The organism is Micromonospora sp. NPDC047465 (assembly GCF_040643125.1).
Classification (GTDB): domain Bacteria; phylum Actinomycetota; class Actinomycetes; order Mycobacteriales; family Micromonosporaceae; genus Micromonospora.
Genome location: NZ_JBEYTP010000032.1, coordinates 1 through 81,812, shown reverse-complemented (window position 1 = coordinate 81,812; position 81,812 = coordinate 1). Strand labels below are relative to the sequence as shown.

49 protein-coding genes are annotated in these 81,812 nt (G+C 71.7%); 20 read left to right on the top strand and 29 right to left on the bottom strand.

Annotation, left to right across the window (positions count from 1 at the left end; translation table 11 throughout):
- Positions 1–97: 97 nt before the first annotated feature.
- The 6 genes from ABZ793_RS25195 to ABZ793_RS25170 form a co-directional block, all read right to left on the bottom strand.
- Complete coding sequence (locus ABZ793_RS25195; RefSeq protein WP_357461655.1) at positions 98–481, bottom strand: L-rhamnose mutarotase; 384 nt, start codon at positions 479–481, stop codon at positions 98–100.
- A gap of 8 nt (positions 482–489) precedes the next feature.
- Complete coding sequence (locus tag ABZ793_RS25190; RefSeq protein ID WP_357461653.1) at positions 490–1,323, bottom strand: carbohydrate ABC transporter permease; 834 nt, start codon at positions 1,321–1,323, stop codon at positions 490–492.
- Positions 1,320–2,279, bottom strand: a complete 960-nt coding sequence (locus ABZ793_RS25185; protein WP_357461651.1) for a sugar ABC transporter permease — start codon at positions 2,277–2,279, stop codon at positions 1,320–1,322. The genes ABZ793_RS25190 and ABZ793_RS25185 overlap by 4 nt, the downstream gene beginning before the upstream one ends.
- A 61-nt stretch (positions 2,280–2,340) precedes the next feature.
- Positions 2,341–3,636, bottom strand: a complete 1,296-nt coding sequence (locus ABZ793_RS25180; protein WP_350711949.1) for an extracellular solute-binding protein — start codon at positions 3,634–3,636, stop codon at positions 2,341–2,343.
- 15 nt (positions 3,637–3,651) lie between these two features.
- Positions 3,652–4,653 carry a Gfo/Idh/MocA family oxidoreductase gene (locus ABZ793_RS25175; protein ID WP_357461649.1) on the bottom strand — a complete coding sequence of 334 codons (1,002 nt, stop codon included), beginning with the start codon at positions 4,651–4,653 and terminating at the stop codon, positions 3,652–3,654.
- The gene (locus ABZ793_RS25170; protein ID WP_357461647.1) at positions 4,650–5,882 is read right to left on the bottom strand and encodes a M20 family metallopeptidase; all 1,233 of its coding nucleotides are present in this window, start codon (positions 5,880–5,882) and stop codon (positions 4,650–4,652) included. Before ABZ793_RS25170 ends, ABZ793_RS25175 begins: the two co-directional genes overlap by 4 nt.
- A 113-nt stretch (positions 5,883–5,995) precedes the next feature.
- Between ABZ793_RS25170 and ABZ793_RS25165 the strand changes: the two genes are divergently transcribed.
- The 3 genes from ABZ793_RS25165 to ABZ793_RS25155 all read left to right on the top strand — a co-directional run bounded on the left by ABZ793_RS25165 (position 5,996) and on the right by ABZ793_RS25155 (position 10,468).
- The gene (locus ABZ793_RS25165; protein ID WP_357461645.1) at positions 5,996–6,871 is read left to right on the top strand and encodes an amidohydrolase family protein; all 876 of its coding nucleotides are present in this window, start codon (positions 5,996–5,998) and stop codon (positions 6,869–6,871) included.
- Between the two features lie 160 nt (positions 6,872–7,031).
- Entirely contained in the window at positions 7,032–7,568 is a 537-nt protein-coding gene (locus ABZ793_RS25160; protein ID WP_357461643.1) for a hypothetical protein, read from the top strand.
- The gene (locus ABZ793_RS25155; RefSeq protein ID WP_357461641.1) at positions 7,568–10,468 is read left to right on the top strand and encodes a M48 family metalloprotease; all 2,901 of its coding nucleotides are present in this window, start codon (positions 7,568–7,570) and stop codon (positions 10,466–10,468) included. Before ABZ793_RS25160 ends, ABZ793_RS25155 begins: the two co-directional genes overlap by 1 nt.
- Before the next feature lie 52 nt (positions 10,469–10,520).
- Here ABZ793_RS25155 and ABZ793_RS25150 read toward each other — a convergent pair whose 3' ends face one another.
- The 7 genes from ABZ793_RS25150 to ABZ793_RS25120 form a co-directional block, all read right to left on the bottom strand.
- On the bottom strand, positions 10,521–11,744 hold the full coding sequence (locus ABZ793_RS25150) for a multidrug effflux MFS transporter (RefSeq protein WP_357461639.1): 1,224 nt from the start codon (positions 11,742–11,744) through the stop codon (positions 10,521–10,523).
- 264 nt (positions 11,745–12,008) lie between these two features.
- The gene (locus ABZ793_RS25145; RefSeq protein WP_357461637.1) at positions 12,009–13,253 is read right to left on the bottom strand and encodes a PQQ-binding-like beta-propeller repeat protein; all 1,245 of its coding nucleotides are present in this window, start codon (positions 13,251–13,253) and stop codon (positions 12,009–12,011) included.
- A gap of 201 nt (positions 13,254–13,454) precedes the next feature.
- Entirely contained in the window at positions 13,455–14,849 is a 1,395-nt protein-coding gene (locus tag ABZ793_RS25140) for an FAD-dependent oxidoreductase (protein WP_357461635.1), read from the bottom strand.
- Positions 14,850–15,056: 207 nt separating this feature from the next.
- On the bottom strand, positions 15,057–16,145 hold the full coding sequence (locus ABZ793_RS25135; protein ID WP_357461633.1) for a PQQ-dependent sugar dehydrogenase: 1,089 nt from the start codon (positions 16,143–16,145) through the stop codon (positions 15,057–15,059).
- A gap of 220 nt (positions 16,146–16,365) precedes the next feature.
- The gene (locus ABZ793_RS25130; protein WP_357461631.1) at positions 16,366–16,680 is read right to left on the bottom strand and encodes a GNAT family N-acetyltransferase; all 315 of its coding nucleotides are present in this window, start codon (positions 16,678–16,680) and stop codon (positions 16,366–16,368) included.
- Between the two features lie 63 nt (positions 16,681–16,743).
- Positions 16,744–18,327, bottom strand: a complete 1,584-nt coding sequence (locus tag ABZ793_RS25125; protein ID WP_357461629.1) for a DHA2 family efflux MFS transporter permease subunit — start codon at positions 18,325–18,327, stop codon at positions 16,744–16,746.
- A 217-nt stretch (positions 18,328–18,544) separates the two neighbouring features.
- Positions 18,545–20,122 carry a helix-turn-helix domain-containing protein gene (locus tag ABZ793_RS25120; protein ID WP_357461627.1) on the bottom strand — a complete coding sequence of 526 codons (1,578 nt, stop codon included), beginning with the start codon at positions 20,120–20,122 and terminating at the stop codon, positions 18,545–18,547.
- 154 nt (positions 20,123–20,276) lie between these two features.
- Between ABZ793_RS25120 and ABZ793_RS25115 the strand changes: the two genes are divergently transcribed.
- Positions 20,277–21,539 (top strand): FAD-dependent oxidoreductase, encoded by a 1,263-nt coding sequence (locus ABZ793_RS25115; RefSeq protein ID WP_357461625.1) that lies wholly within the window; start codon positions 20,277–20,279, stop codon positions 21,537–21,539.
- Positions 21,540–21,958: 419 nt separating this feature from the next.
- Here the strand turns inward: ABZ793_RS25115 and ABZ793_RS25110 are convergent, their stop codons facing one another.
- Positions 21,959–22,375 (bottom strand): hypothetical protein, encoded by a 417-nt coding sequence (locus ABZ793_RS25110; protein WP_357461623.1) that lies wholly within the window; start codon positions 22,373–22,375, stop codon positions 21,959–21,961.
- Positions 22,376–22,950: 575 nt separating this feature from the next.
- On the opposite strand from ABZ793_RS25110, the gene ABZ793_RS25105 reads away from it, so the two are divergent.
- The 3 genes from ABZ793_RS25105 to ABZ793_RS25095 all read left to right on the top strand — a co-directional run bounded on the left by ABZ793_RS25105 (position 22,951) and on the right by ABZ793_RS25095 (position 26,341).
- On the top strand, positions 22,951–24,774 hold the full coding sequence (locus tag ABZ793_RS25105) for a long-chain fatty acid--CoA ligase (protein WP_357461621.1): 1,824 nt from the start codon (positions 22,951–22,953) through the stop codon (positions 24,772–24,774).
- A 115-nt stretch (positions 24,775–24,889) separates the two neighbouring features.
- Positions 24,890–25,588, top strand: a complete 699-nt coding sequence (locus tag ABZ793_RS25100) for a DUF998 domain-containing protein (protein ID WP_357461619.1) — start codon at positions 24,890–24,892, stop codon at positions 25,586–25,588.
- A gap of 9 nt (positions 25,589–25,597) precedes the next feature.
- Positions 25,598–26,341, top strand: a complete 744-nt coding sequence (locus tag ABZ793_RS25095; RefSeq protein WP_357461617.1) for an N-acetyltransferase — start codon at positions 25,598–25,600, stop codon at positions 26,339–26,341.
- Positions 26,342–26,510: 169 nt separating this feature from the next.
- Here ABZ793_RS25095 and ABZ793_RS25090 read toward each other — a convergent pair whose 3' ends face one another.
- Positions 26,511–26,996, bottom strand: a complete 486-nt coding sequence (locus tag ABZ793_RS25090; protein ID WP_357461614.1) for an SRPBCC domain-containing protein — start codon at positions 26,994–26,996, stop codon at positions 26,511–26,513.
- Between the two features lie 3 nt (positions 26,997–26,999).
- Entirely contained in the window at positions 27,000–27,341 is a 342-nt protein-coding gene (locus ABZ793_RS25085; RefSeq protein ID WP_357461611.1) for a metalloregulator ArsR/SmtB family transcription factor, read from the bottom strand.
- A 330-nt stretch (positions 27,342–27,671) separates the two neighbouring features.
- On the opposite strand from ABZ793_RS25085, the gene ABZ793_RS25080 reads away from it, so the two are divergent.
- From ABZ793_RS25080 to ABZ793_RS25060, 5 genes are all read left to right on the top strand, one after another.
- Positions 27,672–38,543: an amino acid adenylation domain-containing protein gene (locus tag ABZ793_RS25080; RefSeq protein WP_357461608.1), complete on the top strand. Its 10,872-nt coding sequence runs from the start codon at positions 27,672–27,674 to the stop codon at positions 38,541–38,543.
- Between the two features lie 14 nt (positions 38,544–38,557).
- Entirely contained in the window at positions 38,558–39,859 is a 1,302-nt protein-coding gene (locus ABZ793_RS25075; RefSeq protein WP_357461606.1) for an MFS transporter, read from the top strand.
- Positions 39,860–40,189: 330 nt separating this feature from the next.
- Positions 40,190–43,270, top strand: a complete 3,081-nt coding sequence (locus ABZ793_RS25070; RefSeq protein WP_357461603.1) for an AAA family ATPase — start codon at positions 40,190–40,192, stop codon at positions 43,268–43,270.
- Positions 43,271–43,371: 101 nt separating this feature from the next.
- Positions 43,372–43,653, top strand: a complete 282-nt coding sequence (locus ABZ793_RS25065) for a hypothetical protein (RefSeq protein WP_357461600.1) — start codon at positions 43,372–43,374, stop codon at positions 43,651–43,653.
- Positions 43,654–43,751: 98 nt separating this feature from the next.
- Positions 43,752–48,026 (top strand): S8 family serine peptidase, encoded by a 4,275-nt coding sequence (locus ABZ793_RS25060; RefSeq protein WP_357461597.1) that lies wholly within the window; start codon positions 43,752–43,754, stop codon positions 48,024–48,026.
- Between the two features lie 387 nt (positions 48,027–48,413).
- Here the strand turns inward: ABZ793_RS25060 and ABZ793_RS25055 are convergent, their stop codons facing one another.
- On the bottom strand, positions 48,414–51,956 hold the full coding sequence (locus ABZ793_RS25055; RefSeq protein WP_357461594.1) for a S8 family serine peptidase: 3,543 nt from the start codon (positions 51,954–51,956) through the stop codon (positions 48,414–48,416).
- 626 nt (positions 51,957–52,582) lie between these two features.
- On the opposite strand from ABZ793_RS25055, the gene ABZ793_RS25050 reads away from it, so the two are divergent.
- Positions 52,583–53,608: a helix-turn-helix domain-containing protein gene (locus ABZ793_RS25050; protein ID WP_357461591.1), complete on the top strand. Its 1,026-nt coding sequence runs from the start codon at positions 52,583–52,585 to the stop codon at positions 53,606–53,608.
- Between the two features lie 168 nt (positions 53,609–53,776).
- Here ABZ793_RS25050 and ABZ793_RS25045 read toward each other — a convergent pair whose 3' ends face one another.
- The 4 genes from ABZ793_RS25045 to ABZ793_RS25030 all read right to left on the bottom strand — a co-directional run bounded on the left by ABZ793_RS25045 (position 53,777) and on the right by ABZ793_RS25030 (position 62,342).
- Positions 53,777–57,040 carry a S8 family serine peptidase gene (locus ABZ793_RS25045; protein WP_357461588.1) on the bottom strand — a complete coding sequence of 1,088 codons (3,264 nt, stop codon included), beginning with the start codon at positions 57,038–57,040 and terminating at the stop codon, positions 53,777–53,779.
- Positions 57,041–57,104: 64 nt separating this feature from the next.
- Positions 57,105–57,377, bottom strand: coding sequence for a hypothetical protein (locus tag ABZ793_RS25040; RefSeq protein WP_357461585.1), 273 nt, complete (start codon positions 57,375–57,377; stop codon positions 57,105–57,107).
- A 63-nt stretch (positions 57,378–57,440) separates the two neighbouring features.
- Positions 57,441–60,998, bottom strand: coding sequence for an AAA family ATPase (locus ABZ793_RS25035; protein ID WP_357461582.1), 3,558 nt, complete (start codon positions 60,996–60,998; stop codon positions 57,441–57,443).
- Between the two features lie 135 nt (positions 60,999–61,133).
- The gene (locus ABZ793_RS25030) at positions 61,134–62,342 is read right to left on the bottom strand and encodes an RNA-guided endonuclease TnpB family protein (protein WP_357461579.1); all 1,209 of its coding nucleotides are present in this window, start codon (positions 62,340–62,342) and stop codon (positions 61,134–61,136) included.
- 913 nt (positions 62,343–63,255) lie between these two features.
- Here ABZ793_RS25030 and ABZ793_RS25025 point away from each other — a divergent pair.
- Together ABZ793_RS25025 and ABZ793_RS25020 are read left to right on the top strand one after the other, a co-directional pair.
- Complete coding sequence (locus tag ABZ793_RS25025) at positions 63,256–65,076, top strand: hypothetical protein (protein ID WP_357461577.1); 1,821 nt, start codon at positions 63,256–63,258, stop codon at positions 65,074–65,076.
- A gap of 120 nt (positions 65,077–65,196) precedes the next feature.
- Entirely contained in the window at positions 65,197–66,363 is a 1,167-nt protein-coding gene (locus tag ABZ793_RS25020; protein ID WP_357461575.1) for an acetylxylan esterase, read from the top strand.
- Positions 66,364–66,408: 45 nt separating this feature from the next.
- On the opposite strand, the gene ABZ793_RS25015 is transcribed toward ABZ793_RS25020, so the two are convergent.
- The 3 genes from ABZ793_RS25015 to ABZ793_RS25005 all read right to left on the bottom strand — a co-directional run bounded on the left by ABZ793_RS25015 (position 66,409) and on the right by ABZ793_RS25005 (position 70,766).
- Positions 66,409–66,960 carry a hypothetical protein gene (locus tag ABZ793_RS25015; RefSeq protein WP_357461572.1) on the bottom strand — a complete coding sequence of 184 codons (552 nt, stop codon included), beginning with the start codon at positions 66,958–66,960 and terminating at the stop codon, positions 66,409–66,411.
- A gap of 481 nt (positions 66,961–67,441) precedes the next feature.
- Entirely contained in the window at positions 67,442–67,786 is a 345-nt protein-coding gene (locus ABZ793_RS25010) for a DUF6086 family protein (protein ID WP_357461569.1), read from the bottom strand.
- A 292-nt stretch (positions 67,787–68,078) separates the two neighbouring features.
- Positions 68,079–70,766 (bottom strand): AAA family ATPase, encoded by a 2,688-nt coding sequence (locus ABZ793_RS25005; protein ID WP_357461567.1) that lies wholly within the window; start codon positions 70,764–70,766, stop codon positions 68,079–68,081.
- A 98-nt stretch (positions 70,767–70,864) separates the two neighbouring features.
- On the opposite strand from ABZ793_RS25005, the gene ABZ793_RS25000 reads away from it, so the two are divergent.
- Positions 70,865–71,275 carry a hypothetical protein gene (locus tag ABZ793_RS25000; protein WP_357461565.1) on the top strand — a complete coding sequence of 137 codons (411 nt, stop codon included), beginning with the start codon at positions 70,865–70,867 and terminating at the stop codon, positions 71,273–71,275.
- Between the two features lie 168 nt (positions 71,276–71,443).
- On the opposite strand, the gene ABZ793_RS24995 is transcribed toward ABZ793_RS25000, so the two are convergent.
- Positions 71,444–72,643 (bottom strand): citrate synthase, encoded by a 1,200-nt coding sequence (locus tag ABZ793_RS24995; protein ID WP_357461562.1) that lies wholly within the window; start codon positions 72,641–72,643, stop codon positions 71,444–71,446.
- Positions 72,644–72,711: 68 nt separating this feature from the next.
- Here ABZ793_RS24995 and ABZ793_RS24990 point away from each other — a divergent pair, with 68 nt between their 5' ends.
- Complete coding sequence (locus tag ABZ793_RS24990; RefSeq protein ID WP_357461559.1) at positions 72,712–73,845, top strand: citrate synthase; 1,134 nt, start codon at positions 72,712–72,714, stop codon at positions 73,843–73,845.
- Positions 73,846–73,906: 61 nt separating this feature from the next.
- Here ABZ793_RS24990 and ABZ793_RS24985 read toward each other — a convergent pair whose 3' ends face one another.
- The 4 genes from ABZ793_RS24985 to ABZ793_RS24970 form a co-directional block, all read right to left on the bottom strand.
- Positions 73,907–75,163, bottom strand: coding sequence for a VWA-like domain-containing protein (locus ABZ793_RS24985; protein ID WP_357461557.1), 1,257 nt, complete (start codon positions 75,161–75,163; stop codon positions 73,907–73,909).
- Entirely contained in the window at positions 75,160–76,422 is a 1,263-nt protein-coding gene (locus ABZ793_RS24980) for an AAA family ATPase (RefSeq protein ID WP_357461555.1), read from the bottom strand. Before ABZ793_RS24980 ends, ABZ793_RS24985 begins: the two co-directional genes overlap by 4 nt.
- A 66-nt stretch (positions 76,423–76,488) precedes the next feature.
- Complete coding sequence (locus ABZ793_RS24975) at positions 76,489–77,880, bottom strand: hypothetical protein (protein WP_357461552.1); 1,392 nt, start codon at positions 77,878–77,880, stop codon at positions 76,489–76,491.
- Positions 77,881–78,085: 205 nt separating this feature from the next.
- Positions 78,086–78,583: a hypothetical protein gene (locus ABZ793_RS24970; protein ID WP_357461549.1), complete on the bottom strand. Its 498-nt coding sequence runs from the start codon at positions 78,581–78,583 to the stop codon at positions 78,086–78,088.
- Between the two features lie 823 nt (positions 78,584–79,406).
- Between ABZ793_RS24970 and ABZ793_RS24965 the strand changes: the two genes are divergently transcribed.
- The 3 genes from ABZ793_RS24965 (at position 79,407) to ABZ793_RS24955 (ending at position 81,725) form a co-directional block, all read left to right on the top strand.
- Entirely contained in the window at positions 79,407–79,934 is a 528-nt protein-coding gene (locus ABZ793_RS24965) for a hypothetical protein (protein ID WP_357461546.1), read from the top strand.
- Positions 79,935–80,033: 99 nt separating this feature from the next.
- Positions 80,034–81,107 carry a CapA family protein gene (locus ABZ793_RS24960; protein WP_357461543.1) on the top strand — a complete coding sequence of 358 codons (1,074 nt, stop codon included), beginning with the start codon at positions 80,034–80,036 and terminating at the stop codon, positions 81,105–81,107.
- A gap of 114 nt (positions 81,108–81,221) precedes the next feature.
- A complete protein-coding gene (locus ABZ793_RS24955; RefSeq protein ID WP_357461539.1) occupies positions 81,222–81,725 on the top strand; it encodes a hypothetical protein in 504 nt (167 codons plus the stop codon).
- Positions 81,726–81,812: the final 87 nt, after the last annotated feature.

Here is an 81,812-nt window from a genome sequence, read left to right as displayed (position 1 = left end):
GGGATCGAGGCGGACCGTCCAGGTGAGGCCGTCCACGCCCGGCGCCCGCCGCCCGGCGGGACGGTCCGCCGGGCCACGGGGGTGCGCGACGCCGCGCTCAGCATCCCGCGGGACGGCCCGCGTGGTGGAATACCGGGTACGCCCACAGCGGTTCGCCGTCGGCGTCGGCGATCTCGGCGAACAGGTGCGCCAGGGACCGGGTCCAGCGGGCCTGCACGGCGGACGCGCCGGTGACCCGCCGGGCGTACGGGTGACCGTGCCGGGTCCGCAGCACGCAGATCAGCAGCAGCCCGTGCCGGTAGATGTGGTAGTCGTAGATGCCGGCGTCGTCGAGCAACGCCGACATCTCCGGCCAGATCTCGGCGTGCCGGCGCTCGTACTCCCGCTCCGCCCCCGGGCGCAGCCGGTAGAGGTGGCACAGCTGGACCCCGGGCCCGGACTCCCCCGGCCCGGCCGCCCCGTCCGCACCGGAAACCTCCACCGGCGGGCTCACTTGCCGGAGCCGGCCAGCGCGCCGGCCACCAGCTGCCGCTGGAAGACCAGATAGACGATCAGCACCGGCAGCAGCGCGACGATCAGACCGGCGCTGACCAGCGGCACCGACACGTCGTACTGGCCGCTGAGCAGGGAGACACCGACCATCAACGTCTTGCTGTCCGAGCCGCCCATGATGACCAGGGGCAGCAGCAGGTCGTTCCACATCCAGACGAAGTTGAAGATGGCCAGCGCGGCCAGCGCCGGGGTCGCGATCGGCGCCAACAGGCGGAACAGGATGGTGAAGTGGCCGGCGCCGTCCACCCTGGCCGCCTCGATCAGCTCGTCGGGCACCTGCTGGAAGTAACCGGCCAGCTGGTACGTGCCCAACGGCAGGCCGAACGCCGCGTACGCCAGGATCAGGCCCTGGTACTGCCCGGACATGCCCAGGTCCAGCACGGTCTGGTACAGCGGATAGATGATCGCCTGGCTGGGGATGGTCAACGTGACGATGATCAGCAGGAAGACCAGCTTGCCGCCCCGGAAGCGCAGCTTGGTCACCGCGTACGCGACCAGCAGCGCGGCCAGCACCGACAGCACCAGCCCACCGGCGGTGGTGATCAGGGAGTTCAGCAGCAGCCGCGGCATGTCCATCCGGCGGAACGCCTCGAGGTAGTTCTCCAGGGTCACGCCGGCGGGCAGGCCCAGCGGGTCCCGCGCGAAGCCCGTCTGCGTCTTCAGCGAGCTGACGATGGTGAACAGCAACGGGTAGACCGCCGCGACCGCGACGACCACCAGCGCGAAGGTCAACAGGTAACGCCCCAGCCGGGCGGTGGCACGCCGGTTCATCGCGACTTGCGGGTCCCCTCTGTGAACATGTGCCGCACGCTGAGGATCGACAGCAGGGCGACGAAGACGAACAGGGCGATGCCGATGGCGGAGCCGTACCCCCGGTCGAGGAACTGGAAGGTGGTGAGGAAGACCAGGTACTCGGGGAGCATGGTGGCGTCCCCCGGCCCGCCCTGGGTCAGCGCGTAGATCAGCGGGAACAGCCAGATCAGCACGCCGGAGGCGCACAGCACGCTCCAGTAGGCGACGGTGGGCCGCAGCATCGGCACGACCACCGAGAACAGCCGCCGCCAGAATTTCGCCCCGTCGAGATAGGCGGCCTCGAGGACCTCGTCGGGGATGGTGGCCAGGCCGGCGAGGTACGTCATCACGCCCAGGCCGAACAGGCTCCACAGGGCCACCGCGACGAGCGAGAACAGGGCGCTGTAGCGGCCGTTGAGCCACTCGAGGGCCAGGGGGTCCAGCCCGACCGAGCGCAGGAAGGCGTTGAGCGGCCCGTCCGGGGCGAGGATCTGCCGGAACATGATGCCGACGACGATCGGCGCGATGGTGTACGGGATGAAGTACACGGCGCGGAAGAACTTCCAGCCCGGGGCGCGCTGGTGGATGACCACCGCCAGGACCAGGGGCAGCACGACCCAGATCGGCAGCGTCGCCACCACGAGCAGCGCGTTGCGGAAACTGGAGCGCACCACCGGGTCGTCGAGCATCCGGGTGTAGTTGTCGGCGCCGGCGAAGGAACTGCCACCGAAACCGCTCGACGATTCGAGGCTGGTGACCACGCCCCGGCCGAGGGGCACGAACTTGAACGCGACGGCCAGGGCCAGCGCCGGCAGCACCAGGGCGGCGCCCAGCCACCACTCCCGGAGCCGCGCGGCGCGGGCCGGACGGCGTGCGGGCTCGGGCGGGCGGTCCGCGACCACCGGCTCCGACACCGGCGCGGTGGAGATGCTCATCGGGGGTTCCTCTTTCCGGGCGGGCCGGGCGGGGCGGCCGGGGCCACCCCGCCCGGGGCGACTACTTGTTCTGCTTCTTCGTCGGGCTGCGCTCCAGGGCCTGCTGCATCTGCTCGGCCCACTTGTCGACGGTGAGCTGGCCGAGGGTGACCTGCTGCCAGCCGCGGGCCAGCGCGTCGGCCTCCGGGCCGGAGAGCATCACCCCGGCGTGCAGGGTCGGCTCCGCCACCAGTTCCTGGATCTTCTGGAAGGCCGGCGAGGAGGGCAGCAGGGCCTTGTCGACGTTCTTGTTCAGCGGCTGGCCCTTGGCGTGCTTGACCCACAGCTCGCCGTTCTCCTTGCCGGCGAGCCAGGTGATGAACGCCAGGCCGGCGTCCTTCTTCTTGCTCCACTGGGTCACCCCGTAGACGGCGCCCTCGATGCCGGAGAACTTCTGCGCCAGCGGCGCCGTCGGGTTGGCCGCCGGCCAGCGGGTCACGCCGAGCTTGTCGTCGCCGAGGGCCTTGCCGAACGCCTCCCAGTTCACCGCGTCCGAGATGATCGTCCCGGCGAAGGCGGCGCCGCCGCGCTGGAAGATGTCCGCCCCGTCGGGAAGCATCGTGATCGACGGCGCGTTCTTGTTCGCCCAGCCCTTGGTGGTGATCTCGGCCAGCTTCTCCAGCACCGAAACCAGCTTCGGGTCCTTCCAGGACAGGCTGCCCGCGAGCAACCCGCGGATGTCGTCCTCGCTCAGGTAGCTGCGGGCGATCTCCGGGAAGTCCCAGTAGGCCGGGAACGTGCCGGACAGGCCCAGGGCGAGGCAGGTCTTCCCCGTCTTGGCGACCGCGTCGCAGGCCGCGCCGAACTCGTCCCAGGTCGCCGGGGGCCGCTCCGGGTCCAGCCCGGCGGCCTTCAGCACGTCCTTGTTGTAGTAGAGGACGTTGCCCTGGTACGAGAAGGGCACGCCGTAGCAGGGCTTGCTGGTGTCGAAGCCCTCGCAGGCTCCGCTGTAGGTGACGAGGTCCTTGTTGATCTCGGCGGCCTTGTCGCCCAGCGGCACGTACGCACCGCGCCGGTCGAACAGCTCCAGGCCGGCGTTGTTGGCCATCACGTCCGGCCCCGACTGCGAGGTGATGTACGGGCCCTGCACCTCGGGGTACTTGTCGAACGGCACCGACTGCATCTCGAGCTTGATGTCCGGGTGGCTGGCCTCGAAGCTGGTCTTGACCTGCTTCCAGTACTCGGTGCCGCCCGGCTCCCAGGTCAGCACCTTCAGGGTGACCGGGCCGCCCGCGGCGTCGTCGCCACCGCAGCCGGTCAGCAGCGCGGCGGCGGCAACGCCCGCGGCGACGAGACCGGCCAATCTACGTCGATTCATCGGCAGAAGCTCCTGTCAGCGAGGGGGATGAGGGATGCGGCGGACGGCGCCGTCGGCGGCGGCGCTGTCGACCACGGCGGCGGCGATCTGGACCACGTGCAGTCCGTCGGCCAGGGGAACGACCGGGGAGACGTCGCTGCCGTCGACCTGGCGGAGGAAGTGCCGGAGTTCGGCGGCGAGCGCGCCGCCGCCGTCGACCGGGGAGAGCAGCCAGTCCGGTGCCTCGGTCTGCTCGGCCTGCACCAGCACCGTGGGATGTCCGAGGTCGACGTGACCGACCCCGCCGGTGCCGTACACCTCGACCAGGTCGGAGGTGTGGTTGGGGGTGTGTTCGGGCAGGAGATAGCTGTTGCGGATCGACGACACGACGTCGTTGGCGTGTCGGAGCTCCGCCCAGACCAGGACCGGCGTCGCCGATCCCGGTAGGGTCCGGGCCGCCGCGCGCACCTCGACCACCGGCGCTGCCGCGTACCAGAGCGCGAGGTCGATGTCGTGCACCGCGGTCAGCAGTGCGGGATGGTCGTTCGGGAAGAGCCGGGTCAGGGAGCGGGGGCGGTCCCGGCGCGAGGAGACGGCCAGCACCCGGCCCAGGCGGCCCTCGCGGACCGCGTCGTGCAGCGCCCGGTGGGCGGGGCTGTGCCGCAGGATGTGCCCCGGCTGGCAGAGCACCCCGTGCGCCTCGGCGGCCGCGACGATCGCCGTGGCGTCGGCGACCGTCGCGGCCAGCGGCTTTTCGACCAGCACGGGAATCCCGGCGGCGATCAGTGCGACCGCGACGGCGCGGTGCGCCGGCCCGGGCACGCACACGGAGGCGACATCCGGCGCCGCCTGCGCGAGCAGGGCCGCGACGGAATCGAACGTACGCGGGATGCCGTGCTGGGCGGCGACCCGCTCCCGGGTGGCGGTGTCCGGGTCGACCAGCGCGTCCACCCGGACACCGAGCGACCGGTACGCGGCGACGTGCCGGGTGCCGAACGCGCCCGCCCCGACTACGGCCACCCGCGGCCGGGCGCTCACCGGGCCACCGCCTCGGCCGGCGTCGCCGCGGTGCCCGCGCCGGCGACCGGGGCCGGTGCCTTCCCCGCGAGCCGACCGTCGAGGACCGCCCGGGTGAGGCGCTCCAGGGCGGCGACCCCGGTCGCGAGGCACCGCTCGTCGACGTCGAACGCGCCGGAGTGCAGCGGCGCGCCACCGCGTTCGCCGGTGACCCCGAGCTTGACGTACAGGCTCGGGCCGAGCGCGCCCAGCAGGGCGAAGTCGTCGGTGGTCAGGGGCGGTACCGGCAGGTCGACGACGTCGACGTGCCCCGACAGCTCGGCGTGCGCGAGAGCCACCACCTCCGGGGCGTTGCGCACCGGCGGCATCTCGTTGGCCCAGGTGAACCGTACGCCGAGGTCGAGCGCGGCGGCCTGCTGGCGGGCGACGCGTTCGATGACCTCCTTCAGCCGCTCCCGGACGACGGGGTCGTGGGTACGCAGCGTCCCGGTGGCCTCGGCCCGCTCGGCGACCTGGCTCTGGCTCGCTCCCCCGGCGATCGTGCCGATGTTGAAGGCGACCAGTTCGTCGGGGTTGCGGGACCGGGAGACGGCGGCGTGCAACGTGGACACCATGGCGGTCAGGCCGAGGATGGCGTCCCGGCCCAGCGCCGGGGTGGCGGCGTGCGCGGCCCGCCCGAGCACCTCGACGCGGAACGCGTCCTTGGCCGCCATCGCGGTCGCCCGGTCGATCCCCACCGCTCCCGCCGGCAGGTCGGGCCAGCAGTGCAGCCCGAGCACGGCGTCGAACCGGCGGTCGCGGAACGCCTCGTCGGCCAGGACCGCGGCGGCTCCCGAGTCGGCGCCGAACGGGATCTCCTCGGCCGGCTGGAACAGCACCGTCACTGCGCCCCGGGCGGGTGGGTCCGCGGCGAGCCGGGCGGCGACCCCGTAGGCGACGGTCATGTGCACGTCGTGCCCACAGGCGTGGCACACGCCCGGATTGCGGGACGCGTACGGCTCCTGCTTGCTGTCCTGCACGGGATAGGCGTCCATATCGGCCCGAAGAAGGACCGTCGGCCCCGGGGCACCACCGTCGATCTCCAGGACCACGCCGGTGTCGGCAATTCCGGTGCGAATCCGGCCGAGTGGCCCGAGCAAGCGCTCCAGGGTAGCTGCGGTCTGCCGCTCCGTGAACCGCAGCTCGGGGTGCCGGTGAAGCTGACGCCGCAGCCGTACCAGCTCATCAACCTCGTCGCCTGGCAGCGTCACCCGGCTCACTCCTCGCTCGCGCCAACGTAATCCGGACCTAATTGAGACAAGAACCTAAGTCAGGGGTGTCTCCGCGTCAATGGCCAGGCGAAATTTGAGTTAGGGTCCGAACCATGCAACGCGCCGACGCCCACCTGCACCTGTTCGCCGCCGGCTACCCCGGCCGCTACGGCCGCTCCCCCGCCGGCGGCGACGAACTGGCCGTCTACCAAGGCTTACGCCGCGAACACGGCATCGTCCGGTCGCTGGTGATCGGCTACGAAGGCGAGGCGGGCTTCGCCGGGAACAACCGCCACCTGGCCTCCCTCGCCGCCGCGCACGACTGGATCGCGCCGGTCGCCTACGTCCCACCAAATGGACCAACCGACGGAGACTCGCTCGACCGCTGGTGGTCGGCGGGCTTCGTGGGCATCGCCGCCTACCTGGCCGAACCGACCTCGGCGGACCGCTTCAGCGACTGGCTGGCGCGCAACACGGCGGCACTGAACAGCACCGCCGCGCTGCTCAGCCTGAACGCCACACCCGCCGCGACCGACCGGCTCGGCCCGGCCCTCGCCGCCCTGGACGGGTGCACGATCCTGTTCAGCCACCTCGGGCTGCCCGGCACGCAGCCCGTGGTGCCCACCGGCGACGAGGCACGGGAGATCCTCACGCCCCTCACCCACCTGGCACGGCTACCCCACGTCGGAGTCAAGATCTCCGGGCTGTACGCCGTCAGCGAGCCCTCCCACGGCTACCCGCACGAGGCGGCACGACCGTTCGTCGAGCTGCTCCTGACGCACTTCGGCACCCGACGCCTGTACTGGGGTTCGGACTTCCCGCCCAGCCTCGACCACGTGTCGTTCGCACAGACCCTGCACCCGGTCGGCCTCGACGAACTCTCCGCCGCCGAACGGGACGACGTCCTCGGCGCCAACCTCCTGCGCGCCCTGGACCAGCGCACCGGCGCGGCGCCCACCGGCCGCCCCGCCGCCGACCGCCAGATGTAGAACCAGAACGGTCCGCACATCCCGGAGAAACGCACTCCATCATTCCGTCAGGAGCTCCCACCCGCTTCCGGGGCCGGCCGGCGAGTGGCACCGTGCGGATAGACATGCACATGTGCCCATGTCATTGGCGCCCGGTTTCCGGGCGGCTCGGGGAGGTGTGGTGACCACTACTGACGAGGAAGGCGCGGCCGGCGGGGTCAAGGTGCGCGAGGTGGTCCGGGACGTGGTGGCCTCGGTCGCCCCGGAGGAGTTGCCTCTGGTGGACGGGCTGGTCGCGTTCGACGACGCCACGGTGGTACGGCGGTTGGGCACCCGGGGCAGGCGGCGTGAGCCGTTGGGTTTCGGGTGGGGCGAGGTCGTGGCGTTGGCGACCCCGGTGGTGTGGCTGGTCGTGCAGCAGCTCGCCGACCGGGCTGCCGCTTCGGCCGTGGATGGCGCGGCCAAGGGGACGAGAGCCATGCTGCGCAAGGTCTTTCGCCGGCGGGCCGCGCCCGTGGAGATCCCCGCGTTGACCCGCGAGCAACTCGGCGACGTACGGCAGCGAGTGTTGGAGGTCGCCGTGCAGCGCGGCCTGGACGACGAGCGGGCCACGGCGATCGCCGACGCGCTGGTGACCCGGCTGGCGCTGACCGCGCCGGCGACACCCGTGCCGGAGCCCGTGAGCCCGGACAGGCCCGGGCCCGCGGACAGGGCGTGATGGTCGCCGAGCCTGCCCGGTCGCGGGTCGACGAGCGGGCGATGGGTGCCGGCACGACCGTGCGGTTCGCGCTGCTGGTGGTCTTGCTGCTGGTGAGCAGCGCGACCATGACGGCCAACGTCACCGCGTGGCTCTCCGACACCGACAGCGTGGAGGGCTTCGCCTGCCTGCTCGCCACCGGGATGGATCCCAACGATGCCTACAGCGCGGCCGGCGAGGCCAGCTTCATGGCCAACGTGGATGCCTACGAGGCGTGCATCGCCCGCCATGAGCGACCGCTGCCGTGGTGGATCCGCCTGGCGTGGCCGGCTCTGCTGGTGGTGTTGGCCAGCGTGCTGTTCTGGTGCCTGCATCTCTGGAAGGCGCGGCGTGGCCGGGTCGTCCCGCTGACGGCGATCGACCGTGACGGCGAGATCCTGCGCACCGTGGAGAGTCTGGCGGCGTCGGCTGGTCTGGCCCGTACGCCGAATGTCGTCGTGGATCCGGCGGCGGCCTCGACCGGGGCGGTGGTGTTCGGCCGCAACCGCCGGCCGACGGTGTGCCTGCACGGTGGCCTGCTCGCCCGCAGGGCCACCGATCCGGAGGCGTTCCGGGCGGTGCTGCTGCACGAGTTCGCCCACATCCGCAACGGCGACGTCACCCTCGCCTACGCCACCGTCGCGGTGTGGCGGGTGTTCCTGGCAGTGGTGCTCCTCCCCTACGTCGTGTGGTGGATCATCGCGTTCCCGGGTGGGCCGTGGTCGCCGGAGTGGCCCGGTGCGGTGCCGTTCGCGACACGTAGCCTCGTGCTGGCGGCCTCCCTGGTGGCGCTGATCTATCTCGCGCGGTCGGACGTGTTGCGCAGCCGGGAGATCTACGCCGATCTGGCCGCGGCGCGATGGGGTGCCGACCCCCGCCCCTGGGCGGTGGCGACCCCGGGCCCGCCCGAGGGGAGACTGAGGCGGCTGGGCGCCTCGTTCGTCGAGCTGTGGCGCACCCATCCGCGATGGGACCTGCGCCGAGAGGCGCTGGACGATCCGGCGGTGCTGTTCGGTCTGCGGTCGCTGCCGATGTTCCTGACCGGGGTCGCCGCGACTCTGATCAACTCCCAGGTGCGGTTGTACCTGAGCATGTCCGATCTGACCCGCCCGTGGCTCGGCCAGGTGGCGGCTGTCGCGGCGGCGGGGCTGGTCACCGGGCTGGTGGGGGTCGCCCTGTGGCGTGCCGTGGCCCATGCCGTGCTCACCGGGCGGCGTGTGCCCTCCGGCCTGCGGGCAGGGCTGTGGCTGGGAACGGGGATGATGGCCGGCGAGCTGGTGCTGAACGACATCGTGCTCACCGAGTGGCTGCCCCAACGCCCCGCGATCCTGGTGCTGGTGGTTCTCGCCGGGACGGCGTTCACCTGGTGGGTCGCGCAGTGCGCCCACCTGTGGCTCAGGGCATGGCCGGGCCGGACGATCCGGCCGGTGATGCTGGCGGGGTTGGCATCCGCGTGCCTTGTGTTGTCGGCATGGTTCACGTGGTGGCGCGAGTGGGGCTCTCAGTACCTGAACGGGCCGGTGTTCGACACGCGTGCGCTGCTGGAGCGCGACTACCCCGGCGAGGTGACCGACCATCCTGCCGCGGCCAGCGTGATCGGCATCGTCCACCCGCTGTTGCACAGCCTGGACCAGCCCCTCGTCCTACCGATGGTCGCGGCCCTGTGGGCCGTGCCGCTGCTGGCCTGGACGAGCCGACGGGCTACGGCCACGCTCCGCTGGGTGCCCGGCGCGCTGCGGGAGCCGGCCGCGGTGGAGCCACCTGTGGAGCTGCCGCCGCTGCGAGGGATGCTCGGAGTCGCGGCGCTGGGCGGGGTGTCGGGCTGGGTGGCCGTCGCGGGCGCGGCGGCGTACATGCATTCCTGGCAACCACCGCGTGGGCAGCGGGGTGGCCTGTACCTCTGGATCTACGAGGGCTGGGTGTTGGTGGCCCTGGTGACGGCGGCCACGGCAGCCGCCGTCGCCGCGAGCGTGGTCGCGAGTCGCCACCGGCTGCTCATCGCGATCATCACCGCCGAGCTCGCGGCGTTGATCGGCCTCTGCGGGTGGTTCGTCCTCCTGTCGTTCGACGGGTGCGTTCCGCTGCTGAACACCCTGGCGTCGTCCTGCCAGTGGCGTCCTGCCGCGGCCTGGCCGCTGGTCCAGCTTCTCGTGGGCCAGGTTCTCGTGGTCGCCGCGGTCACGGCCGTCATCGCGGCCGCAACCGTTTCCGCGATCCGCCGGGTGTGGACACCCGGAGGGCACCACGCCGCCGAGGCGCGTCCGGCGAGGGAAGGACGGGGCGGGCTGGTCGCCCGACGGCTGTGCGTCGGTGTGTTGTGCGCCGCCGCGGTGGGGGTCACCGTGCTGGAGGAAGCGAGCCTGCTGGACATGAAGGGTTCCTCGAAACGTGAGGCCGCGGCCAACGTGCAGCTCATGGTGCCCGTTGGTGAGCCGCCGGCGGTGTCCGCCGAGACAAGAGCCATGCAGGTGCTCGCGTGGAAGAACCTCGGCGCAGGGGACCTGGTGAGGCGCTACGCCGTCGCCCTCGAACGCCTCGGTACGGCACAGATCCAGGCCGCGGACGCCGCAGACGCCGCGAACAGCGCACGCGCCGAGATCGACCCGGCCACGTTCCGGCCGATCTGTGCCGACATCGGTCAGGTCGCGCGGGACGCCGACCGCTACTTCCGGGTGCCCGACCCTCAGGGCCAGGTGCTCTGGCGCAGGTTCATCGAACAAGGGGCAAAGGGTAGTCAGGAGTGCCAACAATCGCTGGACCAGGGGGATGCCGCCCTCTTCGCGGCATCAAACGACAGCATCGCCAAGGCCAGCGACGCCCTCACGTCGCTGCTCGACCGGACCGACGTGGTGCTGCGAGACGGCGGCCTGAAGCGCCCGTGACAGCGCCGGGCGGCGACGCGAGCGCCGCCCGGCCACGGAACACGGCAGCTCCTCAGTGCGCTGCCACGACCACCGCCGCCGGTTCCAGTTCGGCGAGCCGGGACGGCCGCACCACCACGAGCAGGACCACCATCGCCGCCACCATGCCACCCGCGACCACGAGGGCCATGGCGACCGCGCCCGTGCCCAGCACGCCCACCAGGGGCGCGGCCAGCGCGCCGACGCCGAACTGCACCGCGCCGAGCAGGGCCGATGCGGTACCGGCCGCTTCCCCGTGCCGGGACAGGGCCAGGGCCGGCGCGTTCGGCATCGCAAGCCCCGCCGCGGCGAGCACCACCCACAACGACGCCAGCAGGCTCGGCAGACCGCCGAGCCCCGTCGCGGCGAAGGCGAGCAGCGCCACACCGGCGCCCGTTCCCACAGCCAGGGCGACGACGAGGATCCGCTGCGGCGAATAGCGGCGCAGCAGCCGTACGTTGAACTGCGTCGCCGCGATCAGCCCCACCGCGCCCGCGCCGAAGGCCAGCCCGAACTGCTGCTCGTTCAGCCCGTACTGCTCCTGCAGGACGAACGACGACCCGGCCACGTAGGCGAACAAGGCCGCCATGGCGAGCCCGGCGACCAGGACGAGGCCCACGAACGTGCGGTCCCGCAGCAGCGAGCCGTACACGACAACCGTCGCGACCACCCCGCCGCGCTGGCGCCGGTCTGCCGGCAGCGTCTCGCGCAGCCCGAGCGCGGCGACCACGACGAGCAGCACCCCGAGGACGGCCAGGGCCACGAACACGCCGCGCCAGTCCGTCCAGCGCAGCAGCCCGCCGCCGAGGGTCGGGGCGAGGATCGGCGCCGCCCCCATGACCAGCAGCAGCCGGGAGAGCAGCGTGGCGAAGGCCGCGCCGCTGAACAGGTCGCGGACCACGGCCATCGCGACCACCGAGGCCGCCGCCACGCCGAGGCCCTGCACCACCCGCAACACACCGAGTACCGCGATGTTCGGTGCGAGGACGCAGAGCACCGACGCCACGACGTGCAGCGCGATACCGGCGATCAGCGGCACGCGCCGCCCGACGGCGTCGGACAGCGGGCCGATCAGCAACTGGCCGACGGCGAGGCCCGCCAGCGTGCCGGTGAGGGTGAGTTGGACCGCCGCCGACGTGGTCTGGAAGTCCGCGACGATCGCGGGCAGCGCGGGCAGGTACATGTCGATGGTCAGCGGACCCACCGCGATCAGCGACCCGAGCACGAGGATGAGCCGCAGGCGTTGCCTTGCGCTCATCAGGTCACCCGGCGTCCCCGAGGCAGCGGGACCAGCGGGAGTATCGACGGTAGCGGTCATCGGATCGTTTCCGACCGGTCGACCCGCAGCCGCGGGGACTGTGCAGAAGTCATAACTGGCTCCAAACCCCGGTCCGGTGATCTCATTCCCCCGCGGGCCGGGACGCAACGGAGATCACACTGCGGCCTCTTGATCGGCGGCCAGCCAGCAGTGACCGGACGCCGCCTGCCAGTTGAACGAACGCGGCCGGCGGGACGGACCGGTTCAGAACGTGTGCAGGTCCAGGGTGATCCCGTCCGATCCCCCGGAATGGCTCACCGCGACCCAGTCGTCTCCGGCGCCAGCGAGCCAACCGGGGTAATGGCCGAGTTGGCGGCCGGTCGGCACGTCGTAGACGATCACGAACGGCCGGCCGGCCGTCGCAGCGCTGACCGCCACGAGCCGTCCGGTCACGGTCGACCGCCAACTCGCCGACCCACCGGAGAGCCCCGGATCCGGCGCGGTCCACCGCGATGCGCCGGTGGTCATGTCGAGCAGCTCCAGCTCACCCTCGTCGGCGTTGCGCCGCACCAGCACCGACCGGTCGTCCCCGTCGATCGGTACGCCGGAGGTGGCACCCTCCCACTCCGCCTTGCCGTTGCGCAGGTCCACCAACTGTGGCCGGCCGGTCGCGCTGACCGCGACGAGCCGGGTGCCGGCCCCGATCAGGACCAGCCCGCTCTGATGGTTCGTCAACCGCCTGACGCACTCACCATCCTCGTTACGCCCGCTGAAGACCTCACCGGACCAGCCTCTGGCACCGGTTGCCGCGTTGACGGTGTCGATGCTGACGGTGCACTGCCGATCGCCCCGGGGTGGATCGTTGTCGGTGGTCACCAGCAGGTCGCCTGCGACGAAGCCGTACCAGGCCCGGCTCGGCAACCGCCCGGCCCCAGCCTTGCCGGTGGTGGTCGCGACTGCCGTGTAGGTAGGGGCGGACGCGCTCAGCCGCACCGCCACGTACCGGCCGGTGGGCGGGGCATACGGAATACGCGCACCGAGCGCGACGTCGGTCACCCGGGCGAACCGGTCGGCGGCCAGTTTCCAGAGCTGACGGCCGTCCCGGACGTCCCGGGCGATGACCACGCACTTCGCCGACTGCCCTGTGCCCACGCACTCCTTGTTGTAGACGACCTGTTGCTGGACGATGACGTCCTGGGTGTCCTCGGCCCGCCAGCGGGTGGCGCCGGTGACCGCGTCGAGCACCTCCAGCGGTCCTCCGTCGCTGGCGCTCGCGACTATCAGACCGTCGGTGACCGCGTACTGATAGCTCGTCGGGAACGGATGGCGCCACCGGTCCTGCCCGGTGGACCGGTCCACCGCCCGGAGTTCCCGCTCGCCGGGCACGACGATCAGCTGGCCGATCTGCGCCAGCTGATCGACGAGCCGGGTGACCGACACCGACCAGACCGGGTCGGGGCCTTCCTGCCCCGGCCGGCTGCCCCGGCCCCGTAGGGTCTCCTGGCTCACCTCGACCTGCGGCGCAGGCCGCTCCGGCGGCTCCGTTCGAGGCCCGGCGCACGCGGCGAGCCCGAGGACCAGGCTCAGGGCCGTTCCGGCGAGGCTCCATCGAGGCGGGCGGTACGACGGTGACAACGGTCTCTCCCTCAATCGGCGGCGAAGGCCCCACCGTAGGACCCGCCCGCACCCCGAGAAGGCGTGACGCCGGAACTACCGGAAGATGGCGCGGTCGGGGTGCCGACGGTTGGCGCGCAGGGCGGCCAGCACCACGCCCGGTGCGGCCAGCGACCTCGGATGCGCACGCATGGAAACGACCTCGTTGAACCGCCGCGCGACCGCCACGTCCGTGACGGTCGCCGTCACGATCTGCCGGCTGATCCAACTCGAGAACCGGTGGCCGCGCGGGTAGGGGCCGTCGACGTGCGGCAGGGCCAGGTCGGCGGAGGTGGACGTCGACCACGCGGCGTCGACCACGACCCTCTGCCAGTCGAAGAACCGGCGCGCGGGCAGGGCCGGATCCGGCCGTGACCGCAGGTACACCGACAGGCAGGCCGCGTGCAGGGCCGCCGCGGTCATCCCCTGCCCGTACACCGGGTTGAACGACGCGACCGCGTCGCCGACGCTCACCAGCCGGGCCGGGAACCGCTTGAGCGCGTGGAAGTCCCGCCGCCGGCTGTCGGCATGGCGGTAGGTCCGGACGTCGCCGAGCATCTCGTTCCCGGCGACGTCACCGAACTCCGGCGGGAACTGGTCCCGCAGCCGCCGCACGAAATCCTCGGCGGTGCTTCCCGGGCGGTTGTCGCCGTACCCGGCCATCATCGCCATCCACCGGCCGTCCTCGACGGCGAAGACCGCGGCGCCGGCCACGTCCGGCGACGTTCCCGGACTGTGCAGCGCCATGACGACCGTGAGGTCCGGATCCGTCTCCGGGCGCCGGAACAGGGCCGTCGCGTAGTTCAGGTCCACGGTCATCCGTCGCGTGACGGGGCGGTCCCAGCCGGCATGCTCCAGCCACTCGGACAGCCTGCTCGAACGCCCCATGGCGTCCACCACGAAGTCACCGCTCTCGACGCCGGGCACCCCGCCGACGTCGCAGCGGACGCCGGTGGCCGCGCCACCGTCGAACACGAGACCCGTGGCGCGGGCCACGACCGTCTTGACGTTGGGCAGTCGAAGCACCTGCTGACGGATCAGCCCCTCCAGCAGCGGTCGGGTGCCCGCCAGGCTGTCGGCGTCGTCGGGCACGACAACCTTCAGCCGGCCGTCGAGGTAGGCGCGTCTGGTCCTGGGGGGAGCCTCGATCGCTCCCTGGGCCAGTGCTTGGTCGCGGAAGCCGGGAAACAGGCGTTCGAGCTGGAGGAAGCCACCGGGCAGAAGCGCGTGCAACTGCGTCCCCTGTGGCACGCCCCGCCGACCGCCGGTCAGATGCAGGTCGTCCCGGTCGACGACGACGACGCTCTCCGCGTGGTCGGACAACACCCGGGCGGCCAGCAGCCCGGCGACACTGCCGCCGACCACGACGGCCCTGCCCAGGACCGGAGACTGCCGGGCGGCTGGTCGCACGGCGTTCAACGCGGCGAAGACCTTCGCCGGGGAGAGGGGCATCGTGCCCTCCAAGGGGGTACGAGAGGTGCCGCGCACGCGCCTGCCGAGCGGGCTACGCGTACGCGGCCCACGGGGCGGACCGGCCGACATGACGCTCGTCGATCGTCGCACAGGCAGCGGGCGCTGCCCCGGCAGGTCGCCCACCAACCGGTCCTCGGTGCGCCTGCGCGACCATGACGAACGCGTGCCCGGGTCGGGGCGCGGGCGTCACCGCCACCAGGAGCGCGGCGGGAACCGCAGGATCCGGTCGTCGCCTGCCGCGGGAACGCCCCGGCCGTCACGGTTGCTGGTCGTCACCCACAGGGAGCCGTCCGGTGCGTACGCGACGGCGCGCAGCCGACCGTAGGTGCCGACGAGTTGCGCGGTGGGCGTGCCGGCCCCGTCGAGCGGTACGACCCACAGCCGGGCGCCGCGCAGGGCCGCGACGTAGAGCGTCCTGCCCACGATCACCGCGCCGCTAGGCGACGCCTCGGCGGGCGTCCACGTCACGATCGGGTCGCGGAAGCGCGGGTCGTCGGCCACTCCCTCCACCACCGGCCAGCCGTAGTTGCCGCCCGGCACGATGCGGTTGACCTCGTCGAAGCGGCTCGAACCGAACTCGGTCGCGTAGAGCCGGCCCCGCCAGTCCCAGGCCAGGCCCTGCACGTTGCGGTGACCGAGGCTGTAGACCAGGGACCCGGCGGTCGGATTGCTCCACGGCACGCTGCCGTCCGACCGCATACGCAGGATCTTGCCGTTGCGGTGCGACGGGTCCTGGGCGGTGGCCGGTTGCCCGGCGTCGCCGACGCCCGCGTAGAGCATCCCGTCGGGGCCGAACGCGATGCGCCCGCCGTTGTGCGCGCCGGACCGGGCGAGCCCGGTGAGGATCGGCTGCTGGACCTGCGGCGCGGTGAGCCGGAAGCGGACGATCCGGTTGTCGACGCCGGAGGTGAAGTACACGTACACGAATCCGTCGGTGCGGTAGCGGGGCGAGACGGCCAACCCGAGCAGGCCGGCCTCGCCCGTCGCGACGACCCCCGAGATCTGCGCGACCTGCTGCGGGGCCGACCCACGGCGTACCCGCAGGACCCGCCCGCTGTTCCGCTCGGTGACGAGCGCGCTGCCGTCGGGCAGGAAGTCCAGCCCCCACGGCGCTTCGAGGCCGGTGGCGACGGTCTCCGGTCGGGTGAAGTCGAATCCGCTCCAGCCGAGTCCGCGCTCGCCGGTGGGCCCGTTAGCGGTCGCCGTGGCGGGCGGCCCGGCGACGCTGACGCAGACGACGAGGGCGATACCGGCGACAAGGCTGCGTCTTCTCATGGCGTACCCCGGGTCTTCGACACACGCCAGTTGATGCCGGCGTCGCCCGCCAGGGACAGGCGAGCGCGAGACCACTGTCCTCGTCCCGCCGTCTCGGGGCCGTCACCGCGGCGCCCGCCCCGGAGACGCCGCATGGGCGTCCGGCAGGCGACGCACCTGGACCGACCCGAACCCGCGGCGCGCGGTCTCGCTCGGCCGTCCGCAAGGTTATCCGGCCCGGCTATTTCACCTTGCGGGTCGACCGGACCACGATGGCGTCGTATTCGGGGTGCTTCTCCAGCCATCCGCTGAGGAACGGGCAGATCGGGACCACTGTCCGGCCTCGGACGCGGGCGTCGTCCATCACCGCACGGGCCAGGGTCGATCCCACACCCTGACCCTCGAACTCCGGGTCGACCTTGGTGTGGGTGTAGGCGATGATGCTGCCGGTCAGCTGGTAGGTGACGATGCCGGCCAGCGCTCCGGTCTCGTCCCGCGCCTCGAAGCGCTCCCGCTCCGGCGCGTCTGTCACGGTGAACTGCACCCCGCCATCCAACCACGGAGCAGTCCACGGACCGGTCGGGGTCGCCGGGTGTGCCCGGCGGCCCCGACCAGCGGGTCAGTGGAGCATGACGGGGACCTTCTCCGGCTCCGCCTGCTGGTCGTCGAGCAGGTGCGACGGCTTGCGCCGACGGGGCAGGAACGCGGCCGGAATGAACGTGGCCACCACCAGCGCGAACGCGATCCAGAACGTGTTCGCGAACGCACCGGCGGCGAAGTCGAGGCCGCGGTCGATCAGCGACGGGTCGACGGGGAACTGCTGGGCCAGCTCCGGCTGCTGTTGGACGGCGGTGGCAAGGCCGGCTTCGGTGACCGGCTCGCCGCTCGGGTCGGTCAGGCCGGGGATCGGTCGCGAGCCGTTCAGCTCGTTGGTGAGGATCACCGACATCACCGCGGCGCCGACGGATCCGCCGATCTGCTGGAGGATGTTGACCAGCGTGGAACCGCGGGCGACCTCCTGGGCGTTCAGGGTCTTCAGCGCCGAGGTCATGATCGGCATCATGGTGCCGCCCATGCCGAGGCCCATGACGAACAGCGACCCGCAGAGCAACCAGTACGACGTGTCGGCGTCGAGCTGGGTGAAGGTGAAGAACCCGGCGGCGATGAGCACCAGCGCGAACGGCACGGTGCGACCGACGGGCACCCGGTCGGCCAGCATCCCGGCCACCGGCATCGTCATCATCGCGCCGATGCCCTGCGGCGCTATCAGCAGGCCAGCGGCCAGCGTCGACTCGCCGCGGACCAGCAGGAAGTAGCTCGGGAACAGAATGCCGGCGCCCATGAACGCGATGATGAACACGAACATGGTCACCGACGCGATGGTCAGGTTGCGGTTGGCGAACAGCCGCAGGTCGAGCAGGGGGTGCCGGGGCTTGAAGGAGTAGAGGACGAACGCGACGACGAGCGCTCCGCCGACCAGCATGGGCGCCCACACCTCGGGGTCGGTGAAGGTGCCGGCCTCGGGCAGCGTGGAGACGCCGTAGAGGAACAGGGCGAGGCCTGGCGAGAGCATCAGCATGCCGACGAAGTCGAACGACTCGGACGGCTCGGGGGCGTCCTTCGGCAGCGCCAGCGCGGCGTAGACGAGCGCGATGGCACCGATCGGCAGGTTGATCAGGAAGATCCAGTGCCAGCTCGCCGTGTCGATCAACCAGCCGCCGAGGATCGGGCCTCCGATGGGCCCGAGCAGCATCGGGATGCCGAGGACGGCCATCAGCCGGCCGATGCGGTTAGGTCCGGCCGCCCGGGTCATGATCGTCATGCCGATCGGCATGAGCATGCCGCCGCCAAGGCCCTGCAGCACGCGGTAGCCGATCAGCTGCCCGATCGTGTCGGCTGTGGCGCACAGCACGGACCCGATCGTGAACAGGGCCAGCGCGACCATGTAGAGGCGTTTGGTGCCGAACCGGTCGGCGGCCCAGCCGCTGAGCGGGATCACCGTGGCCAGCGCGAGCGTGTAGGCGGTCATCGTCCAGGCGACCTCGGCGTAGGTCGCGTCGAATTCGCGCTGGAAGGTCGGCAGGGCGACGCTGACGACCGTCACGTCCAGGATCGACATGATCGCGCCGAGGACGACGACCCCTGCCACCTTGAGGACCGCTCCGTCGAGCTTGTCCGAGGTCGCGATGGATTGCTGTGTCACAAAGTCTCCTGATCCCCGTTGGGGCCAGCGGGAGCTGGCCAGGCGCCGGTTCCGGTAGGCACGGCCCGGCGCGCGCTGTCACGTGCGCAGCGATGTCCGCGGGCAGACTAACGACCGGCAGTGACATTCGGCTTCCGGATTTCCGGCTGTCGAGGCCGACGTCACTCCGCACAAGTCGCGCCGAAAGGCCCAGCCCCGGAAGTTGAAAGTGGTCCCGCTATGCCGTCGGGCGGGGCGCGCCCGGCGCGGGACCCAGCGCCGCGAGTTGGATCTGCAACGCCAACCGCGTACGCGGCGACTCCAGATCGACGGCGACGACCTCGGCGAGGCGGCGCATGCGGTACCGGAGCGTGTTGGGGTGCACGTGCAACTGCCGGGCGGCCCGCTTCGGGTCGCCCTGCTGCTCCAGCCAGGCCGCGATCGTGGCGACGTAGTCGGTGCCGTGCTGCCGGTCATGGGCGACGAGGTCCGGCAGCGGCCCGCCGACCAGCAGGTCGGCGCTCGGCACGGCGCGGACCACGCGGTGCACGACCACCTCCGCCCACTGGTCCTCGAACCGCAGCACCGGTCCCCGCTGCCGGGCCGGGCCGTGCAGCGCGAGCAGCTCCGCCGCCTCGGCCCGGGAGCGCGGCAGGTCCGTCAGGTTCCTGGCGACGCCGCCGGACGCGGCGTACAGCCCCGGGTCGTGCACCGCGATGTCGCGGATCAGCCGCTCCATCCAGCGCCGGGAACCGGGCGACTCGCCGTCGTCGACCAGGACGGCGAACAGGACGTCGCCGACGTCCGCGATCAGCGGTTGGCGCCACCCGTGGCGACGGGTGATCGACTCCCACATGGCCAGGTTGTCCACCATCTCCCCCGTGCCGCCGTGCGCGCCGAGCCCGACGACCCGCCACGGGCCCTCGGGCAGCGCCAACTCCTCCCGGCCCATCCGACCGGGCGCCCGCAGGGCGGCCCGCAGCCGGTCGGCCGACACCCGGCGCGCGACGTCGGCCTGCACCCGCAGGCGGAGCAGGTGCAGCGCCAGCACGGACGCCGCGCCCTGGAGGTCGCGCAGCCGCGCGGCGGGGACCGGGCCCTCGACGACGGCCCAGATCGAGCCGAGCAGCTCGCCCCCGGCCCGGATCGGGATGATGAGCCGGGGCAGCGTCCCGTCGGGCCCCTGCGGCACGAAGATCAGCTCGCTGCCGGTCGCCAGTTTGCGGAAGACGCCCCGGGAGCGGAAGTGCGCGACCACATTGCCGGGGGCGCGCCGCCCGACGATCGTCGAGACGCGCGCCGGGTCGGTGCGGTCCTGACGTGACGAGTACGCCAGCACCCGGGACTGGGCGTCCTCGATCGTCACCGGCGCGTCGACCACGGCGGCGGTCGCGTCGGCGAGGGCGAACAGCTCGTCGTACACCCCGGTCTCCCCGGTGTCGGCCGGGCCGGGCGCGACGGCCCGGTCGATCACCCCGCGCAGCAGCCAGACGAGCTGGGCCCACGAACCGTGGCTCTGCAGCTCGACCAGGGTCAGCCGCCGCTCGGCGGCGGCCGCCGTCACGGCGGGGTGCCCGGCCAGCGGAGGCTTGAGCACGAGGCCGGCGGCCCCCGCTTCGGCGTAGCGTGCGACGACGGCGAGCGCCTGCTCCGGGGTGCCGATGCCCGCACCGAGCACGAGGTCGCCGCTCTGGCCGCTCGTGGCCTCGTCGACCTCGGCGAGGGTCACGTCGCGGACCTCGGCCTCGTCGGCGGGTACGACGACCTTCAGCAACGCGGCGCCGACCGCGTCCACCACGCCAGCCACGGTGATCACGAACAGATTGTGCCTCGTCCTTGTTCGCTCCGGCCAATCGTCGGGACAAGCCTTGGCCTGCCGGAACAATGACGTACCGGCGGGTCGGGGACAGGATGGGCGCGATCCCGGTCGCCCCGAAGGAGAGACCGGTTGCCCTGAAGGAGAGAAACCGATGCCCCCCATCGAGTCCGCCCCCGCCCCCCAGCGCGTCGCCGTCGTCGGCGCGGGGATGGTCGGGCTGGCCACCGCCTGGTTCCTGCAGGAACGGGGCGTCCAGGTCACCGTGCTCGACCGTACCGGCGTGGCGGCGGGCGCGTCGTGGGGCAACGCCGGCTGGCTCACCCCCGGCATCACCACTCCCCTGCCGGAGCCGGCGGTGCTGCGCTACGGGCTACGGGCCGTCCTGAGCCCGTCGTCGCCGGTCTACGTGCCGCCGCGCGCCGACGCCCGGCTCCTGCGGTTCCTGACCGGCTTCGCCCGGCACAGCACCCCGTCGAAGTGGCGCACCGCGATGCGGGCGTTCGTCCCGATGAACCGGCGCGCGTTGGAGTCGTTCGACGCGCTGGCCGCCGGCGGGGTCGGGGCGATGACGCACGAGGCGAAGTCGTTCATGGCCGCGTACCGGACCGAGGCCGAGCGGTCGGTCCTGCTGGACGAGCTGGCGCACATCCACTCCGCCGGCCAGGCGATCGAGTTCGACGTCCTGACCGGGGCCGAGGCGCGCGAGGTGGAGCCGTCGCTGTCGGACAACGTCGGCGCCGCCATCCGCCTGCACGACCAGCGGTACATCAACCCCGGGCAGTACGTGCACGCGCTCGCCGACTCCGTCCGCGCCCGCGGCGCGTCGATCGTCGCCGGCGCCGACGTCACCGACATCCGCGACGAGGGCACCGGGGTCCGGGTGGTCACCTCCGCCGGCACGGACGAGCGCTACGACGCGGTGGTGCTGGCAACCGGCACCTGGCTCGGTGAGCTGGGTCGGCGCTTCGGCGTCCGGACCGTCGTGCAGGCCGGCCGCGGGTACAGCTTCAGCGTCGCGATCGAGCACATGCCGGCCGGTCCGGTCTACTTCCCCGCGCAGCGCGTCGCCTGCACGCCCCTCGGGGACCGGCTGCGCGTCGCCGGGATGATGGAGTTCCGCAGGGCCGAGGCGCCGCTCGACCGGCGCCGCATCTCCGCCATCGCCGAGGCCGCGCGGCCGCTGCTGCGGGGCGCCGACCTCGACGCCCGCGCCGACGAGTGGGTGGGCGCGCGGCCCTGCACCCCCGACGGCCTGCCCCTGATCGGCCGGACCCGCTCGCCGCGCGTCTTCGCCGCCGGCGGCCACGGCATGTGGGGCATCACCCTCGGCCCGCTCACCGGCGAACTGCTCGCCGAGCAGATCACCGGCGGTGGGCAGCCCGTGGAGCTGCGCCCCTTCGACCCGCTGCGCTGACCGGCGCCGCCCAGGGCCGGCCGGCTCGGCCCGGCCCACCCCGGCAGAACGTCGCCGGCCCGCCGACCAGGAACCACGGTCGGCGGGCCGCGCCGCATTCCGGCAAGCCTCGCCGTCGTGAGCTTCACCGCCCACGCCCGCCAGGTCCGCGATCCGGCCCTGCCGCACCGGCGCCGGGTGTCGGCGCTGCGGTCCTGCGTAGCTTCGCCGCTGTGCCGCCGCGCGCGGCGCCGCCAGCGCCGTCGCCGCCAAGCGCCGTGGCCGGCGCAGCCCGGGCCCGGACGACCCGAATCCGCACCACCGGCGCGGTTACTGGTACGGCGCCGGCCTACTTCCGTGCGCGGGACCTGCTGCGGGTCGCCCGGTTCATGGAGATCGCGGCGGAGGCCGCGTAGGTCCCCGCGTCGTCTGATCGTGGTCTACCGGCCGTGGAGCCGGCGCCAGGACGGCGCTCCGGCCTTCGGCCACTTGTCTTCGAAAGGTACGCCGGCGGGGGTGGCGGTGTGTGTGCCGTGGGGGGCCTGCTGGTGGGGTTCAGGCCGGCAGGTGGTGCAGTACCGGGCGGACGGCAGGTGCGCCAAGTGCTCGATGGGGATGTCGCCGTGGCACCCTTCGCAGGTGCCGTAGTGGCCCTGTTCCAGGTAGTGCAGTGCCCGGGCGATGTCGCCCAGCGCCCGCCGGGTGGCGGCGGTCAACGCGGAGGCGGCCTCGACGTCGGCGCCGTCGGCGCGCATCCGGCGGGCCTGCCGGTCCAGCAGCGCCAGCTGGGTGCTGTGCCGCTCGTACTGCTCCTCCAGGACGATCCGCAGTACGCCCAACTCGTCCTGCCTGCTCACGACGTACACGATCGGGGTGCCTTCCTGCTCGGGACGAAAAGAAAGGGCGGAGCGCTGATGCGCTCCGCCCGCCGGTGCCGGACATGTGGATGTCGGGCCGGGTGGCGGCGGGCGGCGCTGGCCGGGCGCCCGCCGGATCGGCGGCGCGACGATCGGCGCGACCGTGCCCCGGCGGAGGCGGGCGACCACCGACACGACGAGGTGACGCAGGGTCGTGTCGGCGACGAGGCGGGTCCGCGCGTTCGTCGACGGCGCCGCTGCCGCGGGGACCGGACGCGAGTGCGCAGCGGCGGCCCGCGGCCCCGACGAGCGGGGCTGCCCGGACAGGCCGCAGAGGATCACGGCGTCACCATAGACCGGCTGCCCGCGTATCGGCCACCACCTGCGGCGGCGGCCACAACGCCGGGCCGCGGGGACCTTCGGCGGACGGGTGGCGGGCGGTCCTCGGCCGCCGGGACGGTCGGCTATCACGCCGCGGAACCAGGCGGCCCGGTTTCGCCGTTCGCGCGACCGGACGCCGGTGCACGCCTCATCATCGAACTCTCAGCGACCTGACTGAGGGTAGGTGGGCGAGCGTGCGGGAGATGGCGGTTGCGCCGGTCGTGACCAACGTCGAGCTCGGCCTGGCCGAGGTGGTGTGGCACAACGCCGAACGCGATCCGGACCAGACGCAGTTCGTCCGACCGGACCCCGACCCCCGGTCCTGGCCGGCTGGCCGGTCGGGGCGGGGCGCGACGACCGTGACCTGCCGGCAGTTCCGCGACGACGTGCAGGCGGTCGCCCGAGGTCTGGTGGCCGCGGGTGTCCAGCCGGGCGACCGGGTGGCGCTGATGAGCCGCACCCGGTACGAGTGGACCCTGGTGGACTACGCGCTGTGGTCCGTCGGCGCGGTGACGGTTCCCGTGTACGACACGTCGAGCGCGGACCAGTTGGCCTGGATCCTCTCCGATTCGGGCGCGGTCGCCTGCGTGGTGGAGACGGCCGGGCACGCCGCGATGCTGGACGGCCTGCGCGGCTCCCTGCCGGCGTTGGCGCACGCGTGGCAGATCGACGCGGGCGACCTGATCAGACTGGCCGGGGCCGGCCGCGCCGTCGACGTCGGGCAGGTGGAGGCCCGCCGTCGGCGCGTGTCGGCGGGCGACATCGCCACGATCGTGTACACCAGCGGCACGACCGGACGGCCGAAGGGTTGCGTCCTGACGCACGGCAACATCGCCCTGGACGTCGGCAACGCGACCGCGATCCTGCCGGAGGTGTTCCATCCCGCCGCGTCGACGGTGCTGTTCCTGCCCCTGGCCCACGCCTTCGCCCGGATGATCCAGGTCGGCGTCGTACACACGCGCGCCACCATGGTGCACAGCGCGGACATCGGCGGCGTGCTGGACCAGCTCCGCCGGTACCGTCCGACGTTCGTCCTGGCCGTGCCGCGGGTGTTCGAGAAGATCTACGACCGGGCGAGACGAAAGGCGGCCGACGAGCACCGGGGCTGGCTGTTCGCGGTCGCCGACCGGGTGGCGGTGCGGTACAGCCGCGCGCTCGACACCCGTGGCGGACCGGGGACCGTGCTGCGGCTGGCGCATCTGGTGTGCGACGTGCTGGTCTATCGCAAGCTGCGGGCGGCGCTGGGCGGACGCTGCCGGGTGGCGATCGTCGGCGGGGCACCGCTGGCGCCACGGCTCGCGCACTTTCTCCGCGGCGCCGGCCTCACGGTGCTCGAGGGGTACGGGCTGACCGAGACCTCGCCCGCCCTGACGGCCAACACTCCGGCGGCGATGCGGATCGGCACGGTGGGTCGTCCGCTGCCCGGAGTCGAGATCGCGATCGCCGAGGACGGGGAGATCCTGGCCCGGGGAGGGGTGATCTTCCCCGGGTACTGGAACAACGCCGAGGCCACCCGCGAGACGTTCACCGACGGTTGGCTGCGTACCGGCGACCTCGGGGCACTCGACGAGGACGGCTACGTGCGGGTCACCGGGCGGAAGAAGGACATCATCGTCACGGCGTCCGGCAAGAACATCGCCCCCGCCCCGCTCGAGGATCAGGTCCGCGCGGATCCGCTGGTCAGCCAGTGCGTGGTGATCGGCGACGGACGGCCCTACCTCGTCGCGCTGGTCACGATCGATCCGCAGGCGTGGCCGGGGTGGCGGGCCGCGCACGGTCGCGCGGACGCCTCGGTGTCGGACCTGCGGGATTCCCCGGCGCTGCGGGAGGCGGTCCAGCACGCGGTCGACCGGGCCAACCGCGCGGTGTCCCGGGCCGAGCAGATCAAGAAGTTCCGCGTCCTTCCCCGCGACCTCACCGAGGCCGACGGTGAACTCACCCCCACGTTGAAGGTGCGGCGAGCGGTGGTGCAGGAGCGCTACGCCGCCGACATCGACGCGCTCTACCGCGACCACTGACGCCCCTGCCGGGGACAGCTCATTGACACGGAGCGTCGTACGGATTCCACTGCTTGCAACAGCACCGCCGGCCCGGCTCGCTTGACCGGCACCGTTGCCACAGTGGGGAGGCGTCATGTCCACGCCCGTCAAGCCGCCGCAGGACGCCGTGACCCTCCGCCGTCTCCGTCTCGGGATCGGCACGGTCGGCATCGCGCTGCCGATCGTGCTGACGGTCGGCAACGCGATGCTCACCGGCAGGTTCGTTCTGCTCGACTCGATCAGCGCCTCCTACCACACCGGCATGCGAGACGTCTTCGTCGGCGGAATGTGCGCCATCGGCGTCTTCCTCGTCTGCTACCGCTACCGGAAGGTGGACGACGTCCTCAGCTCGATCGCCGGCGTACTGGCGATAGCGGTGGCGCTGTTCCCCGCCGCGACGGGTGCGCCGAGGGGAACGCTCACGCCCACCGACGTCACGATCGGGCGGCTGCACCAGGTCTCGGCCGCTGCCCTGTTCGTGCTGTTGGCCGTCTTCTGCATCTTCCTGTTCCCCCAGACCGGCTCGACGGTCCCCGCGACAGGGCGGACGCGGGCCCGCAACGGCATCTACTACGCCTGCGGCGGCATCATCATCGGCGCCATCGCGCTCGCTGTGGCGAGCAACGCGCTGCCCTTCTCCGTCCGCGACACGCTCAAGCCGCTGTTCTGGTGCGAGGCGGTGGCGGTGCTCGCCTTCGGTGCCGCGTGGCTCGTCAAGGGCGAAGCGATGTTCCGCGACTCACAACCGCCCCCTGCCGAATCCGAGGTGCGCCGCGCGGCCCCGACCCTCTAGGGTTCCGCCGTGGCTTTGGAGATCGTGTCCCTGGCGGACCGCCCGGACCTGGCACCGCTGCTCGACGACGACTTCGACGGGGCGTGGCCGCCGTTCATGCTCTGGGATCCGATGGGTGCCGTCTACTACGGCGTCGCCCACGACCTGTATCCCGAGTTCGTGTTCGTCGCCGTCGACTCCGCCGAGCCCGGACGCGCCGTCGCCCGGGCGTACGCCGTGCCGCTGCGCTGGACGGAGGCGGAGCTGCCCGACGGCGGCTGGGACCGGGTGATCCAGCGTGCCACCATCAACCGCCTCACCGGTGCCACCCCGAACATCGTCTCGGCCCTGGAGATCTGCATCCGGCCGGACCGGCGGGGCACCGGCCTGTCGGCCCTGATGCTCGCCGCCATGCGGGAGGCCGTGGCGAAGCGGGGCTACGACACACTGGTCGCGCCGGTCCGCCCGAGCGGCAAGCACGCCGAGCCCGACCTGCCGATGACGGAGTACGCGGCGCAGGTCCGCGAGGACGGCCTGCCGGTCGACCCGTGGCTGCGGGTGCACGTCCGGGCCGGTGGACGCGTCGAACGCGTCGCTCCCCGGTCGATGACGATCACCGGGACGCTCGCCGACTGGCGCCGCTGGACGGGCCTGCCGTTCGACACCAGCGGACCGGTCCACGTGCCGGGAGCCCTCGTGCCCGTGCACTGCGACTTGGCGCACGACCACGCCGTCTACGTCGAGCCCAACGTCTGGGTCCGGCACCGCCTGTAGGCCGCCGCGCACGGCTTACACCGGTCGGCCCCGGCGGTCGCCGGGCAAACCTCGCCCTACTCCGCAGACGAGTCCTGCTCACCGTGTCGGCGGTGCTGTCGCGGTTCAGCTCGGCGCGATCGCGCGTCGTCGTGGGACCGGGGCCATGGCGGCCCCGGTCCCACGACGATCAGGAGGTGACCAGGCCGTCAATCTGGTTGATCGCCGAGGTGGCGCCTTCCACGACGCCCATGTCCAGCACCTGCTGCAGTGCCTCGGCGGAGGCGTACCTGCCCACGTAGGTCGCGCGGGTGCCGCCGTTGTGCTCGGTGAAGGTGTAGGCGTTCTTGGAGACCGGCAGTTCCGGCCTCGGGTTGAAGTCCAGGTCGGCGAAGCCGTCGTCGAAGGAGAAGCCCCTCGGCTCGTCCACGGCGGTGACCAGCCAGTATCCGGCGTGCTTGTCGCCCTCCGGGCCGGTCATGTAGTAGGTCACGCGACCGCCAGGCGTGAGGTCGTGGTCGACCACCGTCGCCGGGTAGGTCGGCGGTCCCCACACCTTCTCCAGTTGGCGGGGGTCGGCGTAGACCTGCCAGATCCGCTCCACCGGCGCGGCGAATTCCGCGGTGATGGTCAGGGTCAGGTTGTCAAGGTCGTGCTGGACGTCGGTCACGGGCATGGTTCAGTCCTCCTGATCACGGTCCGATGCGATGAGCACGTCGATGCGGGCGATGCGGCCACGCCAAACCTGTTCGAGCTCGGTGAGCATGGACGCCACCGACCGCACCGCTTCCACGTCACCGCTGGCCAGCTGCTCGCGACCACTGCGTCGCTTGGTCAGCAGACCAGCCTTCTCCAGCACGGCGACGTGCTTCTGCACCGCAGCGAAGCTCATGTCGTACTTCGCCGCGAGCGCGGAGACGGAGTGCTCTCCGGTCAGCACGCGGCGCAGGATGTCGCGCCGGGTGCGGTCAGCGAGCGCGTGGAACAAGGCGTCCGCCCGGTCGTCGCTCTCCTCGGTCACGGGTCGAATATACAACCGATCGGTTTCATATTGTCAAGGCGTGACCCACTGCCACCATCGCGCCGATCGGAGCCTCGCGTCGTCCGGCGAGGAGGAGGTAGAGCCCGGACTCCGCGGTGGCCGTGATCGCCACCGCGTTCGGGGCGCACGCATTGTTGAGCAGCAGCCCCGCGGTGGGTCGGGCCAGCGATCCGACCCGGGTCGACCAGCGCACTGCCGGCGACGGCGACGACCGCGCCGGTCGCCGTCCACTCCCCACCGACTCGGCCGCGACCCGCCGATGGCGGGTGCCGTGATCAAGTTTCCGTACGGCGCGGGTCGCGCTCGTTCGTGAATCGGCGTGCGCGCGACTTGCCATCGAGGTTGCTCAACGCGCGTACGCTCCACCGGGCGGCGGCGGGGCTCTGCTGGCGCAGCCAGGCAAGCCGCGAACACGACGCGATTGGGGAGAGCGTGGACCGACCGGCCCTCTACAGCGGCCCACCGTTGGAGCTGGCGGATGACTATCCACGGTGTCTGCCTGAGGCGCTTCTGCGCGCCGCGGAGCACTTCCCTGACGCCGGTGTAGTCGTCGTCTCCGAGCCGGGACGGTCTGAGTCTCTCCCATACCCGGTGCTGCTGCACCGGGCCCGTCGAATCCTCAGCGCGCTGCGCGACCAAGGGTTGCGAGCCGGTGACCACGTCGTCCTGTACAGCGGTCAGCCGCTGGACTTCGTCAGTACCTTCTGGGCCTGCGCCCTCGGCGGCATCCGTCCGCTCCTGATCGCTTGCCCATCCGATCCTGCCGCAGTCGCCGAGGGAGTTGACCGGTTGTGCCGCGCGGCGCGGCTGCTCGGTGAGCCGCTCGTCCTCTGCACCGCAGATGACCGCGACGGCCTGCCCGACGGGCTTCGGCTCCTCGATGTCGGGGCGTACGCCGAGCATCCGCCCGCCGTGGACGTGCATCACCCGGATCCGGACGATGTCGCGATGCTGATGATGTCCTCCGGGAGCACGGGGAGCCCCAAGCTCATCCAGCTCACGCAGCGAGGCCTGGTGGAGTTCGCTGCGGGGACCCCGACGCTGCTGCCGATCCGCCCCGGGGATGTCACGCTGAACTGGCTCCCACTTGACCACAGCGCGTCGTTCCTCCTTTATCACCTGCTCGAGGTCTTCGTGGGGTGCACCAACGTGCACGCGCCCACCGATCTGGTCCTCGCCGACCCGGTGCGCTGGCTGGACCTGATCGTCGAACACAAGGTCAACCACGCCTGGTCGCCGAACTTCGGGTACCAACTGGTCAACGAGGCTCTCTCGGGACGTACGGACGGGCACTGGGACCTGTCCTCGATCGTCACCCTGGTAAGCGGCGGCGAGCAGATCACTGTCCCGGTCATGGCGGAGTTTCTCCGCGCCACCGCGCTCTTTGGCATCCGGCCGGAGGTCTTCGTTCCCGCATGGGGAATGACCGAGACGGTCACCGGCATCAGCTTCGCGCACGGGGGCCTGGGCGCTAACGTGCACCGGATCCACACGTCGAGCCTCGCCGGCGAGCTGACGTGGACAGACGAAGCGGCCGAGGTGGACGGCCACGTCACGTTCGTGGCGGTCGGGTCGCCGGCACCGGGAGCGACGCTTCGCGTGGTCGACGACCACAACGTCGTGCTGCCGGAAGGGCGCATCGGGCGGCTGCAGGTCAGCTCGGCCCGGGTCACGACGGGATACTTCGGCAACTCCGACGCCGACCGAGCCGCGTTCGTCACGGGCGAATCCGAGCACGAGGTCTGGCTGAACACCGGGGACCTGGCGTTCGGCAAGGACGGCCAGGTCGTTATCACCGGCCGTGAAGGCGACCGGATCATTCTCAACGGACAGACGTGTTACGCCCACGACATAGAGTGCGCCGTCGCTGGCGTACCTGACGTCGTCCCAGGGCTTGTCGCGGCCTGCGGCGTGCCGCATCCGACGAGTGGCTCCGAGACACTGGTGGTGTTCTTCGGCACCGACCGCGCCGAACCGGCCGGCACGGTCCGGGCCATCCAGCAGACGCTTTTCGTCCGGCTGCGGTTGACCGCGCGGGTGGTGCCGGTGCCACGCGCCGCGTTCCCGAAAACGGCCAGTGGCAAGGTCCAGCGCTCGGCACTTCGTCGGCGGCTTCTCGACGGTGAGTTCGACGCTCGTCCCACCACCGCCAGCGCTGTCGCCACGTCCGCCGGATTACGCGGCGCGGTACGGGCTGTGTTCCACGCCGTGCTCAAGACCGACGTCGACGACAACGCGCGGTTCTACGAGGTGGGCATCGACTCCGTGACGATGGTTCGGCTGCACGCCCGGTTGCAGGGCGAACTCGGCATGGAGTTCAGCAAGCTGGCGATGTTCGAGCACCCGTCCATCGCCGCGCTCGCCAGCCACCTCGGCTCGCTCGCCCCGCCACCCGTACGGCAACCGCGCGCCGTGACTGTCCCCGACCAGCGGATCGCCATCATCGGTATGGCCGCGCGGTTTCCCGGCGCCGACACTCTGGACCGCTTCTGGACGAACCTGACGGGGGGCGTGGTGAGCGTCCGGCGATTCGGCGCGGAGGAGCTGACGGCGGCCGGTGTATCCGCCGCCGACCGTGCCCACGCCGACTTCGTTCCGGTCACCGGCGCGCTCGCCGACATCGACGCCTTCGACGCCGATTTCTTCGGCATGAGCGGGGCGGAGTCCGAGCTGACCGATCCCGCGCACCGGCTGTTCCTCGAGTGCTGCTACCACGCCCTGGAGCACGGCGGGTACGCCGGCGCGACGGCCGGCCAACGCATCGGAGTCTTCGCCGGTAGCGGCATGAACCTCTACACGCACCAGAACTACCTGCTCAACAACCTGATGGCCGGTCAGGACGACCCGATAACCACGATGCAGAAGGCCATCGGCACCCAACCGGATTTCCTGGCGGCCCGGGTCGCCTACCGACTGGGCCTGACCGGCCCCGCCATCGGCGTGCAGACCGCATGTTCCACCTCGCTGGTCGCCGTGCACCTGGCCTGTCAGGCGCTGCGCAGCGGCGATGCCGATCTCGTCCTGGCCGGTGCCGCCGCAGTCCACGTCCCGCAAACCAACGGATACCGCCACTACCCCGGATCGATCCTCTCCCCGACCGGACAGTGTCGCGCGTTCGACGCCGACGCCGACGGCACGGTGGGTGGCAACGGAGTGGCAGCCGTACTGCTCAAACGGCTGGACCGGGCCGTGGAGGACGACGACACGATCCACGCGGTGATCCTCGGATCGGCGGTGAACAACGACGGGACGGGCAAGGTCGGCTTCACGGCGCCCAGCGTGGCGGGGCAGGTGGACGTGATCAAGCGGGCGCTCGACCAGGCGAACATCCCGGCCGAGACCGTCTCCTATCTGGAGGCCCACGGCACGGGGACGCCGCTCGGTGATCCGGTGGAGCTTCGCGCGGCGGCCAGGGCGTTACGCGACCGGACGGACAAGGTCGGATTCTGCACCGTCGGCTCCGTCAAGCCCAATATCGGTCATCTGGACAGCTGCGCCGGCATGGCGGGCCTGATCAAGACGGTCCTGATGCTGTCTCATCGCACGCTCCCACCGCTGGTGAACCTGCGGAGACCGAACCCGGAACTCGACCTCGGCGGCAGTCCATTCGTGCTCGGCACCGAACTGCGGCCCTGGTCGACCGATGGGGCGCCCCGCCGCGCCGGGGTCAGCGCGCTCGGCGTCGGCGGCACCAACGCGCACGTCATTCTGGAAGAGCCGCCACCGGCATTCGAGCGGGACACGACGCCGGGCACACTCCGCGTCCTGCCGCTCTCCGCGGCCGACCCGGAGGCGCTCACCGAGCTGACCAGCCGGATGCGCGATCATCTGCGTGATCATCCGGCCCTGCCGGGCGCCGACGTGGTCTCCACCGCCGCGCTCGGCCGAGCCCACCGCCGGTATCGGCTAGCTGTCGTCGGCGGCAGCGCCACCGAACTGGCCGATGCGCTCGACGAAGCGCTGGCCGGCGAGGTCCCGGCCGGCGGGCCCGGCCCGTTGGCATTCGCCTTCACCGGCCAGGGCAGCGCGAGCCCCGGCATGGCCGACGGGCTCTACCAGGCATTCCCGGCCTTCCGGCGGGTGCTCGACGAGTGCGAGCGGCTGTACACCGCGGAGAACGACGACAGCCTGCTCGCGCTGCTGTGCGGACGCCACGATCAGCGACTCTGGCCCACCGACACGGCGCAGCCCGCACTCTTTGCGTTCCAGGTCGCCCTGGTCGAGCTCTGGCGCGCCTTCGGGTTGGAGCCGGACCTCGTGGTGGGGCACAGCGTCGGCGAGTACGCGGCGCTCTGTGTCGCGGGGGGCATGTCGCTCGCCGACGGGATCCGGCTGACGGCGTCGCGCGGCAGGCTGATGCAGCAGGGCACTCCCCCGGGCTCGATGATCGCAGTGCTGGCCGACCGCGCCGCCATCGCCCCGATGCTCGCCGACATCCACGTCGAGGTGGCCGCCGTCAACGGCTCCGAGGAGTACGTCCTGGCCGGGCCGGAAGCCGCCGTCGAGCAGGCGACCGCGTGGCTCGACCGACACGCCATCGGGTGGCAGAAGATGCTGGTCGACCGGGCCTTCCACAGCAGGCTTCTGGATCCGATCGTCGACGCCTTCGCGGCGCGGGCGGCGACCGTGCGGATGTCACCGCTGAGCACGCCGATGGTCAGCACCCTGACCGGGAGGTTGCTGACGTCGGGCACGGTGATGCCGACCGACTACCTCGCCGGGCAGATCCGGCGGCCGGTGCTGTTCGCCGACGCGGTGAGCACCCTCGTGGCGCAGGGTTGTCACCGGTTCCTCGAGATCGGCCCGGACGCGGTGCTGAGCGGGGTGGGGCGACGCGCCAACCCCACCACTGTCTGGGTGGCGACGCAACGGCGAGGCACACACCCGGTCCTGGCGGTCGAACACGCCGTCGCAGAGCTGTACCGCCACGGCGATCCGGTGGACTGGGCGGAGGTAGCCAGGGGTGGAAGGCGGATACCCCTGCCCGGCTACCCGTTCCGGCGCAAGCGCTACTGGATCGACGCCGACGGCCCCACCAGTTCCCAGGAACCGGTTACCGCGGGTGGCGAAGCGCGGGCCTGCGAACCGGCTGCCGTGCCGGCCGCTGCGGCAGCGCGGCGCGCAGAGGTGCTGGCGACCGTCCGTGACCTGACTGCCCGGCAACTGGGCGCCGCCTTGGCCGAGGTCCGGCCGGAGCGGGCGTTCCTCGAGCTCGGTGCCGACTCGCTGTCCATGCTGCGCGTCGTGCAGGAGGTGCGGCAGTCGTTCGGGATCGAACTCGCTGCCCGGGAGTTGTTCACGATCGCGGACAACCCCGAGCGCCTGTCCGCGTTGATCGCCGACCGAATGGGCGCCGAGGATGACCCGACGGAGACGCCGACCGATCCGGTGGCGGCTGACGAAGGGCCCGCACCGACCGCATCCGGGGCCGATGCGCCGCCCGAGGCGAGCGCCGCGCCGTCTGCGGAGGTCGCCGACGTCATCGCCCAGCAGCTCCGACTTACCGAACAGCTCGTCGAGCAGGTCACCTCCGTGATGCGCGAGCAACTGGCCGTGTTGGGCGGAAGGCCCGGATCACCGGGCGGCTCGCCGATGCCGCCAGTTCAACCCGGACCCCAGGTGCCCGCCCCGCCTGCCGCAGCCGTCGCCGTCGCCGCGGCCGCCGCGAGTACGCCGGGCAGGACGACGCAGGTCACCGAACCCGTGCCCACGCCGCCGCCGCGGCCTCGACCCGCGCCGCCGGCGCGACCGGCGCGGACCAGCACGTGCGATTTCAGCCTGTACTTCTTCGGTGACTACCCGGACCAGGACCAGCAGGACAAGTACGCCGCGATCATGGAAGCCGCGCGGTTCGGCGATCAGCACGGCTTTCACGGTGTGTGGTTTCCGGAGCGGCACTTCCACTCGTTCGGCGGGCTGTTCCCCAACCCGGTCGTGCTGGCCGCCGCGGTGGCCCGCGAGACGTCCCGGATCAGGATCAACGCGGGCTCCGTGGTGCTGCCGCTGCACAACCCGATCCGGGTGGCCGAGGAGTGGTCGGTGGTCGACAACCTCTCCGGCGGCCGCGTCGGGTTGTGCGTGGCCAGCGGTTGGCACCCGAACGATTTCGCGCTCAGCCCGGACGCGTTCGGCAGCCATCGACAGCTCATGTACGAGCACCTGACGACCGTCCGCACGCTGTGGTCAGGTGAACCGCTGCCCGCCACCTCCGGCAACGGTGAACGGATCGACGTCCGGATCTTCCCACGACCGCTGCAGACGATGCCGCCGTTCTTCGTCGCCGTCGTGGCCAACCCGGACTCGTACCGGTCGGTCGCCGCCGCCGATCTCGGCGTGGTGACGAATCTGATGACCCAGTCCATCGACCAGTTGGCCGAGAACATCTCGCTCTATCGCCGTACCAGAAGCGAGCACGGGCTCGATCCGGATGGTGGCCGGGTGGTCGTCCTGGTCCACACGTACCTGGGTGACGACCTCGAACGCACCCGCGCCGAGGCGTTCCCGCCGTTCTGCGACTACCTGCGGTCGTCGCTGTCGCTCCTCGGCGGCGTCACCAGCAGCCTTGGCATCACCATCGACGAAACCACTCCCGACAGTGACGTCGACTTCCTGCTCGATCAGGCCTACGGACGGTACTGCGAGGACCGGGCGTTGATCGGCACACCCGACAGTTGCGCCCCGATCATCGACCGTCTCGCCGAGATGGGCGTCGATGAGATCGCGTGTTTCGTCGACTTCGGTGTGTCAACGAAGCAGATGCTGCGAAGCCTGCGGCTCGTCGACCAGGCACGCGTGCGGCAGCAGGACCCGGGACGCGACCCGCGGCAGGTCACACAGCATGCGCCGCTGGCAGCGGCGCAGCGGGGAATGTGGTTCCTGGAGCAGATGTACCCGGCGCGCACGAGCTACCACGAGCCGAAGGCGATCCGGCTGGACGGCGCACTCGACGTCACCGCACTGCGGTGGGCGTTGCGCAAGGTGGTGGAGCGCCACGCACCGCTGCGTACGGTGTTCCGCGAGGTCGATGGCGAGCCGCAGCAGGTGGTCCGGCCCTCCGTCGACATGGACTGCCCGCTGGTCGACCGGTCGGGCGTTCCGGACGACCAGGCGATCCGAGACGCAGTGGTCGAGTTCGGCGCCCGGGGGTTCGACCTGACCACGGGACCGCTGCTGCGGATCAGCTTGATCCGGCTGGGCGAGGCTGAGCACGTGCTGATGCTCTACGCACACCATCTCGTCTTCGATTCGTTCTCCACCGCGGTGTTCGTCCGGGATCTCGCCGCCTTCTACCGGTCGGGGCCGACCCAGCCACCGCCGCTCGCCCCACTACCGATCAGCTATCCGGACCACGTACGTGCGCGCCTCGTCACCGGCGAGGAGAAGCGGCGGCACCTGGACTACTGGCGATCTGCTCTCGCCGGGGCGCCACCGCTGCGCCTGTCCACGGACCGGCCCCGACCGCCGGTGATGACGGCGCGGGGCGCCGCACTCGTGCACGACCTAGACGCCGACGTCGCTGCGGCCGTACGTCGGATCAGCCAGGAGCACCGGGTCACGCCGTTCATGACCCTGCTCGGCGGGATCGCCACCGTGCTCGGGAGACTCAGCCGCCAGGACGACGTCGTGCTCGGCACCGTCCTCACCAACCGGCCCGCCGGCACGGAGGACCTGATCGGTCTGTTCATCGACTCGGTACCGCTGCGCATCGACCTGTCCGGTGACCCGACCCTCGGCGCCGTCGTGCAGCGAGTCCGGGACGCCAGCACAGAGGCGTTCGACCATGCGGGAGTCGGGTTCGACGAGCTGGTCGGGGCGGTCAACCCGGAGCGGGATCCGAGCCGCAACCCGGTGTTCCAGGTCCTGGTCGAGTACGAGAGCGCAGCCACCGTCGACTTCGACCCGCCGCGGGTCGATGCCACGCTGCTCGACGTGCCCAGTGACCGGGCACCACTCGACATGACCCTCTACCTGACGCATCATCCCGACCGGGTGCAGTGCGTCGTCGAATACAACACCGACCTGTTCGACGAGACGTCGGTGCGACGGGTTCTCGCCTACCTCGAGGCAGTGCTCAGGCGGGCGGTTGCGGGGCAGGATCTGGCGTTGTCAGCGTTGACGGCACCAGTCGAATCGGATCGGACTGCGATGGGCCGATGGGGCGGCGATCGCCACGACGACCCGGCGGCCTGCCTGCACGAGCTGGTTGAGCGGCAGGTCGCACGAACCCCGGACGCAGTCGCGCTCGTTGCCGGGGAGACCCGACTGACGTACCGCGAGCTGGATCGGTGCGCCAACGCGATCGCGTGGCGGCTGCGCGACCGAGGCGTACGGCCGGACGACGTCGTCGCGGTGTGCCTGCCGCGCGGCGTGGATCTCATCGTCGCGCTGCTCGGGGTGCACAAGGCCGGTGCCGCCTACCTGCCGCTGGACGGCGGCGTCCCGGAGTCCCGGCTGACCTTCATGGCCCGCGACAGCGGCGCCGTTCTCCTCGTGACGGACGAGGAAAAACTCGCCGCTCGCCTCGGGATGGAGATGCTCGCCCCGCAGGGAGCGGACCCGAGGGCGGACAGTGCTCCGCCACGGGCCGGCGGCCCCGACAGCCTGGCGTACTGCATCTACACGTCGGGCTCGACCGGCCACCCCAAAGGTGTCGCCGTGCCGCACCGGGGCCCGGCAAACCTGGTCGGCTGGTACCTGCGGCACCGGCCGACGTTACGCACCCTGCAGTGGACCTCGGTGGGCTTCGACGTGAGCGTCCAGGAGATCTTCACGACGTTGGCATCCGGTGCCGCGCTCGTGTTGATCCCCGACGAGGCGCGCTACGAACCCCAGGCGGTGGTCGCGGCGATCAGACGTCACGGGGTGGAGCGGTTGTTCATGCCGTTCACCCCGCTCAGGTACCTGATGGACACCGAACCGGCGATGCCGTCACTACGCGAGGTCGTGTCGGCCGGCGAGGAGCTGATCCTGACGCCGGCTCTGCGCCGCTTCCTCGCCTCGCATCCCGACTGCGCGCTCTACAACGAGTACGGGCCCACCGAGGCATCCATCATCACCATCACCCACCGCGTCGACCCGGACGCTGGCGAGAAGCCTCCCATCGGCCGCCCGATCGACAACGTCGTCGTCCGGCTGCTGGACGAGCGACGGTTGCCGGTGCCGGTCGGGGTCGTGGGCGAAATCCACCTGGGGGGAGCCTGCCTGGGCCGCGGGTACGTGGGCCGACCAGAGGAGACCACCAACGCGTTCATCCTCGATCCGGCTGAACCCACGAGGCGGCTCTACCGGACTCGCGACCTGGCGCGATGGCTACCCGACGGCACCCTGCAGTACCTCGGCCGCCTCGACAACCAGGTAAAGATCCGCGGCTACCGGGTGGAGCCGGAGGAAGCGGAGCGGGCGCTCTACGCGCTGGACGAGGTGCGAGACGCCGCGGTGCTGGCCGGCCAGGACTACCGCGGGGAGACCTGTCTCGTCGGGTACGTCGTGCTCGCCGACGCCGCGGCCGACATCGACCGCGTCGCCGAACAGTTGGCGACCAGCCTGCCCAGCTACCTGATTCCGACCGAGTGGGTGCGGGTCGAGGAACTGCCGGTCAACGCCAGCGGCAAGCTCGACCGCAGCCGGCTGCCCGAGCCGGACTGGAGCCACCGGCGTGGCACCGAACCGGCCTCAGATCTGGAGCGGAGACTGCACGCGCTGTGGTCGGAGCAGCTGGGGTTGGGGAGCGTCCCGGTCGACGCCTCATTCTTCTCGCTCGGCGGGCACTCGCTCACGGCGGTCGAACTCGTCAATCGGGTACGGGGCGCGCTCGATGTCGAGTTGCGGGTGGCTGACGTGTTCCAGGCACCCACCATCCGGGACATGGCGAGGCGCATCCACGCCGCCACCGTGTCGGACACCGCCCCGACGACGAGCATCCAGCAGCGGGCGTGGCGGATGCATCATGCCAACCCGCGTCCGGCCGTCTACAACGTGGCGCACCGGATTCGGCTGGAGGGTGACCTCGACGAACTCGCGCTGGAGCGCGCCCTCGATTCGCTCGTACGCCGGCACGCCGCGCTACGGACCCGTCTTCTCCCCCAGGATGACCGACTGGTCCAGGAAGTCCTCGCCAAGCTGCCAGTGCGGCTGTCGGTCACCGACCTGCCAACCGAGCCGGACGGCGTGGAGTGCTGGTGCGAAGCGGCGGCGAATGCGGTCATCGCGCCCGATGAGGCGCCGCTGTGGCGGGCTCAGCTGGGCCGGCTCGGCGAGCAGCGATGGGTGCTGGTGCTGGTGCTGCACCACATGATCTGCGACGGATGGTCGATGGGTGTCATCTGGCGGGACCTGTCGACGCTCTACGCCGACGAGGTGAACGGCACTACCACCGGCATGCCGACCGTGGTCGGGTATCCGGACTACGCGCGGTGGCGGGTGGCGCAGCTCGAGGCGGAGCGTCGTGATGCGCTGCTCTCGTTCTGGCGTGCGGAACTGGCTGGAGCACGGCTGCGCTTCGACCTGCCCTACGATCGGCGCCATCCCGGCAGGCTCTCCGGCCGAGGGGCGCTGCACCGCCTCGAGGTCCCCGCGCAGACCGTCCGGCTCCTTCAGGCGACCGCGGCGCAGATCGCCGCCACCCCGGCTGCCGTCCTCACGGCGGCGTTCGCGGTGTGGATGGCGGAACTGTGTGGGCAGCGGGACATCGTGGTGCCGGTGTCCAGCGCGAGCCGCGTCCGCCCGGAGCACACCGACGTGGTCGGGCCGGTCGGGGAGGCGCTGCTGGTCAGGGTGACTCTCTCCGACGGGCTGCGTTTCGACGAGCTCGTCCATGCGGTCACCGAGCGGACGTTCGTCGCGCTCGATCACCACGCGCTCGCGCTCGGCCAGGTGGCGGACGCCGTCGGAGCCGACGTACCGACACCGCAGGTGCTGTTCGCGGTCGTCACGGCCCCACCGCCGGACCTCACGCTTCCCGGTGTCTCGGCCGCCGTGGAGAGCCTCGCCGTGACAGGCGTGGCGCGGACCGAGCTGTACGTCGTACTCATGCCGACAGAGCACGGCGTCGAGGCGGCGTTCGAGTACTCCACGGACCTGTTCGACGAGTCGACGGTCGAGGGCTGGGCGGCGAACTTCCTCTCGGTGCTCGATCGGGTGGCGGCGGCTCCGCAGGGCGAGATCGGACACGGACCCCGATGACGGAACGACGGACGATGCGTCTATTCACCGTCTTCGTCGCCGGCTACTCGGTCTCAACGTTCGGCAACTTTCTCAACCTCGTCGCCCTCAACCTGTACGTGTATCACCTGACGGGTAGCGCACTGCAGACCGGACTGTTGATGGCGACCCGGCTCGCCGCCGGTTTCGTCGTAGCGCCCGTGGCTGGCGGCCTGGTCACCCGCTTCGACCCCAGAACCGTCATGATCGTCACCGACGTCGCACAGGCCCTCGCGATGATCGCGCTGCTGGCCGTGCCGGCAGCCGGGCACCCGCAGCTCCTCTACGCCGTGGCCGTGGTCCTCGGCAGCGGCAACACGATCTTCAACGTGGCGCTGCGGACGAGCGTGCCAGAGCTGGTGGGCGACGCGGAGCGGTTACGGGGCAACGGGTACCTGCTGACGGGAAGGTCAGCGGCGACGGTGCTCGGCTTCACCTCGGCCGGCCCGATCATCAGCGAGTTCGGGTTCCTTCCCGCCTTCGCGGTCAACGCCGGAAGCTTTCTCGTCTCCGCGGTCGTCCTGGCCTGCCTGCCGCTGTCGTTCCGCAATGCCGTTGCCGTATCGACGGCGCGGAAGTCCATTCGCGAACGGGCCGGGCTGGGCGCTGTCCGGATGCTGCTCGCCGGGTCGCCTGTCCTCGCCGGCATGGTGGCATTACGCGGTGTGGACGCCTGGGGATCCGCGTCGCACAACGTAGCCCTGCCGGTCTTCGCGAATGTCGTGAACCCGGGCAACCCGGCGGCGCTGCTCAGCCAGTTTTGGGCCGCCTGGGCTTTCGGCACGCTGCTGACGCACCAGATGGTCTCGTTGTGGCTGAAGCGCACCGGCCGGTCACTGGATGAGCGGACGTTCGCCGTGGCTGCCTGTGTGATGTCACTGGCGTTCGTAGCGGCGTTCACTGGACCGCCTGTGCCGCTACTGATCTTGGTGGCGCTGGTCGCCGGGTTCGCGGACGGGTGCACCGAACTGGCGTACTCCACCCGCCTGCAGGCCGCGCCCGCGCAGGTACGTGGGCATTTGTTCGGGATCTCCGCGACGGCTGAGACGTTCGGCTTCGCAGTCGGCATGCTGGCCAGCGGGCTCGTGCTGGAGCGGGCCTCCCCGATGCCGGTGGTCGCCCTGTTCCATGGCACGGTAGTCGTCACCGCCGGCGCGTTCCTGTTGCTAACCCTCACCAGGTGGCGAACCGTCGATCGGGGCGCCCCGCCGCTGGCTGACCGCACCGCGGATGATCAGAAACCGGACCTGGATGTCCTCGCGAGCTCGTCCCACGGCCCGCACGACGACCGCAGGTGAGAGATCGAGGGCACTCATCCGCTCGGCGATATCCGCCTGGTCGTCTACCGGGTCCTGAGAGGGCGCGGGCGGTCGGTGGCCGAGGTGGCGGTGTCGTCTGCGAGGTCCTTCTCGGCACCGCGAGCAGCGCCAGCAGGCGGTCGCCCAGCCCGAGGGTGGGCGGGAGGTGATGGTCACTCTGCCGGTGGCGAACGCGACCCCGGCGGACGTCGGCTCGGCCGTCACCGGTGCAAACCCCGGCTGGAGGACGGTAGGGATCAGCTGCGTTCCTGAGCCCGCCGCCCCGGACGATCTCTGGTCGGGCCGGTGAGCAGCAATTACAGTGCCCCCGTGACCGCCGACACGATTCCACCGCTGCGGATACGGCTGTTGGGCGGCTTTCGGGCGGAGCGCGACGGAGTTCCGGTGCTGCAGCGCTGGCGCCGGCCTGGGGCGCAGATCCTCGTCAAGCTGCTCGCGGTGGCGCCCGGGCGCTGCATGCACCGCGAGCAGGTGATGGAGGTGTGCCGGCCGGGCGCCTCGCGCCAGGCCGCGATGAGCAGCCTGCGGGTCGCCCTTCACACCGCGCGGCACGCGCTGCAACCGGAGTTGCGTCCCCGGGAGGATTCCGCCTATCTGCTTCTGGAGGGCGAGCTGTTGGTGCTGTCCCCGGCGCTGGTGACGGTTGATGCGGACGAGGCGGAGGCGCTGGCACACGCAGCCCTGGCCGAGCCCGAGGCCAGGGGGCGGCGGGTGGCGCGGCTCGCCGCCGCGCTGGAGGCGCTGCGGGAGGAACTGCTCCCCGAGGATCCCTACGCCGAGTGGGTGTCGTCGCGCCGGGCCGAACTCTCCGTGCTCCGCAACCGGGTGCTCCACGCCCTCGCCGACACGCACCTCGCCGAAGGGCGCCCAGCGGAGGCGGCCACCCTGCTCGAATGGTTCCTGTCCAGCAACCCCGCGGACGAACGCGCCCACGAAGGCTTGATGCGGGCCCTGCTCGCCCTGCGCCGGCCCGAACAGGTCCTGCGGCAGTACCAGCTGGCCCGCGCGGCGCTCGATGCCGAACTCGGGGTACGTCCCGGCGCGCTGATCGAGGAGCTGCGCCGGGCGGCCGCCGCCGCATCCTCCCGGCCGGCCGCCGATGCGCCAGCGCAGCCGCCACCGCTGCATCCGGCCGTTCGGCTCGCGGTAGGGACCCCGCTCTTCGGTCGGGACCAGGCGCTGCGCGTGCTCACGAGTCAGGACGATGGCGTTCCCCCGCTAACACTGGTCGCAGGCGAGGCGGGCATCGGAAAGACCCGGCTGGCCGCCGAGGCCGCAGGGATCGCTCACCAACGCGGGGCGCTGGTGTTGTGGGGAGCCAGTCACGAAGCGGAGGGGCAGACGCCGTACGGCCTGTGGGCTGAGGCCCTGGACTCGTGGCTCGCCGACCGGTCGCCCCAGGAGCAGGCGGCCGTCGCAGCCGAGTACCCCGTACTCGCCAGCCTGGTGCCCGCCCTCGGCCCGGCGCCCGTCACCGACGTCGGACCCGAGGAGAAGCGCGCCCGCCTCTTCCTCGCGGTCGGTGGTCTGCTGGACCGCCTGGCGGAAGCCAGCCCCCATGGCGTCCTGGTGGTGCTGGACGACCTGCACGCCGCCGACCTCGCTTCGATGCAACTTCTCTATCACCTCGTCCGTCGTCCCGGGTCGCGGGCACGGCGGTTCATCGCCACGTACCGCGAGGAAGACCTCACCGTCGACTCAGCGCGCCGGCGCGTTGTCGACGCGGCGGTGCGCCAGGGCCTGGCAAGGCGACTGGACCTGATGCGCCTGAGCGAGCGGGATTGCGGGCGGCTGGTGGCCGGACTGTGCGGTGAGGCCAACCCCTCCCCGGACTGGGTTTCCGGCGTCTTTCGGCTCTCGGCGGGCAATCCGCTGTTCGCCGGTGAACTGGCGAGATTTATCAGCAGCGAGCTGCCTTCCCCGTCCGCGACCGCGCTTGGGTCCATCGGCCTCCCCGAATCGATCCGGGGGGCGGTCGAGGCCCGGCTGGATCGTCTCGACAGCGCGGCCCGCAACGTCGTCGACGTGCTCGCCGTGGCCGGTGGGGACGTCTCCCTGATCGAAGCCGCAGATGTCGCCCGGTCGGGTCTGCATCCACCGCTCAACAGTCCGCAGTTCGCCGTCGCCGTCGACCGGATCCTGGCCGCGGGCCTGGTCGAGGAACGCGATGTCGCCCTGGCCGGCCGGAACGTACCCGGATACGCCTTCCGGCACCCGCTGGTCCGGCTGGCCTGCTACGAACGGCTCACCGCTGCCCGCCGCCGGGTCATGCACGGCGCCTACGGCGACGCGGTGCTCCGGCACCGCCCGGACGCGGTCGACGCGCTCGCTTTCCATTTCGTCCAGGCGGACGACCCGCGCGCGGTGCCCTGGTTGCGCAGGGCCGCCGAGCGGGCCGCGGCACTGTATGCCAACGACAGCGCAGACCGCTACTACACCGAACTGATCGCGCGGCTCACCGACGATACGCAGGCGGCGGATGCCCGGCACGACCACGGACTGATCCTGCGTCGGCTGGCCCGCTACCCGGAAGCGGAGCAGGCGCTGCGTAGCGCGCTGGAAACCCGGTTGCGTGCAGGGTCGGTCGACGCGGCCGTGCGATCGCTGGCGGCCCTCGCCGAGGTGTTGTGCTCGGCGGGCCGCCCCAAGGAGGCACGGGCGCTGCTGGACGACTCCACGACCTCACCCGATGACGTGTCGGCGGGCGCGCTGGCCCTGAGGAAGCTGGCCTCGTCCTACGCATACTTCCAGCTCGGACGGTACGAGCACTCGCTGGCAGCGGCCGTCGACGCCGAGGCTGCGGCCCGCGCGGCGGTCGGAGGCGCCGACCGGGATCAGGTGCCGCTGCTGATGGGCCGCGCCACCGGCAACCGGGCGCTCGCCCTGGCAATGCTGGATCGGCCGGCCGCGGCGCAACAGGCGGCGCTGGAGTCGCTCGAGCACGCCGAACGGGCCGGGGACGTCAAGCTGTTGACGACAGTGCTCTCGATGCTCAGCAACCTCGCACTCGAGGCCGGAAACCATGGGGCGGCGCGCGACTTCCGAATCCGGTCGCTGGGCATGGCCGAGCGCGGCGGGGACCCGACCATGATCGCGTTCGAACGAGGCAACATGGCGCGACTGGACCTGGTCACCGGGAACATCGAGGCCGCACACGCGGGTGCGGTCGCCGCAGTCGAGCTCGTGCGACCGTTCAGCCCCTCGTGGTGCCTGGCCCCCTGCCTCGTGCATCTGGCGGAGGTGTCGGTCCGTCGGGCCGACTGGGCGGTCGCTGACGCGGCGCTGCGCGAGTGCGCGGAACTCGCCGGACGCAGCGGTGACGCCCAGGTACTCGACGCAATCGACCGGATTTCGGCGGAGCTTGCGCAGGCCAGAGCCGCCACGGGATGAGGGCGACGCCCATAGCGGCCGGGTAACGAGGCTGTTAATGGCCGGGTAACGCCCCCGCTCTACGGTGCGCGCCGGAACCCGATGCGATCGTGAGGCCCGCCATGCACATCCCCACCCCGTCGGCCAAGGACGTACCCGCCGTCATGGTCGTAGATGCCGGCGGTGAGCCCTGGGAACAGGTCGAGCCGCTGCTCGCCCGCCGGGTGGGGGAGCTGCCTCCGGCGGCCGTGCTGGAGCTCATCGCCTCGGAGCCAGGGGTGTGTGCCGCCCTGCCGCACTGGTGTGCGGAGCGCGGGCATGCCCTGGAGCCAGGCGTGCCGGACGGCGACGCGTCGGTGTTCCGCATCCGCAGGGACGACCTTTCACCTTTGGAGTTGCGATGAGAACCCCGGCACGTGTGTGGAGACTCGGTCCGGCCAGGCGAAGTCGCCTCGCCGGTAGGCTGGTCGGCGGTCTGGCGTCGATCGCGTTGGCTGCGTCGGTGCTGGCGTTGACGGGCACGGCGGCGCAGGCTGTTGAGCCGCAGGCGAAGGCACAGGACAAGATCCGGCCTGCCCTGCTGAACAAGCTCAAGGCGAAGGGCCAGGCCGACTACTGGGTGCGTCTGGACACGCGGGCCGACCTGTCGACGGCCAGCCAGATCAGGGACTGGAACCAGCGTGGCAGCGCGGTGGCGAAGGCGCTGCGGGAGCACGCGGAGGTCAGCCAGGCCGGTATTCGTGCCCGGCTGGACCGGGCGAAGGTGGAATACAAGGCGCTCTGGGCCACGAACGCGATCCACGTGACGGGTGGTTCGCTGAAGATGGCCGAGCAGTTGGCGGCGGAGCCGGCGGTGGAGTCGCTGTGGCCGGTCGTCAGCTATTCGGCGCCCGAGCCGGCGGCGGGCCAGGATGTTGCCGAGGTCAACTCGGTCGAGTGGGGCATCGCCAACATCAATGCCGATGACGTGTGGGCGAAGTACGGCGCGAAGGGTGCCGGCATCGTCGTCGGGAGCATCGACACCGGCGTCCAGTTCGACCACCCGGCGTTGGTGAAGCAGTACCGCGGCAACAAGGGCGACGGCACGTTCGACCACAACTACAGTTGGTTCGACGCTGCGGGGACCTGCGCGGGTGCGCCGTGTGACCGAAACGGGCACGGCACGCACACGACGGGCACGATGGCCGGCGACGACGGCGGCAGCAACCACATCGGGGTCGCCCCGGAGGTGAAGTGGATCGCCGCCAACGGCTGCTGCCCGAGCTCCACCGCCCTGATCGAGTCCGGTCAGTGGATGTTGGAGCCGACCGATCTGAACGGGCAGAACCCGGACGCCAGCAAGCGGCCGCACGTCATCAACAACTCGTATGGGTCCAACGTGCCGTCGAACGACCCGTTCATGGAGGACATCAGCCTGGCGTGGACCGCGTCGGGCATCTTCGGGGCGTGGGCGAACGGCAACAACGGCGGCGGCTGCAACACGAGCGGCTCACCGGGCAGCCGGATCATCAACTACTCGGTCGGCGCGTACGACGCGAACAACGCCATCGGCTCGTTCTCCTCGCGCGGGGCGGGCCAGGACGGTGAGATCAAGCCGAACATCTCCGCCCCGGGCGTGAACGTGCGCTCCAGCGTGCCCGGCAGCGGGTACGCCAGCTACAACGGCACCTCGATGGCCACCCCGCACCTGGCGGGCGCGGTCGCCCTGTTGTGGTCCGTCGCGCCGGCCCTGGCAGGTGACATCGAAGCGACCAAGGCCCTGCTCGACGACACCGGCATCGACACCCCGAGCAGCCAGTGCGGCGGCACCGACGACGACAACAACGTCTTCGGCGAAGGCCGACTCGACGCCCTTGCACTGGTGAGCCACGCCCCCGGCCGGGTCAGTGGTCTGATCACCGACACGGCGACGGGCAAGCCGATCTCGGGCGCAACGGTCACCGCCGGCGCCGTGACCGCCCGCTCCGACAGCGACGGTCGGTACCAGCTGCCGGTGACGGACGGCGAATACACCCTGACGTTCGGCGCCTTCGGCTACGCGGACGCCACCGCCGTCGTGTCGGTCCGCCCTGGTGAGCCAGTCACCCGCGACATGGCGTTGGCTCCGGTGCCACGGGTTCACGTCCGCGGCACGGTCACCGACGGCTCCGGCCACGGCTGGCCGCTGTACGCGAAGATCAGCGTGCCCGGTGACCCCAATGCCCACTACACCGACCCGTACACGGGCCGGTACGACCTGCTGCTCCCGGCCAACCGGAGCCACCAGCTGACCTTCGACCCGGACCTGTCCGGCTACCCGTCGGCGGCCCGGGAGGTGGCCATCGGAGGTGACGACGTCGCGCTGGACGTTGCCGTGCCCTATGACACCCAAGCCTGCACCGCGCCGGGATACGCGGTCAGCTTCGACGGGCTGAGCCAGTCGTTCGACACCTCTGACCGGCCGGACGGCTGGACCGTGACGGACGCGGCCGGCAACGGCGAGGTGTGGCGGTTCGACAACCCGGGCAACCGGAACAACAGGACGAAGGGCACGGGCTACTTCGCCACGGTGAACAGCCTCGTCTACGACCAGACCCACACCCAGGACACCACCCTCACCTCACCGGTGGTCGACCTGAGCGGCGTGGAGACCGCGACCTTGCAGTTCAACACCTACCTGATCGGTACCTACAATCCAGCGCCGGTCCATGCCTACGTCGAACTGTCCGTCGACAACGGAGCGACCTGGGAGACCGTCTGGGAGAAGGACAAGGTCAGCGTCTCCGGCTCGCTGCAGACCCTCGCAGCACCGCAGGCCGCGGGCAAGTCCCAGGTCCAGCTCCGGTTCCGGTACACCGGCGGCAGCCCCAACACCTGGCAGGTGGACAACGTCAACCTGGGTGAGCGCTCCTGCGTGCCCCAGCCGGTCGGGCTGGTCGCCGGCCACGTCACGGACGCCAACACCAGCGCCGGGCTCAACGGCGTCAAGGTGGCCGCCACCAGCGGGACGCCGACGGCGACCAGCAAGGGCACGCCCGACGACGCCTCGCTCGGCGACGGCTTCTACACGCTGATCGTGCCGGCCGGCGAACACTCCTTCACCGCCGGTGCCAGCCGCTACACCACTGTCACCAAGCCGCTCGCGGTCACCGCGCACGCGGTCGCCAAGGTTGACTTCCCGCTCCCCGCGGGACGGCTCGCGGTGTCGGGTTCGGTCGACCAGACCGTTCAGCTGGGCGGCAGCGCGACCGCCTCGGTCACGGTGACGAACACCGGCGGCGCTCCCGCCAGCGTGACGCTCAACGAGGCGAGCGGCCGGTTCTCCCTGCTGACCGCCCCCAGCGCCACCCCACGCAGGGTCCAGGCCACGACGTCCAAGCACGCCTTCGCCGGCACCACCCCCACGCAGAGCGCCGTGCCGCCGGCGGCGAGCGGTACCGACTGGGTGTACGGCCCGAGCACTCCCAACGGACTGATGGACAACGTCGTAGCCGCGTACGACGGCAAGGTGTACACCGTCGGCGGCGTGGCGATGAGCCCTGTCGGGCAGATCTCCCTCACCGACAAGGGGTACGTGCTGGATCCGCGCGGCGGCGGCTGGAAGCCGATCGCCAGCCAACCGACGATCCGGGACAAGGCCAACGGCGCCTTCATCGGCGGCAAGCTCTACATCACCGGCGGCTGGTCGGCCAAGCGGGACGGCTCCACCGAGCCAGGCCTGGACATCTACGATCCGCGCACCGACACGTGGAGCACGGGAGCACCCATCCCGACCAGCTACGCCGCCTCCGGTGTGGCCACGCTCGACGGCAAGCTGTACCTGGTCGGCGGCTGCACCGACACCTGCGGCAGCAAGGACGTCTGGATCTACGCGCCCAGCACGAACCGGTGGCAGAAAGCGGCCAGCTACCCGGAGCCCACGTCCTGGCTCTCCTGCGGGACCATCGCCGGCAAGATCTACTGTGCCGGCGGCACCACGGAGGACCAGAGCAGCCGGAAGACGTACGTCTACGACCCGGCAGGCAACACCTGGACGGGTGCGGCGAACATGCCGTCCGATGTCTGGGGAGCCGCCTACAGCGCGGCCAACGGCCTGCTGATCGTCTCCGGTGGCACCAGCGGCAACGGAAGCTGGATCAACATGGAGAACTACGCGTACGAAGCGAGCACGAACACCTGGTCCGCGCTCCCGTCATTCACCGTGCAACCCACCTACCGGGGTGGCGGGGCGTGCGGCTTCTACACCGTCGGCGGTGGCTACGGTGAGCCCGGCTGGCTCACCCGGAGCCTGCCCGGACTCGACGTTTGCGACGAGGGCGACGCGTCGTGGCTGTCGCTGGATGCGCGGCGGCTCACCGTGCAGCCGAGCGAGTCCGTCACGGTGAAGGTCACCCTGAACGCCGGTGCCGTGTCGATCACGCAGCCCGGCGACCTCACCGCCGAGATCACGGTGGACTCCGACACGCCGTACCGGGTCGCTCCGGTCGGCGTCACCATGCACGTCACCCCACCCAAGACCTGGGGCAAGGTGACCGGCACGGTGACGGGTATCGACTGCGACGGCACGTCGGTGCCGCTGGCCGGCGCGTCGGTGCAGGTCGTCACCTCGGGTGCCAGCTACCCGCTCGTCACCGACAAGGACGGGCGCTACGAGCGGTGGCTCGACACAAAGTACAGCCCCTTGACCGTGATCGCCGCCGACAAAGACTTCGAATCGGAGAGTCGCAAGATCAAGCTCAAGGCAGGTGCCACCACCGCGGCCAACTTTGCCCTGAGATCCTCCCTCTGCGTCGGCTGAACACGCGCGTACCAGGGCGTCCCCTGCCCTGCGCGCCGCAGCTGGGCCCGCACCGCCATCCGACGGTGCGGGCCCAGCCCGTTGTGCCAGAGGTACGCCGGTCGCGCGGGGCCCCCGGCGAGTGCGTTCCGGTGGGACCGGCTTGGAAGGTTGACCTCCTCCCCACAGCGAAAGCCGGGGGGATTCCCGAGGCTGAGGCGCTTTCACGTCGGCGCTGTGACGTCACCTCAATCAACGACCGATGAGGTTGTTCTTCGGGCGGAGCGTGCGGCGGTGAGACGGGCCTCGTCGCGTCGTGCCTCGCTCAGCCGTAGTGCCGTTACGCAGCTGTCGGGCAAGGGGCCCGCCCCGCCGGACGGCGGGACGAGCCCCTTGCTGGTCGGTCCGTCAGGCCTTGTCGGGCCGTTCGGTGACGCGGATGGCGTTGACCAGCGATTTACCGCTGGTCGCCACGAACCGTACGTTGAGCACACCGTCGGTCACGGTGACCGTGTAGGTCCGGGTGACCGCCGCGTAGGCACCGGCCTCGTACGCGATGTCGAGGGACGGCAGTACCTCGACGTCCTCGGCGAGGACGTCGAAGACCCGCTGGCCCGGCTTGCTGCTCGCCACCTCGGCGAAGTCCAGCTCCACCGTGTAGACGCCGTTGGGCACGTTGTCGAACCGGTATTCGTACATGCCCTCACGCGCGTTCTGGAAGAGCGCCGGGTCATCGGTGCCGCTGATGGCCCGAGTCGTGGACTTGGTGCTCGACGTGCCCTGGTAGCCGAAGGAGCCCGCGGTGTACTTCTGGTCCTGCTGCCAGGTGTCGCCGAGGGTGTCCACGACGCCGTCGCCCGAGGCGCCCGCGTCGAGCGCCGCCTGGTAGCGCGGCACAACAACCTTCACCGGAACGCTGATCACCGGTGCCCGGCCGCTGTCGGAGTTCACCTGCACCGTGGCGGTGAGCACCTGGCCCGCTGGGTACCCGGCCGTGTCGACCGAGAGCTTGCCGGTGGCCTTCGCGCCCGTGGCCAGGTCGCCGCCGGTCAGGCTGACCGCCAGCCACGGGGCATCCTCGACGACGGTGTACGCGGTCGGGAAGCCCGAGTTGGACAGCTCGAACGCGCGGCTGCGCTGCTGGCCGACGGGCACCACGATCTCGTAAGCGTCATTGGCGACCGCCACCTTGCCGGTCTTGAGCGCCTCGGACACCGTCGCGACGCCGCCCGACTCGAGCGTCACCGCCTGCTCGAAGGGCTGGTACGCCAGGGCGGTGAGCTTGACCGAGGTCGCACCGGACGGCGCCTGGACCAGGTATGAGCCGTCCGGCCTGGTGGTGGCGGTCACCGCCGTGTCACCCGTGCCCACGGTGACCGTCGCCCCCGCGACGGCCTCACCGTCGTTGGCGTCGAGCACCGCGCCCCGCACCACGCCGGTCTTGCTGGTCCGGAAGTCGATGCTGAAGCCGTCGGAGAGCGCGCCGGCCGTGTTGTAGGAGTACTGGAACGCATCGGTGCCCGTGGCGTTCTCCAGGCCGATGGTGGCGCTGGAGCCGGACTCGAGGCCGGTGCTGGCGATGTCCTTGTAATGGTAGGAGATCTTGCCGTTCTCGCCGATGACGATGGAGAAGGAGAACCTCTCGGATTGGGCCGACCAGTGGGCGACGTTCCGCCACTCGACGACGAACGCGCGGTGCGGGGTGGTGCCGATGACGCCGGTGTAGACGCCCGCGGTGCTCGCGTTCACGATCAGGTCGTCCCAGAACGGGTAGAGCGCGGCGTTGGGCGTGGTGGTGCGGGGAATGGTGTTGTTGGCGCTCGAGGTCGAGTTCGAGCCGAAGGTCACCACGCCGTTCGTGGTTATCCAACCGGAGGTGTAGGTCGCGCCGTACAGCGGGACCGGGAAGGGCAGGGTGACCGCCAGGCTCGCCGTGTCGCCGGTGAGGGTCGTCTTGTCCGTGCCCGCGACGTAGTCGCTGCCCTTGGCCGCCGCGCACGCGTACCCGAAGGTGTCGAGGCGGTCCGGAAGGGCGATGTTCACCGTCGTGTCGGCGGCCAGCTCGACGTGCACGGTACCCGCTGCGGCACATGCGGACGAGGACGTGGCACCCAGGTCGTACGCCCCGAGCGGCAGGGTCACCTCGTAGTGGCCCTGGGCGTCCGCAGTGGCGGTGACCGGGGTGTCCTTCACGGTGATCGCCGCGCCCGCAGCGGGGCCGGCGTGGGACGTGACCGTTCCCGAGACCTTCGCCGACGGCGCCTGCTCCAGCGCGAAGTTCCGGGTGGCGGTCTGCCCCTGTGTGATCGTGACAGCGCCGGTGCCCGAGCGGTAGCCGAACTTGGTGACCGTGAGCGTGTAGTCGCCGACGGAGAGCACGGGCAGCGCGAACGTGCCGTCGGCCGCGGTGTTGAGGGTGCGGTCCATCGGTCCGTCCACGAGCACCTTCGCCCCGGCGACCGCCGCGCCATCCGAGGTGACCGTGCCGTTGAGCGCTCCGGTAGCGCCGCGCGGCGTGGCGGAGACCGCCGCGAACGCGTCGAGCCGGCCCTCACCGAAGACGTTGTTGTCGGCCGCGGTGCCGCCGCAGGTGGTGTTGTCCACGTCGGTGGCGGTCTGGTCGAGCAGCGCCTCGGTCTGTGCCACGTCGCCCTGGGTGGCGGGGGACGCCGACCACATCAGCGCGACCGTGGCCGCGGTGTGCGGGGAGGCCATCGACGTGCCGGAGATCGCGTTGTATCCGCCGCTCATCCAGCTGGAACGCACGTTGACGCCCGGCGCCGCGAGGTTCGGCTTGATCGTCCCGTTCTCGCCGGTGCCCCGGGCGGAGAAGCTGGCAATGGCGTTGTTGATGTCGAACGCGCCGGAGCTGTAGCTGCTCACGTACGAACCCGGCGAACCGCTGGTGTTGCAGCTCGGTCCCGCGTTGCCGTTGGAGAACGCCGGGAAGATGCCGGCGGTCCGCCAGGCGGCAACCACGTCCAGGTACCACGGGTCGTAGACGTTGGCGCCCCAGGAGTTGTTCACCACGTCGGGGGCCAGGTCGGGGCGCGGGTTGGCGCCGGTCAGATCCGTGGGCGCGACGATCCACTGCCCGGAGGCGAGCAGCGAGGCGCGGCTGCAGGAGCTGGATTCGCAGCCCTTGGCAGCGATCCACTTGGCACCGGGCGCGACGCCGACCTTGTTGGTGCCACCGTCGTCGCCGACCATCGTGCCCATGGTGTGGGTGCCGTGGCCGTTGTTGTCGCACGGCGCGGCACCGGAACACACGTCGGCCGGGTCGAACCAGTTGTAGTTGTGGTTGTAGGTGCCGTCGGCGTTGAGGCCGCGGTACTGGTTCTTGACCGCCGGGTGGTCGTACTGGACACCGGTGTCGATGTTGGCGACCACGATGCCCTCACCGCGCACCCCGAGCTCGTTCCAGACCCGGGGAGCGTTGATCCGGTCGACGTTCCACTCGATCGCGTCAACCGTGGGCTCGGTCTCGCCCGCGATTGGCCTGTCGATCGTGATCTCGTCGTCCGCCGTGATCCGCGCGACCTCGGGTAGCTCAGCCAGCTTCCCGACAAGCTCCGCACCGCCGACCGCCTGGAGAGAGTTGTCGATCCAGAAGGAGGTGTAGTCGGCTCCCGCCGACTCCAGCACCTTCACCACGTTGGCCTGGGACGTCGTGGCCTGCTGCTGCTTCGCCGCCAGGACGGCCGCCGCCTTCTCAGTCTTCGTCCGGGCCTTCGTCGCCACCTGCAGGTCGGCGTCGCGGTCGAACTCGATCCAGAAGCTGACCTTTTCCTCCGTCTGGAGCTGTCCGAGCAGTTCGGATTCCGCCTTCTGCTCGACCGCGGTCTCGTCCGTGACCGGCCGGGCAAGTGCGGTGCCGCCGGCGAGCGGCAACAGCGCGAGTGAGGCCAGGGCCGCGATGGCCACGTGCAGCGGTTTTCTTTGTCTTGACACGAGGTCTCCTTCTCGGGTACGGCGGGAGTCGCCCGCTGTGGGGTGCAGGAAACGGGATACGGCTCGCCGCCCGTGCCAGCGGCTTATTCATCGAGCCATCTGCAAGCTTCGATGAAGCGCTGAGCGTGATCAAGCGATGACAATGGCTTATGAATGCCATGGCAGAGATACGCCAGTGCGGCAGAGCCAGGTGCCGAGCAAGGCGCTCCAGTCGGCCGGGGCCACGGCCACGGGGCGCCGCTGGACCGCATTCGCCTGCTGTTCGTCAGCCGGGCACGGCGCGGGCGACCGCCGCGAGCAGCAGGAGCGAGGCGAGGAAGGGACTACCCAGCTACGTCGATCCGAGTGGATTCCGAGGGTGCCCCATTCCGACGGTAATGGTTTGGTAACTGCCGTCTTCTAGGGTTCGCCGCGCCAGATCGCCCAGCCCCGAGGTGGCCCATGCATCCGGTCCATGCCGTCGTCGACGCCTGCGGCGAACCCTGGGTTGCGTGGCTGGCCTCAGGCTGCCGCCGCTTCGCTCCGGTCGCTGATGGCGGTCGTGTCCCCTGCTGCCGAGCTTCCACAGAAGGCCCGCACAAGGCGTTGCGGCGAGCTGTCTCGGCAGCCATGAAGGGGGAGAGACGGTGTTCCAGGCGCTGGGGCTGACGGAGCCGGAAACCCGGTTGTACACCCTGCTGATACGGACCGAGCCATGCTGGGAAGACTCGGTGGCGGCGCTACTCGGGGTGCCCCCGGAACAGGCTTCGGCGGCCGTGGACGGCCTGGCCGCCAAGGGCCTGCTGACTCGCGCCGACGGAAATCGCACCCGGCTGATCGTGTCACCGCCCGACATCGCGGGAGAGGTGCTGCTGTTGCGGCGGATGCAGGAACTGCACACTGCCCGTGCGGCTATGGGACGCCTGACGGACGAGTACCGCACCGCGTCCTGGCCAGACGACGTACGGACGCTGGTGGAGGCGACTCCAGAGGCAGCAGTGGCACAGCGTGTCGAGCAGATTCAGCGCACAGCGCGCCACGAGGTGTTGATCCTCGATGTGCCGCCCTATCTGACGCCACCGGCGCCGGACCGGGGCGTCACGAACAACACCGAACTCCAGCGGCTGGCGGAGGGCGTGCGCTATCGGACGGTGTACGACCGGCGAGCGATCGAGGGGGATGGCGGTCTGACCCGGGTCTCCCGCTACATGGCGGCGGGTGAGGAGGCCCGCATCGCCCACCGGGTGCCGCTCAAGGCGATGATCGTGGACCGCGAGCTGGCGATCGTCCCTGCGGTCGCGCGCGAAACGGGACGCGCGGCTGGTTCGGCCCTGATCCATCCAAGCCCGCTCCTGGACGGACTGATCGAACTGTTCGAGCTGATCTGGTCGCGGGCACTGCCCATCGGAGCCTCGGGCGTGCCGCACACGGAAGCGCCCGCACTCGACGGGGAGGACCGTCAGCTGCTCACCCTCCTGCTCAGCGGCCTCACCGATGCGGTGATCGCCCGTCAGCTCGGCATTGGACAGCGGACCGTGCTGCGACGCGTACGCAAGCTGATGGACCGGGCGGGGGCGGTGACTCGCATGCAACTGGCGTGGTACGCCGCATGGCACGGCTGGATCGGACCGGTGACAACCAACGATCGGCGGACGACCCCCAAGCACCGGTGAACTGGTCGTACCTGGTGCGCCGCTTGGCTCAGGCGAGGCCAACGGTTGCGCGAGGGCCCGCCGCGAGGCCGGTTGACACCCGCAGGCGGCCCGGGCCGGGCAAACCCGGGCTGCCACGGGTGGGTGCCGGGCGGTCTGGGACGCCCGGCACCCGGTCGGCTGGAGAGGTCAGGGCGCCCGGACCCCGTACGCCCGGAGGATGGTCTGCCGCACCGTGTTGCCGACGGCGTCGGCGGCCGTGGCCCGGAGCGAGACGAAGCCGTCCGTCCGCGGGTTCTTCACCTTGGCAGTGCCGTCCTCGACCTCGACCGGCGTCCAGGTGGTCCCGTCGTCGTAGGAGACCTCCAGGCCGGTGAGGGTGGTCGGGGACGGGGCCGCGCCGGGGCTGCGCTGCACGGTCACGGTCAGCTCCGAGGTGCTGGCGGCGACCGCCGAGTTGCTCATGTCCAGGCCCTTGACCTCGGCGCGGACCCCGAGCAGCGGCAGGACCGTCAGCTCGTTCGACGCCGCGGAGCGGAAGGTCCACTCGCACTCGACCCGGGTGGAGAGCCCGGCGTACGGCCGGTTGCGGGTGAGCACCCCGTGCAGCGTGTAGACGCCCTCGTCGGCCGGCACCACCGTGCCGGACTGGTACCACCCGACGGCGTTCCATCGCTTGATCAGCTGGCCGTCCCGGGACAGGTCGAGGAAGCCCTCGGCGCCCCAGTCGACGCCGGTCTCACCCTCGTTGCCGCTGATCAGCCACTGCACCCCGTTCCAGTTGTGCAGGCCCATGTCGTTGCCCAGCCGGGCCAGCGCGTCCAGGCCCATGTTGGGGCCGAGCACGGCGCCGTTCCAGACCAGCCGGTTGTCCTGCCCCGGCCCGTAGGTGCGGGGCGTGATCTCGGCCGGCATCCGGCCCGCGACCCGGATCCGGTCGTTCCACGCGCCCGGGGTGCGCCAGTCGACCACCTTCGACGGGAACGCCACCGGCTGGTCGAAGATCGCCATCGGGTGCCCGTCGGCCGGGGTTGCGCCGCTGTCCCCGCCCGACGGAGCGCCCTGCGCCCGGTAGTCCACGGTTACCCGGGCCAGGCCCTCCCGGCCGGTCCGGTACGACAGGTCCGCCGGCACGCCGCCCGTCCGCTTGTCGACCACGTGGTAGAAGAATGGGCTCGGCGCCGTCGACGACGCGCCCTTGCGGGCGAACGTGGCGTGCGCCCGGTAGGAGACGGCTGGGTCGGCCACGGGGGCCACGTACAGCGTGCCGAAGTCGACCGCCCGGCCGACCGTCGCGCTGACCTCGCGCGTCCCGTCGGTGACCGGCAGCGATACGCCCGCGACCAGGGAGACGCCCTCGGCCTCGGTGTCGTCCACCCGGACGTCGACCGGGTTGGCGGTCCGCGCGTCCAGGGTCACCGTCCGGTCCGCGTCCACGGTCACCGGGACGACGACCAGGCTGGTGCTGCGCGGGGCGGAGGTGCCGATGCCCTGCACTGCCCAGTACTGGCCCTCCGGCACGGTCTGGGTGGCGGTGCCGCCGGAGAGATTGAGGAAGTACGTGGCCTCGTTGTAGCGGTCGATGAGCTGCACCGTGCCCTTGGCCGGCTGGCCGGCGCGGTCGATCGCAGTGGCGGTCAGCCGCCACGACGGTACCGGGGTGTGGTCGCCGAGGAGGCTGCGTACCGAGACGGCGCCGTCGGCGGTGGCCGCGGTGAGTACGGCGGCCTGCGTGCCGCGCGGCATCACGTCGTGGACCGTCACGGTGACCGACGCGGTGCCGTGCGCGGGCACCGTGACGCTCTGCTGGTCGAGGGTGAACATGGCCGGGTTGCCGGGCTGCCCGCCGGGCGAGGACGGGGTGTCCACGGTCAGGCCCAGGGTGACGGCGGTGTCGCCGTCGTTGCGGTAGGTCAGCTCATGGCTCTTCTCGGTCCCCGGCTGGCGTCCCCAGCCGGCGACGGCGGTGAGGTTGGCCGGGGAGACGGTGACCGGCTGGCCGACCGCTCGCGCCACGTCCACCCGCCCGGTGCCCTGCTGGTACGGGTTCAGGCCGGCGTTCGGCGTGGCCGCGCCGAGCAGGGCCGCCTTGAGCTGCGCCCCGGTCCAGGTCGGGAAGCGCTGGGCCAGCAGCGCGGCGGCGCCGGCGACGTGCGGGGTGGCCATCGAGGTGCCGCTCATCGCGACCGAGCCGCCGCCGAGCCGGGCGGCGACGATGCCCACGCCGGGCGCGGTGATCTCCGGCTTGACCGCGTGATCACCGATCCGGGAGCCCCTGCTGGAGAAGTACGCGAGCTTGTCGGAGCGGTCGACCGCGCCGACCGACAGCGCCGCGTCGGCGGTGCCGGGACTCTCGACCGTGGACACGCCGTTCTCGCCGGAGTTGCCGGCGGCCACCACGAAGAGCGCGCCGGTCTGCGCGGAAAGTTCGTTGATCGCCTGCTCCAGCGGGTTGCCCCCCGGCTCGTCCGGGCCGCCGATGCTCATGTTCACGACCTTGGCGCCCGCGGTGGTCACCGCCCACTCCATGCCGGCCAGCGTCGCCGAGTCCGGGCAGCTTCCGCCGGCGGTGCAGATCTTTCCGACCACCAGTCGGGCGTCCGGTGCGACGCCGCGCAGCGTGCCGTCGGTCGTGCCGCCGATGGTGGACAGGACGTGGGTGCCGTGGCCGTGGTCGTCCTCGGCGCTGCCGACCCCGGTGAAGTCCTGCGCCATGGCCACCCTGCCGGCCAGCATCGGGTGGTCCGAGTCGTAGCCGCTGTCCAGCATGGCCACGGTGACGCCCTTGCCGGTCGAGCCGGACTGCCAGGCGGTGGGCGCGCCGATCTGCGGCACGCTGTGGTCGAGTGTCACCCGGGTCCGCCCGTCCAGCCACACCCGGCTGACCTCGCTGCGCATCCGCCCGCCGGCGGTGAGCTGCCGCCAGAGCGCCTTCCGTTCCGCCTTCCCGGTCCGCATGGCGGTCATCCGCAGCCGGGTGAGGTCCCGGGTCACCCGGGCGGCGGGGAGCAGCCGGCCGAGGGCCGGTGCGGCCGTCCCCCGCGGGTGCTCGACGATCAGTGGCAGGTCCGCCTGGTGGGCGTCGTCGTAGCCATATTCGACGAGCCGGTCCACGTCGAAGAAACGGGCGTCGAGTGCGCCGTCGGCGACCAGGGGCAGCGCGTCGGACGGGAAGACGGAGATGTCCCCGGGACCGTCCGAGCGGGTGGTGAAGGTGATGTCCTCCCGTCCCTCGCCGGCCTGCGGCGCCACGGAGAGCACCCCGGTCGGGCCGGTGGTGACGGTCAGCGTGTCCCCGGTGACCAGGGTGAGGGTGACGGTGCGGGCGGCGCCGCCGGCGGTGACGCCGGCCGGTGGTGACGCCGTGGTCGAGGCGGCGGCCGGTACGCCGCCGAGGGTGAGCGGGAGGACAACGGCCAGCGCGGCCGCCACCCTCCGGGTCCGGTGTGGCAACAGTTCTCCCTGGTGTCGAGGGCTAGGAGGATCGGATGACGCACGCCTGGCGGGCCGGTTCCGGTCACCCCGGGCCGGGGTCCGTCCGGACGCCGCCGGTGTCGATCCGGAAGCCCGGGCCACCGTCGACGGTGGTCACCTCCCACACCGGGTAGCCGTGCCGCGCGCACCATTCGGTTACGGCGACGCGTACCCCGGGGTCGTCGGTGACCAGGTCGATGATTCCGCCGGCGGGAAGCTGCCGGGTTCGCGCTGCGAGCACGGCGGCGACCCGGGCCCACGGCTCGCCACCCGCGTCGACGACGACGGCGGCGGCGGGTGGGTGATCAGCGGGCATCGGGATCCTCGATGGTCGTCCGGGCGGCCGGTCGGGACCGACGGGCCGTGGGTCGACGGGACGCTAGGAGGCGGCCGTTACCGCGGCATTACCGGCCTCGCCGTCGGCGTGGGCCAGCTCCGCGCGGAGCGCCCCGGCGCGGGTCAGGTCGCGCCGGGCCACCGCGCCGCCGGCTACCACCGCGGCCCGCGCCTCCAGCAGCCGGACCAGCCCGTACGGGTACGGCATAGCCTCGGCCCGCTCCACGCTGGCGCCCAGCACGTCGAGCGCCTCGTCGGCCCGGCCGAGCGCGGTCAGCGCCAAACCGTGCACCCGGCCCGCCTCGATCCCGGCGACCCGGTCGGCACCCTCCCGTACCGCGGCGGCGACCTGTCGGGCCGTCTCGGCGTCCCCGGCCACCAGGTGCGCCCAGGCCCGGATCGGGGCGGCGCCCGCCGTCTCCACCTCCGCCAGCAGGGCGAGCGCCGCCAACGGGTCACCGCGCCGGACCGCGATCTCCGCCAGCCCGGTCCGGGCGTCGGAGAGGGCCTGCCGGTCGCCGGTGGCGGCGGCCAGGTCCTGGCACTCCGCCAGGCACGTCTCCGCACTCTCGAGGTCGTCCGTCCAGATCCGCAGCGTGCCGAGGTTGACCAGCGCGTACGGCAGGCACCACGGGGTGCCGAGCGGCCGGGCCAGAGTCGCGGCAGAGCGGAGCAGCCGAATGCCCGGCGCCCAGTCGCCGAGCAACAGATGCAGCCGGCCCAGGTTGCCCCGGCGGAAGGCGAGCAGCGCCGGATCGCCGGTGCGTACCGCCAGATCGAGCGCCCGCCGAGCGAACCGCCGCGCCTCGGCCAGCCGACCGTCCAGGCAGGCCAGCTCGCTGAGCTGCGCCGTGACCTTTCCGGCCACGTCCGGGTCGTCGGCCGCCTCGGCGAGCGGCAGCGCCGCCCGGGCGGCGGCGTCGGCCTCGGCGGTACGGTGCAGAAGGGCCAGGCAGACCGACCGGTTGACCAGCGCCCGAACCACCTCCCGGCGGCCGACCGGACGGGACCGGACGGATCCGTCCAGGTCGATGGTGCCGGCTGTGGGCGGTCCATCCGGGGCGGCATCAGGTGCGGACCCGCCGTCCAGGTCGACGTCGAGGCCGCGGGCCACCCGGAGCGCGGCGTCGGCGGCGGCGAGGCTGTCGGCATACCGCCCGGTGGCGAACCGGGTCAGCGCCTCGGCCAAGTGGTGGGCAGCCCGCGTCGCCGGGGCCACCCCCGGCTTGTCCAGCGGGGTGGCGGCCAGCAGCTCGCCCGCATCAAGCGGCCGTCCCGCACCGACCAGGACCTGGGCGAGAGCGGCCCCGGCGGCCACCACACGGTCCGCGCGGACGTCCGCGTCCGGCCGGGAACGCCACGCGGCCAGTGCCTCGGTCAGGACCCGTTCCGCCTCCGGGTAACGGGCCAGCCGGTGCAGCACCTCGCCCCAGGCCAGCCGCGCGTCGGCGGCGGACGGGTCGCCGGCGACGTCCAGCCGCTCCACCAACGAGGCGTAGTAGCCGGCGGCGCTGTCGTTGGCGTAGAGCAACGCCGCCCGGCGCGCGGCCCGCCACAGGTACGGCACGGCACGCGGGTCATCAGCCCGGGTCAGGTGGTACGCCAGCACGTCGACCGCGTCCGGCCGGTTCCGCAACACCGCGTCGGCGTACGCGCCGTGCAGCTGCCGCCGGACGACCGCGCGCAGCCGACGCGCAGAGGCCAGCCGGATCAGCGGGTGCCGGAACCCGTACCCGGGCACCCGCCGCCCCTCGACCAGCACCTCGCGTTCCTCCACGATCCCGGCGTCAATCGCCTCGGCCAGCGCAGCGACCGCCGCCGGGCGCGGCACCGGGGGCCAGAGTCCCTGCCCGGCCACCTCGAAAACCTCCGTCAGCGGCGCGTCCCCACCGGCAACGGCGAGCGCCTCGACCACCCGACGGGCCGAAACGGTCAACCGGCCCAGCCGGGCATTGACGAGCTGCCGGACGGCGACCGGCACCCCGGCCTCACCGACGCCTTCCTCGGCGCCGGCCGGGGCCAGATCACCCTGACGGAGCGGGCTGGCCAGCTCGATCGCGAAGAGCGGATTGCCCAGCGACAGCGCGTACACCCGGGCCAGCTCGGGCTCGGCGAGCGGACAGCCCGCCGCCTCGGTCACCAGCCGGTCGCAGTCGGCGCGGCTGAGCCGCATCAGCTCGATTCGTTGGGCAAGACCGTGCCGCTGGACGGCCTCCAGGGTGCGGCGCCGCCCGTCGTCCGCCGGCAGGTCCTCGTCCCGCCACGTGGCGAGGAACCGCCACGGCCGGTCACCGACCGAACGGGCCAGATTGTGCAGAAGCTGCGCCGAGCCGGCGTCAGCAGCGTGCAGGTCGTCCAGAACCACCAGCAGCGGCCGGGCGGAAAGATCAGTCAGCAGCGCGGCGACCGCCGCGAAAATCCGGCCGCGCTCCTGCTCAGCGTCACCCGTTGCGGGCGGGACCAACCCGAGGCTGGGCAACAAGGCGGCCAGCTCTGGATATTGCGCGCCGACCGCAGCCCGCTCGCCGGGTGGCCGGTCGGCAAGGTAACCGTCGAGCGCCTCGACCCAGGCCCCGTACGGTGTGTGCCCCTCGGCCTCGTGCCCCGCGCCCCAGAGCACCAGGGAACCGGCCGCGGCGTGCCGGCGGGCCGCCTCGGTCACCAGCCGGGTCTTGCCGACACCGGCCTCACCGCTGATCAGCACGACCGGGGCAGCGGCCGGCTGGTCCGGCCCGAGCAACGACAGGGCGTGTTCCCGGCCGGCCAGGGCAAGCCGTCCGGGCCGCCGCGCCTGGGCCGGCAACCGCGGGGCGGGCGCGGTCGCCGGCGCCGTCGCCGAATCGGCGAGGGCCCGCCGGTACAGCCGCTCGACCACGGGCCCCGGCCGAGCGCCGAGTTCGGCCGCGAGCAGCTCGCGGCAGCGGTGGTACTGCCGGACCGCGTTGCGTCGCTGGCCGAGCGCCAGGTACGCGCGGATCAGGGCGGCGTGCGCGTCCTCGGCGGTGGGGTCCTGCTCGAGCATCGGCATCAGGAGGTCCACGGCTTGTTGCGGCAGGCCCGCCGCGCAACTCGCGTCGGCCAGTGCGAGCGCCACCCGGTGCCGGCGTACCGCGAGTGCCTCCCGGCTGGCGGCGATCCAGGTGGCGTACCTGTCCTCGGGCAGCAGTTCGGCGGCGAGTCCGGCGTGCGCCTGCTCCAGCAGCTCCAGCGGGGCGGGCGTGGCGGCCAACGCCGTGCCGGCCAACGCGAGCGCCTCGTCGAGGTCGACCGAAACCAGGGTGGGGCACAGGACGATCAGGTCCCCCTCGGTGAGCAGATACGACGAGGGGGTACGCGGCGCCAGCTCCGGCTCGAGCGCGTGCCGAGCGGTGTGCAGCGCGACTCGCAGGTTCCGGACGGCGGCGTCCGGTTCGGCGTCGGGCCAGCACACGTCCATGGCCTCGTCGCGGTGCAGCCGGTGGCCGGGAGAGACGGCGAGGAGCTTGACGAGCGTCCGGGCGCTCGGCCGCCGCCAGCGCTCCAGCGGGGGCAGATCGCCGGGGCGCTCGGCTCGGAAACCGCCCAGCAGGTACAACCGCAGCGACGGCGTACCAAGATCCATGGGCGGGACCCTAGCCGACACCTACGGCCAGCCGGAATGGTTTGACGTGCGGAAATCGAACCAGTGGAAACGGAACGGCCACCCGATCGATGATCGTGTGATCGACTGTCTTCCCAACTTGACATCCTCCCCGTCCTAGAGGACGGGGATTCCCTGGGTCGCCCCAGGGGTTTCCTGCTTCATCGTCGACCGCCCTGTCCGGGAGGGTTCCCGTTGAGGTCTTACACCGGCTCCACAGGCAGTCACCGCCAGCCCGGCGGTCAGGATGTTGCGTGCCGCGTTGATGTCGCGGTCGTGGGTGGTGCCGCATCGGCACGTCCACGTCCGCACGTTCAGCGGCATGTTCTGCGTGACGGCTGCGCAGGTCGAGCACGTCTTGGACGATGGGTACCAGCGGTCGATCACGACCAGGTTCCGGCCGTACCAGGCGCACTTGTAGGTGAGCTGTTCGCGGAACTGGTGCCAGGCCGCGTCGCTGATGGCGCGGGCCAGACGATGGTTTTTGACCATGTTGCGTACGGTCAGGTCCTCGATCACGAGCGTTTGGTTGTCGCGCACGAGTCGAGTGGTGAGCTTGTGCAGGTGATCACGCCTGCGATCACCGATACGAGCGTGGATACGGGCCACCCTCAGCCGGGGTTTGGCCCGGTTGTGGGAGCCCTTCTCCTTGCGGGCCAGCTCTCGCTGGGCGCGGGCCAACCGGGCCCGGTCGGCCCGTTCGTGCCGGGGATTGGCGATCTTCTCCCCGGTGGACAGGGTGAGCAGATGGGCGAGGCCGGCATCGATACCGACCGAGCTGTCAGTGACCGGGAGAGCTGCGACCTGGTCGGCGCAGAGCAGGGACACGAACCAGCGGCCGGCCGAGTCACGGGACACGGTCACGGTCGACGGGGACTGCCCCTCGGGCAGCGACCTCGACCAGACGATGTGCAACGGCTCGGTCATCTTCGCCAGGGTGAGCTGGCCGTCCCTCCACCGGAACGCGCTGGCAGTGAACTCGGCCGAAGCCCGCGACGTGCGCTTGGACTTGAAACGCGGGTAGCCGGCGCGCTTGTCCCAGAACGCCACGAACGCGCCCTGCAAATGCCGCAGCGTCTGTTGCAGCGGAACGGAGGACACCTCGTTTAGAAACGCCAGCTCGTCGGTCTTCTTCCACGCGGTCAACATCGCGCTGGTCGCGTGGTAGTCGACCCGTTCCCGCCGCTGGCACCACGCCTCCGTCCGCGCGTGCAGGGCCAGGTTGTAGACCTTACGCACACACCCGAACGTCCGACCCAACAGCTCCGCCTGCTGCGAAGTCGGATTGAAGCGGAACTTGTACGCCCGCTTCACCCGTGAGGCCACGTCCACAACATAGCTCGATTGTTCGGAACCGATCCTGCGGGGGTCGCGCGGGACGCCTGTCCGCCTTGACGGCGAGCCGGCTGTCCCTGACCTGCTTGGCAGGAGGTTCCGTTTCCTCCCCGGCCTGAAGGCCGGGGTATCCACGGGGTGCAGCAGCGGGAGCAGGTACTGCACGGACCACGCGAGCGCCGTGGGGGTCGGTGCCCGGTCGGCGCTGCGCGAGTAGCCGCCCCAGCTCGGGGCGGGTCAGCGTGCGGCCGGCCAGGATCGCCCGGGCGTCGGCGACGAGCTCGGCAAGGTCGGCGCCGGCTGTTCGCCGACCGAACGCGTTGCGTTGCACCCGGGCCAGCAGCGGGCTCAGGATCGGCCGTAGCCACCGGAAGTCGCGGGCGCTGACCAGGTGCTGGGTGGCGCGCAGCAGGCCCGGGCGCACTAGGCGGCCGTGCTCGATCGCGGTGGTGAGGTCGGCGAGCGTGAACCCGGCCAGCCGCGAATCCGCCGGAACTCGCCGACGCGACCCGCGCCCTCGGTGACCGCTGCCGCCGCGCCACCTGACCGCGCCGCCCAGCGGTGTGCCGGCGACCCGCGCGGCGCGGACAGTGGATGGTTCGGTGCCTCGGCTCCCGGCGGAGCGACATCGATTCGGGCCGGTTGTGCCGGGTTGTCGCTCCCGGTCGTCGGCCTGCCGCCGGACAACCCGAACGGATCCTTGACGGCCCTTTACAGCGTCATTAAGGTCCGGGCCGTAATGACCCAGACGAACGGAGCCGCCATGCCCCTCAGCCGTCGTTCGCTCCTCACGAGCAGTGCCCTTACTGGTGCCGCATTGGCAGTTGGCCACGGGGCGGTGACCGGCCCGGCCATGGCTCAGGGCGACCAGGAACTCACTCCCACGAGTTTCGGTCCGGCCTCTTTGACCGCCGCCGTCCGGGGTGCCGCCGTCATCGGCGACAGCGTCTTCATCACCTCCCGGTTCAACACGCCCGAGGGGAAGATGCGGCTGGGCGAGTTCGACGTCAACACCGGCGAGATGCGCAGCATCGACGACCTCACCATCCCGAGCAACGGCGGGCAGAAGCTCGCCGCCGACGGCCGCTACGTCTACATCGGCCCCGCCGGCAGCGCATACGTCTACCGGTTCGACCCGCAGACCAAGGAGCTGGCGGCCTGGGCCCGCGCCGGGGGCAGCACCACCTGGTACTACGACATGGTCGTGCACGGCGAGCACCTCTACATCGGCACGTACCCGGACTGCACCGTCAAGCGGATCCGCCTCGCCGACGCGACGATCGAGACGTACGGCCGCATCTCCACCTCCCAGTACGCGGCGGCCGTGGCGGTCGACGACGAGTACGTCTACGGCGGGTCGGCCGCGCCCGGCACGCTGCTGGCCTGGCCGAGGGACGGCGGCGCGCCCACCAACCTGACCCCGCACCTGAGCGCCTCCCCGGTCGGCATCCTCGACATGACGGTCTCCGACGGCGTCGTCTACGTGGCCAGCGGCCGGCAGCTGATCTCCTTCCACCGCGACGGCTCCAACCGGGTCTCCCGCGACATCCCCGCCGAGGACCGCTACGTCGACCAGGTCACCGTCGGCAGCGACGGCAAGGTGTACGCGCTGACCCGACTCACCACCAACCTGTACGAGGTCACCGCCGACGGCCTGGTGAAGGTCGGCCAGCCCCTCGCCGACGTGGAGAACGCGCTCCTGGCCCCGCTGCCCGGCGGCGCGCTGCTCGGCGTCAGCGGGCTGGGGCACGTGTGGAAGACGACGCCGGGCGCCACGGCCAGCGTGTGGCAGACCGCCACCCGCGGCTTCGGCTACCCGGAGACCATCCAGTCGATGATGCGGCACACCCGGGGCACGATCTGGGTCGGCGGCCACTACGCGATGACGGTGCACCGCACCGAGGCCGGCACCAACGACCGGTTCGACATCAACGGCGAGGTCAAGGCGATGGCCGAGGGCCAGGCCGGCGTGGTCTACGCGGGCCTGTACCCGAGCACCCAGATCGTGGCGGTCGACCCGGACAGCTACGAGATCAAGGTGCTGGGCCTGCTCGGCAACGAGCAGCTGCGCACCAAGCGCATCGTCGTGGACCGGCCGCGCAACCAGCTCATCGTGGCGTCCAGCCCGCAGACCACCAAGCACACCGGCGCGCTGACCTTCATCGACCTGGCCACCAACGCCTTCGACTCGCACCGCGAGTTCCTGCCCGAGCAGAGCGTCATGGACGTGGTGGTGCAGGGCACCACCGCCTACATCGCCGGGGACACCTACGGCGAGGGCACCACCGGCCCGATCCGCAAGGTCGCGCAGGTGGCGGCCGTCGACATCGTCACCCGCCAGCTGCTGTGGCGCGAGGAGATCAAGCCGGACTGGCAGTCGTACGAGAGCCTGCACGTGGTGGGCAACCTGCTCTACGCCATGGGCCGGCGGCCGCGCGGCGCCTGGTTCGCCTACGACCTGCACACCCGCACCATCGTGATGGAGGGCGACCTCGGCGGGTACGGGCAGTTCAACGGGGTCGACGGCCGGGTGTTCTCCTGGGTGCACTGGACCAACGACATCTGCGAGCTGCCGACCGTCCCGGGCGGCGCGGTGACCACGCTGTACGACAACGTGCCGCGCGGCTGGTACAACAACCCGGCGTTCCACTTCACCCCGGACGGCAAGTCGACCTGGGGCATGCACGGCACGGACCTGGCCCGCTTCCCGCTGCCCAAGAAGTAGTCCGAACTGGGCACGTAGACCGACCCGCCGCCGGACGCGACCCGGTAGGCGGTGCGATGATGGGCCCGCCGGATCACGGCGGGCCCATCCACCATAGGTGGCAGTCTGGACGGAGACCCGTTGCGGCACGAACGCCAGAACAGCGACCCGGCGCTACCGCACGTCCCGGACGGCGCCCGACACACCGACGCCCGCCAACGTGCCGCCGTTCGGCTCGAGCACGACTTCCCCTTCGACCCGAGCTACGGTCACCGCCTCGACCAGTTGCTCCGCATCCCGGCGCCAGCCGCACCCGCCGACTTCGACGAGTTCTGGCGCGCTCGATACGACGCCGCGCGGCGGGTCGCGACGGAGCCCACCATCGGTCCCCTGGAAGAGGAACGCGACGGCGTACGGATCTTCGGAGTGGCCTACTCGTCCGTGGGCGGCGTCCGCATCGGCGGATGGCTCGTGCTGCCTGCCGCGTCGGAGGGGCCGACCGCGACCGTCAGCGGCGTCGAGCACGGGTTCGTCATCGGCCACGGGTATGGCGGCCGTCAGGAACCGGGCCTCTCGGTACCACTGCCGTTGCCTCGGTCGGCGGCGATCCTTCCCTGCGTACGAGGCATGGGCGTGCGCAGCCTGCTGCCGGGCATACCCGACCACGCCGACGGGCACGTGCTGCACGGCATCGACTCGCGTGACCGGTACGTCATCGGAGACTGCGTCGCCGACCTGTGGTGCGCGGCGTCGGCGCTGCTGCAACTGGTGCCGAGTCTCGACCTGCCCGTTGGCCCGCGTCTGGGTTATGTCGGCGAGAGCTTCGGCGGCGGCATCGGTGCCCTGGCCCTCCCCTGGGACGACCGCTTCGCCGCGGCCCGGTTGACCGTGCCCACCTTCGGCAACCACCCGCTGCGGCTCACCCTGCCGTGTGTGGGCAGCGGTGAGTCCGTCCGCGCATACCACCGCGAACACCCTGGAGTGACGCAGGTCCTGCGGTACTTCGACGCCGCCACGGCCGCGACGAGGCTGCGCGTCCCGACACTGGTCGCGCCCGCCCTCTTCGACCCCGCCGTGCCTCCACCGGGCCAGTTCGCCGTGCACAACGGCCTGGCCGGGCCGCGCGAGCTACACGTGCTGACCGCCGGGCACTTCCCGCACGCCGACAGCCAGACCGAGTACGAGGAACTCGTCGCGGCGAGCCAGCGCTTCTTCGGACAGCACCTCGACGACGGCGCCGACGGGCCAGACGCGGGCGGCAGCGATCCGCAAGCTGAAGCGCGACTCGGCGCGAAAATGGTTGGGTAAGGCATTCTCCGGGCGCCGAATCTGATGTAGCCGCCGAGGACCCGCTCAGTGCATGCGCCCGCCGGATCGCCCGGACGGCGCCAGTTGCCTGGCGTGCTCCCGCAGCCTGGCCACCGGGTCGTATCCCGCACCGGTGGTGCTGGTCTCCAAGCCGGTCAGGCCGGACAGGTGGATATGGCCGCGGTCACTGCTGTCCCGGCGGGCATGATTGGGCTGCCACGAGTCGTGGTAACAGGGACCGCCGCCGTCTCGCTCGGGCTCCCAGTTCATGTACTTCAGCCAGCTGATCCCAGCCACCACCTTGCAGCGGTCGGCGAACAGTTGCGCGCCAAGCTGCTGGAGCGAGGGTAGACCGGAGGCGCCGGGCGGCATGATGTCGATCGCGTAGCCGATGCCGTACTGCGCGGGGTCGGGATATCCGGTCCGAGAGTACGGGGTGTGGTCCTGGGGCGGCTCGGCCTCAAGATGGCGCCGGTCGCCGATGTCATAGACGGTGTAACCGTAGCTACGCAGCACGTCCCGCAGATCGCACGCCGGCTGCATCAGCCTGAACGGGCAACCCCGCCTGATCCAATTCTCTCGGTCCTGCACTGACATGCTGGCTCCTCCGCCGGCGAGTGGCGACCTCATTCGTCGGAATGCGGGCGTCTTTGACCGCCGCCCGACAGCCGGCGCTTACCCGCTGGCGCGCGATCCATACGGCGCGGGGCGCTGTTACGTTGCCGGTGGTCAGGGCCGAGGCAGGCTTGGCGAGTAAAGGTATCGAGCCGTCGTCGCCCTTGATCGCCGCCGGGTCGGCGTTCACCGGGTTCCGTTCCCCGCCGAGGTGATCGTTCGTCACCATGACCTTGTAGCGGCCGGGTCGCCCCAAGCAGGTGAGCGCATATCGCGCGCCCTCAATCGCCTCAGCCAGCAATCGATCATTGACCGGCCGATCGATCACAGCCCGCGGCCCATAGACATCCCGGCAAAGGCATCCGGGGAGACGTCTACCTTGGCGCGCGCTGCGGAGATCACCTGCACCCAGGCATCCTCGGCGATCCTCCTCTACAGACGGACACCAGGGCGCCGACGTCCCCTAGGTGATCCGGTCAAGACCATCTGTGATGTCCTGAAACCGGTCCGGCACCGCCAACCAGTCACCGCTGGCGCGATAGTCCAGGAACAGTCCCACCTGCACCACTCCACGCACCATCGCCCTCAGCGGCCAAGAACCGCTTCGGTCCAGGTACGCGAACACGGCGCGCAGGAACGCCCGCAACGCCGCCGGATCGACCTGCACCTCGTCTTTACCGGTGTCGTAGATCCCGCTTGGTGTATCGACAAGCTTCTCAAGCAGCAGGACCTGCCCGCAGAACATCTGCGATGTACGGAGGCCGCGATCCCAGATCTCCCGGCCGTTTACCTTGAAGATCATCCCCATGACAGCGCCCCCAACGTCGTCAGGCGGCCAGCACCCTACTACCAGTAGCCCACCTGAGGGCAGGCCCGAACCCCAACCAAATGGACGTTGGTGGGTCAGCGCACCAAGAGACAGACAGCGGCCAAGGTTACGAGACATCGCTTAGCTTCGATCAAGGTCTGCACTCCCATGGCCTCCACATCGCCGGCCGTCAAGGCCCACGTGACCGCCACTCGACCGACGTCAGCTGTCCGTCGATCGGCCTACCCGCCGCCACCTTGGACGATGCCGAGGATGCCTGATCGTCAGGACCTCAGCCGAGCGCCGACGACGACCCGGCGATGGAAGCCAGTTGGGCCCGCGAGGTGATACCCAGCTTGGGAAACGCCTTGTAGAGGTGGTAGCCGACGGTCCGCGGGCTGAGGAAGAGCCGGGCGCCGATGTCACGGTTGGAAGCGCCGGTGGCTGCCAGCCGCACGACCTGGCGTTCCTGGGGAGTCAGCACGCTGAGCGGATCGTCGGCCTTGCGCGGCGCCGCCGGCACGTCCCCTGTCGCGCGCAGCTCCGCGCGAGCCCGCTCGGCCCACAGCCGCGCACCGAGCCGGTCGAAGGTGTCCAGCGCGACGCGCAGTTGCGTACGGGCGTCCGCCCGCCGCCGTGCCCGCCGCAGCCACTCGCCGTAGGCGAGCTGCGTCCTCGCCTGCTGGTACGGCTGAACGTCCTGCTGGTGAAGCTGCACGGCGTGCGCGAAGTGCGCCTCGTTCTCCTCGACGAGGGCCCGGCACCGCAGGGCGATCGCGTCCGACGACGGCTGGCGCACGTGCCGGGCCCAGGCCAGACACCGGGCGAGTGGCTCCTTCGCCCGCTCCGGTTCGCCGCTGCGGACGGCTGCCTCCACCTGGTCCGCGGCGCTGAGGAGAGCGATCCCTACCGAGGGGATGGCCGCCAACTGCCGCAGGGCGGCGGCCGGACGACCCAGGCCGAGCTCCAGCAGGCCGAGTGCCCAGCGTCCGATGTCCGCCGCGAGGACGAGGCCCTGCCCGTCGGCTCCCGCTATGCCCTCCTCGGCCTTCGTGCGGCACTCATCGACGTTGCCCTGCTGCGCGAGCACCCAGGCGAGCGAACAGGTGAGGTGGCTGACCCGAGGCTCGTGGCCCAGGTCCGCCGCCAGCCGCAGCCCCGCGTTGAGGGACGTCATGGCCTCGCCGTACCGCCCGAGCCACCCCTGCGCGAGTCCATGGTCGTTGAGCGCGAAGGCGAGCCAGCCGATCATCCCGTTCTTCTGGCAGTCCGCCACGACGCGGCCGGTGATCTCCTCACAGAGGGCGGTGCGGCCCAGCGGAAGGCAGACAGCGGCGGTGAAGGTCAGTCCCGGCACCCCCAGCCCCGCACCCGCGTGTGCGTCGACGGCCTCGCCCATGAGCGTGATCCCGCCGCCGATGTCACCGCCCAACAGGCGGCTGAGCCCCAGCGCCGCCCCGACCAGCGGTGACCCGATCTCGGGAAGCGCGCGGAGACTCGCCGCGGCCTCCTCCGCCAGTCGGGCGTCACCGGCGAACCAGGCGCAGCGGATGGCCTCCACCAGCAACCAGGTGGCCCGCTCGGTGGAGCGGCCGGCCACGCGGGGGACGTTGTCCAGGAGGATCCGGCCCGCCGCGAGCGGTGTGCCCAACTCGAACTCCCGATGCGCGCGCACCTGGACCAGCGCGGCGATCATGTCCGGGTCCTCCACCTCAGGCGTCGCCCGGTCGGCGAGCGCGGCAGCGCGACCCGTCAGACCCGCGTCACTGGCGGCCAGCGCGGCGGCGGCCAGCCGTTCGGATCGTCGCACCGGGTCGGCGGTGAGCTCGGCGGCCCGCTCGTAGGCGGTCGCGATCGCGGCGTGGCCGCCACGCGTACGTGCCCGTTCCGCTGCTTCCTCCAGCTCCCGGGCGACGTTCTCGTCAGGGCCGAGCGTGGCCGCGGCCAGGTGCCACGTCCGCCGGTCGGCCGCGTCGACGGCGGCCGAGCGGGTGAGGGCGTCGGCGAGGGCTCGATGTACGGCGAGGCGCCGGGTCACCGGCGCGCTCTGGTAGGCGGCGGCCCTGATCAGGGGGTGGCGGAATCCCACGGTCGCGCCCCTGATCTCGATCAGCCGGCTCCGCTCGGCCTCCTCAAGGCCGTGGAGGGAGGCGCCCGCGCCCACCAGGGTGTCAAGCTCACCCGAGCCGTCCGCCGCCGCGATCAGCAGCGCGGTCCGGGCAGGCTCGGCGAGCGCGGCTATCCGTGCGTGGAAGGCTTCCTGGACCCGGTCGACGACCGGCATCGCACCCACCGGCGGCAGTCGTCCCGCCCGCTGTTCGGCGGTGAGCGCGGCGGGCAGTTCGACGAGCGCCAAGGGGTTGCCGCCGGACTCCTCGATGAGGCGCTCCCGCACCTGTGGTGGAAGGTCGGGAGGAAGCAGGGCGGCAGCGGCCGCGTCGTCCAGCCCGCCCAGCCGGAGTTCGGGCAGCCCCGCGGCAGGAAGTCCCGCGCGGGCGGCGAAGATCATGACGACGCCTTCGGCCTCGAGGCGGCGGGCGGCGAACAGCAGCGCGTCGGCGGAGGCCTGGTCGAACCACTGTGCGTCGTCGACGAGGCAGAGCAGCGCGCCGTCTCCGGCGAGGTCGGCGAGGAGGCTCAGCGTGGCCAACCCGACCAGGAACCGGTTCTCCGGGGCGGGGTCACCCAACCCGAGGGCACCGCGGAGCGCGGCGGCCTGCGCGTCAGGCAGTGCAGGGATCCGGTCGAGCCCGGCACGCAGGAGGAGGTGGAGTGCGGCGAAGGGCAACGTGGCCTCGGACTGGACACCGACGCCGCGTAGCACCCGCATGCCCTCCGCCCGTTCGGCGGCGTGGTCCAGGAGCGCCGACTTGCCGATTCCCGCCGGGCCGCGGATGACCAGCACCCCGCTCCTGCCGGTTCTGGCCTCCGCCAGCAGCCGTTCGATGTCCGCCTGTTCCCGGGCTCGTCCGTGCAGCACGGTCAGGAACCTACCGTCACGGTGACTGATTCGGCTCGGGGTGGATCTCCGTAGCGTCGTGCTCGTAAGCACGTCACGACTACGAACGGACCTCCGACATGACCACCGTCACCAGTCCCGCCCGGACCGTCGCCGACACCACGCTGCTCCGTTTCGCCCTCAAGCAGGACGCGATCGGCTCCGGCGGCAACGGGATCGTGTACGTCGCCGTCGCCGCGATCTTCGGGGAGCTGTTCGGCCTTCCCGCCGGCTTCCTCTACCCGGCCGGGGCGTTCCTGGTGGCCTACGCGGCCGCCCTGCTGGTTCTCGCCTCCCGGCCCGTGGTGAGCAGGGCCGCTGTGGGTGTGGTGATGGGTGTCAACGTCGCCTGGGTGGCGGCGAGCGTGATGGTGCTCGTCGCCGGTTGGTTCCCGCTGACCGGCCTGGGTACCGCGCTGGTGATCGTGCAGGCGGTCGTGGTCGCCGGCTACACGGTCCTGCAGTTCGCCGGTCTTCGCAGGGCCGTCTGAGCGACCGTCCGGATCGCCCCGAGCCGCGACCGGGACCGGGACCGGGACCGGGACCGCAAAATCGGTCCTACGCAGGGTGGCCACCCCGCCGGGTGGCCACCCTGTCGGCGTCAGAAGGGACTCGACTTTCGTGACGTGCAGGGCCGGGACGCTGCCGCACGTCGGAGTTCACGCCGACTCCGGTGGCGGCCCGGTGTAGCCGCTGCTCCACCGGAACCGGTTGCTCGGCTGCGCGTACTCCTCGACGATGTGCGCGATCCAGCCCGCCGTCCGGGCGACCGCGAAGATCACCTCCGCCGCGCCCGGGCCCATGCCGGTCGCGTGCGCCAACGCGGCGACGGCGAGGTCGACGTTGGGCAGGGCGCCCCGCCGCGCCGCCGTGGCAATCAGGTCGTCGACGGCCCGCCGCAGCTCGCCCTCGGTCGGCAGCTCCGCGACGAGATCGAGCAGGGCGGCTCCGCGCGGGTCGCCGTCCGGGTACAGCGAGTGCCCGAACCCGGGCAGCGCGCCGGTCCGCAGCCACTCGGCGATCGCGGCCGGCGCCCCGTCCCGCAGCGCCACCTCGATCATCCGGTGGACGCTGCTGCCGACGGCTCCGTGCATCGGCCCGTCCAGCGCGCCGAGCCCCGCCAGCACCGCCGCGTAGGGGTTTGCCCGGGTCGAGGCCGCCACGCGTACGGCGATGGTCGACGCGGCGAGGTCGTGGTCGGCGAGCAGGACGAGTGCGGCGTTCAGCGCCCGGAGCCCCGCGGTGGAGGCCGGCGTGCCCGTCAGCCGCGGCCACAGGCGGGTCGCCAGGGCGTCGTCGGCGGGTGCCTCGCCCGCGAGGGGCAGCGCGTCGACCATGCTGGCCAGTAGCGCGGGCGCGAGCGCCGTCACGGTGGCGGGCGCCAGGTCGAAGCGCAGCGGGTCCATCGCGGCCGCCACGGCGACGATCACCGGCAGCCGGTCGAAGAGCCGGGCCTGGGCCGGCAGGTGACTGCTCGCCCGCCGCGCCGTGTCGACGGTCTCGGCGGACGTCGCGAAGGGCTCGGGGTGCCGCTCGCCGGTCCAGAGCCACCGGGCGATCTCCTCGAACGGCGTCACGGGCGCGAGCTTCGCGACATCGAGTCCCCGGTAGTGCAGCCGCCCGTACGCGATCAACGTGGTGGCGGTCCGCATCGCCGGCGCGGCATCGCGTTCCGGCCGGGTCGCCTGGGTGCGGGCGGCCAGCCGCTCGACGTCGGCCAGCCGGAAGCGGCTGGTCCGCTCGCCAGGAACCTTGACCCTGGCGAGCAGCCCCCGGCTGACGTACGCGTAGATCGTCTCCGGCTTGATGCGCAGGCGATGGGCCACCTCGGCGGTCGTCAGCAGTTGCTCCTCGGCCATGTGGCCATGGTCTCACGTTGACTGAATCAATGTTGACTGGCCTCGGCCGCCGGCACGACGCTGCCCGCATGGCTGACACCATCACCGCTCCCCGCGGGCTCGCCGGCGTCGTGGTCACCGACACCACCGTCGGCCACGTCCGCGGCACCGAGGGCTTCTACCACTACCGGCAGTACTCCGCCATCGACCTCGCGGAGCGCCGGACGCTGGAGGACGTCTGGGCGCTGCTCATCGACGGCTCCCTGCCCACCGAGCCCAAGGCGCTGCACGAGGAGATCGTCCCGTTGCGCCACATCCCGCCCGCGGTCGCCGCCGCACTGCCCGACATCGCCACGGCGTCGGCGTCGCCGGACCCGATGGGCGGCCTGCGCGCCGCGCTGGCCGTCGCCGGCCTCGCCGCCGGAGCCCGCCCGTTGTACGACACGTCGCCCGCCGAACGGCGGGCGCAGGCCATGGCACTCTGCGCGCTGACGCCCAGCCTGCTGGCGGCGTTGTACCGCCTGCGAGCGGGTCTGGAGCCGATCGAGTCGCGCGACGACCTGTCCCACGCGGCGAACTACCTGTACATGATCACCGGCGAGGAGCCGTCCGAACGTCACGCCCGGGCGATCGAGCGCTACCTGATCGCCACCGTCGACCACGGCTTCAACGCGTCGACCTTCACCGCCCGCGTCATCGCCTCCACCGGCGCCGACCTCTACGCCTGCGTCGGCGGCGCCCTCGGCGCGCTCTCCGGCCCCCTGCACGGCGGTGCCCCCAGCCGGGCCCTGGACACCCTCGACGCCATCGGCACGATCGACCGAGCCGACCCGTGGCTGCGCGAACGCATCCTCGGCGGCGAGCGGATCATGGGCTTCGGGCACCCGATCTACCGCACGGAGGACCCGCGGTCCCGCATGCTCAAGGGGATCGCCCAGGACCTCGGCGGGCCGCTGGTGGACTTCGCCGTTGCCGTCGAGGAGCGGGTCCTGTCGTTGCTGGCGGAGCTGAAGCCCGGCCGGGAACTGCACACCAACGTGGAGTACTACGCCGGCGTCGTCATGCACCTGTGCGGGCTGCCCCGGGAGATGTTCACGCCCACCTTCGCCACCAGCCGCGTCATCGGGTGGTGCGCGAACGTGCTGGAACAGGCCGAGGACTCGAAGATCATCCGACCGGACTCGCGCTACGTGGGCCCTCCCCCGCCGCAACCGGTGCCGTAAAGGGCCGGCAGATCATGCCGGAGCGGGGTCGCCGCCAGGTCGACCCCGCCACCCGGTGGGCTCACCGGCCAGGACCGGAGCCGATCTCGACCACTCGCGCCCAGGCGGGCGGCGAGTCCGGTACGTAGTCGGGATCGTCCTCGTGCCACGACCGGGCCGGCCGCTGCCGGGGAAAAAGTCCCACCACCGTCCGGCACGAGGGCCGCGTCGCCGGCCAGGGCGTCTGCCCGTCGGTCAGAACCACGATGACATCCGGTCGGGGCCGCGCGCGAAGCGCCCGGGCGAAGCCCGTACGCAGATCCGTCCCTCCACCGCCCAGCAGCGGAATGTCCTCGGCGCGGCACAGTGAATGCACGACCTGGGCCGCGGCGTCGCACGGAAGCACGGTGACCAGGTCGCGCCGGCCGCCCACGGCGCGGGAGATCGCGGTGACCTCGAGCAGGGCGCTGCCCAGTTCGGCGTCGCTCACCGATCCGGACGTGTCGATGACCACGCACACCCGAGGGGGCCTGCGTCGCAGGCTCGGCAGGATCGCGCCGGGCACCCCGGCGGACCGCCGCGACGGCCGGCCGTAGGTGTAGTCCTCGCCGACGCCGGCAGCGGAGGCGGCCGAGCGGACCGCCGCCCCCAGCAGTTCCCGCCACGGTTGCGGCGGGTGGAACGCCTTCTCCGCCCACCTCCGCCAGCCCTGCGGAACGTCCCCGGGCCGGCCCGTGATGCCGTGCGCCACCCGGAACCGCACCAGGTCCCGTTCCTGCGCGCTGAGGCCGTGCGCGCCGTCCGGCCCCAGGTCCCACTCCCGATCCAGCCCGTCGGCGCCGCTGCCGCAGTCCAGCCAGACCAGGCCCTCCGTACGCGGCCCGAGCCCGAACTGCCGCAGGTAGTCCTCCATGAGCTCCCCCTCGGGCAGCCCCAGCAACCCTGGCTCGACGGCGCCTTCGGGTCGGGCCAACCCCTCACCGAAAACGTCGTCGTTGATCTCGAAGTCCGCGGCGATGTTCATCCGCAGCCGCTCCCCCGGCCCGACCAGCCCCCGTTCCCGCGCCACCCGGTCGCTGCGTCCGTGGTGGTCGCGCAACAGGTGCGAGACCTCGTGCACCCACACCCCGGCGAGTTCCTCCACCGGGGTACGGTCCACGAAGGCGGGCGAGACGTAGCACCGCCAGTGCGGGTCCACCGCCATCGTCGGTACCCGCCGCGACTCCACCACGTGCAGGGCGAACAGCGCCGTCGCCAGGTAGGGCCGGACCCGGGCGGCGTGCAGCCGCGCGGCGAAGAGCTTCTCGACGTCCAGCGTCCCGGTGTGCCCGGGAATCATCGGCTGTTCCCCGCCGCGGCCACAACCCGTGCCGCCGCCTGGTCGGCTCGCCGGGACACCGACACCGCCCCGGCGAGCCGCTCGATCTCTGCCGGGACGTCCCAGTCCTCCTGGCGCAGGGCAGCGAGTGTGGTGGAGGGGACGACCACAAGGTCCGGGGCTCCGGTCTCCAGCGCCCGCACCAGCAACGCCCACGCCGCGTCCCAGCGAGCCTTCTTCGGACGCCGGCGGACCGCCTCCACCACGCCGTCCAGCACGGCCTGGCGGAGGTCTCCCCGCTCGGGCAGGACGGCGGCCGCCGGGTCGGCCAGCAGCACCTCGGGGTCCGGCAGGTCCATCCGGTCCATGCTGGCCAGCAGCTCCAGCCCCGGGCCGTCCCCAACGGTGCCCCTGACCAGCAACGACAGCACGTCCCGCGAGACGCCCGCCGCGGTCGCGAAGGCGACCAGACGCAGGGTCATGTCCCAGCTGCGAGGCGACGGCCAGGGACCGCCCCGGCGGCCTTCGTTGCTCGGCAGCCGGTGAACCAGCCCCGGGCGAGCGGTCAGGAACCCGCACACGGCACGGCGGGCGAAAGTGGCGGCCTCCGACAGCAGCGCCGGGTCGAGCCGGGGCAGCACCGCTCGGGGCCAGATCCCGCCGAGGCCGCGTACGACGACGTCGTTGTCGTGGGCCCACTGGAGATGGACGAACCGGTTGGCCAGGGGCGCGCTCAGCTCCCAGCCGTCGGCCGCCGAGGAGCGCGGATTGGCGGCGGCCACGATCCGGACCCCGGGCGGCAGCCGCAGGGTGCCGATGCGCCGCTCGAGCACGAGGCGGAGCAGGGCCGCCTGGACGGCCGGCGGCGCGGTGGACAACTCGTCCAGGAACAGCAGCCCCCGACCGGCCCGCACCAGGCGCACGGCCCAGTCCGGCGGGGCCATCGGGACGCCCTGCGCCGCCGGATCGTCACCGACGATCGGCAGCCCCGAGAAGTCGGACGGCTCGTGGACGCTGGCGACAACGGTCGTCAGCGGCAGGTCCAGCGCCGCGGCGAGCTGCGTCAGGGCGGCGGTCTTGCCGATCCCCGGCTCGCCCCACAGCAGCACGGGCAGGTCCGCGGCCACGGCCAGCGTCAGGGCCTCCAACTGGGTGTCGGGGCGGGGTTCGGTGGTGGTGGCGCCGAGCAGCGCGAGCAGTTCGGCGGCGACATCGAGCTGAGGAGCGTGGGTCGGCTCGACAGGGGCATCGGTGGACACGTACGAGGTCAATGCAGACATCTTCAATCACCTGTGGGAGTGGTGGCGAGTACGAGGAGGGCCGTCGGGGTGAGACGGGCCCGGTGGTCAGCAGCCAGTCGCGTGGCGCGGGCGCGAGCGGTGGTCACGGGTACGGCGACTGTCCGCGCGGGCAGGGCCCGGCCCGGAACCGACGAGTCCTGCCCTGAACAGTCCGTACGTCACCCGCCGCAGGGCGGCCGTTTCCAGTTCGTCGCGCAGGTCGCCGCTGCGCAGCAGGGCGTCGGGCCCGAGCAGAGCCTCGACGACGGCGAGGGCACCGGCGGTGTCGCCGTGGTCGAGGCGTGCGCGGACATCGGGAAGGCACTCCGGCTGGCGGTGCGCCTCGTCGATCGCGCGCAGACAGGCAAGCGGGGTACCGGTCAGCGCGGCCAGCAGTTCCTCCCGGCGGATCTCCGCCGGGTCGTGGTCGAGCGGCGCGAGCACCCCGTCGACCAGGCCGATCCGGTGCCGAGCTCCCCGGCACTCCACGATGCGCGCCTGTCCCGGCTGTTCGGGAGCCCTCGGCGCTGTCGCCGCCGGACGGTCGGGCGCCAGTGCCGACGCGACCAACGGATGCAGCCGATCGGCGTCGACCAGCCCGCCGCGGAGCAGGTCCAGGTCGGGCAGCACCCACGTCGCCGCGTCGGGCAGCACCGGCAGCGTGGTATCCGAGCCCGTCGCCGACGGCGCGATCCGCGCCTCGGGCGGCCGGCCTTCCCCGCCTGGAGTCACGTCGAGGATTAGCCGGTTCCGGGCACCCAGCCGCACAGCGACGCGACCGCTGGTCCGCCCCTCAGCGCGGAGCAGGAGCGCCGCCTCGGCCGCCCACCGGTCCACCGCGCATCCGCGCAGCGCCGCCCCGAACGGATCAGGGTCCACCGCAGGACGCCCGTCGGCGGGCAGCCGATCCGCCCCCGACCGGGTCCGTAGCTCGTCCGCTCTCCGCGCGTCCCAGAGGTGGCGGTGCAGGTCCAGGCGGAACCGGCGGTCGGGTCGGGGGTGCGGGTGAGGACAGGATCGGTCCCCGGAGCGGGATCCGTCCCACAGCGCCAGGCTGATCCGCTGACCGGCATCCGCCCACGCGGGTGCGGTCCGCGCCACCAGGTGCACGGTGCGGCCGCCGTCGTGGTCCGCCGGGTCGTACCGGGCCAGCGCGACGGTCAGGCCCGGACGCAGCAGCCCGTCGGGAGCGACCCGCGGCAGGTGCCAGCGCAGCAGGTCGGGAGCCAGATGGCGCAGGTCGGCCCGGACCCGGGCCGCGAACTCCCGGCCATGGGTACGAGCAACGGAACGCAGACCGAAGTCGACGTCGACGCTGGCGGCGGCGCACGCCCCGGCCCAGTCCCCGACGTACCGACGAGCAGTCGCAGAATCGATCATGGAGGGCGGCACGGCGAACTCGCGCACGCGCAGCCAGAAGGAAAGGCGAGAATCCGCATTCGCGGCCCGGGAGTGCATCAGCACTCACCTTGCGCGGACGGGACCCCCAATCTGCCGAGAGAGGTCATCATCGCGGGGGAGCATACACGGTAGCGCCGCCTGAGCGAGCGACACTTTTGTCGGTCGTCATGGACGCACTCGGGCGACCAGGGTTCCGGCACATCAGCGGTCCGAACCATCCCGGTCGGCACGTTCACCGACGCAACCGCCGGGCCGGACGAGGTCAGGCGCCCGCAGCGGATGACGGCGAGCCACCGTTGTCGTGGCTATCAGGCGCGGCGTGGCTTCCCCTCGCCGCCGACGGCCCACCCTCTCCTCGCTGCCACAGCAACCGTCGAGCCTCTCTGGTGTCCAGCAGTCGCAGGCCCCGTTCCGCCCAGAAGCTGAAGGACTCGTTGTCGCTCAGCAACTCCGTGGCCAGCACGTCAAACGCCCGGGGTGAACGCGCATCCCCGATCAGTTCCAACAGCCAACACCGCACGCCGTGGTCGGTCTCGCGGCCGAACACATCGATGAGCTCGTCGACGTGTAGGCCCGCCATGTCCCGCACCAGCGCGAACCCGTCCTCCGCCGCCTGCGGATCACGGCTTCTCATCAGGTGCATGGCGCGGCCGAGGTTCCCGCTCGCCATCCGCATCTTTCGGGCACGCTCGCGCTCGTAGTCACTGCCCACCTGGACATCTAACCGCACGGCGGGCTGGGAGCCGTCCACATCGCTCATGGTCCGTGATCCGCTCGCGGTGGCGTACGCGACCAGGACACCGAGGCCGGGCGGAGTCGGCCCGGCCTCGGTGTGCCGTCAGGGGTGGCGCTACGGACGGTCGGCGTCGTCGCAGGGCGCACCGACCGCCAGACGCACCTCGGCCTGCCGCCCACCTGAACGGACCAGCAGCGGAACGCAGGCCGCCCGCGCGACCCAGGTCCCGCCGGCGAAGGTTAGCCACTGACCCTTGCCGGCGGCAGGCGCGCAGGCGCTCACGTGCACGGTCGCGGCGGGCGCAGCCGAGGGACCCCACGCGATGCGGGCCCGGTCCTCCCAGCCAGGTGCGACCAGGAGGTCGACTTCTGCGCCTGCCCGCACCACCAATCCCCACTTGGCGAACCACCGCGCAGCGGGGTCTGCCTCCCCCGATTCCGCGACCTGAAGCACTCTCCCGGTCGGCACCGCCGCATCCCCCAGGACGATCCGGTACCCATCCGCTGGTTGAGGCGAGACGGCGATGGAATCCGCACACGTCACCTGACCCGAGTCTCTGGACGTCGCGGGCGGCGCACCGGCGCCGGTGCTGGCCGCGGTGGCAGACCCCGACGCGGGCCGCGGACCCTCACGCTGACCCACGTCCCGGGCAGGCGTGCATGCCGTCCCGGACAGGGCCACCGCGACGATGACGGACGCCTGAGCAAGCCAACCATTACGCCGCATGACTCCATACTGTCAGCCGGCGCGGGGACGATGGGCATACGGATCTCGAACCTCTCGGCGCGTGACTCGACTGCAAAAATCCTTTGCAGCTCGCCGCTGCTGGCCGGTAGCTTGCCCGCCGATGAGCAACGCGGACACGGTTACCGGGGTCTTGGACCACATCACTGCCCACTACGTCTTCCCCGAACGAGCCGCCGAGATGGCAACGGTCGTGCGGCGGCATCTCGACGATGGTCGGTACGACGGGCTCCCGGGTCCGCAGTTGTGCACCACGCTCACCGACGATCTTCAATCGGTTTGCCCCGACCGTCACCTGCGTCTGATCTGGCACGAGCGGGCCCGGCCCGCCTGGGATCGGGCTGATGACGACGCCGGTGAGGTGGCGGCGCGGCGGGAGCGGTACCGGCTCAACGCCGAGGGCATCCACAGGGTCGAGCGGCTCGCAGGTAACGTCGGGCTGATCGAGATGCATTGGGAAGGCACTGGCGTGAAGCCGGACCAGTCGTGCGATGCGGAACACGCATGGCACCTCGCGTACCGGGAGGCGCTGCGTCACGTGCTCGCCGCCACCGTTGACGCCGACAGCGAGCACCAGGTGGCGGTACGGGTCGAAGCCGAGCGGGCACTGGCCGAGCTGCAGCTTCCCTGAGCATCCCGGCCCTCCGGCGGCTCCCCCCAAAGCCAAGGTGCGTCGAGCAACTTCGTCAAGTCGGCGCCGAGACAGGCGCTGCGCCGTACGCTGCCTGGGGTGAGACGGGCACGATCCCTCGTCGCGCTGGCGACGACCCTGACCGTGGCGCTGACCGCATGCCGGGTCGGGTCCACGCCGCCGGCCGGTGAGCCGGCTCGCTCCGCCGCGGCGGCGACGGCATCCCCGTCGCGGGCCGGGCCGGCCGAGGTCACGTTGGCCTTCGCGGGCGACGTGCACTTCGCCGGCCGTACGGCGGCTCTGCTGGACGATCCGGCGACGGCGTTCGGGTCGATCTCGTCGGCGCTGTCCGCCGCGGACCTGACGATGGTGAACCTGGAGACCGCGGTCACCACGCGCGGCACCCCGGAGCCGAAGCAGTTCCTCTTCCGGGCTCCGGCGGGTGCGTACGAGGCGGTGAAGGCGGCCGGGGTCGACGTCGTGTCGATCGCGAACAACCACGCGCTGGACTACGGACGGGTCGGACTGACCGACACCGTGGACGCGGCGAGGGCCGCCGGGATGCCGACCGTCGGGGCGGGCGCCGACGCGGCGGCGGCGTACGCGCCGTGGACGACCCGGATCGGCGGCACGCGGATCGCCTTCCTCGCCTTTAGCCAGGTCGACGAACTGTGGTCGCAGTGGCGGGCCACCGACGACCGTGCCGGTATCGCGATGACGAGGGACCTGACCCGGGCGGTCGCCGCGGTACGCGCCGCGCGCCGGCAGGCCGACGTGGTCGTCGTGTACGTCCACTGGGGCGCGGAGGGGGACAGTTGCCCGCCCGCCGACGCGCGCGCGTTCGCGGGTGAGATGGCCCGGGCGGGCGCCTCTCTCGTCGTCGGCACCCACGCGCACCTGCTGCTCGGTGACGGCTGGATCGACAGGACCTTCGTCCAGTACGGGCTGGGCAACTTCCTGTGGTGGCGCGACGACGCGTACAGCAACGACACGGGGATCCTGCGGGTCACCCTGCGCGGCGCAGAGATCGTGAAGACGGAGCTGGTGCCGGCGCTGATCTCCCGCCGCACCGGCCAGCCCCAGCTCGCCGGAGGGGACGACGCGGCGCGCATCCTCCGGGAGTACGCGGACCTGCGCGGCTGTACCGAACTCGCCGCGTCCCCCGCCGGATAGCGCGCCGGCAGGGCGGCACCAGCCCCTACTAGTCATATCCATCGATGTCTGGTAGAAAATTTTCAAGGTCGGCCTTTCCCATCGCAAGGATCCCCCACGCGAACGGAGAGAGCCATGTCGTCCACCCGCTCCCCCCTGCGCCGCCGCCTGCTCACCCTGCTGGTCGCTGTCGCGGCCACGATCGGGGCCGCGCTCGGGCTGGCCAGTCCGGCCTTCGCCATCAGCCACTCCAGCGCCACGTCGCAGCTGAGCGCCGCCGGCATCTCCTGGACCTCCAGCGGCAACTGCAGCGACCGCTACGTCTCGACCTGCACCTCGTTCGACGGCGTCCGGCAGGCCACCATCGACGGCATCATCACCTTCAAACGCGCCAGCGGCTGCGCCATCACGATCACCGCCGGCACCGAGGTCGGGCACACCAGCGGCACCTACAGCCACTGGAACGGCTACAAGCTGGACATCGCGCTGAGCACCTGCATCCAGAACTACATTTCGGCGCACTACACCTACGTCGGCTACATCTCCGGCTTCGGCTACCAGTACCGGGCGCCCTCCGGCAACCTCTACACCAAGGAGGGCAGCCACTGGGACATCCTCTTCTACACGTGCGGCTGCTGAGGCAGGACGTGGGCGCCGCCGCACTCGCCGCCGCGCCCGCGGACCGGCCGGAACTCGGCGGCGACGGCAGCCAGGACCCCGGCGCCT

Coding starts and splice junctions, on each gene's coding strand:
- ABZ793_RS25190 (WP_357461653.1), bottom strand. CDS start 1,323: ATGAACCGGCGTGCCACCGCCCGGCTGGGGCGTTACCTGTTGACCTTC.
- ABZ793_RS25185 (WP_357461651.1), bottom strand. CDS start 2,279: ATGAGCATCTCCACCGCGCCGGTGTCGGAGCCGGTGGTCGCGGACCGC.
- ABZ793_RS25180 (WP_350711949.1), bottom strand. CDS start 3,636: ATGAATCGACGTAGATTGGCCGGTCTCGTCGCCGCGGGCGTTGCCGCC.
- ABZ793_RS25165 (WP_357461645.1), top strand. CDS start 5,996: ATGCAACGCGCCGACGCCCACCTGCACCTGTTCGCCGCCGGCTACCCC.
- ABZ793_RS25155 (WP_357461641.1), top strand. CDS start 7,568: ATGGTCGCCGAGCCTGCCCGGTCGCGGGTCGACGAGCGGGCGATGGGT.
- ABZ793_RS25150 (WP_357461639.1), bottom strand. CDS start 11,744: ATGAGCGCAAGGCAACGCCTGCGGCTCATCCTCGTGCTCGGGTCGCTG.
- ABZ793_RS25140 (WP_357461635.1), bottom strand. CDS start 14,849: ATGCCCCTCTCCCCGGCGAAGGTCTTCGCCGCGTTGAACGCCGTGCGA.
- ABZ793_RS25135 (WP_357461633.1), bottom strand. CDS start 16,145: ATGAGAAGACGCAGCCTTGTCGCCGGTATCGCCCTCGTCGTCTGCGTC.
- ABZ793_RS25115 (WP_357461625.1), top strand. CDS start 20,277: ATGCCCCCCATCGAGTCCGCCCCCGCCCCCCAGCGCGTCGCCGTCGTC.
- ABZ793_RS25100 (WP_357461619.1), top strand. CDS start 24,890: ATGTCCACGCCCGTCAAGCCGCCGCAGGACGCCGTGACCCTCCGCCGT.
- ABZ793_RS25090 (WP_357461614.1), bottom strand. CDS start 26,996: ATGCCCGTGACCGACGTCCAGCACGACCTTGACAACCTGACCCTGACC.
- ABZ793_RS25075 (WP_357461606.1), top strand. CDS start 38,558: ATGCGTCTATTCACCGTCTTCGTCGCCGGCTACTCGGTCTCAACGTTC.
- ABZ793_RS25065 (WP_357461600.1), top strand. CDS start 43,372: ATGCACATCCCCACCCCGTCGGCCAAGGACGTACCCGCCGTCATGGTC.
- ABZ793_RS25040 (WP_357461585.1), bottom strand. CDS start 57,377: ATGCCCGCTGATCACCCACCCGCCGCCGCCGTCGTCGTCGACGCGGGT.
- ABZ793_RS25035 (WP_357461582.1), bottom strand. CDS start 60,998: ATGGATCTTGGTACGCCGTCGCTGCGGTTGTACCTGCTGGGCGGTTTC.
- ABZ793_RS25015 (WP_357461572.1), bottom strand. CDS start 66,960: ATGTCAGTGCAGGACCGAGAGAATTGGATCAGGCGGGGTTGCCCGTTC.
- ABZ793_RS25010 (WP_357461569.1), bottom strand. CDS start 67,786: ATGGGGATGATCTTCAAGGTAAACGGCCGGGAGATCTGGGATCGCGGC.
- ABZ793_RS25000 (WP_357461565.1), top strand. CDS start 70,865: ATGACCACCGTCACCAGTCCCGCCCGGACCGTCGCCGACACCACGCTG.
- ABZ793_RS24995 (WP_357461562.1), bottom strand. CDS start 72,643: ATGGCCGAGGAGCAACTGCTGACGACCGCCGAGGTGGCCCATCGCCTG.
- ABZ793_RS24990 (WP_357461559.1), top strand. CDS start 72,712: ATGGCTGACACCATCACCGCTCCCCGCGGGCTCGCCGGCGTCGTGGTC.
- ABZ793_RS24985 (WP_357461557.1), bottom strand. CDS start 75,163: ATGATTCCCGGGCACACCGGGACGCTGGACGTCGAGAAGCTCTTCGCC.
- ABZ793_RS24980 (WP_357461555.1), bottom strand. CDS start 76,422: ATGTCTGCATTGACCTCGTACGTGTCCACCGATGCCCCTGTCGAGCCG.
- ABZ793_RS24975 (WP_357461552.1), bottom strand. CDS start 77,880: ATGCACTCCCGGGCCGCGAATGCGGATTCTCGCCTTTCCTTCTGGCTG.
- ABZ793_RS24970 (WP_357461549.1), bottom strand. CDS start 78,583: ATGAGCGATGTGGACGGCTCCCAGCCCGCCGTGCGGTTAGATGTCCAG.
- ABZ793_RS24965 (WP_357461546.1), top strand. CDS start 79,407: ATGAGCAACGCGGACACGGTTACCGGGGTCTTGGACCACATCACTGCC.
- ABZ793_RS24955 (WP_357461539.1), top strand. CDS start 81,222: ATGTCGTCCACCCGCTCCCCCCTGCGCCGCCGCCTGCTCACCCTGCTG.